This window comes from Streptomyces sp. NBC_01390, from assembly GCF_045040105.1.
Classification (GTDB): domain Bacteria; phylum Actinomycetota; class Actinomycetes; order Streptomycetales; family Streptomycetaceae; genus Streptomyces.
In genome coordinates this window covers 3,329,258-3,442,264 of the sequence record NZ_CP109551.1, presented here as the reverse complement: position 1 = coordinate 3,442,264, position 113,007 = coordinate 3,329,258, and the positions used below count along the sequence as shown (strand labels likewise).

The 113,007-nt window shown below is 70.1% G+C and carries 104 protein-coding genes and 1 pseudogene (1 of these 105 running past the window's edge); 38 read left to right on the top strand and 67 right to left on the bottom strand.

Going from position 1 to position 113,007, the window contains the following annotated elements:
* Window positions 1-409 precede the first annotated feature (409 nt).
* The 4 genes from OG241_RS15385 (at window position 410) to OG241_RS15370 (ending at window position 5,547) form a co-directional block, all read left to right on the top strand.
* Window positions 410-1,693 carry an extracellular solute-binding protein gene (locus tag OG241_RS15385; RefSeq protein ID WP_405815923.1) on the top strand — a complete coding sequence of 428 codons (1,284 nt, stop codon included), beginning with the start codon at window positions 410-412 and terminating at the stop codon, window positions 1,691-1,693.
* 127 nt (window positions 1,694-1,820) lie between these two features.
* The gene (locus OG241_RS15380; protein WP_405815922.1) at window positions 1,821-2,828 is read left to right on the top strand and encodes a carbohydrate ABC transporter permease; all 1,008 of its coding nucleotides are present in this window, start codon (window positions 1,821-1,823) and stop codon (window positions 2,826-2,828) included.
* 19 nt (window positions 2,829-2,847) lie between these two features.
* Window positions 2,848-3,753 (top strand): sugar ABC transporter permease, encoded by a 906-nt coding sequence (locus OG241_RS15375; RefSeq protein WP_405815920.1) that lies wholly within the window; start codon window positions 2,848-2,850, stop codon window positions 3,751-3,753.
* 117 nt (window positions 3,754-3,870) lie between these two features.
* Window positions 3,871-5,547, top strand: a complete 1,677-nt coding sequence (locus OG241_RS15370) for a glycoside hydrolase family 13 protein (RefSeq protein WP_405815919.1) — start codon at window positions 3,871-3,873, stop codon at window positions 5,545-5,547.
* Between the two features lie 77 nt (window positions 5,548-5,624).
* Here the strand turns inward: OG241_RS15370 and OG241_RS15365 are convergent, their stop codons facing one another.
* Together OG241_RS15365 and OG241_RS15360 are read right to left on the bottom strand one after the other, a co-directional pair.
* The gene (locus tag OG241_RS15365) at window positions 5,625-6,038 is read right to left on the bottom strand and encodes a hypothetical protein (RefSeq protein WP_405815918.1); all 414 of its coding nucleotides are present in this window, start codon (window positions 6,036-6,038) and stop codon (window positions 5,625-5,627) included.
* A 103-nt stretch (window positions 6,039-6,141) separates the two neighbouring features.
* Entirely contained in the window at window positions 6,142-7,113 is a 972-nt protein-coding gene (locus tag OG241_RS15360; protein ID WP_405815917.1) for a zinc-binding dehydrogenase, read from the bottom strand.
* Window positions 7,114-7,212: 99 nt separating this feature from the next.
* On the opposite strand from OG241_RS15360, the gene OG241_RS15355 reads away from it, so the two are divergent.
* Window positions 7,213-7,635: a winged helix-turn-helix transcriptional regulator gene (locus OG241_RS15355; protein WP_405815916.1), complete on the top strand. Its 423-nt coding sequence runs from the start codon at window positions 7,213-7,215 to the stop codon at window positions 7,633-7,635.
* A 2-nt stretch (window positions 7,636-7,637) separates the two neighbouring features.
* Here the strand turns inward: OG241_RS15355 and OG241_RS15350 are convergent, their stop codons facing one another.
* Window positions 7,638-8,291, bottom strand: coding sequence for a hypothetical protein (locus OG241_RS15350; RefSeq protein WP_405815915.1), 654 nt, complete (start codon window positions 8,289-8,291; stop codon window positions 7,638-7,640).
* A 280-nt stretch (window positions 8,292-8,571) separates the two neighbouring features.
* On the opposite strand from OG241_RS15350, the gene OG241_RS15345 reads away from it, so the two are divergent.
* Window positions 8,572-9,438, top strand: coding sequence for an NAD(P)H-binding protein (locus tag OG241_RS15345; protein ID WP_405815914.1), 867 nt, complete (start codon window positions 8,572-8,574; stop codon window positions 9,436-9,438).
* A 60-nt stretch (window positions 9,439-9,498) separates the two neighbouring features.
* A complete protein-coding gene (locus tag OG241_RS15340) occupies window positions 9,499-10,257 on the top strand; it encodes a methyltransferase domain-containing protein (RefSeq protein WP_405815913.1) in 759 nt (252 codons plus the stop codon).
* A gap of 59 nt (window positions 10,258-10,316) precedes the next feature.
* Here the strand turns inward: OG241_RS15340 and OG241_RS15335 are convergent, their stop codons facing one another.
* Window positions 10,317-10,973, bottom strand: a complete 657-nt coding sequence (locus OG241_RS15335) for a DsbA family oxidoreductase (RefSeq protein WP_405815912.1) — start codon at window positions 10,971-10,973, stop codon at window positions 10,317-10,319.
* 317 nt (window positions 10,974-11,290) lie between these two features.
* On the opposite strand from OG241_RS15335, the gene OG241_RS15330 reads away from it, so the two are divergent.
* From OG241_RS15330 to OG241_RS15315, 4 genes are all read left to right on the top strand, one after another.
* Entirely contained in the window at window positions 11,291-12,673 is a 1,383-nt protein-coding gene (locus OG241_RS15330; protein WP_405815911.1) for an alpha-amylase family protein, read from the top strand.
* Window positions 12,674-12,779: 106 nt separating this feature from the next.
* The gene (gene pulA / locus OG241_RS15325) at window positions 12,780-18,272 is read left to right on the top strand and encodes a pullulanase-type alpha-1,6-glucosidase (protein WP_405815910.1); all 5,493 of its coding nucleotides are present in this window, start codon (window positions 12,780-12,782) and stop codon (window positions 18,270-18,272) included.
* 68 nt (window positions 18,273-18,340) lie between these two features.
* A complete protein-coding gene (locus OG241_RS15320; protein ID WP_405815909.1) occupies window positions 18,341-19,984 on the top strand; it encodes a SpoIIE family protein phosphatase in 1,644 nt (547 codons plus the stop codon).
* Between the two features lie 50 nt (window positions 19,985-20,034).
* Entirely contained in the window at window positions 20,035-20,391 is a 357-nt protein-coding gene (locus OG241_RS15315; protein WP_405815908.1) for a 5-carboxymethyl-2-hydroxymuconate Delta-isomerase, read from the top strand.
* A 50-nt stretch (window positions 20,392-20,441) separates the two neighbouring features.
* Here OG241_RS15315 and OG241_RS15310 read toward each other — a convergent pair whose 3' ends face one another.
* The 5 genes from OG241_RS15310 to OG241_RS15290 all read right to left on the bottom strand — a co-directional run bounded on the left by OG241_RS15310 (window position 20,442) and on the right by OG241_RS15290 (window position 25,834).
* The gene (locus OG241_RS15310) at window positions 20,442-21,161 is read right to left on the bottom strand and encodes a TetR/AcrR family transcriptional regulator (protein ID WP_405815907.1); all 720 of its coding nucleotides are present in this window, start codon (window positions 21,159-21,161) and stop codon (window positions 20,442-20,444) included.
* Window positions 21,162-21,217: 56 nt separating this feature from the next.
* Window positions 21,218-22,297 (bottom strand): PDR/VanB family oxidoreductase, encoded by a 1,080-nt coding sequence (locus tag OG241_RS15305; protein ID WP_405815906.1) that lies wholly within the window; start codon window positions 22,295-22,297, stop codon window positions 21,218-21,220.
* Window positions 22,297-23,175 carry a metal-dependent hydrolase gene (locus tag OG241_RS15300; RefSeq protein ID WP_405815905.1) on the bottom strand — a complete coding sequence of 293 codons (879 nt, stop codon included), beginning with the start codon at window positions 23,173-23,175 and terminating at the stop codon, window positions 22,297-22,299. Before OG241_RS15300 ends, OG241_RS15305 begins: the two co-directional genes overlap by 1 nt.
* Before the next feature lie 153 nt (window positions 23,176-23,328).
* On the bottom strand, window positions 23,329-25,257 hold the full coding sequence (locus OG241_RS15295) for a hypothetical protein (protein WP_405815904.1): 1,929 nt from the start codon (window positions 25,255-25,257) through the stop codon (window positions 23,329-23,331).
* 49 nt (window positions 25,258-25,306) lie between these two features.
* The gene (locus OG241_RS15290; protein ID WP_405826231.1) at window positions 25,307-25,834 is read right to left on the bottom strand and encodes a tetratricopeptide repeat protein; all 528 of its coding nucleotides are present in this window, start codon (window positions 25,832-25,834) and stop codon (window positions 25,307-25,309) included.
* 123 nt (window positions 25,835-25,957) lie between these two features.
* Between OG241_RS15290 and OG241_RS15285 the strand changes: the two genes are divergently transcribed.
* Window positions 25,958-26,419 carry a hypothetical protein gene (locus OG241_RS15285; protein ID WP_405815902.1) on the top strand — a complete coding sequence of 154 codons (462 nt, stop codon included), beginning with the start codon at window positions 25,958-25,960 and terminating at the stop codon, window positions 26,417-26,419.
* Between the two features lie 162 nt (window positions 26,420-26,581).
* Here OG241_RS15285 and OG241_RS15280 read toward each other — a convergent pair whose 3' ends face one another.
* The 7 genes from OG241_RS15280 to OG241_RS15250 all read right to left on the bottom strand — a co-directional run bounded on the left by OG241_RS15280 (window position 26,582) and on the right by OG241_RS15250 (window position 33,858).
* Window positions 26,582-28,225, bottom strand: coding sequence for a DUF1996 domain-containing protein (locus OG241_RS15280; RefSeq protein ID WP_405815900.1), 1,644 nt, complete (start codon window positions 28,223-28,225; stop codon window positions 26,582-26,584).
* Between the two features lie 222 nt (window positions 28,226-28,447).
* Window positions 28,448-29,101, bottom strand: coding sequence for a response regulator transcription factor (locus OG241_RS15275; protein ID WP_319096390.1), 654 nt, complete (start codon window positions 29,099-29,101; stop codon window positions 28,448-28,450).
* Window positions 29,086-30,390 carry a histidine kinase gene (locus OG241_RS15270; protein WP_405815898.1) on the bottom strand — a complete coding sequence of 435 codons (1,305 nt, stop codon included), beginning with the start codon at window positions 30,388-30,390 and terminating at the stop codon, window positions 29,086-29,088. Before OG241_RS15270 ends, OG241_RS15275 begins: the two co-directional genes overlap by 16 nt.
* 105 nt (window positions 30,391-30,495) lie before the next feature.
* Window positions 30,496-31,101, bottom strand: a complete 606-nt coding sequence (locus OG241_RS15265; protein WP_405815897.1) for a winged helix-turn-helix domain-containing protein — start codon at window positions 31,099-31,101, stop codon at window positions 30,496-30,498.
* Window positions 31,102-31,416: 315 nt separating this feature from the next.
* The gene (glnII, locus tag OG241_RS15260) at window positions 31,417-32,445 is read right to left on the bottom strand and encodes a glutamine synthetase (RefSeq protein WP_405815895.1); all 1,029 of its coding nucleotides are present in this window, start codon (window positions 32,443-32,445) and stop codon (window positions 31,417-31,419) included.
* A gap of 261 nt (window positions 32,446-32,706) precedes the next feature.
* Window positions 32,707-33,387 carry a hypothetical protein gene (locus tag OG241_RS15255; RefSeq protein WP_405815894.1) on the bottom strand — a complete coding sequence of 227 codons (681 nt, stop codon included), beginning with the start codon at window positions 33,385-33,387 and terminating at the stop codon, window positions 32,707-32,709.
* A gap of 96 nt (window positions 33,388-33,483) precedes the next feature.
* Entirely contained in the window at window positions 33,484-33,858 is a 375-nt protein-coding gene (locus OG241_RS15250) for an arsenate reductase family protein (RefSeq protein WP_405815893.1), read from the bottom strand.
* Window positions 33,859-33,998: 140 nt separating this feature from the next.
* Between OG241_RS15250 and OG241_RS15245 the strand changes: the two genes are divergently transcribed.
* Together OG241_RS15245 and OG241_RS15240 are read left to right on the top strand one after the other, a co-directional pair.
* The gene (locus OG241_RS15245; RefSeq protein WP_405815892.1) at window positions 33,999-34,307 is read left to right on the top strand and encodes a hypothetical protein; all 309 of its coding nucleotides are present in this window, start codon (window positions 33,999-34,001) and stop codon (window positions 34,305-34,307) included.
* A 376-nt stretch (window positions 34,308-34,683) separates the two neighbouring features.
* Window positions 34,684-34,962: a hypothetical protein gene (locus OG241_RS15240; RefSeq protein WP_405815891.1), complete on the top strand. Its 279-nt coding sequence runs from the start codon at window positions 34,684-34,686 to the stop codon at window positions 34,960-34,962.
* A gap of 55 nt (window positions 34,963-35,017) precedes the next feature.
* On the opposite strand, the gene OG241_RS15235 is transcribed toward OG241_RS15240, so the two are convergent.
* Window positions 35,018-35,635: a hypothetical protein gene (locus OG241_RS15235; protein ID WP_405815890.1), complete on the bottom strand. Its 618-nt coding sequence runs from the start codon at window positions 35,633-35,635 to the stop codon at window positions 35,018-35,020.
* Window positions 35,636-35,649: 14 nt separating this feature from the next.
* Window positions 35,650-36,573 (bottom strand): zinc metalloprotease HtpX, encoded by a 924-nt coding sequence (gene htpX / locus OG241_RS15230; protein ID WP_334592865.1) that lies wholly within the window; start codon window positions 36,571-36,573, stop codon window positions 35,650-35,652.
* A gap of 298 nt (window positions 36,574-36,871) precedes the next feature.
* On the opposite strand from htpX, the gene OG241_RS15225 reads away from it, so the two are divergent.
* Window positions 36,872-38,233 carry a chloride channel protein gene (locus OG241_RS15225; RefSeq protein WP_405815888.1) on the top strand — a complete coding sequence of 454 codons (1,362 nt, stop codon included), beginning with the start codon at window positions 36,872-36,874 and terminating at the stop codon, window positions 38,231-38,233.
* 71 nt (window positions 38,234-38,304) lie between these two features.
* On the opposite strand, the gene OG241_RS15220 is transcribed toward OG241_RS15225, so the two are convergent.
* Window positions 38,305-38,592 carry a hypothetical protein gene (locus OG241_RS15220; protein ID WP_405815887.1) on the bottom strand — a complete coding sequence of 96 codons (288 nt, stop codon included), beginning with the start codon at window positions 38,590-38,592 and terminating at the stop codon, window positions 38,305-38,307.
* A gap of 303 nt (window positions 38,593-38,895) precedes the next feature.
* Here OG241_RS15220 and OG241_RS15215 point away from each other — a divergent pair, with 303 nt between their 5' ends.
* Window positions 38,896-40,314 (top strand): DUF2252 domain-containing protein, encoded by a 1,419-nt coding sequence (locus tag OG241_RS15215; protein ID WP_405815885.1) that lies wholly within the window; start codon window positions 38,896-38,898, stop codon window positions 40,312-40,314.
* A 116-nt stretch (window positions 40,315-40,430) separates the two neighbouring features.
* Here OG241_RS15215 and OG241_RS15210 read toward each other — a convergent pair whose 3' ends face one another.
* Entirely contained in the window at window positions 40,431-40,793 is a 363-nt protein-coding gene (locus tag OG241_RS15210) for a carboxymuconolactone decarboxylase family protein (protein WP_405815884.1), read from the bottom strand.
* A 243-nt stretch (window positions 40,794-41,036) separates the two neighbouring features.
* Between OG241_RS15210 and OG241_RS15205 the strand changes: the two genes are divergently transcribed.
* Both OG241_RS15205 and OG241_RS15200 read left to right on the top strand, forming a co-directional pair.
* Window positions 41,037-41,447 carry a hypothetical protein gene (locus OG241_RS15205; protein ID WP_405815883.1) on the top strand — a complete coding sequence of 137 codons (411 nt, stop codon included), beginning with the start codon at window positions 41,037-41,039 and terminating at the stop codon, window positions 41,445-41,447.
* A gap of 182 nt (window positions 41,448-41,629) precedes the next feature.
* Window positions 41,630-41,821, top strand: a complete 192-nt coding sequence (locus OG241_RS15200) for a DUF6381 family protein (RefSeq protein ID WP_405815882.1) — start codon at window positions 41,630-41,632, stop codon at window positions 41,819-41,821.
* A gap of 142 nt (window positions 41,822-41,963) precedes the next feature.
* On the opposite strand, the gene OG241_RS15195 is transcribed toward OG241_RS15200, so the two are convergent.
* The 6 genes from OG241_RS15195 to OG241_RS15170 form a co-directional block, all read right to left on the bottom strand.
* Window positions 41,964-43,328: a diacylglycerol/lipid kinase family protein gene (locus tag OG241_RS15195; RefSeq protein ID WP_405815881.1), complete on the bottom strand. Its 1,365-nt coding sequence runs from the start codon at window positions 43,326-43,328 to the stop codon at window positions 41,964-41,966.
* A gap of 57 nt (window positions 43,329-43,385) precedes the next feature.
* Window positions 43,386-43,835 carry a hypothetical protein gene (locus OG241_RS15190; RefSeq protein WP_405815880.1) on the bottom strand — a complete coding sequence of 150 codons (450 nt, stop codon included), beginning with the start codon at window positions 43,833-43,835 and terminating at the stop codon, window positions 43,386-43,388.
* 30 nt (window positions 43,836-43,865) lie between these two features.
* Entirely contained in the window at window positions 43,866-44,330 is a 465-nt protein-coding gene (locus tag OG241_RS15185) for an SHOCT domain-containing protein (RefSeq protein ID WP_405815878.1), read from the bottom strand.
* A 79-nt stretch (window positions 44,331-44,409) separates the two neighbouring features.
* A complete protein-coding gene (locus tag OG241_RS15180) occupies window positions 44,410-45,201 on the bottom strand; it encodes a ribonuclease BN (RefSeq protein ID WP_405815877.1) in 792 nt (263 codons plus the stop codon).
* A 105-nt stretch (window positions 45,202-45,306) separates the two neighbouring features.
* Window positions 45,307-46,653, bottom strand: a complete 1,347-nt coding sequence (locus OG241_RS15175; protein WP_405815876.1) for a hypothetical protein — start codon at window positions 46,651-46,653, stop codon at window positions 45,307-45,309.
* Between the two features lie 121 nt (window positions 46,654-46,774).
* Entirely contained in the window at window positions 46,775-47,443 is a 669-nt protein-coding gene (locus OG241_RS15170; protein WP_405815875.1) for an HdeD family acid-resistance protein, read from the bottom strand.
* Window positions 47,444-47,642: 199 nt separating this feature from the next.
* Here OG241_RS15170 and OG241_RS15165 point away from each other — a divergent pair, with 199 nt between their 5' ends.
* Entirely contained in the window at window positions 47,643-48,296 is a 654-nt protein-coding gene (locus OG241_RS15165) for a potassium channel family protein (protein ID WP_405815874.1), read from the top strand.
* Window positions 48,297-48,484: 188 nt separating this feature from the next.
* A pseudogene (locus OG241_RS15160) lies at window positions 48,485-48,715 on the top strand (DUF2252 family protein); the annotation flags it as partial.
* Between the two features lie 58 nt (window positions 48,716-48,773).
* On the opposite strand, the gene OG241_RS15155 reads toward OG241_RS15160, so the two are convergent.
* The 7 genes from OG241_RS15155 to glnA form a co-directional block, all read right to left on the bottom strand.
* Window positions 48,774-48,971 (bottom strand): hypothetical protein, encoded by a 198-nt coding sequence (locus OG241_RS15155; protein ID WP_405815872.1) that lies wholly within the window; start codon window positions 48,969-48,971, stop codon window positions 48,774-48,776.
* A gap of 126 nt (window positions 48,972-49,097) precedes the next feature.
* On the bottom strand, window positions 49,098-49,637 hold the full coding sequence (locus OG241_RS15150) for a hypothetical protein (protein WP_405815871.1): 540 nt from the start codon (window positions 49,635-49,637) through the stop codon (window positions 49,098-49,100).
* Between the two features lie 35 nt (window positions 49,638-49,672).
* Window positions 49,673-51,283: an MFS transporter gene (locus OG241_RS15145; RefSeq protein WP_405815870.1), complete on the bottom strand. Its 1,611-nt coding sequence runs from the start codon at window positions 51,281-51,283 to the stop codon at window positions 49,673-49,675.
* A gap of 164 nt (window positions 51,284-51,447) precedes the next feature.
* Window positions 51,448-54,138 carry a LuxR C-terminal-related transcriptional regulator gene (locus OG241_RS15140; protein ID WP_405826230.1) on the bottom strand — a complete coding sequence of 897 codons (2,691 nt, stop codon included), beginning with the start codon at window positions 54,136-54,138 and terminating at the stop codon, window positions 51,448-51,450.
* An 81-nt stretch (window positions 54,139-54,219) separates the two neighbouring features.
* On the bottom strand, window positions 54,220-55,083 hold the full coding sequence (locus OG241_RS15135) for a class II glutamine amidotransferase (RefSeq protein ID WP_405815868.1): 864 nt from the start codon (window positions 55,081-55,083) through the stop codon (window positions 54,220-54,222).
* Between the two features lie 144 nt (window positions 55,084-55,227).
* Window positions 55,228-55,494 (bottom strand): hypothetical protein, encoded by a 267-nt coding sequence (locus tag OG241_RS15130; protein WP_405815866.1) that lies wholly within the window; start codon window positions 55,492-55,494, stop codon window positions 55,228-55,230.
* Window positions 55,495-55,685: 191 nt separating this feature from the next.
* Window positions 55,686-57,095, bottom strand: coding sequence for a type I glutamate--ammonia ligase (glnA, locus tag OG241_RS15125; protein ID WP_405815864.1), 1,410 nt, complete (start codon window positions 57,093-57,095; stop codon window positions 55,686-55,688).
* A gap of 197 nt (window positions 57,096-57,292) precedes the next feature.
* Here glnA and OG241_RS15120 point away from each other — a divergent pair, with 197 nt between their 5' ends.
* On the top strand, window positions 57,293-57,760 hold the full coding sequence (locus tag OG241_RS15120; RefSeq protein ID WP_319096404.1) for an RDD family protein: 468 nt from the start codon (window positions 57,293-57,295) through the stop codon (window positions 57,758-57,760).
* Between the two features lie 125 nt (window positions 57,761-57,885).
* On the opposite strand, the gene OG241_RS15115 is transcribed toward OG241_RS15120, so the two are convergent.
* The 4 genes from OG241_RS15115 to lipB form a co-directional block, all read right to left on the bottom strand.
* Window positions 57,886-58,584: a DUF4191 domain-containing protein gene (locus tag OG241_RS15115; RefSeq protein WP_319294595.1), complete on the bottom strand. Its 699-nt coding sequence runs from the start codon at window positions 58,582-58,584 to the stop codon at window positions 57,886-57,888.
* A gap of 68 nt (window positions 58,585-58,652) precedes the next feature.
* Complete coding sequence (locus tag OG241_RS15110; RefSeq protein ID WP_319096406.1) at window positions 58,653-58,853, bottom strand: hypothetical protein; 201 nt, start codon at window positions 58,851-58,853, stop codon at window positions 58,653-58,655.
* 313 nt (window positions 58,854-59,166) lie between these two features.
* Window positions 59,167-60,132, bottom strand: a complete 966-nt coding sequence (gene lipA / locus OG241_RS15105; protein ID WP_319294597.1) for a lipoyl synthase — start codon at window positions 60,130-60,132, stop codon at window positions 59,167-59,169.
* Between the two features lie 200 nt (window positions 60,133-60,332).
* The gene (gene lipB, locus OG241_RS15100) at window positions 60,333-61,121 is read right to left on the bottom strand and encodes a lipoyl(octanoyl) transferase LipB (RefSeq protein WP_405826228.1); all 789 of its coding nucleotides are present in this window, start codon (window positions 61,119-61,121) and stop codon (window positions 60,333-60,335) included.
* Window positions 61,122-61,406: 285 nt separating this feature from the next.
* On the opposite strand from lipB, the gene OG241_RS15095 reads away from it, so the two are divergent.
* Window positions 61,407-62,846 carry a regulator gene (locus tag OG241_RS15095; RefSeq protein ID WP_405815863.1) on the top strand — a complete coding sequence of 480 codons (1,440 nt, stop codon included), beginning with the start codon at window positions 61,407-61,409 and terminating at the stop codon, window positions 62,844-62,846.
* A 1-nt stretch (window position 62,847) separates the two neighbouring features.
* Here OG241_RS15095 and OG241_RS15090 read toward each other — a convergent pair whose 3' ends face one another.
* Together OG241_RS15090 and OG241_RS15085 are read right to left on the bottom strand one after the other, a co-directional pair.
* Window positions 62,848-64,293, bottom strand: coding sequence for an NAD(P)/FAD-dependent oxidoreductase (locus OG241_RS15090; RefSeq protein WP_405815861.1), 1,446 nt, complete (start codon window positions 64,291-64,293; stop codon window positions 62,848-62,850).
* A 226-nt stretch (window positions 64,294-64,519) separates the two neighbouring features.
* Entirely contained in the window at window positions 64,520-65,419 is a 900-nt protein-coding gene (locus tag OG241_RS15085; protein ID WP_405815860.1) for a TIGR01777 family oxidoreductase, read from the bottom strand.
* Window positions 65,420-65,481: 62 nt separating this feature from the next.
* On the opposite strand from OG241_RS15085, the gene OG241_RS15080 reads away from it, so the two are divergent.
* A complete protein-coding gene (locus tag OG241_RS15080; RefSeq protein WP_405815858.1) occupies window positions 65,482-66,051 on the top strand; it encodes a GNAT family N-acetyltransferase in 570 nt (189 codons plus the stop codon).
* On the opposite strand, the gene OG241_RS15075 is transcribed toward OG241_RS15080, so the two are convergent.
* On the bottom strand, window positions 66,052-67,236 hold the full coding sequence (locus tag OG241_RS15075) for a MarP family serine protease (RefSeq protein ID WP_405815857.1): 1,185 nt from the start codon (window positions 67,234-67,236) through the stop codon (window positions 66,052-66,054). It lies immediately after the preceding gene.
* 289 nt (window positions 67,237-67,525) lie between these two features.
* Here OG241_RS15075 and OG241_RS15070 point away from each other — a divergent pair, with 289 nt between their 5' ends.
* Together OG241_RS15070 and OG241_RS15065 are read left to right on the top strand one after the other, a co-directional pair.
* Complete coding sequence (locus tag OG241_RS15070) at window positions 67,526-68,275, top strand: peptidoglycan recognition protein (RefSeq protein ID WP_405826226.1); 750 nt, start codon at window positions 67,526-67,528, stop codon at window positions 68,273-68,275.
* A gap of 101 nt (window positions 68,276-68,376) precedes the next feature.
* Window positions 68,377-68,655, top strand: coding sequence for a hypothetical protein (locus tag OG241_RS15065; RefSeq protein ID WP_405815855.1), 279 nt, complete (start codon window positions 68,377-68,379; stop codon window positions 68,653-68,655).
* Window positions 68,656-68,716: 61 nt separating this feature from the next.
* On the opposite strand, the gene OG241_RS15060 is transcribed toward OG241_RS15065, so the two are convergent.
* The 13 genes from OG241_RS15060 to OG241_RS15000 all read right to left on the bottom strand — a co-directional run bounded on the left by OG241_RS15060 (window position 68,717) and on the right by OG241_RS15000 (window position 85,838).
* Entirely contained in the window at window positions 68,717-69,241 is a 525-nt protein-coding gene (locus OG241_RS15060) for a DUF4240 domain-containing protein (RefSeq protein ID WP_405826224.1), read from the bottom strand.
* 82 nt (window positions 69,242-69,323) lie between these two features.
* Complete coding sequence (locus OG241_RS15055; protein WP_405815853.1) at window positions 69,324-70,337, bottom strand: helix-turn-helix transcriptional regulator; 1,014 nt, start codon at window positions 70,335-70,337, stop codon at window positions 69,324-69,326.
* Window positions 70,338-70,615: 278 nt separating this feature from the next.
* Window positions 70,616-73,318 (bottom strand): pyruvate dehydrogenase (acetyl-transferring), homodimeric type, encoded by a 2,703-nt coding sequence (gene aceE / locus OG241_RS15050; protein WP_405815852.1) that lies wholly within the window; start codon window positions 73,316-73,318, stop codon window positions 70,616-70,618.
* A gap of 258 nt (window positions 73,319-73,576) precedes the next feature.
* Window positions 73,577-74,200 (bottom strand): GntR family transcriptional regulator, encoded by a 624-nt coding sequence (locus tag OG241_RS15045; protein WP_405815851.1) that lies wholly within the window; start codon window positions 74,198-74,200, stop codon window positions 73,577-73,579.
* A gap of 176 nt (window positions 74,201-74,376) precedes the next feature.
* A complete protein-coding gene (locus tag OG241_RS15040; protein WP_405826222.1) occupies window positions 74,377-75,585 on the bottom strand; it encodes an ABC transporter permease in 1,209 nt (402 codons plus the stop codon).
* A 53-nt stretch (window positions 75,586-75,638) separates the two neighbouring features.
* Entirely contained in the window at window positions 75,639-76,382 is a 744-nt protein-coding gene (locus tag OG241_RS15035) for an ABC transporter ATP-binding protein (RefSeq protein ID WP_405815850.1), read from the bottom strand.
* Window positions 76,379-77,851, bottom strand: coding sequence for a peptidoglycan-binding protein (locus OG241_RS15030; protein WP_405815849.1), 1,473 nt, complete (start codon window positions 77,849-77,851; stop codon window positions 76,379-76,381). Before OG241_RS15030 ends, OG241_RS15035 begins: the two co-directional genes overlap by 4 nt.
* Before the next feature lie 3 nt (window positions 77,852-77,854).
* Window positions 77,855-78,829 (bottom strand): hypothetical protein, encoded by a 975-nt coding sequence (locus OG241_RS15025; protein WP_405815848.1) that lies wholly within the window; start codon window positions 78,827-78,829, stop codon window positions 77,855-77,857.
* A gap of 61 nt (window positions 78,830-78,890) precedes the next feature.
* Entirely contained in the window at window positions 78,891-79,280 is a 390-nt protein-coding gene (locus tag OG241_RS15020; protein ID WP_405815847.1) for a hypothetical protein, read from the bottom strand.
* Window positions 79,281-79,672: 392 nt separating this feature from the next.
* Window positions 79,673-81,475, bottom strand: a complete 1,803-nt coding sequence (gene sucB / locus OG241_RS15015) for a 2-oxoglutarate dehydrogenase, E2 component, dihydrolipoamide succinyltransferase (RefSeq protein ID WP_405815846.1) — start codon at window positions 81,473-81,475, stop codon at window positions 79,673-79,675.
* A gap of 59 nt (window positions 81,476-81,534) precedes the next feature.
* The gene (gene lpdA, locus OG241_RS15010) at window positions 81,535-82,923 is read right to left on the bottom strand and encodes a dihydrolipoyl dehydrogenase (RefSeq protein WP_405815845.1); all 1,389 of its coding nucleotides are present in this window, start codon (window positions 82,921-82,923) and stop codon (window positions 81,535-81,537) included.
* A gap of 340 nt (window positions 82,924-83,263) precedes the next feature.
* Window positions 83,264-84,793 carry a leucyl aminopeptidase gene (locus OG241_RS15005; protein WP_405815844.1) on the bottom strand — a complete coding sequence of 510 codons (1,530 nt, stop codon included), beginning with the start codon at window positions 84,791-84,793 and terminating at the stop codon, window positions 83,264-83,266.
* 232 nt (window positions 84,794-85,025) lie between these two features.
* The gene (locus OG241_RS15000) at window positions 85,026-85,838 is read right to left on the bottom strand and encodes an adenosylcobinamide-GDP ribazoletransferase (RefSeq protein WP_405815843.1); all 813 of its coding nucleotides are present in this window, start codon (window positions 85,836-85,838) and stop codon (window positions 85,026-85,028) included.
* An 88-nt stretch (window positions 85,839-85,926) separates the two neighbouring features.
* On the opposite strand from OG241_RS15000, the gene OG241_RS14995 reads away from it, so the two are divergent.
* The gene (locus OG241_RS14995; RefSeq protein ID WP_405815841.1) at window positions 85,927-86,694 is read left to right on the top strand and encodes a hypothetical protein; all 768 of its coding nucleotides are present in this window, start codon (window positions 85,927-85,929) and stop codon (window positions 86,692-86,694) included.
* Here OG241_RS14995 and OG241_RS14990 read toward each other — a convergent pair.
* The 3 genes from OG241_RS14990 to cobT form a co-directional block, all read right to left on the bottom strand.
* Window positions 86,589-87,332 carry a hypothetical protein gene (locus tag OG241_RS14990; RefSeq protein ID WP_405815840.1) on the bottom strand — a complete coding sequence of 248 codons (744 nt, stop codon included), beginning with the start codon at window positions 87,330-87,332 and terminating at the stop codon, window positions 86,589-86,591. The genes OG241_RS14995 and OG241_RS14990 overlap by 106 nt on opposite strands.
* 36 nt (window positions 87,333-87,368) lie before the next feature.
* Complete coding sequence (locus OG241_RS14985) at window positions 87,369-89,150, bottom strand: phosphatidylglycerol lysyltransferase domain-containing protein (protein WP_405815839.1); 1,782 nt, start codon at window positions 89,148-89,150, stop codon at window positions 87,369-87,371.
* Between the two features lie 63 nt (window positions 89,151-89,213).
* The gene (gene cobT / locus OG241_RS14980) at window positions 89,214-90,323 is read right to left on the bottom strand and encodes a nicotinate-nucleotide--dimethylbenzimidazole phosphoribosyltransferase (RefSeq protein WP_405815838.1); all 1,110 of its coding nucleotides are present in this window, start codon (window positions 90,321-90,323) and stop codon (window positions 89,214-89,216) included.
* Between the two features lie 158 nt (window positions 90,324-90,481).
* Between cobT and OG241_RS14975 the strand changes: the two genes are divergently transcribed.
* Window positions 90,482-91,456 (top strand): class I SAM-dependent methyltransferase, encoded by a 975-nt coding sequence (locus tag OG241_RS14975; protein WP_405815837.1) that lies wholly within the window; start codon window positions 90,482-90,484, stop codon window positions 91,454-91,456.
* Between the two features lie 103 nt (window positions 91,457-91,559).
* On the opposite strand, the gene OG241_RS14970 is transcribed toward OG241_RS14975, so the two are convergent.
* On the bottom strand, window positions 91,560-92,777 hold the full coding sequence (locus tag OG241_RS14970) for a bifunctional adenosylcobinamide kinase/adenosylcobinamide-phosphate guanylyltransferase (protein WP_405815836.1): 1,218 nt from the start codon (window positions 92,775-92,777) through the stop codon (window positions 91,560-91,562).
* A 115-nt stretch (window positions 92,778-92,892) separates the two neighbouring features.
* Between OG241_RS14970 and OG241_RS14965 the strand changes: the two genes are divergently transcribed.
* Window positions 92,893-93,108, top strand: coding sequence for a hypothetical protein (locus OG241_RS14965; protein ID WP_405815835.1), 216 nt, complete (start codon window positions 92,893-92,895; stop codon window positions 93,106-93,108).
* Window positions 93,109-93,217: 109 nt separating this feature from the next.
* Here the strand turns inward: OG241_RS14965 and OG241_RS14960 are convergent, their stop codons facing one another.
* On the bottom strand, window positions 93,218-93,919 hold the full coding sequence (locus tag OG241_RS14960; protein ID WP_405815834.1) for a class I SAM-dependent methyltransferase: 702 nt from the start codon (window positions 93,917-93,919) through the stop codon (window positions 93,218-93,220).
* Window positions 93,920-94,002: 83 nt separating this feature from the next.
* Window positions 94,003-94,629, bottom strand: coding sequence for a DUF3043 domain-containing protein (locus OG241_RS14955; RefSeq protein ID WP_405815833.1), 627 nt, complete (start codon window positions 94,627-94,629; stop codon window positions 94,003-94,005).
* A 223-nt stretch (window positions 94,630-94,852) separates the two neighbouring features.
* On the opposite strand from OG241_RS14955, the gene OG241_RS14950 reads away from it, so the two are divergent.
* The 5 genes from OG241_RS14950 to OG241_RS14930 all read left to right on the top strand — a co-directional run bounded on the left by OG241_RS14950 (window position 94,853) and on the right by OG241_RS14930 (window position 101,384).
* Window positions 94,853-95,650: a PspA/IM30 family protein gene (locus tag OG241_RS14950; RefSeq protein WP_405826220.1), complete on the top strand. Its 798-nt coding sequence runs from the start codon at window positions 94,853-94,855 to the stop codon at window positions 95,648-95,650.
* Window positions 95,651-95,684: 34 nt separating this feature from the next.
* The gene (locus OG241_RS14945) at window positions 95,685-95,963 is read left to right on the top strand and encodes a hypothetical protein (RefSeq protein ID WP_405815832.1); all 279 of its coding nucleotides are present in this window, start codon (window positions 95,685-95,687) and stop codon (window positions 95,961-95,963) included.
* A 112-nt stretch (window positions 95,964-96,075) separates the two neighbouring features.
* Window positions 96,076-97,332: a sensor histidine kinase gene (locus tag OG241_RS14940; RefSeq protein ID WP_405815831.1), complete on the top strand. Its 1,257-nt coding sequence runs from the start codon at window positions 96,076-96,078 to the stop codon at window positions 97,330-97,332.
* Between the two features lie 51 nt (window positions 97,333-97,383).
* Window positions 97,384-98,067, top strand: a complete 684-nt coding sequence (locus OG241_RS14935; protein WP_405815830.1) for a response regulator — start codon at window positions 97,384-97,386, stop codon at window positions 98,065-98,067.
* A gap of 209 nt (window positions 98,068-98,276) precedes the next feature.
* Window positions 98,277-101,384, top strand: coding sequence for an efflux RND transporter permease subunit (locus OG241_RS14930; RefSeq protein WP_405815829.1), 3,108 nt, complete (start codon window positions 98,277-98,279; stop codon window positions 101,382-101,384).
* A gap of 85 nt (window positions 101,385-101,469) precedes the next feature.
* Here OG241_RS14930 and OG241_RS14925 read toward each other — a convergent pair whose 3' ends face one another.
* Entirely contained in the window at window positions 101,470-102,126 is a 657-nt protein-coding gene (locus OG241_RS14925; RefSeq protein ID WP_405815828.1) for a pectate lyase, read from the bottom strand.
* Here OG241_RS14925 and OG241_RS14920 point away from each other — a divergent pair.
* Entirely contained in the window at window positions 102,113-102,556 is a 444-nt protein-coding gene (locus OG241_RS14920; protein WP_405815827.1) for a hypothetical protein, read from the top strand. The genes OG241_RS14925 and OG241_RS14920 overlap by 14 nt on opposite strands.
* 115 nt (window positions 102,557-102,671) lie before the next feature.
* On the opposite strand, the gene OG241_RS14915 is transcribed toward OG241_RS14920, so the two are convergent.
* Window positions 102,672-102,869 carry a DUF397 domain-containing protein gene (locus OG241_RS14915; protein WP_405815826.1) on the bottom strand — a complete coding sequence of 66 codons (198 nt, stop codon included), beginning with the start codon at window positions 102,867-102,869 and terminating at the stop codon, window positions 102,672-102,674.
* A complete protein-coding gene (locus OG241_RS14910; RefSeq protein WP_405815825.1) occupies window positions 102,848-103,693 on the bottom strand; it encodes a Scr1 family TA system antitoxin-like transcriptional regulator in 846 nt (281 codons plus the stop codon). Before OG241_RS14910 ends, OG241_RS14915 begins: the two co-directional genes overlap by 22 nt.
* Before the next feature lie 166 nt (window positions 103,694-103,859).
* Between OG241_RS14910 and OG241_RS14905 the strand changes: the two genes are divergently transcribed.
* Together OG241_RS14905 and OG241_RS14900 are read left to right on the top strand one after the other, a co-directional pair.
* Complete coding sequence (locus OG241_RS14905) at window positions 103,860-104,156, top strand: hypothetical protein (protein WP_405815824.1); 297 nt, start codon at window positions 103,860-103,862, stop codon at window positions 104,154-104,156.
* Window positions 104,157-104,534: 378 nt separating this feature from the next.
* The gene (locus tag OG241_RS14900; RefSeq protein WP_405815823.1) at window positions 104,535-104,996 is read left to right on the top strand and encodes a hypothetical protein; all 462 of its coding nucleotides are present in this window, start codon (window positions 104,535-104,537) and stop codon (window positions 104,994-104,996) included.
* Between the two features lie 20 nt (window positions 104,997-105,016).
* On the opposite strand, the gene OG241_RS14895 is transcribed toward OG241_RS14900, so the two are convergent.
* Together OG241_RS14895 and nadA are read right to left on the bottom strand one after the other, a co-directional pair.
* The gene (locus OG241_RS14895) at window positions 105,017-106,507 is read right to left on the bottom strand and encodes an ATP-binding protein (protein WP_405815822.1); all 1,491 of its coding nucleotides are present in this window, start codon (window positions 106,505-106,507) and stop codon (window positions 105,017-105,019) included.
* Between the two features lie 93 nt (window positions 106,508-106,600).
* A complete protein-coding gene (gene nadA / locus OG241_RS14890) occupies window positions 106,601-107,797 on the bottom strand; it encodes a quinolinate synthase NadA (protein ID WP_405815821.1) in 1,197 nt (398 codons plus the stop codon).
* 271 nt (window positions 107,798-108,068) lie between these two features.
* Here nadA and OG241_RS14885 point away from each other — a divergent pair, with 271 nt between their 5' ends.
* On the top strand, window positions 108,069-108,425 hold the full coding sequence (locus OG241_RS14885; RefSeq protein WP_006380335.1) for an iron-sulfur cluster assembly accessory protein: 357 nt from the start codon (window positions 108,069-108,071) through the stop codon (window positions 108,423-108,425).
* Between the two features lie 123 nt (window positions 108,426-108,548).
* Here OG241_RS14885 and OG241_RS14880 read toward each other — a convergent pair whose 3' ends face one another.
* Window positions 108,549-110,159, bottom strand: coding sequence for a hypothetical protein (locus OG241_RS14880; RefSeq protein WP_405815820.1), 1,611 nt, complete (start codon window positions 110,157-110,159; stop codon window positions 108,549-108,551).
* Window positions 110,160-110,362: 203 nt separating this feature from the next.
* Window positions 110,363-110,608 (bottom strand): hypothetical protein, encoded by a 246-nt coding sequence (locus OG241_RS14875; RefSeq protein WP_405815819.1) that lies wholly within the window; start codon window positions 110,606-110,608, stop codon window positions 110,363-110,365.
* A gap of 135 nt (window positions 110,609-110,743) precedes the next feature.
* Between OG241_RS14875 and OG241_RS14870 the strand changes: the two genes are divergently transcribed.
* A complete protein-coding gene (locus OG241_RS14870; RefSeq protein WP_405815818.1) occupies window positions 110,744-111,718 on the top strand; it encodes a carbohydrate kinase family protein in 975 nt (324 codons plus the stop codon).
* 59 nt (window positions 111,719-111,777) lie between these two features.
* Here OG241_RS14870 and OG241_RS14865 read toward each other — a convergent pair whose 3' ends face one another.
* A protein-coding gene (locus OG241_RS14865) for a cysteine desulfurase/sulfurtransferase TusA family protein (protein ID WP_405815817.1) crosses the window boundary here: on the bottom strand, window positions 111,778-113,007 show its 3' portion. The gene runs 147 nt beyond the window's last position; only the last 1,230 of its 1,377 coding nucleotides appear in the window; the start codon falls outside the window, past its right edge; it ends in the stop codon at window positions 111,778-111,780.

Here is a 113,007-nt window from a genome sequence, read left to right as displayed (position 1 = left end):
GGACGCCGGGCACGGGCCGTCGAACGGCCCGCCGGACGGCCGGGCCGGCCGCTCGCCGCTGCGGGTTGCTGCGTCATCGCGCTCCCTCGTGTCTGGCACGTGTGTCTTGCGTGTGTCTGATGGGGCGTACATGGCAAGAGCTTGCAGAGTCTTGCACAAGTGTCCCGGATCCCGCTGGGCCCCGGCAGAACTGGGGTTCTGGCCATCTCGAGGCAGAGGTCCGAAGGGTCACGGGGCGGTAACTGTCGCCGGTTCTTGCATTTTTTTGCTGCAAGGTCTTTCGTCGCGCTTACATCGCTGTTACGTTCACGTCGCCCGGCGGCGGCAACGAAGCGGCCGGCAAGTCGGCGGAAACGGCGGACGGGCCCGTTCCCGCCAGTACACGGGCTTTAACCCTCAAGGAGAACTCATGCGGCGTGGCATAGCGGCCACCGCGCTGGTGGCGTCCCTCGCCCTCGCGGCGACGGCCTGCGGCGGAGACGGCAGCGGAAGTGACGACGGCGACAAGGCTTCCGGTCCGGTCACCATCACCTGGTGGGACACCTCCAACGCCACCAACGAGGCGCCGACGTACCAGGCCCTCGTCAAGGAGTTCGAGGCCGCCAACAAGGACGTCAAGGTCAAGTACGTCAACGTCCCCTTCGACCAGGCGCAGAACAAGTTCGACACCGCCGCCGGTGCCTCCGGCGCCCCGGACGTGCTGCGCTCCGAGGTCGGCTGGACCCCCGCCTTCGCCAAGAAGGGTTTCCTGCTGCCGCTCGACGGCACCGAGGCCCTCACCGACGAGGCCAAGTTCCAGCCCAGCCTGATCGAACAGGCCAAGTACGAGGGCAAGACGTACGGCGTCCCGATCGTCACCGACACCCTCGCGCTGGTCTACAACAAGGCGCTCTTCACGAAGGCCGGCCTCACCGAGGCCCCGAAGACCTGGGCCGACCTGAAGACGGCCGCCGCCGCCGTGAAGACGAAGACCGGCGTCGACGGCTACTGGGGCTCCACCCAGGCCTACTACGCGCAGAGCTTCCTCTACGGCGAGGGCACCGACACCGTCGACGCCACCGCCAAGAAGATCACCGTCAACTCGGCCGCCGCGAAGAAGGCCTACGGCACCTGGCTCGGCCTCTTCGACGGCAAGGGCCTGCACAAGGCGGACACCACCGCCGACGCCTACGCCCACATCCAGGACGCGTTCGTCAACGGCAAGGTCGCCGCGATCGTCCAGGGCCCGTGGGAGATCACCAACTTCTACAAGGGCACCGCGTTCAAGGACAAGGCCAACCTCGGCATCGCCACCGTCCCGGCCGGCTCCACCGGCAAGGCGGGCGCCCCGACCGGCGGTCACAACCTCTCCGTGTACGCGGGCTCCGACGCCGCGCACCAGAAGGCCGCGCTGAAGTTCGTCAACTTCATGACCTCCGCGAAGTCCCAGTCGCAGATCGCCCTGAAGAACTCCACGCTGCCCACCCGCGACGACGCCTACACCGCCGAGGTCAAGGCCGACCCGGGCCTCGCCGGCTACCAGAGCGTCCTCCCCGCCGCCCAGCCCCGCCCGGCACTGCCCGAGTACAGCTCCCTGTGGGGGCCGCTCGACACCGAGCTGCCGCAGATCGCGGGCGGCAAGGAGTCCCTCGACAAGGGCCTCGGCAACGCGGAGACCGCCATCGCCAAGCTGGTCCCGGACTTCGCCAAGTGACCCCGAATGGCCGTCGGAACCGCCCAGTCGCCAGTGGACTCGGGGGACGGTTCCGGCGGTCATCGGCCCGTCCGCCGTACCCCCTGATTTTCCGGTCCTCCAGGATCCTCCAGAAGGTGTCGAACCTATGACAGTCGCCATCGACCGCGCGACCGGCAAACGCCGGGGCGAGCCCGGGCAGCAACGCCCTGGACGGCTCGATCGTCTCAAGCACGCCTACCAGAAGTACTGGTACGCGTACGCGATGATCGCGCCCGTGGTCGTCGTGCTCGGCGGACTCGTGCTCTACCCGCTCGTGCGCGGCCTCTATCTGACGCTCACGGACGCCAACAGCCTCAACTCGGCCCGCACGATCGGCGTCAACCACATCGACGCCACCTACAAGTTCATCGGCTTCGACAACTACGCCGACATCCTGTGGGGCGACACCGCGTACGACCGCTTCTGGTCGCACTTCATCTGGACGATCGTCTGGACCGTGCTCTGCGTGGCCCTGCACTACAGCATCGGCCTCGGCCTTGCTCTCCTGCTGAACCAGAAACTGCGCGGGCGCACCTTCTACCGGCTGATCCTGGTCCTGCCGTGGGCCGTGCCCACCTTCGTCACCGTCTTCGGCTGGCGGTTCATGCTCGCCGACGGCGGCATCATCAACACGATGCTCGACGCCGTGCACCTGCCGTCACCGCTGTGGCTGGAGGACACCTTCTGGCAGCGGTTCGCCGCGATCATGGTCAACACCTGGTGCGGGGTGCCGTTCATGATGGTCTCGCTCCTCGGCGGCCTCCAGTCCATCGACTCCACGCTGTACGAGGCGGCGGACATGGACGGCGCGAACGCCTGGCAGCGGTTCTGGTACGTCACCCTCCCCGGCCTGCGCTCCGTCAGCTCCACCGTCGTACTCCTCGGCGTCATCTGGACGTTCAACCAGTTCGCCGTCATCTTCCTGCTGTTCGGCACCACCGCCCCGGACGCGCAGATCCTCGTCACCTGGGCCTACTACCTCGGCTTCGGCCAACAGCCGCGCGACTTCGCGCAGTCGGCGGCCTACGGGATGCTGCTGCTGGCCATCCTCGTCGTCTTCACCTCCTTCTACCGCCGCTGGCTGAACCGCAATGACCAGCAGCTCGCGATCTGAGGCAGGAGTCCCAACCCCCATGAGTGCCATGACAGTTCAGAAGTCCGCGAAGCCGGACCCGGCCGACCCTGCCGCCGCCCGACAGCTCGCACGCCGCGGCCGACGCGGCCTCACCACCGCCCTCGCCTCCCACGGCATCCTGACCGTCGCGAGCCTGATCGCGCTCTTCCCGATCGCCTGGCTGATCTATCTGTCCCTCGGCCCCGACAAGGACGACTACCTCCACCCCGGGGGCATCTGGGACAAGATGACGTTCGACAACTACTCGTTCGTCCTCCAGCACACCAACTTCTTCGACTGGATGAAGAGTTCGCTGATCGTCTCCCTCGGGACGACGGTCATCGGGGTGATGGTCGCGGCGACCACCGGGTACGCGGTCTCGCGGATGCGCTTCCCCGGCTACCGCAAGTTCATGTGGGTGCTGCTGGTCACCCAGATGTTCCCGATCGCCGTACTCATCGTGCCGATGTATCAGATCCTGTCGGACCTCCAGCTCATCGACAGCTACCTCGGACTGGTCCTCGTCTACTGCTCGACGGCCGTGCCCTACTGCGCGTGGCTGCTCAAGGGATACTTCGACACGATCCCCTTCGAGATCGACGAGGCGGGACGCGTCGACGGGCTGACCCCCTTCGGCACCTTCGCGCGGCTCATCCTGCCGCTGGCCAAACCGGGCCTGGCGGTCGCCGCGTTCTACAGCTTCATCACCGCGTTCGGCGAGGTCGCGTTCGCCTCGACGTTCATGCTGTCGGACACGAAGTACACCTTCGCGGTCGGCCTGCAGAGCTTCGTCAGCGAACACGACGCCCAGCGCAATCTGATGGCCGCCACCGCGGTACTGGTCGCGATACCCGTCTCCGCCTTCTTCTACCTGGTCCAGAAGAACCTGGTGGCAGGCCTGACAGCGGGCGGCACCAAGGGCTGACGCGGCCGCGCCCCAAAGGGGCGCGGGGAACTGCGCGACCAGCCACGACGAACCCGCAGCGGCAAGACCAGCAGAAACCACCCCATGACCCGAACTCGGTTACACATCAAGGACGTTATGAGCCAGCACTCCACCGCTCCGGCCCCGACCTCCACGCCCGCCGTCGCCGCCCACCAGGACTGGTGGCGCGACGCGGTCATCTACCAGGTCTACCCCCGCAGCTTCGCCGACAGCAACGGCGACGGCATGGGCGACCTGGAAGGCGTACGAACCCGGCTGCCGTATCTGCGCGACCTGGGCGTCGACGCCGTGTGGCTCAGCCCGTTCTACGCCTCCCCGCAGGCCGACGCCGGCTACGACGTCGCCGACTACCGGGCCGTGGACCCCATGTTCGGCAACCTCCTCGACGCCGACGCGCTGATCCGCGACGCCCACGAACTGAACCTCAGGATCATCGTCGACCTGGTCCCCAACCACTCCTCCGACCAGCACGAGTGGTTCAAGCGGGCGCTGCGCGAGGGCCCCGGCTCACCGCTCCGGGACCGCTACCACTTCCGCCCCGGCAAGGGCGAGACCGGCGAACTCCCGCCCAACGACTGGGAGTCCGTCTTCGGCGGCCCCGCGTGGACACGGGTGACGGAGCCCGACGGCACACCCGGCGCCTGGTACCTGCACCTCTTCGCGCCCGAGCAGCCCGACTTCAACTGGGAACACCCGGCCGTCGGGGACGAGTTCCGCTCGGTCCTGCGGTTCTGGCTCGACATGGGCGTCGACGGATTCCGTATCGACGTCGCACACGGACTGGTGAAGGCGGAGGGCCTCCCCGACCTGGGAACCCACGACCAGGTCAAGCTGCTGGGCAACGATGTCATGCCGTTCTTCGACCAGGACGGCGTGCACGCGATCTACCGGCAGTGGCGCTTGATCCTCGACGAGTACGCCGGCGAGCGCATCTTCGTCGCCGAGGCGTGGACCCCGACCATCGAGCGCACGGCGAACTACGTGCGCCCGGACGAACTCCACCAGGCCTTCAACTTCCAGTACCTGGCCACCTATTGGGACGCGGCGGAGCTCAAGGTCGTCATCGACCGCACCCTCGACGCCATGCGCCCGGTCGGTGCCCCCGCCACGTGGGTCCTCTCCAACCACGACGTCACCCGCCACGCCACCCGCTTCGCCAACGAGCCCGGTCTCGGCACGCAGCTCCGGCTCGCCGGAGACCGCGCGCTGGGTCTGCGCAGGGCCCGAGCGGCCACCCTCCTCATGCTGGCGCTGCCCGGCTCGGCGTACGTCTACCAGGGTGAGGAGCTGGGCCTCCCGGACGTCGTCGACCTCTCCGACGAGGTCCGCCAGGACCCCGCGTACTTCCGGGGCGCCGGCCAGGACGGCTTCCGTGACGGCTGCCGGGTCCCGATCCCCTGGACCCGCGAGGGCTCGTCGTACGGCTTCGGCGACGGCGGCTCCTGGCTCCCGCAGCCCGCCGAGTGGGCCGAGCTGAGCGTCGAGGCACAGACCGGGACACCCGGCTCGACCCTGGAGCTGTACCGCGCCGCACTTGCCGCCCGACGCGAGCATCCCGCCCTCGGCGCGGGCGACTCCGTCGAGTGGCTGCGGGCGCCCCAGGGCGTCCTCGCCTTCCGGCGCGGCGACTTCGTGTGCGTCGCGAACACGAGCGGCGAGGCGGTCACGATCCGCGCGTACGGCGAGATCCTGGTCGCCAGCGCCGAGGTGACGGTGGCGGACGACGAGGCGAAGCTGCCGGCGGACACGACGGTGTGGTGGACGACGGTCTGACAGTCCCGCCTGCCCGAGCAGACGTAGGCGCCGTCGAGCGAACCACCAGGACCCGTTGCCCAGTTGGGCGACGGGTCCTACTCGGCTGCGACCGTCCAGGGACCCGTTCGCTGCACGGAGGCGATCACAGCGGAGACGGCGGTGGTCGCGGCGAGGCTTCCCAGCATGACCAGCCCCACGCCGATGACGAACAGGCCGCTGGCGTCGTCCGACCAGTCGTAGAAGGCGGCAACGGTCAGACCGACCGGGGCACCGAGCACGGCGCCCGGGAAGTAGCGCCGGGACGCGGCCCAGTACACCGGCGCCAGCAGGCTCAGCACCAGCCCGATCACCTGCCACGCCTCGTACGGGCCGGTGGTGCTGCCGTCGGGATGCACGTCCCGCCGCTGGTCCCAGCCCAGCCAGGCGGCCCACAACCCCAGGGCCGCACCGGCCAGCACCAGGACCGGCAGCAACTGGCGGCCGTACTTCGGTGGTTGTCGTCGTTCCATGCCTCAAGGTTCTCGGCCCACGCCACGGCCGACCAGAGCGCGAGTACTCAAGCGCGCCTGAGTACGGGACCGCACCACAGTTCCCGAAGAGAATGAAGAGAGCTCAGGCCAGTAGGAGCGTCTTGCCCACCACGGTGCGGCCCTCGATCGCCGCGTGCGCTTCGGCGGCCTGTCGCAACGGAAAGGTCTGGCCGATGAGCGGACGGAGCCGACCGGCCGCCGCCTCGGTGATGGCCTGTTCGGCCAGTCGCCTTCGCTCGCTGTCCGGGAGTTGCACATCCTGGATTCCCCGGACGCTCACCGCGCGTCGTTCGGCCTCCTGGCGGTCGACCTGGGCGAATCCGCCACTGGGGGCGCCATGCGCGGAGAACTGTCCGCCGGGTGCCGTGAGGGCGAACGCGTACCGGCCGATGTCCCCGCCGACCCCGTCGAACACCACATCGGCGCCCACACCGCCGGTTGCCTCCAGCACGCGCTCGGGCCAGTCCGGCAGGGAGTAGTCGACCACGACCCCGGCGCCCCGCTCCCGTACCGCCGCCAACTTGTGTTCACCGCGTGCGGCGCCGATGACCTGGGCGCCCGCCGCATGCGCCAACTGCACCAGCAGGCTGCCGAAACCGCCCGCCGCCGGCAGGACCAGCACCCGGGACCGCGGAGCGACCTTGGCCGTTTCGAACACCGTCAGTGCCGTGGGACCGTCGTTGAGGAGCGACGCCGCCTCGGGCAGGCCCAGTCCGTTCGGCACCCGGATCAGTGACTCGGCCGGGACCACCACCCGCTCCGCGTAGCCGCCGTATCCGCCGACATGGACCGCGACCCGCTGACCGACCAGGCCCCGGTCCACCCCCTCGCCCGCGGAGAGCACATGACCGGCCACACCGTCACCCGGTACGTAGGGCGGCTGCACCGAGAAGAACTCCCTGCCCCACCCGCCGCGGACCTGGGTCTCGATGAACAGGACGTCCGCCACCGCCACTTCGATCACAACCTGCCCGGGTCCGGCGACCGGATCGGGTAACTCACGCGGCGTCAGGACCTCGGGAGAGCCGAAGCGTTCCACTCGGACAACCAGCATCGTGATCTCTCCCTTGGGTCGTTACGGATCCGGGCGCAGACCCACTCTAGACAGGAAGCTTCCTGCCAGTAAGCCCATACCTCTTGGTAAGCTCCAGTCATGGAAGTAGGGTTCGAGGTCACGGGCGAGGTCACTGACCGTGCGACGGTGAAGCCCGGTGACGCGTTCAACGACGACTGTCCGGGGCGTCACGTCCTGAATCACGTCACCAGTCGCTGGGGGGTTCTGATCCTCAGCGCGCTGAGTGCGGGCCCTCTTCGCTTCTACATGCTGCGCGACCGGATCGGCGGGATCAGCGAGAAGATGCTGTCCCAGAACCTGCGCATCCTCGTGCGGGACGGTCTGATCCAGCGGAAGGTCGAGCCCGCCGCCCCTCCCAGAGTCTCCTACGCGTTGACTCCGCTGGGCGCCGGGCTCGCCCTCCGGACGCAGGGAGTCGTCGACTGGATCACCCTGCACGCGAACGACATCACCGAAGCCCAGCGTCAGTACGATTCCGCGGTTGGCGACGCCGGGCCGTAGCGTCAGCCCTCGACGGCTCCGATGTCCGAGACGATGCGGCAGTGCACGATGCGCGGCGGTCCGATCTCGTGCTGGTTGGCCTCCGTCAGTCCGCCTGGAATCGACGGATGGTTCATGTAGACCTGGAAGGCGTCGCGGTCCACCCACTGTGGGTTGTTGAGGAACTCCGTGCCGTCGAGGCTGATGTAGGGAGTGGCCGCGACAAAGCCGGGAATGTCATGCTTCCATTCGCCGGTTCCGAGCAGCACGGCGTGCACATCGTGTGCCGCCTGGCGATCACGGACGCGCCGGGTGGCCACTACGGTGTACCCGGTCGCCTCACCCTCCGCGGGACCCGCGAACCCCTGCACCTGGGTGCCCACGAACGTGGCCCGGTCCAGGATCTCCAACTCGCCCAAACGGTCCTGGAACCCTTTGCCGTCGGACGCCACCGCCTTGGCGTGTGCCCGGTAGTCACTCTCGTCGGCCCAGTGAACTCGGGCCACCAGGGTGTCACCCTCGAAATCCTGATAGAGGCGGGCGGAGACGAACCCCGGGGTCTGCCAATAGTTTTCCTCGATTTCGACAGTGAATATATCCGCGAGTTCCGCTGCGGCACCTGAAACCGTGACGCTTTCGAAAACGAAAACACCGGTCCGAGGTTCCAGCAGTTTCATAGGGGACACGTTGCGCTCCTTGTGATCGTTCCTGTCGGCTGCCTGACGGTCTCCCGGGCCGGTGTGAACTGCCCGTGAAGCTTATGTGAGAGAGGCTCTGTCGATACTTCGGCCGACCAGATTTTTCATTCATCTGACAGAGCTTCACCGGAATCTTGAACAGTTTCCTTGACCGCCGGTTCTCGAGCGAAGAGGCTTCGGGAAAGCGTTCGGTGACATGTCATCGGATGAGCTGGTCCAGGTAATTCCCCGGTTTATCGAGCATGGGAGATCAGGAAGCATGATGCCCGAGCAGCGCACCGTCCTGGTCACCGCGGCCACCGGCAATGTCGGTCCGCACGTCGCCAGTCAGTTGCTGGACGAAGGTGTTGCCGTCCGCGCCCTGGTGCTGGACGGCGATCCCCACATCGCGAAGCTGCCTGACGGAGTCGAGCTGTACTACGGCGACCTGGCCGATCCGGACAGCCTGGACCCCGCTCTGGACGGAGTCGACGGAGTCTTCTGGATGTGGCCGTTCTTCACGCTCGGCGTCGAGACGGCGCCGGCGGTGCTGGAGAAGATCGAGAGGCAGGCGAGCCGGATAGCGCTCGTGTCGTCCGTCGGCGTCCATATCGGTCTCGAGCGCAGGGACGACAACTGCCATGCGTACCTCGAGGAGTTGACAGACAAGACCAGCCTGGACCGGACCTTCCTGCGCACCACGGGGTTCATGGCGAACGCCCTGGGGTTCGCCGGTCAGATCAAGAACGGCGGTGTGGTGCGCTCCCCCTACGGCGCCGCCGTCCGGACCGCTGTGCACGAAGCGGACCTGGCCGCCGTCGGCGTACGGGCGCTGACCGATGACGGGCATGCGGGCAAGGCGTACCTGGTGACCGGTCCGCAGGCCCAGAGCCAGGAGGAAACGGTCCGGATCATCGGCGATGTGATCGGCCGCCGGCTCAGCTGGGAGGACGTCCCCGCGCAGGCCGCGCGCGACGAGATGGTGGCGGGCGGCTGGCCTCCGTCGTACGCGGACGGAGCACTGGACTACTTCGCCACGCTCACCACCGAACCGGAGGTCGGGTCGACGACCGTGGCGGAGGTCACGGGGAGGCCCGCCCGGACGTTCCGTGAGTGGGCCGAGGAGCATGCCGACATGTTCCGCTGAGCCGTATCTCGCACACCACCCGCCAGTCACCGGAGCAATGCAGAAAGGAAAGGTCCCGTCATGACGGCCAGCGCCGAGGTCGAGGAAGCCCTGTCCCAGCTGTGGGAGCAGATCTACGACCCACAGACCATCAGCATCATCGAGAGCCTGCCGATCCAGCGGACCTGGAACTGCCTGGAGGTGGGAGCCGGGGCGGGTTCGATGTCCTACTGGCTGGCCGAGCAGGCCGATCGGGGCGCGGTGGTCGCCCTCGACACGGACACCAGCCGGCTGGATGCCGACCGCGCGACCAATCTGACGGTGCTGCAACAAGACCTCGGGGAGGCCGAGTTCGCCGAGGGCTCGTTCGACCTTGTTCTCGGCAGGGCGGTGTTCGAACATCTGGCACAGCCGGAAGAGGTGCTGAGGCGCGCGGTGTCCTGGCTGGCTCCGGGTGGCTGGCTGCTGCTCGAGGACTTCTACTTCCTGCCGAGCGAGCACGCCGCGACCCCTGCCGGGCGTGCCCTGGTGGGGGCCTATCTCACGGGCTGGAAGGCGGCGGGCGCCGACATGCACTGGGGCCGCCGGCTGCCGTCGACGCTCGCGCGGGCCGGACTGACCTCGGTGGGCGTGCGGGTGACACCGTTGGGTCCGGGGCAACATGAACTGGACAACGAACTCATGCGGCTGCGGATGAAGCTGCAGGGCGCCGGGCTCGTCGAGCGGGGCCTGGTGAGCGTCGAGGACCTGGCCGCGTTCGTGGCGGGTCTCGACGATCCGCACGCACGCGATGTCACCACGCTGGAGTTCTCCGTCTGGGGGCGGCGACCCGTCGAGTAACAGCGGCGGACGGGGTGCCGAACCTCCCTGGTTCCCCGGCGCACCTCCTCGGACGGTCGTCACCGGGTCGATCGTGGTTGCCGCCAGGCCCGCCGCAGCAGGTCGGTCAGGTCGTCGGGAGACTGTGAACCGGACGTCAGGTAGGTATTGTTCACCACATAACTGGGCACCCCTCGGATGCCCACCCCCCGCGCCAGCACCTTGTCGCTCTCCACCGCGTCCGCGAACGCGTGCGTGTCCAGCACCGTCCCGACCTCCTCGCGGTCGAGTCCGACCTCCTCGGCCAGGCCGATCAGGGTCTCGCGGTCGGAGATCAGCGCGCCCTCGCCGGTGTAGGCCGACATCAGCCGGCCGCGCATCGCCTCCGTCCGGCCGTGCTTCGTGGCGAGATGCACCAGCCTGTGCGCGTCGAAGGAGTTCGTCATCCGGATCTTGTCGATCCGGTACTCCAGGCCCAAGCCGGCGGCGAGGGAGGCGAGTTGTCCGAGGACCTGCTTGGCGTGCGCCTCGGTGGTGCCCATGTCCCGCGCGGAGCGCCGGACGGCGGGCTCGTAGCCGTCACGCGGCAGTGCCGGGTCGAGTTCGAACGAGTGGTGCCGTACGGTCACGGCGTCACGGTGCTCGAACTGTGCGAGGGCGGTGTCGAACTGAGCCTTTCCGATGGGGCACCAGAGGCAGACGATGTCGGACCAGATATCCACGGTGATCTCCGTCATCCAGCCATCGTAGGCAGGCCACTTTTCCTGGATATGCCCATACTTTTGGGTAAGTTCCAGATGCGGAGGTAGGACTGGAGGTCGCCGACGGGACGTCGGCACCGCCGAGTGACGCATTCAACAGCTCTGCCCCGCTCGGTGGGGCGTCTCCCGAAGCCCCGGCTCTCCGGCCGGGGCTTTTCGGCGTGGGTGTGCCGCAAGGGTTGACCACCTGACAAGTGGGCTCGTACCTTCTGGTCGGCTGAAAGTTTTCAGCAACTTTGCTGCAAGAACCCGCAAGAGATCTTGCCTGGACCTTCAACGGAGAAGGACCCCACATGGCCAGCAGAACCCTCTCCAGCCCCCTTGCCCTCGTCGCGGGCGCGTCGATCGCGCTCGCCGTCCCCACGGGCGCCGCCGTCGCCTCCCCGCCCGGCAGCAAGGACGTCACCGCCGTCCTCTTCGAGTGGAAGTTCGCCTCGGTGGCCAAGGAGTGCACCAACACCCTCGGCCCCGCCGGCTACGGCTTCGTGCAGGTCTCCCCGCCCGCCGAGCACATACAGGGCTCGCAGTGGTGGACCTCGTACCAGCCCGTCAGCTACCGGATCGCCGGTCGCCTCGGAGACGCCACCGCGTTCAGGAGCATGGTCGACACGTGTCATGCCGCAGGCGTCAAGGTCGTCGTCGACACCGTCATCAACCACATGTCGGCGGGCAGCGGCACCGGCACCGGCGGTTCGTCGTACAGCAAGTACAACTACCCCGGCCTGTACTCCTCGCCCGACTTCGACGACTGCACCTCGCCGGTCAACAACTACCAGGACCGCTGGAACGTCCAGCACTGCGAGCTCGTCAACCTCGCCGACCTGGACACGGGTGAGGACTACGTCCGTTCCGCCATCGCCGGCTACCTGAACACGCTCCTCGGCTACGGCGTCGACGGCTTCCGTATCGACGCGGCGAAGCACATCGCCGCCGCCGACCTCGCCAACATCAAGTCCCGGCTGAGCAACACGTCGGTGTACTGGAAGCAGGAGGCCATCTACGGCAGCGGCGAGGCCGTCCAGCCCACCGAGTACACGGGCAACGGGGATGTCCAGGAGTTCCGTTACGCCTTCGACCTCAAGCGGGTCTTCAACAACGAGAACCTCGCCTACCTGAAGAACTACGGCGAGGGGTGGGGGTACATGAGCAGCTCGGTCGCCGGTGTGTTCGTCGACAACCACGACACCGAGCGGAACGGCTCCACGCTCAGCTACAAGGACAACGCCAACTACACCCTCGCCAACGTCTTCATGCTGGCCTACCCGTACGGCGCCCCGGACATCAACTCCGGCTACGAGTTCTCCGACACGGACGCGGGGCCGCCGGGCGGCGGTACGGTCAACGCCTGTTGGCAGGACGGCTGGAAGTGTCAGCACGCCTGGCCGGAGATCATGCGCATGGTCGCCTTCCGCAACGCCGTGCGCGGTGAGTCCGTCGGCAACTGGTGGGACAACGGGGGTGACGCCATCGCCTTCGGCCGGGGTGCCAAGGGCTTCGTCGCCATCAACCACGAGTCGAGCAGTCTGAGTCGGACCTACCAGACCTCGCTGGCCGCCGGGACGTACTGCAACGTGCAGAGCAACACCTCGGTGACCGTCAATTCGAGCGGTCAGTTCACCGCGACGCTGGGTGCGAACACGGCTCTGGCGATCTACGCGGGCAAGTCGAGCTGCTGAAAGTTCTTTCCAGTGTTTTCAGGACTCTTGCTGTAAGCGTTTCCTCGGCGATACGGTCGCGCGGGGTCGGACCCGCAAGAGCCGCGATCGCAAGGAGTCCACGTCCGTGATACCGAGATGGCCGGCGCCGCCGAGACGCCGTACTACCCGCACTCCCCGCACTACCCGTGCAGGCCGGGTCGCTGCGGTCACCGTGACCGCGTTGGCCGCAGCGCTCGTCCAGCCTCTGGCCGCCGGAGCGAACACCCCGGCCCCGGCCCCGGCCCCGCCCCCGCCGCCTTCCGACAGCAGGCTCGCGGCCGAACCGGCCCGGCACGACGCCACCCGCGAGCAGTTCTACTTCGTCCTCCCGGACCGTTTCGCGGGCGGCAGCACCGCCAACGACCGTGGCGGGCTCACCGGTTCACGCCTCGCCACCGGCTACGACCCCACTGACAAGGGCTTCTACCAGGGCGGCGACCTCAAAGGCCTCACCAACAGGCTCGACTACATCAAGGGCCTCGGCACCACCGCGATCTGGCTCGCCCCGATCTTCAAGAACGCGCCCGTGCAGGGCACCGGAGCGGACGCCTCCGCCGGCTACCACGGCTACTGGATCACCGACTTCACCCAGGTCGACCCGCACTTCGGCACCAACCAGGACCTCGAAACCCTCATCTCCAAGGCCCACACCAAGGGCATGAAGGTCTTCTTCGACGTCATCACCAACCACACCGCCGACGTCGTCGACTACGAGCAGAAGTCCTACGACTACCTCTCCAAGGGCGCCTTCCCGTACCTCACCAAGGACGGTGAGCCCTTCGACGACGCCGACTACGCGGACGGGAAGAACGGCTTCCCGTCCGTCGACGCCGACTCCTTCCCCCGCACGCCCGTCGTCCCCGCCGCGAAGAAGAACACCAAGGTCCCGTCCTGGCTCAACGACCCGACGATGTACCACAACCGGGGCGACTCCACCTGGGCCGGAGAGTCCGCCACCTACGGCGACTTCGTCGGCCTCGACGACCTGTGGACCGAGCGTCCCGAGGTCGTCAGCGGGATGGAGAAGATCTACGAGCGGTGGGTGCGGGACTTCCGGATCGACGGCTTCCGGATCGACACCGTGAAGCACGTCAACATGGAGTTCTGGACCCAGTGGGCCACCGCGCTGGACAGGTACGCGGCTCGGCACGGCCGTGACGACTTCTTCATGTTCGGCGAGGTCTACTCCGCGGACACCTCCGTGACCTCCCCGTACGTCACTCAGGGCCGCCTCGACTCCACGCTCGACTTCCCCTTCCAGGACGCGGCCCGCTCGTACGCCTCCCAGGGCGGCAGCGCCCAGAAGCTCGCCTCGGTCTTCGGCGGCGACTACAAGTACACGACCGACAAGGCCAACGCCTATGAGCAGGTCACCTTCCTCGGCAACCACGACATGGGCCGGATCGGGTACTTCCTGCGGCAGGACAACCCCACGGCCACCGACGCCGAACTCCTCGCCAAGGACCGGCTCGCCAACGAGTTGATGTTCCTCAGCCGGGGCAACCCCGTCGTCTACTACGGCGACGAGCAGGGCTTCACCGGCGCGGGCGGCGACAAGGACGCCCGCCAGACCATGTTCGCCTCGAAGGTCACCGACTACCTCGACGACGACGAACTCGGCACGGACCGCACGCACGCGAGCGACGCCTACGACACGAGTGCACCGCTCTACAAGCAGATCAGTGCTCTCGCAGCCCTCCGCAAGGCCAACCCCGCCCTCGCCGACGGCGTCCAGACCGAGCGCTACGCGGCCGACGGCCCCGGCGTCTACGCCGTCTCCCGAACCGACGCCCAGTCCGGCACCGAGTACCTCGTCGCCTTCAACAACGCGTCCGAGCCGAAGACGGCCACCTTCGCGACCGGTTCGGCCGGCATGGCGTTCAAGGGCATCTACGGCATCAACGCCACGGTGACCAGCGGCACCGACCGCGAGATCACCGTCACCGTCCCGGCCGGCTCCGCCATCGTCCTCAAGGCCACCGGCAGACTCCCCGCGCCCACCGCCAGGCCGTCCCTCACCCTCCAGGCCCCGCCCGCCGGAGCCACCGGCACCGTCGACATCACCGCCGACATCGGCGTCGACGGCGGACAGTCGGCCCGCGTCGTCTTCGCCGCCCAGACCGGCAACGGCAAGTGGCAGACCCTGGGCTCCGCCGACCACGCGCCCTACCGGGTCACCCAGACCATCGCCAAGAACACTGCCCCCGGAACACCCCTGCGCTACAAGGCGGTTGTGGTCGACCGCGCCGGACACACGGCGAGTGCCACAGCGACCTCCACCACGGGCACCCCGCCCGCCCCCGAAGTCCCCACGGCCTCCTCGCGCGACTACGCAGTCGTCCACTACAAGCGCGCGGACGGCGACTACACCGACTGGCGCCTGTACGCCTGGGGCGACCTCGCCGACGGCGAGGCCACCACCTGGCCGGCCGGCCACGACTTCGTCGGCCGGGACGCATACGGCGCCTTCGCCTACGTCAAGCTCAAGCCCGGTGCGTCCAGCGTCAGTTACCTCGTCATCGACAAGGACGGCAACAAGGACGTCTCCGCCGACCGTTCGATCGACGTCACGAAGACCGGCGAGATCTGGGTCGAGCAGGGCAAGGAGACCGTCCTCACCGAGCGGCCGACGGCCGACTACCCGGCGCAGGACAAGACCAAGGCCGTCCTCCACTACCACCGCTCCGACGGGAACTACGACGGCTGGGGCCCACACGTCTGGTCCGGCGCCGCGAACCCCACCGACTGGTCCAGCCCTCTCAAGCCGGTGCGGATCGACGCCTACGGCGCCGTCTACGAGGTTCCGCTCAACGACGGTGCCACCAGCCTGAGTTACATCATCCACAAGGGCGATGAGAAGGACCTTCCCACCGATCAGGCCCTCGACCTCACGGCCGACGGCCACGAGGTCTGGCTCCTGAACGGCCAGGAGAAGTACCTGCTCCCGCAGCCCGCGGGCAGCGCCGCCGCCCTCGACCTGACCACCTCCAAGGCCGTCTGGATCGACCGGAACACCGTCGCCTGGAACGGCAACGACGCGGCGGCCTCAACCCAGTTGCTGTACTCCCGCACCGGCTCGATCACCGCGAAGGACGGCACGCTCACCAGCACCGACGAGCACTGGCTCCGCCTCACCAGGTCGGCTCTGACCGACGCCCAGAAGGCGAAGTTCCCGCACCTGGCCTCGTACACCGCCTGGACCGTCGACCCACGTGACCGCGACCGGGTCCGCGAGGCCCTGCGCGGCCAGCTCGTCGCCTCCCAACGAGCCGCGAACGGAGCTGTGTTGGCGGCTACGGGCGTGCAGATCGCCGGTGTGCTCGACGATGTGTACGGCACCGCCGCAGCGCACGCCGACCTCGGGCCGACGTTCGGCAAGGGGCGTCCGACACTCTCCGTCTGGGCGCCCACCGCGCAGTCGGTGAAGCTCGACCTCGACGGCTCCACGGTCGCCATGAAGCGCGACGACACCACCGGCGTCTGGTCCGTCACCGGCGGCAAGTCCTGGAAGAACAAGCCCTATCGGTACGTCGTGAAGGTCTGGGCGCCGAGCGTCGCCAAGGTCGTCACCAACCACGTCACCGACCCGTACTCCGTCGCCCTGACCGCCGACTCCGAGCGCAGCCTCGTCGTCGACCTGGACGACAAGTCCCTTGCCCCGCCCGGCTGGACGTCGTACAGCAAGCCCAAAGCGGTACCCCTCCACGACGCCGAGATCCAGGAACTGCACGTCCGGGACTTCTCCGTCGCCGACGACACCGTGCCCGCGAAGGACAAGGGCACCTACCTCGCCTTCGCCGACCGGAACAGCGACGGCTCCAGGCACCTCCGCGAACTGGCGAAGGCCGGCACCTCCTACGTCCACCTCCTGCCCGCCTTCGACATCGCGACCATCCCGGAGAAGAAGGCGGACCAGGCGGTGGTCGACTGCGACCTGTCCTCCTACGCCGCCGACTCCGACCAGCAGCAGGCATGCGTCGCGAAGACCGCCGCGAAGGACGCGTACAACTGGGGCTACGACCCGTACCACTACACCGTCCCGGAGGGCTCGTACGCGAGCGACCCGGACGGTACGCGGCGCACGGTCGAGTTCCGGCAGATGGTGAAGTCGCTCAACGGCGACGGCCTGCGGGTCGTGATGGACGTGGTCTACAACCACACGCCCGCCGCCGGTCAGGCGAAGACGAGCGTCCTCGACCAGGTGGTCCCCGGCTACTACCAGCGGCTCCTGGCCGACGGCTCGGTCGCCAACTCCACCTGCTGCGCCAACACCGCGCCCGAGAACACCATGATGGGCAAGCTCGTCGTCGACTCGATCGTCACCTGGGCCCGGGAGTACAAGGTCGACGGCTTCCGCTTCGACCTGATGGGCCACCACCCGAAGGCCAACATCCTGGCGGTCAGAAAGGCACTCGACGCGCTCACCCTCAAGAAGGACGGCGTCGACGGCAAGAAGATCATCCTGTACGGGGAGGGCTGGAACTTCGGTGAGGTCGCCGACGACGCCCGGTTCGTCCAGGCCACGCAGAAGAACATGGCGGGGACGGGCATCGCGACCTTCTCCGACCGGGCCCGCGACGCCGTGCGAGGCGGCGGCCCCTTCGACGAGGACCCGGGCGTCCAGGGCTTCGCGTCCGGGCTGTACACCGACCCCAACTCCTCCGCCGCCAACGGAACTTCGGTGCAGCAGAAGGCCCGCCTCCTGCACTACCAGGACCTGATCAAGGTGGGCCTGACCGGCAACCTCGCCGCCTACCGCTTCACCGACACTGACGGCAAGGAGGTCACGGGCGCCCAGGTCGACTACAACGGCGGGCCCGCCGGTTACGCGCAGGCGCCCGGCGACGCCCTCGCCTACGCCGACGCGCACGACAACGAGTCACTGTTCGACGCGCTCGCCTTCAAACTGCCCGCCACGACGAGCGCGGCCGACCGGGCCCGTATGCAGGTCCTCGCCATGGCCACGGCCACCCTCTCGCAGGGCCCGGCCCTCTCCCAGGCGGGCAGCGACCTGCTGCGCTCCAAGTCGCTCGACCGCAACTCCTATGACAGCGGTGACTGGTTCAACGCCATCCACTGGAACTGCGCCGACGGTAACGGCAACGGCGGCAGTAGCGGCAACGGCTTCGGACGCGGGCTGCCCATGGCCGCCGACAACGCCGCCAAGTGGTCATACGCCAAGCCTCTGTTGGGCGCCGGGAACGTCAGGGCCGGCTGCGAACAGATCCAGGGCGCGTCCGCCGCGTACCGCGATCTGCTGAGAATCCGTACGACCGAGCGCGACTTCTCCCTCGACACGGCCGGACAGGTGCAGTCGAAGCTCTCCTTCCTGCTGTCCGGCAAGGACGAGACGCCCGGCGTGATCACCATGCGACTCGGCGATCTCGTCATCGTGTTCAACGCGACGCCCGAACGCCGTGAGCAGCGGATCGGCAGGGCGGCCGGGACCTCGTACGCGCTGCACCCCGTGCTGCGGGCGGGAGCGGACGCCGTCGTCAAGTCGGCCACGTACGAACGGGAGTCGGGCACCTTCGCCGTTCCGGGGAGAACCGTCGCCGTATTCTCCCGTACCCCCTGACAAGCGCATATCGTGGTGGGGCAGACCCGGACCCGGTCTGCCCCACCGGTGTGTCCAAGGGCGGCAGTATGGACGGCAACGGCAAGTGGACGGACACCACCGTGCTGATCGTGGACGACACCGCGGCCGGCCGGTACTCGATGAGCGCTCTGCTCCGCCGCGCCGGTTACCAGGTCGTGGCGGTCACCAGTGGCCGGGAAGCGCTCGACGAACTCGATGTACGGCTCCGCAAGGGGACGCTGCCCGACGTGGCCCTCATCGACGTGGACCTGCCCGACATGAGCGGTGTCGACCTGTGCCGTCGGCTCAAGTCCCGGCCGCACATGGCCGGTCTGCCCGTCGTGCACTTCTCGGCCTCCTCCGTGTCCCCGGACGACCGCTGCGACGGGCTGGACGCGGGCGGGGAGGCGTTCCTGACGGTGCCCGCCAGGCCCGAGGAGATCGACGCGGTACTACGGGCCGCGGTGCGCGCCGCGCGGCTGCGGGCCGACGACCAGGCGCTGGCGCGCCGGCTGACCCGGCTGTCGGAGACGATCTTCACCATCCAGGCCGCGCGCTCCCTGCAGGAACTCGCCGACGCCGCCGCCGAGGGCACCGCGCGGCTCACCGGCTCGCCCGCCGCCGTGTTCTTCCTGGGCCCCGACGACGAGCTGTACCGCGCCACCTCCCGTGACCGCACCTCGCTCGCCATGCCGGACGAGAGCGCCCACCGGGTCGTGGCGGGACTGCTCCGAAGACTCACCCGGGGGCACAGCGGGGTGCAGATCACCACGGTGCCCGCGCCGCTGTGGCCCGCCGGGTTCTTCCGGCCGGGCGTGGAGCACGACGCCCGCCTCGTGCTGATCCCCACCGAGGACGGCAGGGCCTCGGTCTGCCTGGCCACGCCCACCCGCGGCACGCGCAGGGTGAGCCCCGAGAACGAGTCCCTGGTGGCCAGGCTCGCCCAGGCCACCGTGCTCGCCGCCGAGCCGCTGCTCATGTACCAGGTCGAGCGGCATGTCGCCCTCACCCTCCAGCACAGCTTCCTGCCCCGCCCCGACCGGCTGCCCCATCTGCCGGGCATCGACGTCGCGGTCCGGTACGTACCCGCGTCCCAGGACGCCGAGATCGGCGGCGACTTCTACGCCGCCCTGCGCACCGGCGACGGCGTGCTCACCGCGGTCGGTGACGTCGTCGGGCACTCGCTGGAAGCGGCCACCGTCATGGTCGAGATCCGGCACGCACTGCGTGCCTACTGCGTCGAGGAGACCGACCCGTCCGTGCTCGCCGAGCTCCTCGACCGGATGCTGCAGCGCTACCACCCCGAGGTCACGGCCACCGTGTGCCTGGTCCACGTCGACCCGGGCACCGGGCGCACCCTGATCGCCAACGCGGGCCACATCCCACCGCTGATCATCCGCGACACCAACAACGCCGACTACGCCAAGGCCGAGGGCCCGCTGCTCGGCGTGGGCCTCGCCCATCCGCCGCCCACCGAGCTGTTCCTCGAACCCACCGACCGGCTCCTCATGATCACCGACGGTCTGATCGAGACCCGGGGCACCGACCTCGCGGACTCCCTGGAACACCTCCGCGCGGCAGCCTCCGGCGCACTGCCGGGCCTGGACGCCCTGTGCGACACCCTGCTGGTCTCCTTCGGCCACGACCGGGAGGACGACATCGCGATGCTGGCGCTGCGCCTCGCTGACCAGGGACGACCGGCCGCCGGTTAGGGTGAGGCAGGCCGTGCCGTCACAGCATTACGAGAACAGGGGTTTGATCCATGCCGCAGATCACCGTCGACTACTCGAGTCCGCTGACCGAGGCCTTCGACCGGCGCGCGTTCGCTCTCGCGCTGCACGAGGAGGTCGTCGCCACGGCGAAGGCGAAGCCCGAGGCGTGCAAGACGCAGTTCCGCCGCACCGAGGACGCCACCGTTGGCACGGACAGCGACGGTCACGCGATCGTGCACGTCTGGATCGGCATGCTCACCGGCCGCTCGGTGGAGACGAAGAACCAACTTACCGAAGCCGTACTGGAGTTGGTGCGCGCCCATGTGAAGCCCGTCGAGGGACTCGCCCTGCACGCCTCGGTCGAGGTCCGCGAACTCGACGACTCCTACCGGAAGTTCGACAACTGAGCTCGACTGCCGGACGGATCCACCCAGGACGCGAGTCAGGACGTGAGTCGTCAGGACGCGAGTGAGATGAGCCGTGCGACCAGGTCGCTGAACGGCCCGTCGGTGGGCTCCTGTTTGAGCATCCGGCGCAGCAGCGCGGCCATCTCCTCGTCATAGGCGGCGCTCACGGCGGCCAGCGCCGCGAAGTCGTGCACGAGCTGCGCCTCCAGCTCGGCGCGCGGCACCCGCCGCCCGTCCAGCCAGATCAGCGCGGTCGACTCGACGAGCGATATCCAGGTCCGGATGACCAACTCCAGCCGGGCGGGCGCCTCTTCGGCGGTCAGGTCCAGATGCGACAGTATCTGGACGTACGCGGCCTGCCGTACGGCGTCGATGAGCGCGTTCGTCGCCGACGCGCTGCCCGAACGCACCTCGTCCGCGGACACCGCCGGGCCACCGCGCATCAACGCCGCGAAACCGGGCCCGTGTTCCTCGACGAAGTCGAAGAACCGGCGCATCACCCGCAGCAGGCGCGCCCCCAGCGGGCCCTCGTGCGGCTCCACGAACCGGCCCGCCAGATCGTCCGACGCCCGCTTCAACGCGGCCTCGTACAGGCTGAGTTTGCCAGGGAAGTAGTGGTAGACCAGTGGACGCGAGATACCCGCGGCCGACGCGATCTCATCGATGGAGACCTCGTCGGGCGAGCGGCGGCTGAACAGTTCGAGGGCGACGCCGATCAACTGCTGCCGGCGTTCCTCGACTCCCATTCTGCGGCGAACCCCGGTTGTCATGCGAACACCTTACCGATCGGATACGGCCCGCAACGGACGGGTCCGACCGAGGATGTTCACAAATCCAGCACAAGTGGACCCCTTCGTGCCCGCGACACACAGATCAGCATCGAGTCCGCCCGCTCGGCATCGGTCAGCAGCTCGTCACGATGGTCCACTTCCCCTCCCAGCACGCGCTGTTGGCAGGTCCCGCAGAACCCCTGCTCGCACGAGTACGCGGTGTCCGGCAGCTCCGCCCGTACGGCGGCCAGCACGGTCGAGTCGGCCGGTACCGTCAACGTCCGCCCGCTGCGCCGCAGTTCGACCTCGAAGGACTGGTCGCCCCCGGCCGACGTACGCGGGCCGAAGCGCTCCAGACGCAGCACGGCGCCCTCGGGCATCCGGGCCTCGACCGCCGCGCTCAACGCCTCGGGACCACAGCAGTAGACGGCGGTCCCCTTGGGCAGCTCAGCCGCCACCCCCGCGAACAGCGCGTCGAGGTCGGGCAGCCCGTCCTCGTCCTCGGCGACGACGGTGACACGTCCCGCCCCGGAGCCCGCGCCCAGCTTCTCGATCTCGGCGAGGTACGGCATCGAGGCCCGGCTGCGACCCCCGTACAACAGCCGCCACTCAAGGCCGGGTCGGGCATGCACCGCCCGCAGCATCGGCAGGATCGGGGTGATCCCGATACCGCCGGCCACGAAGACGTACGCCGGTGCGGGGACGAGCGGGAAACGGTTGCGCGGGCCGCGCACCTCGACCGTCATGCCCGCCCGCAACTCCTCGTGCACCTCGCGCGAGCCGCCGCGCCCGTCCGGCACCAGCCGGGTGGCGACGGTGTACGCCGAGGTGTCCGCCGGGTCCCCGCACAGCGAGTACTGCCGAACGAGCCCCGACGGCAGCGCCAGATCGAGATGCGCCCCCGGCGCCCACCCCGGCAACGCCCGCCCTTCCAGGCGCAGTTGTACGACGCCGTCGGCGACCGTCTCGAGCGCGGCGACCGTCAGCCGCAGAGCCCGTGAGCGCGGTCGCCCGGAGACCGGCTCCGCCAGCGCGGGCAATGGCCACAGTGGCGCGGCCCCGATCCGGCGGCGCACGGCCCGGCGGGCGAGCAGCGCGGCCCCGGCGGTGAGCGCGAGAGCCAGCGGCCGGGGCATCAGGCGGCACCTCTGTCGGCGGCGACAGCGGCGGGGGAGGAGGCCAGATAGGCGACGGCCTGCTCGGTGGAGCCCTCCTGGGAGGGGTGGTAGTCCCGGGCGAGATAGCGCGGCACCGATCTCACCATGGCCCGGGTCGACGGCAGCAGACCCCGCTTCCCGCGTACGTAGAAGCCCCGGAAGGTCGGCTTGCGGAGACCCGGGGCCGGGTCGTTCGCCATGAAGAACCGCACCCCGCGCTGCCACAGGAAGCACATCACCAGCAGCCCGGTCAGCCAGGTCCGCACCCGCCTCCGGTAACCCCCGTCGACGTGGGTGAACAGGTCGAAGGCGACCGACCGGTGCTCGACCTCCTCGGCGCCGTGCCAGCGCAGCAGGTCCAGCATGGTCGGATCGGCGCCGCGCCGGTCCAGCTCCGACGCGTTGAGTATCCAGTCGCCGAGGAACGCCGTGTAGTGCTCGATGGCGGCGATGACGGCGACCCGTTCCATGAGCCACCACCTGCGCGCCCGGCGGCCCGGCAGCAGGAACCGGTCGCCGAGCACCTTCTCGAAGAGCCAGTCGACCTGGGCGGTGTACGGCGTGGGGTCGAGCCCCAACTCCCGTAGATGCGGGAGGACTTCGTCGTGGGCCTGGGAGTGCATGGCCTCCTGCCCGATGAACCCGACGACGTCCGCACGCAGCCGCTCGTCCCGGATGTACGGCAGCACCTGCTTGTACACGTGCACGAACCACCGCTCACCGGCCGGCAGCAGCAGATGCAGCACGTTGATGGTGTGTGAGGTGAACGGATCCCCCGGCACCCAGTGGAGCGGGGTGCCCTCCCAGGAGAAGGACACCTTGCGCACCTTGAGCGGTGTGTGCGGCGGGTTAGACATGGCGTCAATGTACTGATGGGTAGCGTGCGAGGAAACCCCCATGCGCGGACTTGTTGACGCAAGTGTCAGCTAGGTGCCTCCGCAGGGTACGTGGTTGATCGTCTGCGGGCGGGTGGGGGCTGGTCGCGCAGTTCCCCGCGCCCCTTTGGGGCGCTACCGCAGCCCGCCGATCTGCCGGCCGTCCTTCAGCGTCCCCTTCAACCCCGCCTGGGCCCCCTGCTCGGTCCTGGCCGCCAGCATGGCACCCCGCACGGTCGAGTTCACCCCGCCCGTCGCCGTGATCGACGCGGTGTTCCGCGCACCGGCGGCAAGCATGTACCACTCGCCCGCCCCCGACTTCCACAGCACACCGGCGAGCACGTTCGGGTCGCGGGGACCGCACGCCGGGCTGGTCCCGGACTTCGCCGCGATCGCCCCGAACTGCCCGCCCGGCGTGTGGAACTGGGCCAGGACCTGGGCGCCGTCACCCCGCCAGGTCTCGGCGCGGGTGCACACCCAGTCGGCGGCGCCGCTCGCGTCGGGCAGCGGCTGCTCGGCGTACTGCCAGGCGTTCACGGAGCGCACGCCCTGGGAGTGCATCGCGGCGAGGGAGCAGGCGAAGGGCGACCACGTCGCCAGCGCCGCCGGGGCCGACGCCTCTCGGGGTGCGGCCGGGCTGCCCGTGGTGAGGTGGGCCGGAACGAGCTCGCCGAGGTCGCTCAGCAGTCGGGCCCCACCGGCGTCGGTCACCTGCAGCGTGTTCCAGGACTGACAGGCGCCCCGCTGCGCGACCGGGCTGGCCAGCGGCCCGCTCACCCCGTCGGTCAGCCCCAGGTCGATTGGCGTCGCCGTCGGTTCGCGCAGGTTCCGCATCTCGGCCTTGAGCACCCAGGGAGCCGTCAGATAGCGGACGTTGCCGTCGGCCCGGTCGAGTACCACCGCGTCGGCCTCGGCGCCGGTCGCGCCGTCGACGCGGGCGAAGTCCAGGGCGGCGCCGCTCGTGCCGTCCTTCGGTTCGGCGTACCGGGCGATGCGCAGACCGTCGTAGAGGATCACCACGTGGGCCGCGTCGACAGTGCCCGCGTACAGGAGCTGGGGCGGGCCGGCCGGGCCGCCGGAGGGGGTGCCCGGGGTGGCCGAGACATTGACCTTCTCGCCGGGACGGGCCCAGACGGCGAGGGCGCGCCGCAGCAGGGCGCTGTCGTCGACCAGGTCGCCGCGCGCGGGCCAGACGGAGAAGTCGGTGCGCGCGGAGGACTTCCAGGTGGCCACGGCCACCAGCGTCAACCGGGCCGGATCCAGGGCGGCTTCGGCGGCCGGGTTCTGCGCGTACGCGGGGGCGGCGGCGCCGTCCGGGGCCCAGCCGTCGCCGGGCAGTCCGAGCAGCGCGCCGCACACCGCGACGGCCGCGGCGGCGGCGAGCGCGGCCTTCAGGTGCTGCCTGCGCCGCATCAGGTCGGTCGGACGAGCCTGCAGCGAACACGGGTCGAACTCGGCGGAGTCGAGCAGCGCGTACTGCGCCGGAACCTCGTCCGCCTCGCGGAGCGCCTCGATCGGCCGGTCGACCCCGGCGGCCTCCAGAGCGGTGCGTACGTCGGCGTCCGGGAGCTTCTCCAGACCGCGCAGGACGTACGCGGCCCGGGCCGGCCCGGAGAGCGCCGACAGCCGCTGGTCCAGGGCGAGTTCGTCGGCGCCGCCCGAACGCGGGAAGAGCCGCAGACCCCAGACCTGGGGGAGCAGCGGCGGCAACTGCGACCGCTTCGGCAGTGAACGCCCGCGCCACGGCTGCCCCGCCGCGAGCGCCGTACGCAGCACCTGGAGGCGGACGAGCGCGTAGCCGGGGTCGCCCGCGCGGCCCTTCGGCTGGGCCGGGACGGTGGCGGTGGCCGTGCGTCCCCTGGGCAGCGCACGCTGGGTGAGGGCGTGCGCCGTCAGGACGCGTCGGCTCCGCCCGAGGCTCGGCGGCAGCACCAGGTAGGCGAGCCGGACGAGCCGGGGATAGTGCTCGACGAGCGCGGCCTCGGCCTGCTCCACGTCGACGACGGGGCGGCCCTTGGCGCTGTTACCGGTGGCGGGGCTGAAGGCGACATCCTGTGACTGCACGTTCAGCAGAACGAGCGAATCGCGGGATGGTCACCTGACCGTCCGGGAGTTACGCGTCGGGCTCGGTCAGCAGACGGGCGTAGTTCGCCATCGACCGCTGATAGCGCGGCAGATGAGGAGCGAGGGCACCGAGGGCCAGCGAGAGGCCCTCACGGTCACGGCCGAGGCTGGACAGGCACAGCGCCAGACACGCTCGTACGGCGTCGTCCAACTCGTCGGAGGGGGCGTCCAGTTCGGGGGTAAGGAGCTTGACGCCCTCCTCGGCCCGGCCGAGGTTGCGCAGCGAACTCGACAGCTGGATCTTGGCCCGGCGGCCCTTGTAGCCGCTCTGTTCGCTGAGCCCGAGCGCGAGCGCCTCCAGGTAGAGCGGCTCCGCGCGGTCGGAGTGGCCCGTGGAGTCCCAGGCGCTTCCCTGTTCGAAGGGGCCCAGGGGGCTGCCGGCGGGCAGTTCCGCCGCGAGGGTGTCGATCACCGCCCGGAAGTCGGCCCCGTGGTCCTCGTCGTAGTCGTCGAAGGTCGCCCAAGCGGCGAGCACACGCTCTTCCCAGTCTGCGTTCACTTGCCCACTCTCGCACAGACGTTCCCTGATTGAGTGGTTGGTGCCCCGTAGCCGTATCGACAGCGAGGGCTCTTCGACGGGGCCTCCCCGCGGCATGGGCCGAGAGTAGTGTCGGCGCCGAACGGACCGGAGGAAGAACAGATGAAGGTGACGCGACCGAAGCTCGCGACCGCCGCGGTCACAGCCGTGGCGGCGCTGGCCCTGGCGGGCTGCTCAGGCGGCTCGAGCGACCGGGCGGCCACGTCGATCGACGCCACTCCGGTGGCCGCGACCGGCAGCCTGGAGCACATCGCGAGCGAGGCGGGCTGCAAGCCGGTCATGCAGATCGACGCGGACGAGCTCCGCCAGGCGGCCTGCAAGACCACCCCCTACGGCAAGTTCCTCCTCCTGACCTATGCCACCGACCGCGGCCAGCGTGAGTGGATCAACGGCGCCAAGGACTACGGCGGCTTCTACCTCCTGGGCCGCAAGTGGACCGCGGTCGGCGACCAGAAGGTGATCGCGAAGCTGCAGGGCAAGCTCGGCGGGACCACCGAGGTGGGCGCCGACCACAGCGCGCACACCGGCGCCGAGGCGACCCACTCGGCCGGCCACGAAGGCTGACCGGAAGCACGAACGAGGCGGCCCGAGTGGAAACACTCGGGCCGCCTCATTCGTGTCTCCGTACTCGCTCCGTGTTGGGAGTCGGGAACAAGAAAGCCGGTGGCGGGAGAACCCGCCACCGGCCTTCTCAGGTGGTCCACCGTCGGTGGACCACTGGTGGATCTACTGGCACTTCTTGCCGGTGTTGATGCAGTTGACCATCTGGTTCATCGTGTTCTGCGAGAAGAAGTTGATGAAGTCGTTGTGGTCGGTGATCGGCTTGTGCAGGTTCTCCGGGAAGGTGTCCACCGCGTACGGGTTCACCACCGTGCCGTTCTGCAGCTTCGGCGCCGGGACGTTGTAGACCAGACGGACCTGGAGCTGGGGGATCGCCTTGAAGCCGTTGGCGCAGGTGCCGTCGGCCTGGACGAAGGACACGTGAGTGCGGTGGTTCGCACTGTCGATGTTCTGGCCGTCCCAGCAGCTCTGGAAGTCGGTCGTACGGACCACGGCGCTGCCCTGCGGACAGATCGGGTACTTGTCCTTCAGCTGCACCTTGTTCTCGAAGCCGGTGCAGCTCCAGTTGACGTTGGCGTTCGCGTTGCCGTTGACGAAGGCCTTGGCGTCACCGGTGATGATGCGCAGGGCGGTCGGCATCGCGACGACGTTGCCCTTCTTGTTGCCGACGAACTTGATCTGCGCCTGGGAGGCCTGCAGGATCTGGCCGACGTTGCCTTCCTTGCCACCACCGTCGTTGTTCTGGTCGAAGTCCTGCGTACCGTTCTGCAGGCGCAGCACCGGCCAGAAGTACGACGACTTGTCACCCTGGTTCTGGCAGCTGGACTGTGCCGCCGCCAGCTCCTGGTCACTCGCGAACGCGTCGTTGCTCTGGTTGCCGACGTAGTCGTGCAGGTGGTGCGCACCGTTGGCGACACCCGGGGCCACGATCACGTTGTCCGTGTTGTGGTTCTTGTTCCCGTTGGTGCCGCACTTCGTGGTGAAGGAGCCGGTCGAGCCGCTGTTGCCGTTGGCGGGGAGCCCGTTGGCGCCCACACCCAACTGGGCGTTGCCCTGCACCTTGGTGATGTCCACGAAGTCCGCGGCCACCGGACCGTTGCCGCCCTGGCCGCCACCGGCCGCGTTGCCGGCGTTGCCCTGGCCCTGGCCGGCGTTGCCCTGGCCGTTGTTGTTCTGACCCTGGCCGTTGTTCTGGCCCTGACCGTTGTTGGCCTGGCCGTTGCCCTGGTTGTTCTGGTTGTTCTGGCCGTTGTTGGCCTGACCGCCGTTGTTCTGGCCGCCGTTGTTCTGACCGTTGTTCTGGCCACCGTTGTTGGCCTGGCCGGCGTTGGTCTGCGGCGCGGCCGCGACACCGGTGCACTGGGCGAACTGCCCCAGGTTGTCGGCTCCGGAACCACCGGCCCGCTTGATGTTGATGCGGATCCGGTCGATCGCCGCGAACCGCTTGTCCTTCAGCGGACCGACGATCGCGTTCTGTACGAAGCCGGGGTCACCGGCCTGCGCCTGCCGAGTGGAGGCAAGGCGTGCGTAGGCCTCGGTGATCTGGTTGTCCAGATTCGCGAGCTCCTTGTCCACACCGGCGCGAGCGCCGGCCGGGACGTTGGAGAGCTTCTGACCGACGTCCGGGCAGTCGATCGTGGCGATCTGGACGGCAGCGGCCTTGGTCTGGTTCTGGGCGCCGTTCTCCTCATGTGCGGAGGCGTAGAAATTCGCCCAGACAAGTCCACCCCCACCGATCGCGAGGGCCGCGGATGCGGCCACGGCGCGAACGGCCAGTGGTGAGCGTCGTTTACGTGCATTGCGTCCCATGGAACTCCTCTGGCTTCCTTGCGGGGCTATCGAGGCGCCCGACAGGAGTGAAGCGGCGTCATCCATTACGAGGAGGACCTCAGGAGTGTTCAGTCGCCTCAGAAATTGATGAGAGATTCGTAGGACAATTCGACCCCAACTCCACCGGGTATACCGGGAGTTGCGGATCTCTTACGCCAAGTGTTCGGAGGGGCACTGGATATCATCGACTTTGGCGTACTTTCAGCGCCCCTGGTCGAGATAGGTGAGTACCGCCAGGACGCGGCGGTTGTCGTCGTCCGACACCTCAAGTCCCAGTTTGGCGAAGATGTTCGACGTGTGTTTGGCGATCGCCCGCTCCGTGACAACGAGATGCCCGGCGATCGCCGCGTTCGAACGTCCCTGAGCCATGAGATCCAGCACCTCCAGCTCCCGGGGCGTCAGCCGCCCCAGCGGCCGGCCGTCCCCGGCACGCGCCAGCAGCAGCTGCTGGATCACCTGCGGGTCCATGGCGGTACCGCCCGCCGCGACCCGTCGTACGGCGTCCACGAACTGCTCCGCGTCGAACACCCGGTCCTTGAGCAGATAGCCGACCCCGCCGTCCCCGTCGGCCAGCAACTCCCGTGCGTACAGCCGCTCCACGTGCTGCGACAGCACCAGCACCGGTAGCCCCGGCCGCGCCCGGCGGGCCCGCAGCGCGCACTGCAGCCCCTCGTCGGTGTGCGTCGGCGGCAGCCGTACGTCGACCACGGCGACGTCCGGTGCCAGCTCGGCGAGCGCCCGGTCCAGCTCGGGGCCGCTCTCCACCGCCGCGGCGATCTCGAAGTCGTACGCCTCCAGCAGCCGGACCAGCCCGTCGCGCAGCAGGAACAGGTCTTCGGCTAGGACAACTCGCAAGGAATCTCCATGGTCACCACGGTGGGACCGCCAACCGGACTGCTGACGGCCAGGACGCCGTCGAATGTACCGAGCCGCCGCTCCACCCCGGCCAGCCCCGACCCGCCACCGACCCGGGCCCCGCCCCGCCCGTCGTCGGTGACGGCGATCCGCAACGAGCCGTCCGCGTACCGCACATCGACCCACACGCGATCGGCGCCGGAGTGCTTGACGGCGTTGGTCAGCACCTCGCTCACCGCGAAGTACGCCGCCGACTCCACCGGCGCCTGAGCCCGGCCCCCGGCCACGTCGACCGTCACCTCGGTGTCGACGGGCAGCCGCAACGCCAACGCCCGTACCGCGTCGCCCAGTCCACGCTCGGCCAGCACCGGCGGATGGATGCCGTGCACCAGGTCGCGCAGCTCGGCCAGCGCGTCCGCGGAGGACTGCCGGGCCCGCGCGAGCAACTCCCGCGCCTTCTCCGGGTTCTTCTCCATGAGCGCCTCGGCGGTCCCCAGGTCCATCCCCACGGCCACCAGCCGCGCCTGCGCGCCGTCGTGCAGGTCCCGCTCGATCCGCCGCAGTTCGGCGGCGGAGGTGTCGACGGCGTCCCGGCGCGTCTCGGTCAACACCCTTACCCGCTCGGCGAGTTCACGGCGCCCGGCGCCGAGCAGGGCCCCGGTGAGCAGGAAGTGGAGCCGCAGCAGGGCGGGCGTCAGAAAGTAGGAGGCGACGAGGAGTACGGCCCCGAGGGCGCCGGCGGCGAGCGCGCTGCCCTGCCCGCCGACCGGCACGAAGCCGTACCACCAGCCGACGTACGTCCCGTCCGTGAACACCCGCCACAGTCCGAGGGCCAGCGCGAACCCCTCGAAGGGGTACAGGACCAGCGCGGCCGGCACCAACGCCGTGACGAACCCGAGCACGACGTCGAGGGGCAGCCACGCGAACTCCCGCCAGGTCGCCGGGTCACGCAGCACCCAGAGGGCCCGCGCCCAGCGCCCCGCGTTCGTCGGCGGCACCCGGTACCGGGGCGGGATCCGCACCCCGCCCCACCGCACGGCCGTCAGCCGCCGCCAGTCGGCCCACGCCCGCACCCAGGTGACGACCCGGGGAGTGGTGAGGAGGCCGATCCCCAGGGCGGGCACGAGCAGGAGGGAGACGACGGAGAGGACGAGCAGCAGCGTCGACCCGGCGAGCGAGGCGACGGCGAGCAACAGCGACCGCCCCCCGGCGACCACGACGTCACGAACCCGACCCTGAACCCGTACCCGTGGCGGAACTCGTACCCGTGGGCTGATGACGTCGTCCATACGGTCAGTCTCGCCGAGGGCGCCCCGCCGGGTCACGGGCCCGAACACCCGTACAGGGGGGTGGTGCCGGCAACACCCCCACGGAGAGGGAGAGGGGAAGCCGGATCAGCGCGCGGTCGGGGGCGTGTACTTGTACCCCACCCGCCGTACCGTCTGGATCGCCTGCCGGTGCTCCGCGCCGAGCTTGCGGCGCAGCCGGGCGATGTGGACGTCGACGGTCCTGCCGTCGCCCACGTGCCCGTAGCCCCACACCGTGGTGACCAGCTGGTCGCGGGTGTGGACCCGGCCCGGGTGGGCGACGAGATGGGCGAGCAGCTCGAACTCCAGGTACGTGAGATCCAGCGGACGCCCGTCGACCTCGGCGGTGCGCTGCACGTCGTCGACGCGTACGAGGTGGCGGCCCCCGTCGGCCTGGCCCCGCTCCGGGGACGCGGCCGGGGCCGGCAGCTCCGGGTCCGGGAGCGCGAACGGCAGTACGGGCGGCTGCTGGTCGGCCGGTACGAGCACCAGGTAGCCGATCATCGGCGGCTGGCCCGGCAGGGTGGGAAGGGTGTGCGGGGGAGCGGGCAGCCAGGTGGCACCCGGCGGCAGGAAGTCCCTGACGTCGACCACCTCGTCCCGGTCGACGGCACGCAGCCGGTGCCGTGCGGAGGCGCCGGGGGAGAGGGGGGAGGGGGAGGGCAGAGGGGAGAGAGTACGAGTGGTCGCCATGAGAGGTCAGCTCTTTCGCGCGAGGAGTTCGTCGGGGACGTACGTCGTGCGCGTCGGCGGAAGACCGAGAGGTACGGCGGCAGAGAGGCCGTACGGCTGGTGTTAGAGGGCCGACGCGTTCATCGCGCGACAACACACCCGGTCGAAGTCGTGGTGCTGGCGGGAAGGCCAGAAGGGCTCGAGGTCGTGGCGACCTGTCGCGATGCACTTCTGGAAGCTGGCCATGGGGACATTGAAGCAGAGAAAGTGGGAAGCAGAGAAGGGGTGTCCACCTTCCGGTGGACACCCCTTCTCACTATCTGGGATCAGCGGGAATCAGACCTGGCCGGCCTTCTCCAGGGCGGAGCAGCAGGTGTCGACGATCAGCCGCGTCACGAGGTACGGGTCGACGTTGGCGTTCGGGCGGCGGTCCTCGATGTAACCCTTGCCGTCCTTCTCGACCTGCCACGGGATACGGACCGAGGCGCCACGGTTGGAGACGCCGTACGAGTACTCGTTCCACGGGGCGGTCTCGTGCAGACCGGTGAGACGGTCGTCGATGCCGGCGCCGTAGTGCTTGACGTGGTCGAGCGGCTTCGAGCCCTCACCGAGGGACTCGCACGCGGTGATGATCGCGTCGTAGCCCTCGCGCATCGCCTTCGTGGAGAAGTTTGTGTGCGCACCGGCGCCGTTCCAGTCGCCCTTCACCGGCTTCGGGTCCAGCGTCGCGGAGATACCGAAGTCCTCGGCGGTGCGGTAGAGCAGCCAACGGGCGATCCACAGCTGGTCGGAGACCTCCAGCGGGGAGACCGGGCCGACCTGGAACTCCCACTGGCCCGGCATGACCTCGGCGTTGATGCCGGAGATGGCGAGACCGGCCTTGAGGCAGTTCTCCAGGTGGGCCTCGACGATCTCGCGACCGAAGATCTCGTCGGCGCCGACGCCGCAGTAGTAACCGCCCTGGGGGGCCGGGAAGCCGCCCTCGGGGAAGCCGAGCGGACGGGAACCGTCGAAGAAGGTGTACTCCTGCTCGATGCCGAAGATCGGCTCCTGAGCGGCGAACTTCGTGGCGACCTCGACCAGCGCGGCACGCGTGTTGGACGAGTGCGGCGTCATGTCGATCTCGAGGACCTCGCACATGACGAGGATGTCGTCGCCGCCGCGGATCGGGTCCGGGTAGGAGGAGACCGGCTTGAGCACGCGGTCCGAGGCGTGGCCCTCGGCCTGGTTCGTGGAAGACCCGTCGAAGCCCCAGATCGGCAGCTCGGCGCCCTTGGCGTCGTCGGCCAGAATCTTGGTCTTGGAGCGGAGCTTGGCCGTCGGCTCGGTGCCGTCGATCCAGATGTACTCAGCCTTGAAGGTCACGGGACCATCCATTCGGGGGTGGGTCTACAGGCGCACTTGCGGGTGCTGCGGCGCTGCGGCACTGAGGCGCCGCTCTTGTTGCCCGCGAGCCTGTCAATAGGGGATTTCCCGATCATTGCTCGAATGTGAACCCCGTGTTACCTGGCGTTCTTGTGGTGCGTTTCACGTGTGGAGGGCGGCATGGAGGGAAGTGGGTGGGTCCTGCCGCCCCTGGCCGGGAGCGACAGGACCCTGGTCCGAGCAGGTGTCAGCGCTGGAACCTCACCCCACCTTCTCGATCAGCGCCCGGCGGATCAGGAACTTGCCGGGCTCGCGGACCTGCTCGAAGGCGGCGTTGTTGAGCAGAGCGCAACTGCCCGACACCGAGGTCACCTTGACCGTCGTGGACTTGTTGTTGTCCAGGTTGGTGACGCGCAACGTGGCCCCGGCGGGGAACTGGTTGCTGGACGCGGCGGGGGCCCCACCCTCACCGGAGAGGGTGACCGTGGACCCGGCACACACCTGCTTCCCGGCGGCGGGCGCGCCGGGAACGCCCGGAGCGGCGGGCGCGGTGCTCCGGACGGGCGACGAGGGCTGGGCGGCGGGCGGGTTGGCAGGCGGGTTGGCAGGCGGAGTGACGGGCTGCGCGGCCTGGGAGTCCTGAGCCGACTCCCCAACCACGCACCCGGACGCCTGCTGCTGCACCTTGATCTGAGCGACGACCGCGTCGCGGTTCGCGATCCGGGCCGCCGACTGGGCGTCGGGGTTGGCCCGTTGGCCCGCGATGAACTTCTGGTTGTTGCCGAGGGCGGTGGCGAGCCCCTGGCAGACGGTCGAGTCGGCGGCGGTCTGCGCCGCGTTGGAGGTGGCCGCCATGGCGAAGGCACCACCACCCGCCACCGCGGCGGCACTCACGAACAGCGCCAGCTTCTTCTTCGTACTGACAGTTCTTCTGCGCGACATGCGCGCCTCCTAAGAGACAGGGGAGCGTACGCCGCTATGTACGAGATATCGAACGAGGTAACTCAGAGGTAACAGGAACTGCCGAAGTGACGTACGTCACTTCGACGTTGGTCGCCGGGACAGTGCGTCCCGCACGGCCTCGTCCGTACGGGCCACGACCGCGCTGCCGTCGTCGGCGGTGATGATGGGCCGCTGGATGAGCCTCGGATGCGCGGTGAGAGCGGCGACCCACCGCTCCCGGTCCTCCTCCGCCCGGCCCCACTCCTTCACGCCCAACTCCTTGGCGACGGCTTCCTGGGTCCGGGTGATGTCCCAGGGTTCGAGGCCGAGCCGATCGAGTACGACCCGGATCTCGTCCTCGGTGGGAGTCTCTTCCAGGTAGCGGCGGACGGTGTATTCGGCGCCCTCGGCATCGAGCAGCGACAGCGCTCCGCGGCACTTGGAGCAGGCCGGGTTGATCCAGATTTCCATGGGGCTCACGGTACGTCAGAGCCCCTCGAAAGGCCTTGTGGCCAGGGCCTTTTGTCAGTGCCGGGCGGTAGAATAGAAGCAGTGTTCGAGGGTGTCGCCGGGGGGTCCGGTACCACCCCGACCGCGACAGGAGGATGCCTGTGCCCACTGCCGCTCTCAAGCCGACGTCCACCCGGTCCACCGCCAAGAGGGGGGTCCAGCTCGACCTGCCGTACGCCCCCGTGGAGAAGCGCCCGCTGCCGCCGGGCCGCCCCCGCGAGTGGTACATCACGCACAACCGCCGGCTCAAGGCGATGCGACTCGCGATCGCCTTGCTCGACTCCGGCGTCCACATGCCGAACCAGGCCCGCAACGAGACGATCCGCAGCGCGGCGCACCTGATCGGCGTCCACCCACCGTCGGAAACGACGTGCCACATGGTGCGCGCCCTGATGCGCTACTCCCGCTGAACAACCGCCGGGTGCCCAACTCGAACCAGGGCACCCGGCGTTCGCGTGCCGAGATCCAGCACGCGACCGTTTTCCCACCTGCCCGGTGACCTTCCAGCGCAGGCCCGCATTTCCAGCCCGTTGGGGGTCCCCCCTCTGGGGGAGCTTGAGGACAAGGCCCGTTCAGGGCCGGAGCGGGGGTCTGGGGGCGCAGCCCCCAGCAACAGGACGGGCGGCGGGCGAAATACGGATGCGCGGCCTCCCCTGCCATCCCTACGCTGGACACGCAACGCACGCACCGGCGGACGGACGCCAACCCCAAGCGTCCGGTCAGTTCACACCGTCACGCACATACAACTCCGCTCAGTCACCCACGCCACTCACAAGGAGTCCCGTCATGGGCACCTTGATCATTTCCGCGATCTTCGTCCTGATCATCATGGGCTTCAAGAACAGCGTCCTGTGGCTCGCCGCCGCAGGCCTGGGCTACGTCTACTTCCGCTACGGCCGCACGGGGAGCGGTACGGCGGCCTCCTCGTCCGGCGGCGGCAGCCCGGCCGCGGGTTCCTCGCCCGCGACCTACCGCGCCTACCGTCAGCGCCGGGACCAGCAGGCCAGGTGGGAGCGCCGCTACAGCCGCGAGCGCCCGCTGCGGAACCGCCGCCAGGGCCGGTAGTCGGGGCCAGTAGGAGGAAGTCGAAAAAGGGGGGCGTGCCTCCGGTCGGTCCGTCTCACAGACCGGGGGCACCCCACACCGGGAACCAGCGACTCAGATCCTGCTCGATCCGCAGATCACCGGAGAGCGCGGCCCGCACCTGCAACTCCAGCGCACTGTCCCGCCGTTGCCCGCCCCCGTCGGTCAGCGGTGAGAAGGGAAAGAAGGTGCCGCGCTTGTAGAGATAGACAAGCCCGAGCCGCCGAACCCCGCCACCAGGACCCTCACCGCCACCCTCATCCACATCCTCGAACCCCACCACCGAGCACAACAACTGCGGCCCGAACCCACTCGCCTCCAGCGCGCTGTTGACCGCGTGCAGGTCCCCGACGAGCGCCGGGAGATCCTCCGGCCCGCGCCGCGACACCAGCCACGAGTACCCGTACTCGTCCCGGACCAGCTCGACCGGCGGCCCGGTCCGCTCGGTGTCCGCGTCGAGGAGGGCCTGGACCTCCTTGCGTACGTCGTCGAAGGCGGCGCCCTCCACCGTGGCGAAGCACACCGACCCCCGGCCCGTGGGCGTGAAGCCGGCCGCGGCCTGGAGGGTGACTGCGGCCGACGGCAGCCCGAAGAGCCGGTCGAGATCGGGCGCGACGGGCTTCGTGCGTCCCAGCAGAATGTCCAGCAACCCCATACGTGCTCCTCAGCTCACGAGTTCCCCGCGCCGGGAGCCGCCACCTCGCCCAACTCGCCGGAGATCCGCCCCAGTTGGTCGAGCCGCTGCTCCAGACTGGGATGGGTGGAGAAGTACCGGGCCAGGCCCGGCTCCTTGCCGAGGGCGGGCGTGAAGTAGAAGGCGTTGAAGGCCTGCGCGGTCCGCAGGTCCTTCGACGGGATCCGCGCGATGTCGCCGGAGACCTTGGTGAGTGCGGAGGCGAGTGCCGAGGGCTTCCCGGTGAGCAGCGCGGCCGAGCGGTCGGCGGCCAGTTCCCGGTACCGGGAGAGGGCGCGGATCAGCAGGAAGCTGATCGTGTACACGGCCGCGGAGACGCCCATCACCGCCGCGAAGACGACGGCGGTGTTCTGGTCCCGTCGGCCCCCGCCGAACAGCTGCGAGTAGAACGCGAACCGCACGATGAGCCCGGCGATGACGCCGAGGAAGGACGCGACGGTGATCACGGCGACGTCCTTGTGCGCGACATGGGACAGCTCGTGTGCGAGCACGCCCTCCAGTTCCTCCGGCTCCAGCCGCCGAAGCAACCCGGTGGTCACACACACCACGGCGTGATCGGCGTTCCGCCCGGTCGCGAACGCGTTCGGCATATCCATGTCCGACACGGCGACCACGGGCTTGGGCAGGTCGGCCACGGCACACAGCCGGTCGATCACCCCGTGCAGCTGCGGGTACTCCTCCCGCTCCACCACCCGTCCGCGCATCGCGAACAGGGCGACCCGGTCGGAGAACCAGTACTGCGCGGCGAGGAACCCCGCCGCGACCACCACGACCAGCACCCAGGACTTCAGCAACACGATCAACGCGGCGACAAAGGCCACGTACAGCAGTCCGAGCAGAAACAGCGTGACCGTCATCCGCACGGTCAGTCGTCGATCGCTCCGCATTCGGTTCGGCATCCGTACCACCACCCCGCAGTCAGGCACTCGCCCCACTGCCCAGTGTGCACCCGCCCTTTCCCATGAAGCGGTCGCGATCTGCCCTGGGCCGGGCAAAGGGGAGCTGGGGCAGCCCTGGGCGTCGGAGTCAACCGCATGGGCGGCGTCGAAGTGCCCGCACGGGAACGTCGTGCCAGGCTCGCAACAGCGCCTGCCTGTCGTGTCAGGTGGCGGACGTACCAGGTTCGCTGAACGCGGCTCCGGGACCACCAGCGAGGTCCGCATCGTCTGGAGGCGACATCGTCTGGAGGCAACGCGCATGCCGGTAGCCACGACTGGGCCCGAGACCGCGTCACCGCCGGACCCGCGGGTCCTTCTCCGGAGCCGTGCGTACCTCGTGCTTCTGGTGATGTCCGCGCTGATCGGCGTGCCGGTGTCCGCGGTGGCGTTCGGCTTCCTCGCGCTGATCGGCGAGCTTCAGCCACTGATCTACACGGATCTGCCCAAGTCGCTGGGGTTCGACCGAACGCCACCGTGGTGGCCGTTGCCGCTGCTTGCCGTAGGGGGGCTGCTCACGGGGCTGGCGATCAGGTATCTGCCGGGGTCCGGCGGCCATGAACCGTCAGCCGGGTTCAAGGCCGCCGGACCGCCCACGCCCATCGAGCTGCCCGGCATCTTCCTCGCGGCTCTGGCGACGCTCAGCTTCGCCGCCGTCCTCGGACCCGAGGCCCCGCTCCTGGCGCTCGGTGGCGGGCTCGCCGCCGGCGCCGTGCGGATGGTCGGACGGAACCCCCCGGAGCAGATGATCACGGTGCTGGGGGCGGCGGGCAGTTTCGCGGCCGTCAGCTCGCTGCTCGGTTCCCCCCTGCTCGGAGCATTCCTCCTGATGGAAGCCTCGGGGCTGGGCGGGCCGATGATGGCGGTGGTGTTGGTGCCCGGCCTGCTCGCCGCCGGCATCGGCGCACTCATCTTCATCGGGCTGGGATCCTGGACCGGGCTGGGCACCTACTCGCTGGCACTGAACGACGTCCCCAAGGCCACGGCCCCGACAGCGGCGGAATTCGGCTGGGCGCTGGTCATCGGGGTGTCGGCCGCACTCGTGGGCGTGGGAATCCGATGGCTCGCAGTGCGGCTCAGGACGTACGTCGAGAGGCGACGGGTACCGGCCACGGTGGTCATGGGCCTGGTCGTGGCGGGGCTGGCCATCGGCTACGCGGAGGGCACCGGCAGAACGGCGACCGACGTGCTGTACTCGGGGCAGACGGCGCTGGATCCACTCCTCACCCACAGCGCCGGGTTCTCGGTGGGAGCCCTGTCGTTGCTGGTGCTGTGCAAGGGTCTGGCCTACTGCGCATCCCTCAGCGCTTTCAGGGGCGGCCCCATCTTCCCCGGGATGTTCGTGGGGGCGGCGGGCGGCATCCTGTTCTCGCACCTGCCGGGGCTGAGCCTGGTCGCCGGGTTCGCGATGGGTGTCGGAGCGATGAGCGCCGCGATGCTGGGGCTTCCGATGGTCTCCGTCCTGCTCGCCACGCTGCTGATCGGGGCGGAGGGGCTCACCGTCATGCCGCTGGTGATCGTCGCGGTCGTGGTCTCGTACGTCGCGACGGCGAAGCTGACGCCTCCTCCCGCGAAGCCGGGGGAGGAGCCGAGGCCACATCGGCCGGAGCCGCCACAGCGTTGAGGATCAAGCACTGGTCAGCGCTCCGTCGCACCGGGCCGAGGGGCTCCCGCCCGGTGCGCCGGGGAAGGCGGCTACGACCCGGCGAGCGACCCGTTGTGGGCGTGGGACGCGGACTGCCACGCCTGCGCACCCGCTCTGGAGGCCTCTTTGGCCTGCTGCCACTTCTCGGCCATCTGCTGGGCCGGGGGTACGTCCATGCCGCGGATCATGCGTCGACCCGCGGAGAGCACGGCCATGGCTCCGACAGCCATGCCGGCGCATGCCACCGTGGCGCCGGCCGCGGTGAGCACGGCACCGATCCTGACAAGCCGGATGTCGATGTCGATCATCTGAGGGGACTGCTGGTTTCGCTGGTTCATTACTCCACCTTCCAACGGAGAAAACCGTCCCGCATCCCGGCCGACGGCGCACGGACGCAGGCTCCGCAGCGAGCACCGCCTGCCCCGGGCCGCTAGGGATATCGAACGGGGATATGCTCTATTTTAGGCTGTTTTCTCATTGGCTCGGCGGATCGAATCGGAGCAAGCTCCGGGCAACCGCGGCCGTGGGCCCCGGCTGTGGACCGGTGGCGGCAGGACCGCAGGGCATCGGAGCGGTCAATCCCCGCCGAGAGCCGTCGTCGAGACCCCGAGCGGCGGCGACCACCCCCTTGGAGCGGCACCATGACCCCACACCACCTGGACGGATACGCGATACGGGACCGCACCCCGCGGGAGCGGGCCGCGCTCGGCAAGGCCGCGCGGAAGGCCGTACCCCGGAGCAGCCACGCCGAGTTCGACCCCGGACCGAAGCGGCCGGACCCCTTGGAGATCATCGAGAAGCAGTCGGCGACCCGGGTGCCCGAACTCGTACCCATCCGCTACGGAAGGATGATCGAGTCGCCGTTCCGCTTCTACCGGGGAGCGGCCGCCATCATGGCCTCCGACCTCGCGGACACGCCGAGGACGGGAATCACGACACAACTGTGCGGCGACGCGCACATGCTGAACTTCCGGCTGCTGGCCTCGCCGGAGCGCCGCCTCATGTTCGACATCAACGACTTCGACGAGACGCTGCCGGGTCCCTGGGAATGGGACGTCAAGCGCCTGGCCGCCAGTTTTGTGATCGCTGGCCGACTGAACGGCTTCAGCACCAAGGAGCGGGCCGCGATCGTACGAACTGCCGTGCGGTCCTATCGCGAGAACATGCGCGCCTTCGCCGAACTCGGCAACATGGCCGTCTGGTACGCCCAGTTCGACGTGGACTGGGTACGTGAGCGGTTCGGGGCGGATCTGTCCGCGCGGGGCCGCGAACGCTGGGCGCGGATGGTGGACAAGGCGCGTTCGCACGACACCCAGCAGGTCTTCGACAAACTGACCCACGTCGTGGACGGCACGCGGCGGATCACCCCCGACCCACCGCTGATCACCCCCCTCCAGGACCTGATGACCGAGGGCCGGAGCGCCAAGCTGGAGCAGCTGATCCGCCGGCTCATCGAGCGCTACGGCATGAGCATGACGTCGGACCGGCGCTTCCTTCTGGAACAGCACAGGGTTGCCGACATGGCGCGCAAGGTGGTCGGCGTGGGCAGCGTGGGAACCCGCTGCTGGATCGTGCTCCTGCTGGGCAAGGACGACGAGGACCCGCTGTTCCTGCAGGCCAAGGAGGCCGACGAGTCGGTGCTGGCACCCCACGTCGGGGGCAGCATGTACCGGAACCAGGGCGAGAGGGTCGTCTCCGGGCAGCGGCTGATGCAGGCCACCAGCGACATCCTCCTGGGCTGGGAGCGGGTCGAGGGGCTCGACGGCCGGCGACGGGACTTCTACGTACGGCAGTTGCGGGACTGGAAGGGGGTCGTGGTGGCCGAGGACATGGTGCCGAGGGGCATGCGCACCTTCGGCGCGCTCTGCGGCGCGACCCTGGCCCGCGCCCACGCGAGGTCCGGCGACCGGATCGCCATCGCCTCCTATCTGGGCGGCGGCGACTCGTTCGACCGGGCACTCGTGACGTTCGCCGAGACCTACGCCGACCAGAACGAGCGGGACCACCAGTCACTCGTCGACGCCGTCCGCAACGGGCAGGTGGCCGCCGAGGCGGCCTGACGGGATACGCCGTGGGGAAGGGCGTGGCCTCCGATCGGAGGCCACGCCCTTCCCCACGGCGGTCGCCGGCGGCGGTCGCCGGTTCCACGCCGGCGGTCGCCGGTTCCACGCCGGTTTCACATGGCCGAACCGGGTTCCCCGCCCTCGTCATGCAGGATCAGATCGAAGGCTTCCCCGATGCTTCGGGCGGCGGACACCACGCGGGCGCTGCCGACCACCGGGGCGACTGCCACGAGGACGCCCTGAACCTTCTCCAGGGGCACGCCGAGACCTTCCGCGGCGCCGACGTTGAGCAGGTACGAGGCGGGGGAGGCGTCCATGGCCACCAGCGCCGCGATGCGCGCCAGCAGATAGGTCTCGGGGTCCAGCCCCGACCGCTCGAACGTGTCGAGCGTCATCTGGACAAGTGTTTCGAACACGGGGGCGTCCGCCTCGGCGAGGGCGCTGACGCCGGCTGTTCCGGTCATATCGTCGGCCATGGTCCGGCTCCTTCTGCAGCGGGTGTGGTGACACGGTTCCTGGACTCCACTCCAGCCCTGCCCACCGGAAGGGGCATCGCCCGCAGCGGGTGATCCTGGTCCGGGCCCGCGCACATCCCAGGCCATCGGTGATCCGCCTCGCCGACTTCACCCGCCACGGGTGATCACCTCGGCCGAGGGACCCGGCACGCTCGGAGACACAAGCCCGGCGTTGCATCTCCCTCAGGAAGTGAGGAATCCGTTATGGCCACGACCACCCACCACCGCACCACGGCCAGGTCACCGGCAGGTGCCGGCGGCCTGGTGACGTTCGCCGGCGTCATGCTGTTCATCGCCGGCATCCTCGACCTGTTCCGCGGCATCATGGCGATCGCCGACGACGACGTCTACGTGAACACCCCCAACTACGTCTTCAAGTTCGACCTGACCAGCTGGGGCTGGATCCAGCTGGTCCTGGGAGTGATCGCCATGACGGTCAGTGCCGGCCTCTTCTCGCGCGCCACGTGGGCCCGGGTCGTCGCGGTCGGCATCGCGGGGCTGCTGATCATCGCCAACTTCCTGTCGATCCCGTACTACCCCGTCTGGTCGCTCACCCTGATCGCGCTGTACGCCTTCGTCATCTGGGCCCTGTGCGTCGTGCGGCGGGAAGACTGAGGCGGCGCTCCGAAGCAGCCCGTCCGCGGTGAGGAGGGGGAGACCTGCTCTCCCCCCCGCTCGCCGTAGGCGGCCGCTTTGCGTTGCGGAGACAACAGAGGGTGATCGTTCGAGATGCGCGGGAGCGCCTGTGCTGTTTCGCTGATGTGGCCCGCTCTCCCCACATCACCCAAGGAGTGATCATGAGCGTTGCAGGCGAGTCCCGCGGTCGTGCCCAGCAGATGAGGCAGAAGGCGCAGGAGATGGAACAGGCCGCGGAGCGTGCCACCGACCCGGACGAGCGTTCTCGGCTGAAGGAGAAGGCCCGCCGGCTCATGGAGCAGAGCGAGCAGCAGGGCGGCACCGGACACCGGGGCAACGACTCCATGGTGTAACGGCATGGTGTAACAGCCCCACCCGCACCGGCCGGTGGCTGCCGCGCGACCTTCCGTGCGCGCGAGGCCACCGGCCGGTCACTTCTGTCCGCGCCCCACCAGCGGTTCCTACCTACCGGCCGACGCGGCAGGCACGGGCAGCCTACTTACCGGACGACATCGTCCGCCCGGCCTCGCCCAGCGCCAACCGTGCCACGCGCGGCCAGTCGGCCGCCCCGCCGCTGACCCGCGACGTGTGGGGGCGACGGTGCGGCACACGGACCCGCAGTGCCCCGGGCGCGCTGCGACACACCACGGGTGACGGCACAACGACGTGTTCCCCGTCGATGCCGACCGGGAGGGTGTCCGTGTCCGCTTCGACGACGACCTCCCCGGCGCTCAGCCGGACGAATCCCCCGGAGCGCGGACCGCGCACCAGACGCGCCGCCTGAGCGGTGTTGCCCACCCGCACGCACACCACGCCCAGGAGCCCCGAGTCCAGCCGCTCCCTACGTCCCGGACGCGCGGCGTCGACGGCACGTCCGTAGGGATTGTTGCTGACGAGCAGCGCCTGAAGTCCGTCGACGCGCCTCCGGTCGGCCCGCATCCACATCCTGGGCGCGCCCTTGCCGGTGAGGAAGCCGGGGAGGGTTCGCAGGGTCGTGCGGGCTTTGGCATCGCGGTACGCGGGGTCGGTGACGACGGACGCGTACGTGCCGAACGAGGCGTTGTTGACGAAGACCCGGTCCGCGGCATAGCCGAGGTCGATGCGGAGTTCCACGCCGTCGGTCAGGGCTTCCAGGGCCTTCGCCGGATCCTCGCGGTCGAGGCCGAGATCGAGGGCGAAGTGGTTGCGGGTACCGGCGGGAATCACCACGAAAGGCAGGTCGTGGGCCGCGGCCACCTCGGCCACCAGCGCCTGGGTGCCGTCGCCGCCCGCCACCGCCAGCAGATCGGCCCCCTCGACGACGGCCTGCCGGGCCAACTCGGAGACATCCCGGCCCGCGTCGAGCAGCACCACCCGGCAGCCGGCCGCCCGTGCCTTTCCCACCAGGTCGAATCGGTCCACCTTGCCGCCACCGGAGCGCGGGTTCATCAGAACCCAGGGATGCCTCGGCGCCTCGGCGACCGTCTGTTCGGAGGTGACGGGCCCCGGAGCCAGGGCGCTGCGTGCCGTCGCGACGGCCAGCGCCCACAGAGCCAGGGACACACACGCCGCCCACAGAATGCCGGACGTCGCGTACAGGACGAGGACGGCCACCGGCGCGAGCAGCGCGACAGCCACCCCGAGGGCACGGAGCGCACCGGTGTGGGCCAGGGTCCACCACACCCCGACGGCGGCGACCGCCACTCCCGCGATGCCGACCAGCACCCACAGCACGCTCCGCAGACCGGCGGCGACCAGCGGCACCAGAATGCTTCCCAGGAGGGCGAGCACGGCGAGGCGAGCCCGTCCGGGACTGTTCTCGCGTACGGCTGCGACGCCTGCCTCCCCCGAGGTTCTCTCGTGCCCGCCCTGTCGTCGCATCTGCCGGCCCTTCTCCTCACGAGCCCGGGCGCCGTGGTTCTCCCTGTCCGGGCTGTCTCAGTCGCGGCGGGGTGTGCCCTCCTCGGAGAGGTCGAAGAGCCTGGTGTGCGGGACCACGCACAGGGCCCAGATGATGAAGCCCGAGAGCGCGATCATCACGACCGACCACACCGGGTAGTACGGCAGGGAGAGGAAGTTGGCGATGATGACGAGTCCGGCGATGCCCACGCCGACGACGCGCGCCCATGTCGCGGTCGTGAGCAGCCCGAAGCTGACGACCACGGCGATCACGCCCAGAACGAGGTGGATCCAGCCCCAACTGGTCAGGTCGAACGCGAACGCGTAGTTGCGCGTCGTGACGAAGATGTCGTCCTCGGCGATGGCCATGATGCCCCGGAAGATGTCGAGCAGGCCGACGAGGGAGAGCATCACGGCCGCGAAGGCCGTCAGGCCGGTCGCCCATTCCTGCTTCGCCGTGTATTCCGGCCGGGTGTGTGTCGCGGTCATCTTGCGCCTCGATTCGTGTGGTGCGGATGCTCAGCGGTGGGAGGTTCCGGTGGCGGAGCCCGTCTGCTGCGCCGAACCGTGGCCGGTCAGGACCAGTTCCTTGGCCCTGCGGAACTCCTCGTTCGTGATGTCACCGCGGTCGCGGATCTCCGAAAGCCGGGCGAGCTCGTCGACGCTGCTGGGCGGGCCGGCGGACGCGGTTTCCTTGATGTAGGCCTTGAACTCGTCCTGCTGCGCACGCGCCTGCTTGATCTCCCGGCGGCCCATGCTCTTCCCGCGGGCGATCACATAGACGAACACGCCCAGGAAGGGCAGGAGGATGCAGAACGCCAGCCAGCCGGCCTTAGCCCAGCCGTTCAGTTGCCCGTCCCGGAAGATGTCCCCGATGATCCGGAAGAGCAGGACGAACCACATGATCCACAGGAAGAACACGAGCATGGTCCAGAAGGCGCCCAACAGCGGATAGTCGTACGCCAGGTAGGTTTGCGCGGTCATCTCCGACCTCCGTCCCGGGCGTCCGCCCGGCAGCAGTTCTGTGCCCTATGAGCGTGCCCACGGTCTTCACCGGGCGGCCTCACCCAACGCGGGTGAGTGCGCGCGCCGCGGCCGTCCGATACCAGGTGGTGGAGGCGACGTACTCGCCGAGGGCCAGGCCCGAGACGGCCGTCAGGAAGACGGCGATCAGCCAGGAAAGGAACGTGAAGACGGGGCCCAGTGGGCCGAACTCGGCCAGGCTGCGCTCCATCGCCGCGGGCACCAGTACGCGGGCGGCCCCGCTCAGCAGGACCGTACCGGTGCCTGCCAGCAGCGCTCCCGGCAGCAGGCTCACCCAGCCGATCCGACCGCCCAGCAGCAGATGCTGCGACCACCACCACAGCAGCGTCGCCGAGAGCATGGACAGCACCAGCCCGGTCACCGCGCCCGCGCCGAACCCGTCGCGCAGCGGTGCCTGGAACAGCAGGAAGGCCAGCCAGACGACCGGCCAGAGCAGCCAGCGCCAGAGCGCGGCCCGCACCGGTGCGCGCGGCAGATGCCAGCACCGCTCGCACACCGCCTGCAGCGCCCGGCTGAATGCCGTGGCCGACACAAGCGTCACCACCAGGCCCACGGCTCCTGCGGTGTCCCGCGTCGTGCCGGTCGCGGAGAAGACCTGACGCATCTCGTCGAGCGTGTCGCCGCGCATTCCCAGGACCGCACGAACGGAGTCGGCCAGCAGGTCCTGCATCCAGCCGGGGGCGAACGCCGCGACGGTCATCAGCAGCGGGAGCGCGGTGAGGAACGCCTGCGCGGCCAGCCGTACGGCGCCCTCCACGAGGTTGAGGGCCGTCAGACGGGACAGCAGCCGGGCGGTGGCTCCCGACCGCACGCTCGCCACGGCCTGCCCGGCCGCGCATCTCAGGGACTTCGTGTGCCTGCCTGACGCCGTACGCCTGAGGGACGTGCGTCCGGGGCCGGGTTTCCCGACCATGACTCACGGGCCGGTCCGGCCCGCCGGCTCGTCGGCCGGTCCGGCGGCGGCCGCGACGATCGCCAGGCAGAGCAGGACGGCCACCGCGATGCAGAGAACGAGCGCCACCGCTCCGACCGTGGGGTGGTTCCAGAGCACCAGCGTCAGCGCACCGGCCGCGATGACGCCGGCGGTGGTCCAGTCCCGGTGACCGGTGAGCCAGCGTCCGGTGGATCCGGTGGGAACCCCGGCGCGATACAGCGCCTGGCCGGTGGCCGTCGTGCCCCGGTCGGCCGTGGCGCGGACGGCGCGAGCGGGACGGCCGGGACCGTACAGGTACGCGATCAGTACGATGATCACCGCGACGATCAGCAGGGTGCGCGTGCTGTCGCGAAGGAACCGGACGAACGTGTCGTAGATCGCCGCGGCCGCGTCGGTGGGCAGCACCGTGGACGGGACGGAGTCCAGATAGACCCGTCGCAGCACGGCCAGCGCGACGAGCAGCACCACCATCATCACGCCGACCCCCGTCGCGGTGATCATCAGCATCACCCGGCGTGCCGGAGCGGTCCACACCGCGAGGGCGGCGAGCACGACGGTCAGTACGGGCAGCCAGGTACCGAGGATGTCCAGCAGCCGCATCGCGTCCTGGGCCTTGCCCAGTTTCTCGGTCTTGAACAGCGTGACCGTCCGGTCGATGTCCGGGATGGCCGACGCCTTGTCGAAGCCCGCGTCGACAAGCCGCTCCCGCACCTGGTCGACGACATCTCCCAGGTTCAGTTCGACGGCACCGCCCTTGGCGCTCACGGCACCTTCGCCGTCACCGGTGAGCATTCCGACCACAGCGCCGTGCGCGCGCCGGTTGGCGCCCTCCCACACCTGCTGGAAGGCGTCGCTGGTGATCACACGGGTGACGGTGCGGTTCACGACCGACTTGACCGCGTTCCGCAGCGGACCCTCCAGGGCCTCGGCCCCCGCCACGACGCGGGGTTTGGCCCCGCCGTCCTTGAGCGTCTTGGCGAGCGCGTCCGTCACCGCCTTGACGTCCACGTTCTGTACAACGCGGGCCGTGAGCCGGTTGATCACGACCTCCTGCACGGCTGGGTCCGATGCCAGCGGCGCGACGGTCTTCACGTACCTGCCCGTGTCGGAGACCGTGTCCTGGACCCAGGCCGCGACGACGGCCACCGGCGCGAGCAGCAGGGCCAGCAGAAGGAGAATCGACGAGCCGACCCGGCGTAGTTTCCGGTGGCGTATCGCCGCGTGCCGGCGCATCCGGTCGTACTCCGCTCGCTCCTCGGCGGTGATGACGTGCTGCGGGCTCGTGTCCTTGCCGAAGTCCGGCGAATCAGGGGTCGAGGCCGGGTTCATGGGTGCTCCTATCCGTGGGTGCGCCTCCCCGGCCGTGGCGATCGCCGCTCGGGATGACGGAGGTGGCGGGAGATCCGGACGCGTCCGCCGTGTCGCGCCCGCCCAAGCGGCGGGCGGGAGGTCAGGCCGTCCCGGCGGGTGGGTACGACCCCGTGGTGTGCGTCTTTCGCAGTGCCGCCCGCCACGCGAGGGCGACCGCCGTCTCGGCCAGGCCGAGCAGGACGAGCCACAGGCCGAGCAGCCGGGTCAGGGCGCGGGCGGACTCCGTCGGCAGGGCGAGGACCACGATCCCCGCGACGATGGCGAGCACCGCGGCGCCCACGACGACGCCGCGGTGCGGCAGGTCCTCGGTGGCGAGGGCCGAGTAGAGGGTGAGGACGCCGGACATGAGCCAGACGGCGCCGGTGATCAGCGACAGCGCGGCGATGGTCTGCAGCGGGTTTCGCAGGCACAGCACTCCGGCCAGGACGTACAGCACGGCCAGGAGCAGTCCCGCGAGCCGTTCACCGTGTTCCTCGCGGCCGAAGACGGCTACGAACCGGAACGCCCCGGTCAACAGCAGGTACAGGCCGATGAGGACCGCCAGGACGTGCAGGGTCTCCTCCGGCCAGACCAGTACCAGGATGCCCAGCACCAGCGTCGCGAGGGCCGGGCCCAGGAGCCAGACCCAGGAACGGCCGAGCCGCGCGAGTGCATCCGCGGAGTCGGTCATGGGTCCGGGGCCGGGGCCCGCACCGGCGGGCTCGTGTTCCTGTCCGGTGTGCGATGCCGAACCACGCGGCACGGTCATGGCTCCTCCTCGCGTGATCGACGAGTGGTCGCTGACCGCTCCAGAGTCACGCCTGTCACCCGGTGCCGGGGTCACCCACCACGGGTGATCCTTCGGCGCCGGCGCGGAGGTGAGGTGGAATCACCGGAACGCCAGCCCCTTCGGCCCTTCGGCCGTACGGAACGAGGAGGAAGGAAGGAAGGAAGGGAAGAGACACGAGATGAGCGATCCGAGCACCCCTCGGCCGGGCCACCCCCGGCCCGAACCGGACGCACGCCGGCGGTCTCTCGACGCCCGTCGGCGGTCTTCCCGTGCCCGCCGGTGGGCGGCGGTCGGCGCCCTGACCCGCGCCGTACTCATCGCTGCGGGCCTCGTCGCCGCCTACTACCTGCTGCCCCTGGACGAGCACGGCACGGCAGCCTCGTCGGCGCTGCTCGTGGGCGGCCTGGTGGGGGTGCTGCTGGTGTTCGGGGTCGAGGTGTGGGCCATCACGCGCTCACCCCACCCGCGCCTCAAGGCCGTCGAGGCCCTGGCCGCCACGCTGGCGTTGTTCCTGGTTCTCTTCGCCGGCGCCTACTACCTGCTGGACCGCTCCACCCCGGGCTCCTTCAGCGAGCCGCTGACCAGGACGGATGCCCTGTACTTCACTGTGACGACGTTCAGCACCGTCGGCTACGGGGACATCACGGCACGCTCCCAGGCCGGGCGGGTGCTGACGATGGCTCAGATGGTGGGAGGGCTACTGCTCGTGGGCGTCGCCGCACGGGTACTGGCGAGCGCGGTCCAGGCCGGGCTGCGCAGGCAGCGCCGTGGGCCGGCGCAGTCGCCTTCCGGCACGGACGCCGGGACACCGGACCAAGAGGGCGGACGATGACCGTGCCCGACGGTCTCACCGCGTCCCCCCACACCGGCCGAGCGAGCGGCGACCGCCGCGACGCACGCCGGTGCGCATCGCGCCCGACAGAGTCGAAGTGATGGAACGTCAGCCGGCCGGACCCTGCCGTTCGAACGTCGGCATCCGTTGCGCCACTACCGCCTGGTGGACACCGCCGGACAACCGGTGGGCGTCGGCACGCCGTGGGGGACGGGCAGGGCCGGGACCGCCACGTGCGCCGGCTGTGGGACTGGAAGGGCATCGCACGACCGGAGACCATGGAGCCGGACGTGCCCTGCCTCTTCATCCGGTTGCCTCTTCGTCCGGTTGTGCGGAGCGTCCCTGGCACCGGCCCGCGCCCGCTCGGGCGATCCCGTCACCCTCGCCGACCGCTGGGCGGCAGCGACCGCCTGGCACGTCGGCCGGATCGAGGCGGAGCCGCACTGAGCCGCATCACGTCCGCCGGCCTCCAGAGCGTCACTCCGGCAGTTGGCGCATCTCCAGGACACGCAGTCCCAGTGACTGGCAGCGTGCCAGCAGCCCGTACAGGTGTGCCTCGTCCACAACGGGGCCGAACAGGACGGTCTGGCCGGACATCACGACGTGGCCCAGCTCCGGAAAGGCTTGGGCCATCGTTTCCGACAAGTGTCCCTCGACTCGGATCTCGTAGCGCACGAGCTGTCCTCCTACGGGCTTGCTGGGACAGGCGGACGGCGCCTTACCTGCGATCGTCCGCCTGTCCCGGCGCTTCGGGCCTCACCCGGGAGAGGTGACCCGACGCCGGACGGCGGACTCCACGGATCAGTGCTTCAGGAAGATCTTGAACGAGATGATCAGCAGGCCGAGCCCCAGGTTGACCGACGCGGCGACGGCCACCAGCCGCCAAGAGGCACCCGCGCGGCGGGCCGCGGCCACGGACCAGCCCACCTGGCCGGCCACGGCGACCGAGAGAGCCAGCCAGACGGCACCTCGCACATCCAGGCCCAGGAGCGGGCTGACCGCCACCGCTGCGGCCGGCGGGACCGCTGCCTTGACGATCGGCCACTCGTCGCGGCACACGAGCAGCACGACCCGGCGGTCCGGCGCCCGTTGCGCCAGGCGCGCCCCGAACAACTGGGCGTGCACGTGCGCGATCCAGAACACCACCCCGGTGAGCAGCAGAAGCAGCACGAGTTCGGCGCGGGGGAACGAGCCCAGGGAGCCGGCGCCGATCAGGACGGAGGCCGCGAGCATGGATCCGTAGACACCGCCCGTGTAGTCCGCTCGGGCTCGGTGCTCGGCCCGGCGCGCTCTGCGGGCCGTGGCCGGGCCGGTCGTGGGCGGGGTCGTGGTTCTGGACACCGGTGACTCCCTCCGGACTCGGTACGTCGACGCGGTCACCTCGGCTGGAGCGTCGGCTCCGGGCGTCGCGGACGGGTCTTTTGGGCGGTCGGGAGGTGCGGTGTGACCAGGAAACTCGCGAGAGCGATGCCGCCGGTGGCCAGGATCGCCGCCTTCAGACCGTTCAGTTGGGCAGCGGAGTAGGAGTCCGCGACGGCATCGACCTCGGACGGCGGCAACCCTGCGTGCTCGGCCGCGGAGCGCACCTGATCGGTGGGGACGAACGTGATCCCGGCCTCGAGAGCGACACCGACCTGCTGCCGGGTCTCCTCCGACAGGCTCGGGTTGTCCGCCACCTGCGAGGTGAAGGCGTGCGCCAGCGCACCGATGAGGATCGACCCGATGAGAGCGGTGCCCAGCGCCGAGCCCAGATTCTGTGCCGTGAACTGAAGCCCTCCGGCCTCACTGCGTTCCTCCTCACCGACACTGGACTGGACGACGTTGCCCAGCTGCGAGGCGAGCAGACCGACGCCCACGCCCAGCAGGGCCATCGCTCCGGCGAACTGGGCGTCGTCGATGACCGGGTCGATGGTGGCCAGCAGCCACACGATGGACGCCGCCAGGGTCAGCAGGGCCAGCCGGACCACCCGGCGCGGTCCCATCGTCCGCCCCAGCGAGGACGCGGCCATGGAGGTGATGAGCATGGTGGCGGACACCGGGAGCAGGCGCAGGCCCGTCTCGAAGGCGTCGAACCCCTGAACCACCTGCAGATACAGCGGGATGGCGAAGAACAGCCCCAGCAGGATGAGGTTCTGGCTCAGCAGCGTCAACAGGCCGGACCGCAGCACAGGCCTGCCCAGCAGGGACAGGTGGACGAGAGGATCGGCGCCCTCTTCGTCCCGCCGGCGCTCCCACCGGCGGAAGAGGGCCAGGACGGCCACCCCGGCGCCGACGACGAACAGGGTCGGGGCGAAGCCGAAGACGGTGAAAGGAGGATTGCGGGGCTGCACCCACCCCCAGGTGCTGCTCTGCAGGACCCCGAGCACGCCCAGCGCCAGTCCGGCCGCGGAGAGGACCGCGCCGACCCCGTCCAGCCGGGGGCGTGGGCCGGTCGACGCGGGCGTCGCGATGACCCGGCGGCACAGCAGGACAGCCGCGACGACCACGACCTCGCCGGCGAAGACCAGCCGCCAGGTCAGGTACGTCGTCACCCAGCCGCCCAACAGGGGGCCGACCGCGATCCCGGCGCCGGCGAGCCCGCCGATGACCGAGTAGGCGACGGCCCGGTCGCGCCCTCGGTACGACTCCGCGATGAGGGCGGCCATGGCCGGCAGCACCATGGAGGCTCCGAGCCCCTCGATGACGGACCAGCCCAGAGTGAGGACCCACAGGGTGGGCGCCGCGGCGGTCAGGGCCGACCCCACGCCGTACACGACCATCCCTGTGAGGAACATGCGGCGACGCCCCAGAATGTCCCCGAACCTACCGCCGATGATCATGAAAGCGGCCATGACCAGCGCGTACAGCGTGATGACAGCCTGGATGGCGGTGACCTCGGTGTCGAAGTCCTCGACCAGCTGGCTGATGGAGACGTTCATGACCGAGGTGTCCAGGACCATCAGGAACTGGGCTGCGCCCAGGACGATCAGAGCTCGCCAGTGCTTCACCGTGTCCACCTCGCCAAGTCGGCCGGTATGCCGGTTGGGACGACCGGGCCGGCGGCCCGGCGCACGCCCCGCCTCCCATCGCAGCCGAAGGACGCGTCCCGTGCCTCACCCGCCACGGGGGAATCACGGGGGAACCGCGGGGAACAACAGGAACCGACGTGCGTTCAGAGCAGCCGGACTTCCCGCGCGCGCCGCACCGCTTCGCTCCGCCGGTTCACCGCGAGCTTCCGGTAGACGCTCTTGAGGTGGGTCTTCACCGTGTTCACCGACACGTAGAGGTCTGCGGCGATCTCCTCGGTCGACATCATCCGGGCAAGCCGCTCCAGCACGTCCTGCTCGCGTCCGCTCAGCTCCGCCGCCACGAGCGGCGGGGGCGACGACTCCGGCCGGGACGTGTCGTCCCGCGGCGAGCCGGGCGTGAGCCAGCCCGCGGCCAGCTCGTGCAACGGAGCCGTGGCCAGAAGAGGCCGGATCAACGCTCCGGCATCGAGGAACGGACGCCGCAGCCGCTCGCGCCGGGCGTCGAGAAGCGCCTGTGCCACGAGCTTGCGGGCGGTGGCGGTGTCTCCTGCCCGCTCCGCGCCCTGAGCCCTGACCAGCGTTGCCCGCACGGTCACCCCCGGCCCCGGCCCGGTCCGGCCCTCGGTGCGGATGCTGTCGAGCAGGTCGACGGCCGCCTCGCGATGTCCTGCGGCGAGCTGGATCGCAGCCGCCTCCACGGCACACATCGGCTGGTCGACGGCGACTCCCTGGAGTACTTCGACGGCTTCGTCGGGCCGTCCTTCGGCCAGGTGGGCGGCGGAGGCGACGAGCAGTTCACGGCTTGTCGCCCAGGGCGAGGCCACGGCGGTGGAGACAGCCGGGTCCGCCGCCTCGACTGCGGCTCCCGGCTTGCCTTTGGCCAACAGGAGGTGAGCCGTTGTGAGGGCTCGCCCCGCCGCAAGAACCGGATCACGCGTTCCCGCCGGGAGCTGGGCCGTTTCGTCGAGGAGGGCCCGGGCCCGGCCCAGCTCATGGCGGTCGACAGCCACGGCGGCCAGGACCAGCCGTCCGATGCCGGAGCCGGGCTGCTGGTCCTGGCCGCCCCGCTCCGCCTCCGACACAGCCGCCAGCGCCTTGCGTTCCGCCCGGCCGAGCCAGCCGTTCAGGTAGTCGAGCAGGGCCAGGTGCCCCATCGACTCCTCCCGGGGCAGCAGGGTGGCGGCTCCGGGAGGAGTGCCGGCCACGGTGGTCAGGACAGCGCGCGCGTCCTCGAAGTGCCCGGCCCACAGGCGTGCCGAGCCCAGATGGGTCAGCAGGAGAGCGGTGAGTTCGGGATGCTTGTCCAGCAGGTGCGCCGGGACTTCCTGCCGCAGTTCACCGGCAGCCTCGGCGGCCTTCTCGACTCGTGGGGGGCATCCGGTCAGCCGTGCGGCCAGTGCTTCGAGCAGCGCGCAGCTCAGCTGGGCGGCCGCCAGGCCGGGAGCGTCGTCCGCCAGTCGCTCCTCGGCGTGGTGCAGGTGTGCCTGGCCACGGTCGAGGTCGTACCGGGACAGATCGTGGGCGGCGCGCACCAGGTCCGTCGCGGGGCTCTGGGGCTCGGACCCCATCCGGGAGAACAGCCGGTCCAGGTCGTCCGAGCGCAGGCCGGTGAAGAGCTGGCCGATCGCGAGGTCGTCGATGAGGGAACCGGCGGCGAAATCCCAGTCGCCCACCGTGGCGCTGTGGGCGAGCGTCTCCGGCAGGAACCCGGAACGACGCAGCCACCGTGCGGCCCTCCGGTGGAGTTCCGGCTCCACACCGGGCAGGCGTACACGCAGATGGGCCCGGAGTATTTCCCCGAACAGCGGATGGAGCTGGTACCACGAGTGCCCGAGAGGCTCGACGAACGCGTTCTCGTGGTGCAGCCCGGTGAGAATGGCCTCGGCATCGGCCCGCAGCGTCAGCGCGTCGGCCAGATCGGGACAGAAGCGCTCCAGGACGCTGACGCGCAGCAGGAGGTCCTGTGTCTCCGGCGTCTGGACCTTGAGGACCTCCGCCAGCAGGTAGTCCGCGACCGTACTGTGGTCCGCCTCGAACTCCTTCAGGTACAGCTCGGGGGTGGCGCTCTCCCGGGCGGCCAGGGCGGACAGGCGCAGGCCGGCGGCCCAGCCCCGGGTGCGGTCCACCAGGACCCGCACGGCGTGGACCGGAAGGCGCAGACCGTGCAGCTGCAGCAGTGCGACGGCCTCCTCGGGGGTGAAGGCCAGTTCGGCGGCGCGGATCTCCGTCAGATCGCCGGCCGCCCGGTATCGGTGCAACGGGAGCATTGGTTCGGTGCGGGTGACGAGGACGAGGCGCAGGCCGCGCCCGGCGTGGTGCAGGACGAACGCCAGCTGCTCCGAGATCTCCGGCGCGGTCGCACGCTCGAACTCGTCGAGTACGAGGACCACGGGCCGGTCCCGGTCGTTCAGTTCGGCGGCGAGCGCCGCCAGCAGTCTGCGGTCCACCCCGGAAGCGTCCGCGGGGGCCCCGACCGCGTCGGACACCGGCGCACCGCAGGCCTTCAGGGTCTCGAGGACGTACGCCCAGAACACCCCGGGACGACAGTCCCCCTTTTCGACGGTGAGCCAGGCGACCGGCGACCGCAGTCCGGCGGCCCAGTCGGCGGCCAACAGGGTCTTGCCTGCCCCGGCGGAGCCGTTGAGCAGCGTCAACCGGGTCCCGAGAGCCTGGTCGAGGTGGTCGACGAGCCGCTGCCGCCGCAGGAACGTGGTGGGCTTGGCGGGAAGGGCGAACCGGGCGCGCAGAAACGGGTCTCCCAGAGGATCGGCGCACGGAACGGTCGCAACGACGGGAAGGGCCGGTCCGCGGGCGTTCTCATCGCTCTCCGGCACCGCTCTCACCTCCCGGTCCGTCAGTACCCGGTCCGTCAGTACCCCGCCCTGGGCAACGCTCACGGCGGCAGGGTGCGCTGGTCAGCCCCTGGCCGAGGCGCCCTGGAAGTCGGGCTGGAACGCGCCGATCATGTCGTGGCCCGGCTGGATGACGCCGTAACTGCCCTCGGGTACCGCGTTCCAGGCGCCGGGGAGGTCGCCCAGCGGCTCTGACACGACGAGGCGGGTGTCGTCGGAGACCTCACGGAGGAACTCGGCATCCGGGTGGAGTGCGCGCAGGGTGTCCACCCTGGTGCTGAAGAACAACGACCGTGAGTGGCCTTCGCTGGAGTAGCGGAAGGCCCATACCCGTTCGCCGTCGGCGACCGCGACGGTCATCTGAAGGGGGTTCTTGATGCCGTGCTCGTGCCCCTTCCTCTCGACCAGGCCCGCCATGCGCGCCACGGCACCGGGAGGATCCTCCCGCAGGCCGAAGGTGAGGGCGAGGAAGAACATGAGCTCGGAGTCGGTGGAACCCTCGATGTCGGGATACAGGGCCGGATCGACGGCCAGAGCGAGGTCACGCCGGAGGAGGTGGAATCCGTTGATCATCCCGTTGTGCATCCACATCCATCGGCCGTTGCGGAAGGGATGACAGTTGGACTGCTGCACGGCTGTCCCGGTCGTCGCCCTGATATGGGCGAAGAAGAGGCCCGAGCGAACGTGGTGGGCGACCTCCCGCAGATTGCGGTTGTTCCACGCCGGGCCCACGTCCCGCAGGACAGCCGGGGTGGAGGCTGCGTCCCCTGCGTACTCGTTGTACCAGCCGAGGCCGAAGCCGTCGCCATTGGTCGTCTCCACCCCCATACGGGAGTGCAGGCTCTGGTCGATCAGAGAGTGCGCGGGCTTGAACAGAACCTGGCTGAGAAGAATGGGGGTACCCGAGTAGGCGATCCATCGGCACATCGTGGGTCCCTTCGCTCCTGGGACGGCCGACCCGATGCGTCAGCACCGGAGCGGAGCGTCCTCGTGCGACTAGTCACCAGTATCGCTTCCGGGAGCCCCTCGGGCACGCCGACCGTCCCGCCTCCGCCTGCCGACGCGCCCGGACTAGTACGGCGCCCGGAACTGTGCGTACCCCAGCAGAAGAATGATCCCGGCGACGCAGCCGAGGACTATCGCCGTCGAGATCCACGACGATCTGCGCGGCCCCGAACCCTCGGGCTCACCCCGGAACGGCACCGGCTCCGGGGGGTTCTCCTTCCAGCGGGCCGCCAACATGCGGGCCCGGGCGGAAGGCTCCTTGTGCGGGGCGTCGCGCGCCCATCGGTAGTCGAACTCCCGCTCGCTGTCGTCGTGTTCGGACGTCCCCGTCATCCCCGTTGCCTTTCGTGTCCTGTGCGATCCATGCCCGTGCGAGGTTGTTCAGAATAGTTCGCCCCTCTGACAACGCCCCGTCGGCCCCTGGGACTTACCGGCCCCGGACACGACAGCGCCCCCGAACCGGCGAAACCGGGACGAGGGCGCTGACGTACACCGTTACCGGGCGCCTGACGGCGCCGGCCGACTCACACGTCGAAGTACAGCTCGAACTCGTGCGGGTGCGGACGCAGCTGCAGCGGCGCGATCTCGTTCGTGCGCTTGAAGTCGATCCACGTCTCGATCAGGTCCGGCGTGAACACGTTGCCCTGGAGGAGGAACTCGTGGTCGCGCTCGAGGGAGTCGAGGACCGCCGGGAGGGAGGTCGGGACCTGCGCCACGCTCGCGTGCTCCTCGGGAGCCAGCTCGTACAGGTCCTTGTCGATCGGCTCGGCCGGCTCGATCTTGTTCTTGATGCCGTCCAGGCCCGCCAGCAGCAGGGCGGAGAAGGCGAGGTACGGGTTGCCGGAGGAGTCGGGCGCACGGAACTCGACGCGCTTGGCCTTCGGGTTGGAGCCCGTGATCGGGATACGCATGGCCGCGGAACGGTTGCGCTGCGAGTACACCATGTTGATCGGCGCCTCGAAGCCCGGGACCAGGCGGTGGTACGAGTTCACCGTCGGGTTGGTGAAGGCGAGCAGCGACGGGGCGTGCTTGAGGATGCCGCCGATGTAGTAGCGGGCGGTGTCCGACAGGCCCGCGTAACCGGCCTCGTCGTAGAAGAGCGGCTGGCCGCCGGTCCACAGCGACTGGTGGACGTGCATGCCGGAGCCGTTGTCACCGAAGATCGGCTTCGGCATGAAGGTCGCGGTCTTGCCGTTGCGCCACGCCACGTTCTTCACGATGTACTTGAAGAGCTGGAGGTCGTCGGCCGCGGCGAGCAGCGTGTTGAACTTGTAGTTGATCTCGGCCTGGCCGGCGGTGCCCACCTCGTGGTGCTGGCGCTCGACCTCAAGGCCGGAGTTGGCCAGCTCCAGGGAGATCTCGGCACGCAGGTCGGCGAAGTGGTCGACCGGCGGGGTCGGGAAGTAACCGCCCTTGTAGCGGACCTTGTAACCACGGTTGTTCTCGACCGCACCGGTGTTCCAGGCGCCGGCCTCGGAGTCGATGTGGTAGAAGGACTCGTTCGCGCCGGTGGCGAAGCGCACGCTGTCGAAGACGTAGAACTCGGCCTCGGGACCGAAGTACGCGGTGTCCGCGATGCCGGTCGACGCGAGGTAGGCCTCGGCCTTCTTGGCCACGTTGCGCGGGTCACGGGAGTACTGCTCGCCCGTGATCGGGTCGTGGATGAAGAAGTTGATGTTGACCGTCTTGTCACGGCGGAACGGGTCGACCCGCGCCGTGGACAGGTCGGCGCGGAGCGCCATGTCGGACTCGTGGATGGCCTGGAAGCCTCGGATCGAGGAGCCGTCGAAAGCCAGTTCCTCGTCCGGGTCGAAGGCCGACGCCGGCAGTGTGAAGTGCTGCATCACACCCGGCAGGTCGCAGAAGCGGACGTCGACGAACTTGACGTCCTCGTCCGCGATGTACTTCTTGGCGTCGTCGGCATTCTGGAACATCCAGCTCCTCCTACTCCCGGCCGTCCGTGCCGGGGTGGTAGTTCGTTCGTGCGGCCAGTGCGGTGGCACACGTTGGATCCGACCTTAGGGACAGGTGATTTCTCAGGCATGACCCATTTGTTTCGACCAAGTTAACCGGACGTCGGCCGGGCGACCCGCCTGTGGGTATCGAAATTCGGGAGCAGTACGGTGGTCGGGTGGACAACAGGGACGCAATCGGCTCGTGGCTCTCCGGACCGCGCGCAGCCGCGGAGGAAGCCGGTGTCGACTTCGGATACCGGGGCGAACAGCTCGGTCTGCCGGAGGAGGGACCGGGCTCGATCGCCCGCCCGGGCCGCCGCCTCGGCGCCCTGGCCGTCGACTGGGGCATGTGCCTCCTGATCGCATACGGCCTGCTCACCGACGGCTACAACCAGGCGACCGGAAACTGGGCCCTGCTGATCTTCTTCGTCATGGGCGCGGTGACGGTCGGTACTGTCGGCTTCACACCGGGCAAGCGCCTCTTCGGCCTGCGCGTGGTCGCCCTGGACACCGGCCGGGTGAACCCCCTGCGCGCGCTGCTCCGCACGGCCCTGCTGTGCGTCGCCGTTCCGGCCATGGTCTGGGACCGCGACGGCCGAGGGCTGCACGACCGCCTGGCCCGCACGGTGGAAGTACGGATCTGACCTCCGCATCACGTAGTCCCTCCCGTCACGACGTACGACGATGGGGGCGCCCGGAGTGAATCCGGGCGCCCCCATCGTCGTACGAGTCGTCGTACGGGCGTGGTGCGCGGTGTCGCCCGCCCGCGTCAGCGGGTCTTGCCGCCGCGTGGCATGCGCATCCCCTTGGGCATCGGGCCCTTCGGCAGAGGCATGTTGCTCATCAGGTCGCCCATCGCCCGCAGTCGGTCGTTGGTGGCGGTCACCTGGGGGCCGGCGAGAACGCGCGGCAGCTTCAGCATGGTCGTGCGGAGCTTCTTCAGCTCGATCTGGCCCTCACCCGTGCCGACCAGCAGGTCGTGCACCGGAACGTCCGCGACGATGCGGGACATCTTCCGCTTCTCGGCGGCCAGCAGGCTCTTCACCCGGTTCGGGTTGCCCTCGGCGACCAGGACGATGCCGGCCTTGCCGACCGCGCGGTGCACCACGTCCTGGCTGCGGTTCATCGCCACCGCCGGAGTCGTTGTCCAGCCTCGGCCGATGTTGTCCAGCACGGCCGCAGCGGCACCCGGCTGGCCCTCCATCTGCCCGAAGGCGGCCCGCTCGGCCCGGCGCCCGAACACGATCGCCGTCGCGAGGAAGGCGAGCAGGAGGCCGAGAATGCCGAGATAGATCGGGTGACCGATCAGGAAGCCGATCGCGAGGAAGACACCGAGGGTGCTGATTCCGACAGCCGCGAGTACAAGACCGATCTTCTTGTCGGCCTTGCGGGTCATTTTGTACGTCAGAGCGATCTGCTTGAGTCGCCCGGGGTTCGCGGCGTCCGCCGCGGGTTCCTTCCTCGCCATGCCGTGAAGTCTACGTGGCCTCGGAAGCGCCGACGACGGCGGTGTCGTCGGGGAACCGGGAAGCGGGGTCAGAGGTGGGCGGCCACGGACTGTTCGAGGACGCGCTGCGCCTCGACCCGGTCCTTGGCGCGGCGACGGTCCTCCAGGACGGAGGTCCAGGCGTTCTGGCGTGCGATGCGCTGGCCGTTGCCCATGAGCAACGACTCGACTGCGCGCAGCGCGTCGGTGAAGGACGGGATGGGCGTGGCGCTAACGGGCGCGGCCTGCATGATGGAGGTCCCCCTTCGGGTCGGCTCTGGGTAAGGGTGCACATCGTGTAAGACCAGGGTCACTCATTGGTGTTACCAGGGCGTGACTTGCCGGTCAAACGCCGATGAAGCCTTGATACGGAAGGCGAAAACGCCGATGCGGCCCTGACGTGTGCCCTCAACTGCGAGGACGGTCAGGACCGCACGGAATCGGCTATTACTGGCGGGTAGTCGCTTGTGCGCGAATTCACACGTCTGCCGCACCTCCGCCGCACCCCTGCTGGGCAGGAAGAGTGACGGTACGTCAGCAGCCGTACCCGGGTTCGGAGTCGGCTCAGACCGCCTGCGAGGCGATGTACGAACCGCGCTTCTCGACGGCCATCTGGTAGAGGCGGCCGGCGCGGTACGAGGAGCGAACCAACGGGCCGGACATGACCCCGGAGAAGCCGATCTGCTCGGCCTCCTCCTTCAGCTCGACGAACTCGTGCGGCTTGACCCAGCGCTCGACGGGGTGGTGCCGGACGGTCGGACGCAGGTACTGCGTGATGGTGATCAGCTCGCACCCGGCCTCGTGCAGCTGGCGCAGCGCCTCGCTGACCTCCTCGCGGGTCTCGCCCATGCCGAGGATCAGGTTCGACTTCGTGACCAGACCGTAGTCGCGGGCGTCGGTGATGACCTTGAGCGAGCGGTCGTAGCGGAAGCCGGGGCGGATGCGCTTGAAGATACGGGGGACCGTCTCGACGTTGTGCGCGAAGACCTCGGGCCGGGAGGAGAAGACCTCGGCCAGCAGCTCCGGTACGGCGTTGAAGTCGGGAGCGAGCAGCTCGACCTTGGTGCGGCCCTCTGCCCTCGCCTCGGTCTGCTGGTGGATCTGGCGCACGGTCTCGGCGTACAGCCAGGCGCCGCCGTCCTCCAGGTCGTCGCGGGCGACGCCGGTGATGGTGGCGTAGTTGAGGTCCATCGTGACCACGGACTCACCGACGCGGCGGGGCTCGTCGCGGTCGAGGGCCTCGGGCTTGCCGGTGTCGATCTGGCAGAAGTCGCAGCGCCGGGTGCACTGGTCGCCGCCGATGAGGAAGGTGGCCTCGCGGTCCTCCCAGCACTCGTAGATGTTGGGGCAGCCGGCTTCCTGGCAGACGGTGTGCAGGCCCTCGCTCTTCACGAGGTTCTGCATCTTCGTGTACTCGGGACCCATTTTCGCCCGGGTCTTGATCCACTCGGGCTTGCGCTCGATGGGGGTCTGGGCGTTCCGGACCTCCAGGCGCAGCATCTTGCGTCCGTCGGGTGCGACTGCGGACACGATGGCTCCCTTTAGCTTCGATTCTTCGGCGTACACCAGGGTACGCCCGTATGTTGCGGCCCCCGATTGGGGCCAACCCTGCGGAACGTGGTGCCATTCCCGCCCCGGCCGGCACCATCCAGCCCGTCCGGCGTTTGAGGACGAGGCCCTTTCAGGGCCGAAAGGGGGGTCTGGGGGCGCAGCCCCCAGGTACGGGGGGCCTAAGCCGACGCCCGCTCGATCTCCCGCGCCCGCGGCTCCGCCGCCTCCATGACCTCCCGGAGATGCCGCTCCACCACCGGCAGAACCTCCCCGACCGTCACTTCCCGCCCCAGCTCGTTCGCGAGCGACGTAACCCCCGCGTCGCGGATCCCGCACGGGATGATCCGGTCGAACCAGACGTTGTCCGGGTTCACGTTCAGCGAGAAGCCGTGCATGGTGACGCCCTTCGCCACCCGGATCCCGATCGCCGCGACCTTCCGGTCCTCCCGCCGCTGCCCGGCGTTGGACGGCGCGTACTCGGGCCCGTTCATCCGGGGGTCGAACTCGTCGTCGTGCAGCCGGGGATCCAGATCCAGCGAGAGACCGCCGAGCGCGGACGCCGGCCGCTGCTCGACCGGGTCGCCCAGTACCCACACCCCGCTGCGCCCCTCCACCCGGGACGTCTCCACCCCGAACTCCGCACAGGTACGGATCAGCGCGTCCTCCAGCCGCCGCACGTGCGCCACGACGTCCACCGGACGCGGCAGCTTCTGGATCGGGTAGCCCACCAGCTGGCCCGGACCGTGCCAGGTGATCTTGCCGCCGCGGTCCACGTCGATGACCGGGGTGCCGTCGAGGGGGCGCTCGCTCGGGTCGGTGCGCCGGCCGGCCGTGTAGACCGGGTGGTGTTCGAGGAGGAGGCAGGTGTCCGGGATCTCGTCCGCGAACCGGGCCGCGTGCACCCGGCGCTGCTCGTCCCAGGCCGCCTGGTAGTCGACGTACTCGACGCCGTCGGCGCCGAATCCCATCCGGACGAACCGCAACTCACCACTCACGGTGGCGCCTCCCTGGCTCTTTCAGCGGCCTGCTCAGCAGCCGCGCGTCAGGCGCGTAACGCGCCCGAACCACTGTACGTCCGGCCGTTCCCCGTCAGTCCGACGCCCGATTCTCACACGATCGGATGAATGTACGGCGGAATGTGCGATCGGCCGCTTACGCTCCGCTACATTCGCGCCGTTCACGAGGCCAAAAAGGGCTGCTCACCAGGAATCCGGGCACATCAGAGGGCCCGAAGGCAGGAGACCGCACCGCAGATGACGGAACGACCCGCGCAGCGCACTCCCAATCGACAGCTCGCCGCGCTCATCGCAGAAGCGGGATTCTCCAACGCGGGTCTGGCCCGCCGAGTGGACCAGCTCGGTCTCGAACACGGCCTTGATCTCAGATACGACAAGACGTCGGTGACCCGCTGGCTGCGCGGACAGCAGCCCCGCGGCACCACCCCCGCGCTCATCGCCGAGGTGTTCACACGGCGTCTCGGCCGCCGCCTCACCGCCCAGGACCTCGGGCTCGACGCCTGCGCGCCCGTCTACGCGGGGCTGGAGTTCGCGGCCAGCCCCGAGGAGGCCGTCGACATCGTCAGCGGGCTGTGGCGCAAGGACTCCGGCAGCCACGCCGAGCTGCGCAAGATCGCCTTCACCCCGGCCGGGCTCGTCGTGCCCAGCCGGGACTGGCTGATCGGGCGGCCCGACGACCGGGTCGGTCGCGGCGACCAGCCCGTCGTACGGGTGCCCGTGCAGGGGCGGCCCGGCGTACCCCGGCAGCGCGGACAGGCCGAGCGCGGACCCGGGCAGAAGGTCACCGGAGGCGACATCTCAGCGCTCCGCTCGGTCGGTGAGCTGTTCCGCACCCTCGACGACGCCTACGGCGGCGGCCACGCCCGCCAGGCCCTCGTCCGCTACCTGGAACACGAGACCGAGCCCATGCTGCGCGGTACCTACGGCGAGCAGACCGGCCGCCGCCTGTTCGCCGCCGCCTCCGACCTCACCCGGCTCGCGGGCTGGACGTCGTACGACATCGCCGCGCACGGCCTAGCCCAGCGCTACTTCGTCCAGGCGCTCAGGCTCGCGCAGGCGGCCGGAGACCGGGCGTACGGCTCGTACGTACTGGCCACCATGAGCCGCCAGGCCGTCTACCTCGGGCACGGGCGGGAGGCCGTGCAGCTCGCGCGGGTGGCCCAGCAGGGTGTCGGTACCACCGCGCCGCCCGTCGTGCAGTCGCTGCTGCACGCGTGCGAGGCGCGCGCCCACGGCGTGCTGGGCGAGGTCAGGGCCTGCACCGCCTCCCTGGTCCGGGCCGAACGGGCGCTCGAAGCGGCCCGGCCCGGCGACGAAGTCCCGCACTGGGCGAGGTTCTTCGACGAGGCCCAGCTCGCCGACGAGTTCGGGCACTGCCATCGCGATCTCCAGCAGTTCCGCGCCGCCGTCCAGCACGCGGAGCGCTCGCTCCAGCTGCGCGCCCCCGCCTTCGCCCGCAGCCGACTCTTCTGCCGCGTCGTGCTCGCCTCGGCCCGGCTGGGCCTCGGCGAGCTCGACCAGGCCTGCCTGCTGGGCGCGGAGGCGGCGGGCGCGGCGGCGGAGATGCGCTCGGTGCGGGCGACCGAGTACGTACGGGACTTCGAGCGGCGCCTGGAGCCCTACAAGGACGCGGCACCGGTCAGGGGGTACCGCGACAAGGTCGCCGCGCTCGGCTGACTCACGCGGCTGCCGCCTCCTCCTCCGCGGTCTCCGCCTCCGCCGCTGCCTCTGTGGCTGTCGTTCGCAGTGGCTCCGCCATGTGCATCGGGCCCGCGCCCAGGTCCGTCAGGACCGCGGCCGCGGCCCGGTGCCCGGAGTGCAGGGCGCCCTGGACGGTGCTCGTGTCCCGGTGGTCTCCGCACACGTACAGGCCGGCCAGCAGCCGTACTGGGCGGCGCAGGTCGTGCGGCGGGCGCATCGCGGGCACCGCCTCGGCGGTGTGGTGCACGGCGAGCGTCTCCCAGCGCGTGGTCGACGTCCCGTAGAGGCGGGACAGGTGGGCCCGTACGGCCGTGTCCACGTCCTCGGGAGGAGTGCCCAGCACCGTCGACGAGATCAGCGGGCGGCCGGCGGGGGAGCGGGACGGGTCCACGCGGCTGACCACCGCCGTGTGCGCGACCGGGCCTGAGCGGTCCGCGTCCAGCAGCAGGAACGCACCGGTCTCGGGCGCCTCGTCGGCCGTGTGGTGGACGACGGTCACCGGGTGGAAGTCGGGTACGCGCAGCCCGGGCAGCAGACCGGCGGCGGTGCGCGCGTCGGTCGCCACCAGGACGGCCCGGCAGCGCAGTTCGCCGTGGTCGGCGGTGGTCACCAGGTTCGTGGCGACGGACGTGACCCGGACCCCGGTGTGCACGGTGCCGGGCGGCAGCGCCCGCGACAGCAGCTCCGGCAGGGTCTCCGCGCCGCCCTCCGGCACACACAGCCGGCCGCTCGCGAACGCCCGCAGCGCGAGATCCGCGCACCGGCTCGACGTGGACAGCTCGGGGTCGCAGAGCAGCGCGGCGAGCAGCGGGCGCAGAAAGCCCTCGACCGTACGGGCGGGCAGGCCGCGGCCTGCCAGGGCGTGGGCCGCAGGCAACTCGGGGCGGGCCAGCAGCCGTTGCGGGGAGACCCCGGCGAGCCGGCTCAGCGCGGCACCCAACCGGGCCTGATCGACCGCTCCGCCGACCGCGCCGCCCACCGCCCCGCCGAACTGTGCGCCGGTGCGCGCCCCCGCCGATACCGTCACTCGGGGGGAACCGCCCGTCCGCGCCGGCCTCGGGGCGCTCGCCAGGGCGCGCACAGTGCCGAGCGCGCCCCGTGCGCCCCCTCCGCTCAGCGGAGCGCCCGCGCGATGCCGGCGTCCGTCGCTGTGCACCAGGACACCGGGTGCGAAGGGACGCAGGACGAGAGTGTCGAGGCCGGCGGTCAGCCGCAGTTCGGGATACGACGTGGACAGCAGCTGCCCGATCCGGTCGAGGCGGAAGCCGTCGACCTTCTCGGTCGCCATCCGGCCGCCGACGTAAGGGGCGGCCTCCAGGACCGCGGTCGTTACTCCTGCGCTGGTCAGCCGATGAGCCGCCGCGAGTCCGGCGACCCCGGCTCCCACGATGACGACGTCCGCCTGGTACGCGGGCTCAAGCACGTGCCCTCCCTTGATCGCGGTGACGCGGCCTGCCAGGGCACCGTTGCCCCAACAGGCTTACGGGATAAGCGAGTTCGGATTCTTCGGACCTTTCGGATCGCTCGGATCGAGAGTAGGGCGGCTCAGGGCAGGCGGAAGTCGCGCATGAACAGGGCACGGTCGCACAGCGGTCGCATGCGGTCGCACCCTGTCATCCGGGAGGTGGGTCAGGGGCGCGGAGGAGGGGTCAGGCCTGCGCCGCCCGGATCGCGTCGTCGATCTCCGGGAACGCGAACGTGAACCCGGACTCCAGCAGCCGCTTCGGCAGCACCCGGGCGCTGCCGAGCACGTCCCCGGACATCTCGCCCAGCACCAGTTTCAGAGCGGGCGCGGGCACCGTGAAGAGCGTCGGCCGGTGCAGCACACGCCCCATCGCCGCCGTGATCTCCCGGTTGGTGAGCGGCTGAGGCGCCGTCAGGTTGAACGGCCCGGACAGCCCGTCGGTGTCGATGAGATGCCGGATCGCCGCCACCTCGTCCCGCAGCGCGATGAACGACCAGTACTGGGAACCGTCGCCCATCCGCCCGCCCAGGCCCGCCTTGAACAGGGGGAACAGCTTGCCCCAGGCACCGCCGCCGCTCGCCACCACCAGCCCGGTCCGCACGAAGACCGTCCGTACGCCCGCCTCCTGGGCGGCGCCCGCGGCCTCCTCCCACTCCACGCACACCGACGGCAGGAAACCGTCCCCCGCGGGGGAGTCCTCGTCCACGGTCCGGTCGCCGGTCTCCCCGTAGTAGCCCATCGCGCTGCCGTTCACGAAGACCCGCGGCGGCTTGTCCATGGAGGCGACGGCCTCGGCGAGCGTCGCCGTGCCCAGGACCCGGCTGTCGCGGATCGTCCGCTTGTACGCGTCCGTCCAGCGCCGGCTGCCGACCCCCGCCCCGGCCAGGTTCACCACCGCGGTGCAGCCCGCGAGCCCGGCCGCGTCGATCGTCTGCCGTTCGGGGTCCCAGCGGACCTCGTCCTTCGTCCGGGGCGCGTGCCGTACCAGGCGGCGCACTTCGTGCCCGTCGGCGGTCAGGGACCGCACCAGGGCCGTACCGATGAGACCGGACGCACCGGCCACCGCGATTCGCGAGCGTTCCATGCCCCCATCCTGCGCCACCGTCCCCGGACCCGTTGTCGTACCCCCGCCCTAGAGTGACCCCCATGCCGCCCGAGCCACAGCAGCCACAGCAGCCGTACGACGTTCACGAGGGCCGGGAGCGTCCTGCGGGCGCCGGGCCGTTCGTGCGCCCCGCCCGGCCCGAGGACGACGAGGCACTGGGCAGACTCGACCGCGCCACCTGGTCCACCCTGCACTCGGTCCAACCCCGGCCCAGACCGCCGTACACACCGTTCTTCCGCGAGACCTCAGACGCGGGCGACCACCTGGTCGCCGTGACCGAGGACGGGGACGGGGACGGCCGGATCGTGGGCTATGTGAGGCTCGCCCGGCCCACCCCGGTCGCGTCGAACGCGCACGTCCTGCAGATCCAGGGGCTCGCCGTCTCCGACGAGGCGCGTGGCACGGGCGTCGGCCGGCTGCTGATCCGGGCCGCCGTGACCGAGGCCCGCCGCCGGGGCGCCCTGCGCCTCTCGCTGCGCGTCCTCGGGCACAACGCCCCGGCACGCATGCTGTACGAGTCGGAGGGCTTCGTCGTCGAGGGCGTACAGCCCAGGGAGTTCCTGCTGGACGGGGAGTTCGTGGACGACGTACTCATGGGCCGGTCGCTGTAGTCAGGACGTGACCAGGTCGCCCGTGTCCACCGCCGTCGTCGAGGCGGTCGCCCGTTCGCCGTCGGCGCGGACCTCCTCCACCGTCAGGACGTAGCCCGTCTCGTCGTCGGAGGTGGAGCGGGCGAAGACCACGCCGAACACCTTGCCGTCGGTGGTGAGGAGCGGGCCGCCGGAGTTGCCGGGGCGGACGGTCGAGCGGATCGAGTAGATCTCGCGGGTCACCGTCTCGCTGTTGTAGATGTTCTGGCCCCTCGCCCGGACCTTGTCGGCCACCGTGGCGGCCTGCAGATTCAGGTCGCCGTCCTGCGGATAGCCCGCGACCACCGCCGAGTCGCCCCGCTTCGCGCTGTCGTCGAAACGCAGGACGGGCGCGCGCAGATCCGGGACGTACAGCACGGCCACGTCCTTCTCGGGGTCGAAGAGCACCACCGTCGCCTTGTGCGCCGTCCCGACACCGCCGACCCGGACACTCGGATCGTCGATGCCCGCCACCACGTGGGCATTGGTCATCACATGCCGGGGCGAGAACACGAAACCGCTGCCCTCGCGGCCCTGGGTGCCCGCGACGCCCTCGATCTTGACCGTGCTCAGCTTGGCCGCGTTCGTCGCGCTCGCCGTGACACTGTCCCCGGTGGGCTTGGCGACACTCGTCGCCGGTTCGTTCTCGAAGGGGTTGAAGACCTGCGGGAAGCCCGCCTCGGTGAGCGCGGACGTGGCCCGCGAAAACCAGGTCGGGGTGGTCTCCGGCATCGCGTCCTGCACCGTGCCCAGCAGCGCCGAGTCCCGGATCGCCGTCGTGACCAGCGGTGAGGAGGACGCGCCCAGGACGCTGGCGGCCACCCAGGACACCAGCAGCACGGCGACCGCGTTGGCCACGGCCCCGCCGACCCCGTCGGCGACCCGCAGCGGCCCCTGGTCCAGCTCGCGGCGCAGTTTCAGCGCGAACCTGCCCATCAGCTCATGGCCCACCACGGCCGGTACCAGCACCGTGAGCACGGCCGTCACCGTCGCCGCGGGCGTCCCCGCCGTCACCAGCTCCATGATCCACGGCAGCACCCACACGCCGATGACGGCGCCGCCCACGAACCCTGCCAGGGAGACACAGCCCGCCACCAGGCCGCGCCGGTACCCGGACGCGGCATAGCCGAGGATCACCAGCAACAGCAGGATGTCGAGCAGGTCCACTCCGGCCGCCTTCCTTCTGGACCCTTCGGTCCCCCGTACACGCGGTACACGCCGTTCACATGCGGTAGTACGCGCGGGACGGGCCCGGTGATCAGTCGCCGATCAGTCACATGCGCCCATCCGGCGCCTGGACCTCTAAAAACGTCCCGGACCGGGACGTTGGTTCCACCAAGTGGCACACCACACATCGCGGGCGGAACGGAACGCATCCACAGTGGGGCCCATGGGGTCCCTGCGGTCCATGGGTGGCTCGCGTGTCCGCCGAGTGCGCGTGCCGCGCGCCGTCCGCATGGTGCTCGTCAGTCTGCCCGGCATCGCCGCCGGTGTCGGACTGGTCCTGTGCGCGGCCGGCGACAACCGCACGATCCCACTCCGGGCCCACCCCGCCGCGACCCGCCCCGCCACGGTCCGCCCGGCCCTCGCCCACCTCGCGGCCAAGCCACGCATCGTCCCCCGAACCGCCTGGATCGGGGATGCCGAAGGCGATCAGCCACCGCCGCGCTACGACGACCGGGTCGTGGCCGTCTTCGTCCACCACACCGACTCGCCCAACGGCTACGACTGCGCCGACGCGCCCCGTCTCATCCGCTACGTGTACACGGGCCAGACCGGCTCCCGCGACTGGGACGACATCGGCTACAACTTCGTCGTCGACCGCTGCGGCACCATCTACGAGGGCCGCGCGGGCGGTGTCGACCGCCCCGTCACCGGCGCCCACACCCAGGGCTTCAACCATCGCACCGCCGGCGTCGCCGCCCTCGGCACCTTCACGGCGGGCGTGCCCGTGCCGCAGGCCATGACCGACGCGATCGCCGCCCTCACCGCCTGGAAACTCGGTCTCTCGGACGTCGACCCGCGCGGCACCGCCCGGCTGGTCTCCAGCAACTCCCTCAGCCGCTTCGCCTCCGGTACCACCGTCACCCTGCCCGCCCTGGCCGGCCACAACGCCGGCTACATGACGAGCTGCCCCGGCGCCGCCCTCACGGCCCGCCTCCCGGAGATCAGGAAGGCGGCGGCACGTCTGCAGGGCCGCCGCTGAGCCGCGGAGGGGAGGCTCACAGGCACGACACAGCGTGCTCAGGGGTGCGCCCCAACTCCCCTTCCTACCTTCGTCGTACGCACTGACCGGAGGTGGGGACCATGAGCAGCAGCAGTCGTACGAACCCGCTGGGGCCGACCGAGCAAACCGAACAGCCCCATGGCAGGAGGGTTTCCGGCGGCTGGACCGGGGCCGCGCGGAATCCGTGGGCCGTGCTCTGCGCGGTGGCGACGGTCGTCCTGGGCCCGGCGGCGGTCACGGCATCCGCCCTCGACCAGGCCAACCGGGCTCCCCTGCACCACCACGCGGTACGGGCCGACCCGACGCAGCAGGCGTACATCCCCTCGGACCTGACCCGCCGCCGAGGCACGGCGGCCTGAGGCGCGGGAGCCGGCGACAAAGGGCCGCGGCCGCAACCGGTCTACCTACGGGTACCGGCTGTCAGGCGCCCTTGAACCGCTGCCACAGCTTGGGATACCGGTCGGCGAGCGCCCCTTCGTTCTCCAGGGCGAGCGGCGTGCCCTCGGGTTCGGCGGGCGCGGGCGGAATGCCCAGATCCGGGGTGACGGTGCCGGTGAGCTGCTCGTACGCCTCGTCGGCCGCGTAGCCCAACTCCTCTCCGTCCCCGTCGATCTCCGCGTCGAAGTCCTCCAGGAGATCGGCGAGCGAGTCCGGGTCGCCGTGCAGGGCACCCTCGAAGACCTCACGGCCCTGGCCGATCAGCCAGCACCGGAAGAAGTCGAAGGCTTCGTCGTCGGCCCCGTCGAGCAGCACCCGGGCGGCGCCCCACAGGTCCCAACGGTAGGCGCGGTTGTAGCGGGCCTCGAAATGTCGGGCGAAGTCGAGCACCGAGTCCGGGTCGAGCTGGAGCAACCGCTCCACCAGCAGATCGGCCTGATCCTCGGGGTCACCCTCGGCGGCCTCGCGGGTCGCGTCCACCAGCTTCCAGAACTCCGTCTCGTCCATCACGGGTCCAGCATCGGGCCTGAGAGGGAGGGACGCACGTGGAGATACGCGGAATGTGATGGGGTGTACAGGCCCGCGGGCCTCACGGCGAGGAGCGGTACAGCGTCCCCAGCGCCTGTGCGTCCCGCGCGAACCGAGCCCGCAGTTCCGGCGGCGCCAGTACCTCGGCCTCCGGCCCGAGCGCCGCCAGCTGAGTATGGGCGACCTCCGCCGACTCAACGGCGAGCGTCACGGTGACCCGGCCCTGCGCGTCGGGCTCGCCGCCGCCCGACAGCGCGTCCCGGGCGGACACGGGATCGACGACGTACCTCAGCCTGCGTACCCCCTCCGCCGAGAGCCGTACGACGACCTCGGCGTGCAGGATCGACCGCGCGAACTCCTCCGCCCGCTCCTCCCAGAACGCGGGCAGATCGAAGTCGGCGTCGCGGGTGAAGCGTTCCCCGGAGGCGGCGAGGTGGTCGGAGACCTGGACGGAGGTGAAGCGGTCGACGCGGTAGACCCGGAAAGGCCCGGGCCCGGTGTGTTCCGGCACTCGGGCGCACAGATACCAGACGCCCGCCTTGAGGACGAGCCCGTACGGCTCCAGCCTGCGCTCCACGTCGGCGTCCTCGGGCCCGCGCCGGTAGTGGGCCAGGATCGGACGGTCGTCCCACACCGCGTCGGCGACAGCGGGCAGCAGCTCGGGGACGGTGGGCTCGCTGAACCAGGCGGGCGCGTCCAGATGGAACCGCTGGGCGGCTGTCCGGGGAGCGTCACGGAGGGAGGGCAGGAGCGCGGCGGACACCTTGAGGCGGGCCGCGGAGGCGGTGTCCTCCAGCCCCATCTCGCGCAGGGCGCCGGGCACTCCGCTCAGAAACAGCGCCTCCGCCTCGCCGCGGGCCAGTCCGGTGAGCCGGGTACGGTACCCGCCGACCAGCCGATATCCGCCGACCCGCCCCCGGTCGGCGTACACGGGCACGCCTGCCTCGGACAGGGCCTGCGCGTCCCGCGTGACGGTGCGCTCGGACACTTCCAGTTCCCGGGCCAGCTCGGCGGCGGTCATGGAGTGCCTGGCCTGAAGCAGCAGCACCATTCTGATGAGACGGGCAGCACGCATAGGTTCATGATGCCGCCCCCAGACCCCCGCTCCGGCCCTGAACGGGCCTTGTCCTCAAACGCCGGACGGGCTGGAAATGCGGGCCGGCGCTGAAGAGCGAAGGGGCGCGAGCCGACTCCAGCGGTTCCAGGTCGCCTGATGAACGGGCCGAGACGGGTGGGTGGGAAACGCGACCTGGGCTGTACAGGCCTAGCCATCCGTTCGCCGGACGCCGTCGAGAGGTTCGACGGCACCCGGCAAACGGACTGGAAACGGGCGGGTGGGTGGGAAAACCGCCCCTACAACCCGTACCGCTCCCGCGCCTCCTTCACCGCCGCAGCCCGAACTTCCCCCCGCCGAGCCAGCTGCGCCAACGCCGCCACGACGATCGACTCCGCGTCGACCCCGAAGTACCGCCGCGCCGCGTCCCTCGTGTCCGACAGCCCGAATCCGTCCGCGCCCAGCGACGAGTAGTCCTGCTCGACCCACTGGGCGATCTGGTCCGGCACCTGACGCATGTAGTCGGACACCGCCAGCACCGGTCCCTCGGCCCCCTGCAGCGCCTGCCGGACGTACGGCACCCGCTCCTCGCCCCGCAGCAGCGCCGCGTCCGCGTCCAGGGCATCGCGCCGCAGCTCGGTCCAGGACGTCGCCGACCACACGTCGGCCGCCACGCCCCACTCCTCGGCGAGCAGCCGCTGCGCCTCCAGGGTCCAGTGGATCGCCGTACCGGAGCCGAGCAGCTGGATGCGCGGCGCGTTGGCGGCCGGCGAGAGCCCCGCCGACTCGGCCGTGTTGAAGCGGTACAGCCCCTTGACGATCGCCTCGTCGAGCTCCGGCGCCGACGGCTTCGCCGGCTGCGGGATCGGCTCGTTGTAGACGGTCAGGTAGTAGAAGACGTTCGGGTCCTCGCCCGGCGCCGCCTCGCCGTACATACGGCGCAGACCGTCACGCACGATCACCGCCACCTCGTACGCGAACGCCGGGTCGTACGACAGCACGGCCGGGTTCGTCGCGGCGATCACCGGGGAGTGGCCGTCCGCGTGCTGGAGGCCTTCGCCCGTCAGCGTCGTACGGCCGGCCGTCGCGCCGACGAGGAAGCCGCGGCCGAGCTGGTCGCCGAGCTGCCACATCTGGTCGGCCGTGCGCTGCCAGCCGAACATCGAGTAGAAGATGTAGAACGGGATCATCGGCTCGCCGTGCGTCGAGTACGACGTCGACGCGGCGATGAAGTCCGCCATGGAACCGGCCTCGGTGATCCCCTCGTTGAGGATCTGACCGTCCTTGGCCTCCTTGTAGTACATCAGCTGGTCGCGGTCGACCGGCTCGTACGTCTGGCCCTTGGGGGAGTAGATCCCGAGCGACGGGAACAGCGACTCCATGCCGAAGGTGCGGGCCTCGTCGGGGACGATCGGCACCCAGCGCCGGCCCGTCTCCTTGTCGCGGACCAGGTCCTTGACCAGGCGTACGAAGGCCATCGTCGTCGCCACGTTCTGCGAGCCGGAGCCCTTGTCGAACGACGTGAACGTCTTGTCCGCGGGGGCGGGGAGGGGCGCGAGTGCCTGGGTGCGGCGGGCCGGGGCCGGGCCGCCGAGGGCCGCGCGGCGCTCCTGGAGGTAGCGGACCTCGGGGGAGTCGGCGCCCGGGTGGCCGTAGGGGACGACTCCGTCGACGAACTGCGCGTCGGAGATGGGGAGTTCGAGCAGGTCGCGCATCTGCTTGAACTCGTCCACCGTCAGCTTCTTCATCTGGTGGTTGGCGTTCTTCGACGCGAAGCCCTCGCCCAGGGTGAAGCCCTTGACCGTCTGGGCCAGGATGACCGTCGGCGCGCCCTTGTGCGCGAGCGCCGCCTTGTAGGCCGCGTACACCTTGCGCGACTCGTGACCACCGCGCGAGCGGTGGAAACAGTCGAGGATCTTGTCGTCGCTCAGCAGCTTCGCCATCTCGGCGAGCGCCGGGTCCTTGCCGAAGAAGTCGGCGCGGATGTAGGCGGCGTCGCGCGTCTGGTACGTCTGCACCTGGGCGTCCGGAACCTCGCGCAGGCGGCGGACGAGCGCGCCCGTGGTGTCGAGCTGGAACAGCTCGTCCCACGCCGTGCCCCAGAGGGTCTTGACGACGTTCCAGCCCGCGCCGCGGAACTGGGCCTCCAGCTCCTGCACGATCTTGAAGTTCGCGCGGACCGGCCCGTCGAGCCGCTGCAGGTTGCAGTTGATGACGAAGGTCAGGTTGTCGAGACCCTCTCGCGACGCCAGCGCCAGTGCCGCCGTCGACTCCGGCTCGTCCATCTCGCCGTCACCGAGGAACGCCCAGACGTGGGACGCGGAGACGTCCTTGATGCTGCGGTTGGTCAGGTACCGGTTGAAGCGTGCCTGGTAGATCGCCGACAGCGGGCCGAGGCCCATCGACACCGTCGGGAACTCCCACAGCCAGGGCAGCCGGCGCGGGTGCGGGTACGACGGGAGGCCGTTGCCGCCCGACTCGCGGCGGAAGTTGTCGAGGTGGCCCTCGTTCAGCCGGCCGTCGAGGAAGGCTCGGGCGTAGATGCCGGGGGAGGCGTGGCCCTGGATGTACAGCTGGTCACCGGAACCGTCGCCCTCCTTGCCTCTGAAGAAGTGGTTGAAGCCGGTCTCGTACAGCCAGGCGGCCGAGGCGAAGGTGGCGATGTGGCCGCCCACGCCGTGTTTGCTGCCCCGGGTCACCATGGCCGCCGCGTTCCAGCGGTTCCAGGCGGCGATCCGGTGCTCCATCGCCTCGTCGCCGTCCACCGCGGGCTCGGCGGCGGTCGGGATGGTGTTGACGTAGTCCGTCTCCAGGAGCTTGGGCAGCGCGATGCCGTTGCCCTCGGCGCGCTCCAGTGTGCGGCGCATCAGATACGCGGCACGGTGCGGCCCGGCCGCCTTGGTGACCGCGTCCAGGGAGGCCTGCCATTCGGCGGTCTCCTCCGGGTCGCGGTCGGGGAGCTGGTCGAGCTCACTCGGCTGGATGGCCTTGGGGTCGGTCATGTCGCCGCCTTCCTCAGTCGAAGGGGGTTCCCTCGTCGGTAAGGGTTCGGGGGTGCCCTTGGTCTTTGGCAGGACAGGGCTGTGGGCCCTGGTAGGGGCCCGTCGGCGACTCTAACTCGCTGATCGATGATCGATCAAAGGGTTGAAGGGCAAAACCTCTCGATCACCAGAAAGTAGGCACGGGGTGCCTTTCGGGCGGGCACGGGGTGCCGCATTTTTCATCGTTTTCGCAGGTGAGCGGCGCTCGGCTCGGTTGCGTCAGGGGCGTGGCGCGCAGCCCAGTACATGGGCCTTCACCAGCTCGGCGATCCGTGGATCCCGGCGACGGAACGCGGCGACAAGCTCCTCGTGCTCCTCCGCGTACGACTGCTGCACCGTCCCCAGCCAGCGGATCGACAGGGCCGTGAACACCTCGATGCCCAGCCCCTCCCAGGTGTGCAGCAGCACCGAGTTCCCGGCCGCGCGCACCATCTCGCGGTGGAAACCCACCGTGTGCCGGACCTGGCCGGTTCCGTCCGAGGCGCGGTCGGCCTCGTACAGGGCGGCGACATGCGGTTCGAGGGCCGAGCAGTCGTCCGCCAGCCTCTCCGCCGCCAGCTCCGCCGCGATGGCCTCCAGACCGGCCCGGACGGGGTAGCTCTCCTCCAGGTCGGCGGCGGTCAGATTCCGTACGCGCACGCCCTTGTTCGGGGCCGACTCGATCAGCCGCAGCGACTCCAGCTCGCGCAGCGCCTCCCGTACGGGAGTCTGGCTGACCTCCAACTCGGTCGCGATCCGGCGCTCCACGATCCGCTCGCCCGGCTTCCAGCGCCCGCTGACGATCCCCTCCACGATGTGCTCGCGGATCTGCTCGCGCAGCGAGTGGACGACGGGCGCGGTCATGAGGGCTCCTTGAGGGAGGGGCTTCGGCCCCAGGGGCGGTGACCTGTAGACAATACGGCCGCCTCCCTGTCAGGAGACGTCCCCGGCGTGAGTGCGGCCGTACGTGAGACGAGGGTTACAGACCGGACAGGGCGCACGCCACAGCACCGCGAAAGTCGGCGCCGGTGTCGTGAACCTCAGCGGCGCAGCGCCTCCACCGGCTGGACGCGCGCCGCCCGCCAGGCCGGGTACACCCCCGCGAGAAGGCCCGTGAGCATACCGGCGGCCGGTGCCGTCGCCACCGTCAGGGGTTCCACCACCGCTGTCCAGTGCTGGGCGACGGCGACCCCGACCACGACCAGGGTGCCCACGCTGGCCCCCACCAGACCGCCGAGCAGCCCCAGTACCGCAGACTCGGTGAGGAACTGACCGGTCACATGGATGCCGCGCGCCCCCAGCGCCCGGCGCAGGCCGATCTCCGGGGTGCGTTCCAGGACCGCGACCAGGGTGGTGTTCGCGATGCCCACCGCGCCGATCACCAGACAGACACAGGCCAGCAGCAGGAACAGCTGCCCGAGGTCGGAGGAGACCGAGGAGCGCAGTGCCTTCGGGTCGGGCGGCGGCACCGCGCCGAATCGGTCACGGTGCGCCGGGTCGAGGGCGGTGGGCACCTCGTCGGCGATCTGGCGGGCCGCGCCGACGTCCGTCGACACCAGCATCTTCGCCCGGCTGCCGCTGTCCGGGGTGCCCCAGATGTCCTCGGCGGTGGTGCGCGGCACGATCACCGACAACAGCAGGCTTGTGTCGCGCTCCACGTCGTCCAGGATGCCGACGACCGTGAACGCCCGGCCGCCGATGTGGACCGCGGGGGCGTTCTCCAGCGAGGTGATGCCCAGCCGCGAGGCCAGACCCCCGCCCAGCACGGCGACCGGCTGGCGGTGCTCGCTGTGCCAGGCGCCGAACAGCCGCCCCTCGCGCAGCGTCGGCTCCACGGCCCGCAGCAGCCCCGGGTCCGCCGCGACGACGCTCGCCCCGCGCTCCCCGTCACCCGCGTCCCCGGTCAGGGTGGCCCGTACGGTGTCGTCGGCCCGCCCCTCCAGCCGGATCTGCCAGTACACGCCCGCGTGTTCGACGCCGTGCAGCTTCTCGATCCGCTGCTGCGCGTCGGCCGGGAAGGACAGCGGCACGTCGTCGGCGTGGCTCCCGCCGGTGTCCTCGACGGTCACCTCGGTCGCCGTGAGCGCGTTGAAGGTGCTGTCGATCTGGGCGGAGGTGGTCGCCGTCAGCCCGAGCACGGCGACGAACGTACCCACCCCGAGCACGGTCCCCAGGCTGGTCAGCGCCGACCGTCCGGGCCGCTGGAGCAGCCCGCCCAGCGCCTCGGAGACCAGGTCCCGCGCGCTCATCCGGGTGGTGAGGCGCGCGGCGGCCGGGACACCCCGCGTACGCCGGAAGCGGATCACGTCCGTACCCCGCTCTCCCGCGCCGCCGCGTCGTTCTCCTTCAGGACGCCGTCGCGGATCGTGATCGTGCGCCGGCCGCGGGCGGCGACCTCGCGGTCGTGGGTGATGACGAGCAGGGTCATGCCCTCACGGTGGAGCTGGTCGAGGAGGCTCAGCACCGACTCCGCGGTGACCGTGTCGAGGTTGCCGGTCGGCTCGTCGCACAGCAGGAGCGAGGGACGGGCCACCACGGCACGGGCGATGGCCACCCGCTGCCGTTCGCCGCCGGACAGCCGCGACGGCACGGCGTCCACCCGGTGGCCCAGACCCACGCGTTCCAGAGCCTCCCTGGCGAGCGCGGGCCGTTGTCCGCGCGGGGTGCCGTTGTAGAGAAGCGCGAGGGTGACGTTCTCCAGGGCGCTGCGGTGCGCCAGCAGATGGAACGACTGGAACACGAACCCGATACGCCGCCCTCGCAGCGCGGTCCGCCCGGCGTCCCGGACCGCCCCGGTGTCCACCCCGTCGAGGAGATAGCGCCCCGACGTAGGCCGGTCGAGCAGCCCGGCGATGTTCAGGAACGTCGACTTCCCCGACCCGGACGGGCCTACGACCGTCACGTAGTCGCCGGTGAGGACGGTCAGGTCACAGGGGCGCAGCGCGGGCACCGGGGGCGGCCCGGGGTAGGTCAGCCCGACCCCGCGGAACTCGATGACGGGCGGGGGAGCGGAGGCCACCTCTGGCGCCGTCGCGGGCTCCGTCATGACGCCGTGCCCACGACGACCGGGTCGCCGGCGTCGAGACTCCCGCTGCCGCTCGCGCCGCTCACGGGCGTGACCTGGACGTATCCGTCCCCGGTCGCGCCCGTACGGACCTCCACGCGCTCACGGCGCGCCCCGTGCAGCACCGTCACGGTGGTCCGGCCGTCGGTGCCGGAGGTGACCGCGGCGACCGGGACCACCAGCACCTTGCCGCCGGTGGCTGCCGAGGTGACGGTGATACGGACGTTCTGGCCGGTGAGTGATCTGGGCAGCGCCGTGTCCGGGACGACCACCACGGCGTACGTGGCGGTGTCGCCCCCGGAGCTTCCGGAGCCGCCCGAGCTCCCGGAACCCCCGGAGCCGCCGGAACTCCCCGAGCCGCTCCCCGAACCCTGGCCGCCGCTCGGCGTCGGGGCCGTCGCCACCGTGGACACCCTGCCCGCGAACTCCTTGCCGGTCAGTTCGGACAGGATCTGGGCCTTCTGGCCCTTGCGCAGCAGCGTCTTCTCGTCGGCCGCCGCACCGCCCTGGACCACGAGATCGCCCGAGGACAGGGTCAGCAGGGTGCCGGAGACGGGCTCACCGACGACCGCGCCGACCGCGTCCAGGCGGGCCGGGAAGGAGGGCAGGAAGACGACCTCGGCGGCCGGCAGCATCGCCCCCGCCTCCAGCCGGGCCGCCGCGAGGTCCTGCCGGGCGTCCGCCAGGTCCTCACGGGCCCGCTTCACCTGGGTGACGTCCGGCTTCTCCACCGCCTCGGCGTCCTCCAGCATCCGTTCGGCGTTGCGGACGGAGTCCTCCGCGCTCTCCACCGCCTGGGCCGCCGCCTCCTCACCGCCGGTCGAGGCGGGCCTCGGGTCGTAGCCGAGGTCGGCGTACAGACGCTCGACGGCGTCCTGGGTGCCGGTGCCGAAAGAACCCGTGGTGTCGCCGCCGCTGCCGTACCCGAGACCGGTCAGTGCCCGCTGGAGCTGGGTCACGTCGTCGCCCTTCGAGCCGGGCTTGAGATCCCGGTACGCGGCGACCCGGCCCTTCAGGGCGATCACCGGGCGCCCGGACACCTCGGCGACCACCTTGCCCGCCCGTACGTCGTCACCGGCGGCGTACGGCAGCTTGGACGCGATGACCGACCCGCCGGCCCCGCTGTCTCCGGCGGCGGACGCGGACGGCGTCACCGTGACGGTCCGGCCCGCGCGGACGGTGCCGCGCAGGACGACCGTGTCGGCGAGTACCCGCCGCTCGACCTCCGCGGTGAGCACGTCGGGCTCGGGTGCCCTGGTGTCGGCGACGGCCTGGGCGGGGGACTTGACGTACAGGGAGGCGGCCACACCGCCGCCCGCGAACAGCGCCGCGCCCCCGGCCACCAGGGCCAGGACGCGGCGCCGCCGCACGAGTGCGGACGTTCCGCCCGCCGGGTCGGACTCCCGCTCCGGCCCCGACACCGGCTCCGGATCCGGTCGAACTTCGGCCATCGGTCACACGACCTTGGCCGCGTTGCGCAGCATCGCGTCGTAGTAGTCGCGCACGGCCTGTAGCAGTTCGGCGTTGTCCTCGACGGCCTGCTTCTCGTAGGCGAGGAACACGGCTTCGGTCACGCCCAGGTAATTGGCGGACATCCGGCATTTCACATCGGCCGTGGCCACCGATATCTCCCGCTCACTGGCCACCTGATTGGTGGACCATTCGCCGTCCCCGGCGGCGGATTTCAGGCTGCCGTACGAGAAACCGGATTTCTTCATGCATGCGGACCATGATTTCTCCATTTTTTCGAAGAGGTCGGTCTGCATGGCGCTGCTGTGGGATTCCGCCCGTATTTCCAGAATGGCGTTCAGCGGGTCGGCGTTGTCCGAGCCGAATTTCTTCAGTTCGGGAGTGTTCTTGGCGATCGTCTGCTGGGCGCGGCCGGCACAGCCCCCCTCGGGGATCTCCTTGCCGTTCACCCGCTGACCGGCGGGGGCGGAGGCGCCCGCGACCGCCGTGCCGTTGGCCACCAGCATCTCGGTCTCCTTGTCCCCGGTCGCCAGCGCGGGCAGGCCGGACGTGGAGTCGGAGTCCGAACCGCTCTCCTGGTCGTCGCTGTCGCCGCCGGTGTCGGTGCCGGCCGGGTGGTAACCGTACTGCTGTGCCTGTTCGAGGGTGACCGGAAGGTCGGTGCCCTCGCCGATGTCCTCGAACATCAGCCAGTCCGAGGGCACCTCGATCCGGCTGTCGGTGAAGCCGTACTCGGACATGCAGTCACGTAGGAGCGAAGTCTGGGCCCTGGCCAGGGTGTTGAGCTCGGTCTCGGTCGGCAGATAGGCCGCGAGAGGCATTTTCGTCGTGGTCGCCGCCGTTGGTGTGGAGACGGGACCGACCTTCACGGGTGCCGGGGCGCTCATCTCGTCCGCCGAGCAACCGGTGGCAAGTCCCGTGGCCAGAAAGGCGGTCAGCAGGATACGCAGTGTTTTCATGTCGCCTTCCAGCACGGGGCGGGCGGCCGGCCGCCCGCCCCGCGAGAGTCTCGGAAGCTGGTCAGGCGATGCCGTAGTACCAGCTGCTGTTGCAGGAGAAGTAGTCGCCCGTACCCGACTCGCCGACGCACGCCTTGTAGTAGACGTAGGCGTTCTCGGTGAAGTCGTAGTTGAAGTCGCCCGAGTCGCCGTTGCCGCTCGTCACCCAGTTCGTGGTGTTCACCCCGTCGTACGGGACGTACGACCAGCCGACGGCGGAGTGCCCGTCGGCGTCGGTGTCCTTGACCCAGATGTGGTCGCCGTACGACTTGAACCAGACTTGCGAGCCGCCGGTCGGGTTGTAGACGGCGCCGCCGTCCGTGCCGGCCGACGCGATTCCCGCGCCGCCGAGGGTGAGAACCGCCGCGCCCGCCAGGGCGAGGGCGAATCTCTTGCTTCTACTGAGAGACATTTCTTGGGTTCCGTTCCTTTTCGTGCGATCCGATGGTGCATGAAGGGAAACGGAGGGGCAGGGATAAGCACCGCCTTGGCTTTGCCGGAGCACCCCCCCAGTCGATGGCGGAACCTCATCCCCTTGAGGAACCACCACCTTGGCGCCTCGGTGATCGTATGGGCTGGTTCCGGCCAAGAGCAAGGTGAATTAAAAAGAAACACGAGGGGTTCGAGTTCTTTTGTATGCCCTGAGAGGAATCAATCCTTTCGCTTTTTGTTTGCTGTGTGTCCGGGTAATTGGATCAATTGAAAAGAGCCAGTTGGCCGGAAAGTGGTGCACGGCATAGGACGGTGCCCCGTCCGGAAGGATCCGGACGGGGCACCGTCGTACACGTACATCCCAGGCGCTGGTTACAGGCCGAGCTCGACCTCGAACTCGCCCGCCTCCAGGATCGCCTTGACGGCCGTCAGGTAACGGGCCGCGTCGGCGCCGTCGACCAGACGGTGGTCGTAGGACAGGGTCAGGTACGTCATGTCGCGTACGCCGATGACCGTGCCCTCCTCCGTCTCGATGACCGCCGGGCGCTTGACCGTCGCGCCGATGCCCAGGATCGCGACCTGGTTCGGCGGCACGATGATCGTGTCGAAGAGCGCACCGCGCGAGCCGGTGTTGGAGATGGTGAAGGTCGCGCCGGACAGCTCGTCCGGGGTGATCTTGTTGGCCCTGACCTTGCCCGCGAGCTCGGCCGTGGCCTTGGCGATACCGGCGATGTTGAGGTCGCCCGCGTGCTTGATGACCGGGGTCATCAGGCCCTTCTCGGAGTCCACCGCGATACCGACGCTCTCGGTGTCGAAGTAGGTGATCGTGCCCTCTTCGACGTTGATCCGGGCGTTGACGGCCGGGTGGGCCTTCAGCGCCTGGGCCGCCGCCTTCACGAAGAACGGCATCGGGGAGAGCTTGACGCCCTCGCGGGCCGCGAAGGAGTCCTTCGCCTGCGCGCGGAGCTTCATCAGGCGCGTGATGTCGACCTCGACGACCGAGGACAGCTGCGCCTGCTCGTGCAGCGCCTTGACCATGTTGTCGCCGATGACCTTGCGGATGCGGGGCATCTTGATGGTCTGGCCACGGAGGGGGGAAGCCTCCAGGGTCGGCGCCTTCCTGGCTGCCGGAGCAGCGGCTGCGGCGGCGGGCGCCGGAGCTGCAGCGGCGGCCTTCGCCGCCTCGGCGGCGGCCAGGACGTCCTGCTTGCGGATGCGACCGCCGACGCCGGTGCCCTTGACGGAGCCCAGGTCGACGCCGTTCTCGGCGGCGAGCTTGCGCACCAGCGGGGTGACGTAGGCACCCTCGTCACCGGAGGTGGCGGGGGCGGCGGCGGGCGCCGGAGCGGCCGGAGCCACCGGGGCGGGCGCGGCCGGCGCGGGAGCCGGGGGAGCGACCGGAGCCGCGGCCTGGACCGGAGCCGGGGCCGGGGCGGCCGGGGCCACGGGGGCCGGAGGCGCGACGGGCGCTGCCGGAGCGGGCGCCGGAGCCGCGGCCTGGACCGGAGCCGGTGCGGCCGGAGCCGGGGCAGCCGCCGGAGCGGCACCCGGGGCGCCGATCACGGCCAGCTTGGCGCCGACCTCGGCGGTCTCGTCCTCGCCGACCACGATCTCCAGCAGGATGCCGGCGACCGGCGCCGGGATCTCCGTGTCGACCTTGTCGGTGGAGACCTCCAGCAGGGGCTCGTCCTCCGCGACCTCCTCGCCGACCTGCTTCAGCCAGCGGGTGACGGTGCCCTCGGTGACGCTCTCACCGAGCGCCGGAAGGGTGACGTCGGTGCCGGAGGCACCACCGGCGGGAGCCGCAGCGGGGGCAGGGGCCGGAGCGGCCGGAGCCTCGGCCACCGGGGCCGGGGCAGCCGGAGCGGCCACGGGCTCGGGGGCCGGAGCCGGGGCGGGCTCGGCGGCCGGGGCAGGGGCGGCTGCGGGCGCGCCCGTGCCGTCGTCGATGAGGGCCAGCTCGGCGCCGACCTCAACGGTCTCGTCCTCGGCGACCTTGATGGACGCGAGGATGCCGGAGACGGGCGAGGGGATCTCGGTGTCGACCTTGTCGGTCGACACCTCCAGCAGCGGCTCGTCGGCCTCGACGCGCTCGCCCTCGGCCTTCAGCCACCGGGTGACAGTGCCCTCGGTGACGCTCTCACCGAGCGCCGGAAGGGTTACGGAAACCGCCATGGTTTCGGTTGCTCCTTACGAAATTGCGGAAGTCTGTGTCGTCGTCCGTCGACCGAGGGTCAGTCGTGGGCGTGCAGCGGCTTGCCGGCCAGGGCCAGGTGGGCCTCGCCGAGCGCCTCGCTCTGCGTCGGGTGGGCGTGGATGAGCTGCGCGACCTCGGACGGCAGCGCCTCCCAGTTGTAGATCAGCTGGGCTTCGCCGACCTGCTCGCCCATGCGGTCGCCGACCATGTGGACGCCGACCACGGCACCGTCCTTGACCTGGACGAGCTTGATCTCGCCCGCGGTCTTGAGGATCTTGCTCTTGCCGTTGCCCGCGAGGCTGTACTTCAGAGCGACGACCTTGTCCGCACCGTAGATCTCCTTGGCCTTGGCCTCGGAGATGCCCACGGAGGCGACCTCGGGGTGGCAGTACGTCACCCGGGGCACGCCGTCGTAGTCGATCGGCACGGCCTTCAGACCGGCCAGACGCTCCGCCACCAGGATGCCCTCGGCGAAGCCGACGTGCGCGAGCTGGAGCGTCGGGACCAGGTCACCGACGGCGGAGATGGTCGGGACGTTCGTCCGCATGTACTCGTCGACCAGGACATAGCCGCGGTCCATCGCGACGCCCTGCTCCTCGTAGCCGAGACCGGCGGAGACGGGCCCGCGGCCGACGGCCACGAGCAGCAGCTCGGCCTCGAACTCCTTGCCGTCGGCCAGGGTGACCTTGACGCCGTTCGCGGTGTACTCGGCCTTCGAGAAGAAGGTGCCCAGGTTGAACTTGATGCCGCGCTTGCGGAACGCGCGCTCAAGAAGCTTGGAGGAGTTCTCGTCCTCGAGGGGGGCCAGGTGCTTGAGGCCCTCGATGATCGTGATGTCCGTACCGAAGGACTTCCACGCGGAGGCGAACTCGACGCCGATGACACCGCCGCCGAGGACGATCGCCGACTGCGGCACCCGGTCCAGGACGAGGGCGTGGTCCGAGGAGATGATCCGGTTGCCGTCGATCTCCAGGCCCGGCAGCGACTTCGGCACGGAGCCGGTCGCCAGCAGGACGTGGCGGCCCTGGATCCGCTGCCCGTTCACGTCGACGGAGGTGGGGGAGGAGAGCCGCCCCTCACCCTCGATGTAGGTGACCTTGCGAGAGGCGACGAGGCCCTGGAGCCCCTTGTACAGGCCCGAGATGACCTCGTCCTTGTACTTGTGGACGCCCTGGATGTCGATGCCCTCGAAGGTGGTCTTCACGCCGAACTGCTCGCTCTCGCGGGCCTGGTCGGCGATCTCGCCCGCGTGGAGCAGGGCCTTGGTGGGGATGCATCCCCGGTGCAGGCAGGTGCCGCCGACCTTGTCCTTCTCGATCAGGGCGACGTCAAGCCCCAGCTGGGCCCCGCGCAGCGCCGCGGCGTAACCGCCACTGCCACCGCCGAGGATCACTAGGTCGAAAACGGTGCTGGCGTCGTTCGCCACGTCACGTCCTCCATGCATTGCGCCGTACGCCGGTCGTCAGTGACCGGGCGGCGGCTGGTGTCCGGCCGCTCTTTCTTCGGCCCTGTGGTGGGGGCCCTATCCTGCCGAGCCCATCTTCGCACCTGTCGGACCCGGACGAGACGCCGGGCCTGTGTGACGGACACCCCACCCTCGTAGGAGGGCGGCAACGAGTCTGACCTGAGGGGCGCGGGGAACTGCGCGACAAGCCACGCACGACCGGCAGCCGCCAGACCACACCAGGTGCCGAGCTGTGAGGCGCAACGGGACCCCGGACTACCCGCCCACGGGGTCCCGCCACTCAAAGCCCCTTAAAGCACCCTCAGCCCAGATCGCCGGCAGCGGTCAACTCAGCCAACCGCACCAACGTACGAACCGCGGTCCCGGTCCCACCCTTGGGGGTGTATCCGAAGGGACCCCCCTCGTTGAACGCGGGCCCCGCGATGTCCAGGTGCGCCCAGGTGATCCCCTCACCCACGAACTCCCGCAGGAACAGCCCCGCGACCAGCCCGCCGCCGGCCCGCTCACCCATGTTCGCGATGTCGGCCGTGGGCGAATCCATCCCCTTCTTCAGGTGGTCCGGCAGCGGCATCGGCCACGCCGGCTCCCCGACCTCCTCGGCGGCCTCGTGCACCGCGGAGCGGAACGCGTCGTCGTTCGCCATGATCCCGTACGTCCGGCTGCCCAGCGCCAGCACCATCGCGCCGGTCAGCGTCGCCACGTCGACGATCGCGTCCGGCTTCTCCGCCGAGGCGGCCCACAGGGCGTCGGCGAGGACGAGACGGCCCTCGGCGTCGGTGTTCAGGACCTCGACGGTCTTGCCGCTGTACATGCGCAGCACGTCACCGGGACGGGTGGCGGAGCCGGACGGCATGTTCTCGGCGAGCGCCAGCCAGCCGGTGACGTTGACCTGGAGGCCGAGCCGCGCGGCGGCGACGACCGCGGCGAAGACCGCCGCCGCACCGCTCATGTCGCACTTCATCGTCTCGTTGTGCCCGGCGGGCTTGAGCGAGATGCCGCCCGAGTCGTAGGTGATGCCCTTGCCGACGAACGCGAGGTGCTTGCTCGCCGCCTCGTGCGTGTACGTCAGCTTCACCAGCCGGGGCCCGGCGGCGGAGCCGACGCCGACACCGAGGATGCCGCCGTAGCCGCCCTCCTCCAGTGCCTCCTCGTCGAGCACCGTCACCTTGATGCCGTGCTCCTCGGCCGCGGCCTGCGCGACGGCGGCGAAGGCCTCCGGGTTGAGGTCGTTCGGCGGGGTGTTGATCAGGTCGCGGGCCCGGTTGAGCTCCTCGGAGACGGCGGTGGCGCGGGCGACGGCCGCCTTGAACGCGGCGTCACGGGGCTTGCCGCCGAGCAGGGTGACCTCGGCGAGCGGCGCCTTGCCGTTCTTCGCGTCCTTGCCGTTCCTGCCGATCTCCTTGTACGCGTCGAAGGAGTACGCCCCGAGCAGCGCGCCCTCGCCGATCGCGCCGGCGTCGGCGGCGTCCTCGATCGGCAGGGCGAAGGCGGCCTTCTTGGCACCGGCGAGGGTGCGGGCGGCCACTCCGGCGGCCCGGCGCAGCGACTCGGCGTTGAAGGTCTCGTCCTTCTCGGGCAGTGCGCCGAGGCCCACGGCCACGACGACGGGTGCCTTGAAGCCGGCCGGGGCGGGCAGCTTGGTCACCTCGCCCTCGGCACCGGAGGCACCGAGGGTCCCCAGGACGTCGGCGAGCTTGCCGTCGTACGCCTTGTCCACGGCCTCGGCGCCCGGTGCGACGACCGGGCCCTTGCCGCTCTTGGCGACACCGACGACGATCGCGTCGGCCCGAAGGCCGGGCGCCGCAGCGGTACTGAGAGTGAGAGCAGTCACGGTGGTGAATTCTCGCTTCCGTCTGAAAAGTCCGTCTGAAGAGACTCTGTGGCCGAGTGGAATGGGTCGACCAGGCCCGACAAGCGACCCTAAATCCGGCCCTGGGGGGCGGTCGGTACCGGGGGTGGTACACCCGGCACGAGCCTACGCTCGGCAGCCGGTTTCGCTCATTCCTGCGAACGTTCACCTGAAACCCACCGCGCAGCCACAGCCGTAGCCGCAGTCGCAGCCCTCAGCGCAACGACAGCACGACCAGTGCGGCCGTCGCGGCCGTCTCCGCGAGGGCGCCGAAGACATCGCCGGTGACCCCGCCGAAACGGCGTGTACAGCGCTGCAGCAGGCGGTCGGCGGCGGCGCAGCCCGCGATGACCGCGAAGGCGGTACGGACGATGTCGAACGCGCCGAAGAACGCGCCGAAGCCGGCCGCCGCGACCGTCACCAGGACCGCCACCAGCAACGCGGAGCGAACGGGCACCGTTCCCGCCACCGCCGCCCCCAGCCCCTCGGGCCGGGCGGGCGGCACGCCGGTACGGGCGGCCAGGGTGAGGGCGAGCCGGGCGGTGGTCGCCGAGACGACGGCGGCGAGGGCGCCCCGGGCCCAGGAGTCGCCGTACGCCTCAGCGAGCGCGGCAACTTGGGCCAGCAGCACGAACACGAGGGTGAGCACACCGAACGGGCCGATGTCCGACTGCTTCATGACGCGCAGCGCGTCCTCGGCGGGCTTGCCGCTGCCCAGTCCGTCGGCGGTGTCCGCGAGACCGTCGAGATGCAGACCCCGGGTGAGGACGGCGGGCACGGCGGCCGTGGCGACGGCGGCGAGCAGCGCGCCGGCGCCCAGGAACAGGAGGACCAGCCCGACCCCGGCGGCACACGCGCCGACGGCCAGACCCACCACCGGCGCCCACACCATGCCGCCGCGCGCCGCGTCCCGGTCCCAGCGGATCACTCTCACCGGCACCACGGTCAGCGTGCCGAAGGCGAACCGGAGCCCGGTGGCGGGGGTGGGCGGGCCGGACGGCGTGGGCTGGGGCGGAGGCGTGGACACCGGCGCAGAGTACCCGGCGGGTCGGGAACTGCCCAGGTCGCGGCGCACAAGCAGCCGTTATAGGTCGATACCTGGATAAAGTGCGCTCATGGGTCATTGGCTGGATCGGAACATCGTCGAACCGGGCAAGCTGCCGCTGCTCCTGGCGCTCGCCGCCTTCGTACTGACGTTCCTCATCACCCGGGTCGTCACCCGGATGATCCGCGCGGGCAAGGGACCGTTCGGGAACGTCAAGGCGGGCGGGATGCACATCCACCACGTCGTCCCCGGTGTCGTACTGACCGTCGTGGGCGGGTTCGGGGCCGTGGCCAGCGGGCAGCACGGGTTCGGCGCGGGGCTGTGCGCGGTGCTCTTCGGGATGGGGGCCGGCCTGGTGCTGGACGAGTTCGCGCTGATCCTGCACCTCGACGACGTCTACTGGACGGAGGCCGGCCGGCAGAGCGTCGAGGTGGTGGTGCTGACGGCGGCACTGGTCGGCCTGGTCCTCCTGGGCTTCCTGCCGTTCGGGGTGAACGACCTCAGCGACGAGGACGTCCAGAACCGGGGCGAGGCCATGGCCAGCGTCGGCGTCAACTTCCTCTTCTCCCTCATCGCCCTGAGCAAGGGCAAGGCCCGCACGGCGATCTTCGGAGTGATCGTCCCCTTTGTCGCGATCCTCGGCGCGATCCGCCTGGCTCGCCCCGCCTCCCCCTGGGCCAAGCGCTTCTACGGCCGCCGCCCCCGCGCCCGCTCACGCTCGACCCTGCGCGCCTACCGCCACGACCGCCGCTGGTCCGGCCCCAGGCGCCGCATCCAGGACCTGATCGGCGGCAAACCCGACCCCGAACCGGCCCGCGCTCCCGCCGTACGCCGGTGACGCAGCGCCGAGACCCCGCACAGGACGACTACGGCCACGATGGCCGCCAGATGCTCCTTGCCGGCGAGGTTGTCCTTCAGAACCACCTCCACCACCATCGCGACGATCACCGCACCCGCGGTCACATACGCCCGGTAGCGCCACCCCAGGAACACGGCGAGGCCCACCACGGCCGCCGACGGACCGGTGTCCACGATGTGCGCGTCCGTGCCGGGCAGCCCCAGGAAGCCCGCCGGGCCCACGGCGATGCCCACGCGCGCGTAGAGCGTGCCGGCGAGGGTGGCGACGTACGCGACGGTGAGGGTGCGCCACCAGCCCAGGCAGATCTCGGCGAGACCGAAGACGATCAGGATCTGCGCGAGGGCGCCCCAGACGGGCAGGTCGGGGGCGGGCACGAAGAGGGAGAGCGGGGTGCGCAGCAGGGCGAGCCAGAGGGGGTCCTCGGCGCGGACGGCACCGACGTCCTGGACGAATCCGTAACCCCAGGACCGGTTCTGCGTGAACTGGATGAGCGCGGTCAGACACACGACGCCGAGCGTCATGGGCAGCGCCCGCCACCGCCGCCGGAACAGGGGCCCACGGACGGCGACGTACAGCCGCCCCCATTCGGCCCGGGACCGGCGGACGACCGTGCTCATGCTCCGGCCCTCATCCGTGCGTGTCCATCCACGTGCTCATCTCTTCGACTCCAGGTGCCTGCGGTGCACCCACTTCGGCAGTCCCGGCGCCTCCAGGAAGCCCTCCGCGCGCGCGGCGGCGATACCGATGCGCGGCAGGTCCGCGCTCTTCTCGAAGAGCAGGAACCGGGGCTCCCAGATGGGCCGGTACTTCGCGTTGGCGCGGTACAGCGACTCGATCTGCCACCAGCGGGAGAAGAAGCTGAGCAGCGAGCGCCACAGCCTCAGTACCGGCCCCGCGCCGATGCGCCCGCCACGTTCGAAGACGGAACGGAACATCGCGAAGTTGAGTGAGACCTGAGTGATCCCGATCTCCTGCGCACGCTGGAGAAGTTCGATCACCATGAACTCCATCAGCCCGTTGTCGGAGTCGCGGTCGCGCCGCATGAGGTCGAGCGACAGCCCGCGCGGCCCCCAGGGCACGAAGGAGAGCAGTGCCTTCAACTCGCCCGGCTCTCCCGCGCGGCTGTCGGTGCACTCGAGCATCACGCACTGCCCGTCGGCCGGATCGCCGAGCCGCCCGAGGGCCATGCTGAACCCGCGCTCGGTGGCGCCGTCCCGCCAGTCGTCTGCGCGCTGCAGGAGGTACGTCATCTCGGCGGCCGGGATGTCGGCGTGGCGCCGGATGCGCACGGTGTGTCCGGCCCGCTTGACCCGGTTGTATGCCTGCCGGACGGTGCGCATGGCCCGTCCGTCCAGGGTGAACTCTGCGGTCTCCACGATGGCCTCGTCGCCGAGTTCGAGGGCGTCCAGGCCGTGCCGCGCGTACACCGTGCCGGCCTCCTCGCCGGCTCCCATCACGGCCGGGATCCAGCCGTGGGCGCGGGCCTCGGCGAGCCACGGTTCGATGGCGCCGGGCCAGGCCTCCGGGTCGCCGATCGGATCACCGGCGGCCAGGGAGACCCCGCCCAGCGCGCGGTAGGCGACGGCGGCCTTGCCGGTGGGGGACCAGACGACGCTCTTCTCGCGGCGCAGGGCGAAGTAGCCGAGGGAGTCGCGGTCGCCCTGCCGGTCGAGGAGGGCGCGCAGCCGGGCCTCGTCGTCCTCGGTGAGCGGGTCGACGGCACGACGGGAGCGGAAGGCGGCGTAGAAGACGGCGAGGATCAGCACCGTACTGATCACGTTGATGAAGACGTCGACCCAGTTCGGCGTGGTGATGCCGGCGAAGCCCGAGTCGTCGGTGGCGACGGAGATCAGCCGCATCGTGCCGTAGCCCCAGCGCTCCAGGAACGTCGAACTGTGGGTGTCGTGCGCCTCGTTGGCGACGGTGACGAGGAGCGCCGCGAGGAGGGAACAGACGAGCAGGCCGCCGACCGCGACGGCGGCGGCGAGCCGCGGGTTGGACCGGTCGCCCTTGGCGTAGAACTCCCTCCGCCCCACGAGGAGTGCGGCGACGAAGGCTGCGGTGAGGACGAGCGAGACCCAGTTCTGCGCGTGTCCCCGGATGTCCGCGAAGTACATGGCGAACCCGAACAGCAGCAGGAACAGCGAGCTGATCACGATGTTCAGGATCCAGGCGGCCCGCTTGCGGCGCCGCATGGTGATCGCGAGGAACATCGTGAACACACCGGAGGCGAAGCCGGCGGTCAGCAGGTACGGCGTGAAGTAGTTCTCCTCGTTGTGCCGCCGTACGTCGTTCCCGAAGGAGACCCACACCGCGCTGAGCAGGTTGACGAAGGTCACGACCCGCAGATACCAGACGGCGAACGCGGCGGCCCGCCGTGAGGCGGCGGTACTGGCACTTCGCTGAACGTTGGGCGTGACCCGGGTATCTCCCATGAGGAGTGATCATATGGGGCATGTCGCATGACATGCCCCATATGCCCGCTGGTGGCCGGACGGTCAGACGGCTTCGGGCTCCTCCGGCTCGCCCGGCTCCTCGGGCTCCTCCGGCTTCTCCAGTTCCTCGGGCTTCTCCGGCAGCTCCGCGGCCAGTGCCGCCGCGGCCTGGACCAGCGGGAGGGCCAGCAGTGCCCCCGCTCCCTCGCCCACGGTCACCCCTTGGTCGAGCAGCGGCTCCAGCGCCATCCGGTCCAGGGCCTTCGCCTGGGCCGGCTCCCCGCTGTTGTGACCGGCGAGCCACCAGTCCGGCGCCCGGAAGGCGACCCGCTGCCCGACCAGCGCACACGCGGCCGACACCACACCGTCCAGGATCACCGGCATCTTGCGTACGGCGCTCTGCAGCAGGAACCCGGTCATCGCGGCGAGGTCGGCGCCGCCGACCGTCGCCAGCAGCTGCAACTGGTCCCCGAGCACCGGCCGGGCGCGCCGCAGCGCGTCGCGGATCGCGGCGCACTTGCGCATCCACGCCAGGTCGTCGATCGGCAGCCCGCCCCGCCCGGTGACGACGGACGCGTCCGTCCCGCACAACGCGGCCACCAGCACCGACGCGGCCGTGGTCCCGCCCACGCTCACATCGCCCAGGACCACCAGATCCGTACCGGAGTCGGCTTCCTCGTCGGCCACGGCGACCCCCGCCAGGAAGGCGGCCTCCGCCTCCTGAAGGGTCAGCGCGTCCTCGACGTCGATCCGCCCGCTGCCACGCCGTGTCCGGTGCCCCGCGACCTCGGCGGGCAGCGCGTCCGGCTCGCAGTCCAGGGCCATGTCGACGACCCGTACGGGAACCCCGAGCCGCCGCGCGAGCACGGCGACAGGGCTGGAGCCGTCGAGAACCGCCCGCACGGACCGCTCGGCACTGCCGGCGGGGCGCGCCGACACACCCTGCCCGGCAATCCCGTGATCCCCCGCGAACAGCACCACACGCGGTCGTTCGACCGGCCGTACCGGCACCGAGGACTGTGCCGCCGCCAGCCACTCACCCAGGTCGTCGAGGCGCCCGAGCGACCCGGGCGGCACGATCTGGCGCTCCCGGCGCGCCTCCGCGTCGCGGCGCACTCCGCCGTCGGGGCGCTCGATCAGATCGGTGAAGTCGTCGAGATTAAGCGAGCTCATTCGCCGAACAGTACCGGCAGCGATCGAACAGGGTGCCGTCACGTTGGAGCCATGTCATTGCACCCGGGACGGCGATCCCCTACGTAACGTTTTGATGCGTAATGTCGCACGGCGCTTCAGCGCACCGCAGCAGTGCACCGCTTCAGCAGGAGCCGCCCATGTCCCCCGCCCCGAAGGCGACCGTCCCACCGGAGACCGACGGGTTCCACGAGCCGCGCCGCGAGGACTGCCCCTGGTGCGGTTCCAAACGGCTGCGCACCCGCCTGCGCACGCCCGACCTGCGGCAGCGAGGACAGGGAGGCCCGGGCACGTTCGTCGTCGACGAGTGCCGCGACTGCGCCCACGCCTTCCAGAACCCGCGCCTCACCGCGGAGGGCCTCGCCCTCCACCACCAGGACCTGCCCGAGGCCTCCCACCCCGTCCCGCCCCGCAGACACCGCGCGGCGGCCCGGGCGATGCTCGCCTTCCGCGAACCGGAGAGCTGGCTCGACGTCGGGACGGGCGACGGGGCCTTCCCGGCGGCGGCGAAGCGCTATTTCCCGTACACGGCCTTCGACGGCGTGGACACCACGCGCCTCGTCCAGAAGGCCCGTACCGCCGGCCACATCGAGGAGGCCCACCGAGGCCGCCTCACCGACCCGGCCATCGTCAACCGACTGCGGGCCCGTTACGACGTCGTCAGCATGTTCCATCACCTGGAACACACCCCGGACCCCCGCGAGGAACTCCGCGCGGCCCTCAGGGCCCTGCGCCCCGGCGGCCACCTCCTGATCGAAGTCCCGGACCCGCACTGCGCGTTCGGCACCCTGCTGGGCAAGTGGTGGCCCTGGTACGCCCAGCCACGTCACCTCCACCTCATGCCGCTGGCCAACCTGGTGGCGGAACTGGAGTCCCAGCACTGCACGGTCATCGCGACGGACCGCCGGGAACCCCACATCCCGTACGACCTGACGGGCGCCCTCTCCCTGGCCCTCACCCGAGCACTCCCGGCCCGCCGCACATCCCTGCTCAGGGCGGCACTCCCACTCCTGGCCCTGACCACGGCCCTGGACCACACCCTGGCCCCCCTCCTCCGCAGAACCCGCTTCGCGAACACCTACCGGATCATCGCGAGGAAGGGCACTCCGGCGTAACGCCAGCTCTGTGTGGGGGCAGCGCCCCTTCAGGGGCGCGGGGAACTGCGCGACCAGCCCCCACGGGCCGACACCGAACCACAGGCCGCCGGGGCCCCCGCGCTTACCCCCGCAGCACAACCGCCTGCCCCGCCACCACCAACAGAACGTGCTCACACTCCGCCCCGAACGCCGAGTTCAGCCGCCCGAGCTCGTCCCGGTACCGCCGCCCGGACGCGGTGGCGGGCACGATCCCGGACCCCACCTCGTTGGAGACGGCGACGACAGTCCGCCGTGTCGACCGGACCGCCGCCGTCAACTCCCGTACCAGCCGCCGCAACTCCCGTTCGCCACCGCCCGCCCACTCCGCGTCGTCCCACGCCCCCACCCGGTCCATCGCGTCCGTCAGCCACAGCGACAGACAGTCGATGAGCAGCGGCGCCCCGTCGTCCTTCAGCAGCGGTACGAGGTCGCAGGTCTCGGTGGTACGCCACGACCCCGGCCGCCGCTCCCGATGCGCGTGCACCCGCGCCGCCCACTCGCCGTCCCCGTTGCGCGTCCCGCCCGTGGCCACGTACAGCACGTCCGGGAACGCCTCCAGCCGCCGCTCCGCCTCCACCGACTTCCCCGACCGCGCACCGCCCAGCACCAGCGTCCGCCGGGGCACGTCCGGTACGTCCTCGTAGACGCCGACCGTCAACGTCGTACCGTCCGGCACCGCCCGCGCGCCCGCCGCCGCGAGCCGGCGCCGCAACTCGGCACCCGGGGGAACGTCATGGTCCAGGTGGACGGCGACGACATCCGTGGCCGGGCCGAGCGCGCCCGCCGCCCGCAGCCGGGCCAGGGCGTCCGGCCGCCCGACGACGTCCGCGAGGACCATGTCGTACGAGGGACTGTTCCCGTTCCCGTTCCCGTTCGCGTCGAGCCCGGACGGTGCCGCGCCCGGCGGCAGATACAGCAGCCGCTGTCCGTCCGGGCCGGTCACCGCGTATCCCGTACCCGGGGAGTCCATCGGGACCGCGCGCACCCGGTGCCCGGTCAGCAGCGCCAACTCCCGCCCGTCCGGCACCCGTCCGGGCTGCGGGAGGCCCGCCGGCACCTCCACGGCGGGCCCGTCGTGCGGATGCGACAGCAGCACCTGCCGTACGCCGGCCAGCGAGTGCCCGGCGCGGGCCGCCGCCAGTACGGCGCCGGGGGTGAGGTCGAGCAGCAGCGTGCCGTCCACGAGCAGCGCGGTGGCCGCCCGCGCGTTCACGCCGAGCGCGCCGGTACAGGCCGCGCACGCACAGTCGGGGCGGGGGAGACCCGCGGGGGCGCCGGTGCCGAGCAGAGTGAGTTCCACAAACCTGATTTTCGCGTGTCCCCGCTGGTCTTGCGCGTCCGGCTAGGCTCTCGGACCAGGAGCCGGATCAAGATCCGGTTCCTGGTCTGCAGCGGTTCATATCTTGGAGGCGTACATGGCGGCATGGACGTGGCGGTTCGAGAACACCGACGGGGCGGAGGTCCAGCCCGCGGTGGAGCCCGAGGAGTTCACGACGCAGGGGGACGCCGAGTCCTGGATCGGTGAGTACTGGAAGGACCTTCTCGCAGGCGGCATCGAACAGGTGCACCTGTTCGAGGACACGACGAAGATCTACGGCCCGATGAGCCTGAAGGACGCCCAGGAGGCGTAGTGGAACGAAACTGCCCCCGTGCGCCCCTTAGGGGCGCACGGGGGCAGTTTCAGGGGCGCGGGGAACTGCGCGACAAGCCCCCACAGGCCCGCAGTGAAGCAACGACCGCTCAACCCCGAACCCCGCACAGGTGCAGCAACGCCGCCACCTGCCGATAGGGATCCGTACGCCCAGCCCGCTCCTCCACGGCCAGCAACGCATCCAGGTCGCCAGGGGCCTCCGCGTCGTCGGACGCCGTGTCCGTGAACACCCGAACCCCGTACCACGCATGCAACGGCGCCCCGATCCCGGCGAGCGTCCCCGTCAACACCGACAACCGATCGGCTCGCACCTCAAGCCCGAGCCGGTTCGTGTAAGAGTCCGTGTCGAAGGCACCCAGCGCACCCGCCCAGTCCCCGGCGAGCCCCGACCGCATCGCCAGCGCGTCGCCGTTGCGCACCAGCAGCGACAGCAGCCCGCCCGGCGCCAGCATCCGCGCCAGCCCCGCCAGCAGCGCGTCCGGCAGTTCGACGTACATCAGTACGCCATGACAGAGCACGACGTCGAAGCTGCCCGGCAGGAAGTGCACCCCCGTGTCGCGGCCGTCGCTCTCCAGGAGCCGGACGCGCTCACGGATGCCCTCGGGCTCGGCGGCGAGCGACTCACGCGCCGCGTCGAGCATCCTCGGGTCCTTCTCGACACCGGTGACGTGATGGCCGGCCCGGGCCAGCCGCAGCGCCTGCGTGCCCTGACCCATACCGACGTCGAGCACCCGCAGCCGCTGCCCGACCGGGAACCGCCCGGCTATCTGCTCGTCGAGCTGCCGGGCCACCAGTTCCTGCCGTACGACATTCCGCAGCCCGCCCAGCTTGTCCAGCCAGGCATCCGCCGCGCCCCCGGAGAAGGACGTAGTGCTCAGGGCCGCGCTCCGCGCTTGACCTGAGGCTTCGGCAGCCGGAGGCGACGCATCTGGAGGGAGCGCATCAGCGCGTAGGCGACCGCGCCCTTCGTCCGCTCGTTCGGGAAGCGCGCGGCCAGCTGCTTCCTCATCCGGAACGCGATGAAGAACGAGTCGGCGATGATCAGCACGATCACGAAGAGCCACAGCAGCAGCGCGATGCTCTGCAGCGCACCGACGCGCACCATGCTCAGCACGAGGATGATCACGGCCATCGGCAGGAAGAACTCGGCGACACAGAAGCGCGAGTCCACGAAATCGCGCGCGAAACGGCGCACCGGGCCCTTGTCGCGGGCGGGGAGATAACGCTCGTCCCCACTGGCGAGCGCCTGGCGCTGTCGCTCCATCGCGGAACGGCGCTCGTCACGCTGTCGCTTGGCCCCCTCCTTGCGCGTCGTCGGAGTACTGGCCACGCTGCGGCGCTGGGACTGGGCCTGACTCCGCTTGGGAGTGGGCCTGCCCTTCGGCGCCTGCGGGTCACGGGTCTGCTTGGAGTCGGTCACCAGCGCCTTGTCGGCGGGGGCCTTCTCTTCCTTGGCACGGCTACGGAACACAAAACCCAAGGGTAAGGGGTATCGGGGCATGGACCCCAGCCGAGTGGGGAACGATCCGGCAACACCGGTCGTCTGAAGAGACAGGCAGTAGGGGCTCACCTACTCCCTACGCCGGAGTCGGACAGATCGCGGTCGTCCTTGGGGATGAGCGCATCGGGCCCGGAACAGTGCGGTAATGGAGGCAGGGCCCGTACTGTTGGTCCTGTTGCAGGTGCTGGAGCTGGAGTCCGTCAGAAGGGGGCGCGCGAAGCCCATGAGCGGTGTCATGAAGCGTATGGGGATGATCTTCCGCGCGAAGGCGAACAAGGCCCTTGACCGGGCCGAGGACCCGCGCGAAACCCTCGACTACTCGTACCAGAAACAGCTGGAGCTGCTCCAGAAGGTGCGCCGCGGAGTCGCCGACGTGGCGACCAGCCGCAAGCGCCTGGAGCTGCAGCTCGCCCAGCTGAACAAGCAGTCCTCCACGCTGGAGGACCAGGGCCGCAAGGCGCTCGCGCTGGGCCGTGAGGACCTGGCCCGCGAGGCGCTCTCGCGCCGTGCCGCCCTCCAGCAGCAGGTGACCGACCTGGAGACACAGCACCAGACTCTCCAGGGCGAGGAGGAGAAGCTCACCCTCGCCTCGCAGCGCCTCCAGGCCAAGGTCGACGCCTTCCGCACCAAGAAGGAGACGATCAAGGCGACGTACACCGCCGCCCAGGCCCAGACCCGGATCGGCGAGGCCTTCACCGGCATCTCCGAGGAGATGGGCGACGTGGGCATGGCGATCCAGCGGGCCGAGGACAAGACGGCACAGCTCCAGGCGCGTGCCGGCGCGATCGACGAGCTGCTCGCCTCGGGCGCCCTCGACGACCCCACGGGCATGGCGAAGGACGACATCCAGGCCGAGCTGGACCGGCTGTCCGGTGGTACGGATGTGGAGCTGGAGCTGCAGCGCATGAAGGCGGAGCTGGCCGGCGGTTCGTCGTCGGGGCAGCAGGCCATCGAGGGCGGCGCGGGTCAGCAGCAGTCGCAGCAGCAGCCGAAGGACACCCCGCGTTTCGACAAGCAGTAGCCGACAGCGGTAGGCCACGCCTGAGGAGGGCGACATGATCGTACGGATCATGGGGGAGGGCCAGGTGAGGCTGGCGGACAGTCACCTCACCGAACTGAACAAGCTGGACGACGTGCTCCTGGCGGAGATGGAAGTCGGCGACGGCCCCGGCTTCCGCCGCACCCTCCAGTCGCTCCTGTCCAAGGTCCGCGAACTGGGCGACCCCTTGCCCGACGACTCCCTGGAACCCTCGGACCTCATCCTCCCGTCGCCGGACGCGACTCTGGAGGAGGTCCGGGAACTACTGGGCGACGACGGCCTGATTCCGGGGTGAGGGTCCGCTCTCCAGCCGGTCCGGCGCTTGAGGACAAGGCCCGTTCAGGGCCGAAGCAGGGGTCTGGGGACGGGAGTCCCCAGGAACGCCCAGGTGAGCTAACTTGACAACCGTGAGCACCCTCCAGCGCGCCCGATGCCACCTCAAGGCACACCCCCTCGCACTGGACGTCGCCCTCGCCGCAGCAGTCCTCCTCTGCATGCTGGGCGGCTCGTTCGTCGACCCCCACGGCCAGGACGGCGGCGCCTGGACCGCCCGCACCCCCGACCCGCTCAGCCTGGTCCTCATGGTGCTCGGCGCCGCAGCACTCATCCTCCGCCGCCGCGCCCCCATGAAGGTGCTCGCGTTCACCGGCACCGCCTCCCTCGTCGAGTCGGTCACCGCCGATCCGCGCGCCCCGGTCGCCATGTCCGCGGTGATCGCCCTCTACACCGTCGCGTCGACCACCGACCGCACCACCAGCTGGCGCGTCGGCCTCCTCACGATGACCGTCCTCACCGGTTCCGCGATGCTGGCCGGGCCCCTGCCCTGGTACGCGCAGGAAAACCTCGGCATCTTCGCCTGGACCGGCATGGCCGCGACCGCGGGTGACGCCGTACGCAGCCGCCGCGCCTTCGTCGACGCCATAAGAGAGCGCGCCGAGCGAGCCGAACGCACCCGCGAGGAGGAGGCCCGCCGCCGCGTGGCCGAGGAGCGGCTGCGTATCGCCCGTGACCTGCACGACGTGGTCGCCCACCACATCGCCCTCGTCAACGTCCAGGCCGGAGTCGCCGCGCACGTCATGGACAAGCGCCCCGACCAGGCCAAGGAGGCCCTCGCCCACGTACGGGAGGCCAGCCGCTCGGCGCTGAACGAGCTGCGCGCGACCGTCGGCCTGCTGCGCCAGTCCGGGGACCCGGCGGCGCCCACCGAACCCGCCCCCGGTCTGCACCGGCTCGACGAGCTGGTCGGCACCTTCCACAACGCCGGACTCCGGGTCGAGGTCGCCCGCGCCGACCAGGACACCACCCTCCCCGCGGCCATCGACCTGGCCGCCTACCGGGTGATCCAGGAAGCCCTGACGAACGTACAGAAACACGCGGGACCGGAAGCGAAGGCCGAGGTCAGCGTCGTACGGGTGGGGCCCAACATCGAGATCACCGTGCTGGACAACGGGCCGGGGCGGGGAGCGGGCCAGGAGGGTCCGGAGGAGGGCGGCGGGCACGGGCTGCTCGGGATGCGGGAGCGGGTCACCGCGGTCGGCGGCGACTGCACCACCGGTCCCCGATACGGAGGCGGCTTCCGCGTACATGCGATCCTGCCGGTGAAGAGCAGGCCGCGTCCCACGGAGGGCGCGGGCAGCCCCGTACGGACAACCGCGCAGACGTAGCCGGCCGCACGCAGATCCACCGATCCGCCGACTCAACGAGGACGACCGCCCATGACGATCCGTGTCCTGCTCGCCGACGACCAGGCACTGCTGCGCAGCGCCTTCCGCGTGCTCGTGGACTCGGAGGCCGACATGGAGGTGGTCGGGGAGGCGTCCGACGGGGCGGAGGCGGTGCGCCTCGCGCGGGAGCAGCGCGCCGATGTCGTGCTGATGGACATCCGGATGCCGGGCACCGACGGGCTGGCCGCGACCCGGCTGATCAGCGCGGATCCGGGGCTCGCGCATGTGCGGGTGGTGATGCTGACGACGTTCGAGGTCGACGAGTACGTGGTGCAGTCGCTCCGCGCGGGCGCGTCCGGGTTCCTCGGCAAGGGCGCCGAACCCGAGGAACTGCTCAACGCGATCCGGATCGCCGCCGGGGGCGAGGCGCTGCTGTCGCCGGCCGCCACCAAGGGGCTGATCGCCCAGTTCCTCGCACAGGGCGAAGTGCTGGACGACGGCCGCGACCCGGCCCGTACCGACCGGCTGGACGCGCTGACCGGGCGGGAGCGCGAGGTGCTGGTGCAGGTTGCCGGCGGACACTCCAACGACGAGATCGCGGAGCGCCTCGAGGTCAGTCCGCTGACGGTGAAGACGCACGTCAACCGGGCCATGGCCAAGCTGGGCGCCCGGGACCGGGCCCAGCTCGTCGTCATCGCCTACGAGTCGGGACTGGTACGTCCAAGGGTGGAGTGAGCTCCGCGGGGCGTACTGCGGTCGGAGTAGGGACCGGGTAAGGAAACGGGACCTGGGAGCTAGGGAACGGGATGTTCCATGGCTCAGGGTGTAAGGGCGGGCGCTCATATGTGCCACACACGGATGTGTCGCGCAGAGATGTGTCACGCCCGGATGTGTCATGTATGCGCCCTTCCTCCGCTCAGGCCACAGAAGAGAGACGCTCACCCATGTCCCGGCTGTCCAGGTTCAGCCTCGCGCAACGGGCCCTGATAGGCCTGATGTCGATCGTCGCGATCGTCTTCGGAGCGATAGCGATACCGCAGCTCAAGCAACAGCTGCTGCCCACCATCGAACTCCCGGTGGTGTCCGTCCTGGCGCCGTACCAGGGTGCGTCCCCCGATGTGGTCGAGAAGCAGGTCGTCGAGCCGATCGAGGACAACCTCGAAGGCGTCGACGGCATCACCGGCGTCACCTCCACCGCCAGTGAGGGCAACGCCCTCATCACGGCGTCCTTCGACTACGGCAACGACACCAAGCAGCTCGTCGCCGACGTCCAGCAGGCCGTCAACCGGGCCCGTGTGCTCCTCCCGGACGGTGTTGACCCGCAGGTCGTCGCCGGTTCGACGGACGACATCCCGACCGTCGTCCTCGCCGTCACGTCCGACCAGGACCAGCAGGCCCTCGCCGACCGGCTCGACCGCACGGTGGTCCCCGACCTGCGGGCCATCGACGGCGTCGGCCAGGTCACGGTCGACGGCGTACGGGACGTCCAGATCACGGTCACCCCGGACGAGAGGAAACTGACGGCGGCGGGCCTCAACTCCACCGCCCTCGCCCAGGCACTCCAGGCGGGTGGCGCGACCGTCCCGGCGGGCTCCTTCGACGAGGCCGGCACCAACCGCACGGTCCAGGTCGGCGGCGGCTTCACCTCGGTGGAGCAGATCGCGGACCTGATGGTCGCGGGCGCGCCCGGTTCCCAGGCCAAGCCGGTTCGCCTGGCCGACGTGGCGGCCGTCAAGCAGGAGTCCGCCAAGGCCGACTCGATCACGCGTACGGACGGCAAGCCGAGCCTCGCCGTCACCGTCACGATGGACAACGACGGCAGCGCGGTGTCGATCTCGGACGCGGTCGAGGACAAACTCGCCGACATGCGGGGGGACGTGGGGACCGGCGCGACGATCACAGTGGTCAGCGACCAGGGTCCGGCGGTGGCGAAGTCCATCAAGGGCCTGACGACGGAGGGCGGCCTCGGTCTGCTCTTCGCGGTGATCGTGATCCTGGTGTTCCTGGCGTCGGTCCGCTCGACCCTCGTGACGGCGGTCTCGATCCCGCTCTCGGTCGTCCTGGCCCTGATCGTCCTCTGGACGCGCGACCTGTCCCTGAACATGCTGACGCTGGGCGCGCTCACGATCGCGATCGGCCGGGTGGTCGACGACTCGATCGTGGTCCTGGAGAACATCAAGCGCCATCTCGGCTACGGCGAGGAGCGCCAGGAGGCGATCCTCAAGGCGGTCCGTGAGGTGGCCGGCGCGGTCACCTCGTCCACGCTCACCACGGTTGCCGTCTTCCTGCCGATCGGCCTGGTCGGCGGCATGGTCGGCCAGCTGTTCGGCGCGTTCAGCCTGACGGTGACGGCGGCCCTGCTGGCGTCACTCCTGGTCTCCCTCACGGTCGTCCCGGTCCTCTCCTACTGGTTCCTGCGCGCCCCGAAGGACACTCCGGACGACGCCGACGAGGCCCGCAGGCTCGCGGAGGAGAAGGAGGCGAAGAGCAGGCTCCAGCGCGTGTACGTCCCTGTCCTGCGCTTCGCTACCCGTCGCCGTCTGACCAGCGTGGCGATCGCGGCGGTGGTCCTCATCGGCACCTTCGGCATGGCCCCGCTCCTGAAGACCAACTTCTTCGACCAGGGCGAGCAGGAAGTCCTCACCGTCAAGCAGCAGTTGAAGCCGGGCACGAGCCTGGCGGCCACGGACGTCCAGGCGAAGAAGGTCGAGCAGCTGCTCGCGGACGTGAAGGGCGTCAAGGACTACCAGGTGACGATCGGCTCGTCCGGCTTCCTGGCGGCCTTCGGCGGCGGCACGGACACCAACCAGGCCTCCTACCAGGTCATGCTGGAGGACTCGGCGTCGGCGGACGACGTCCAGGACAGCATCGAGGAGGGCCTGTCCAAGCTCTCCGGCATCGGTACGACCACCATCGCGGCCGGTGACGGCTTCGGCAGCCAGGACCTGAGCGTGGTCGTGAAGGCGGCCGACGCGGACACCCTGCGCAAGGCGGCGGACGAGGTACGCGACTCGGTGGCGAGCCTGGACGACGTCACGGACGTCACCAGCAACCTGGCGCAGAGCGTGCCGCGCATCTCGGTGCGGGCCAACTCCAAGGCGGCGGCGGCCGGTTACAACCAGCAGACGCTGGGCGCGGCGGTGGCCGAGGCGGTCAAGGGCACGACGGCGGCCAAGGCGACCCTGGACGACACCGAGCGGGACGTCGTCATCAGGTCGGCGAAGCCGGCCGGCACCCTGGCCGAGCTGAAGGCGCTCCAGCTGGGCGCGGTGAAGCTGGGCGACATCGCCGACGTACAGCTGGTCGACGGCCCGGTCTCGATGACCCGCATCGACGGCCAGCGGGCGGCCACGATCACAGCCCGCCCGACCGGCGACAACACCGGCGCGGTGAGCGCCGACCTCACCTCGAAGCTGGACGCCCTCAAGCTCCCGGCGGGCGCGACGGCGGAGATCGGCGGGGTGTCGTCCGACCAGGACGACGCGTTCAAGAACCTGGCACTGGCGATGCTGGCGGCGATCGCGATCGTCTTCATGCTCCTGGTGGCCACGTTCCGCTCGCTGATCCAGCCCATGATCCTCCTGGTGTCGATCCCGTTCGCGGCAACGGGCGCGATCGGCCTGCTGGTCGCCACGGGCACCCCGATGGGCGTCCCGGCGATGATCGGCATGCTGATGCTGATCGGCATCGTGGTGACGAACGCGATCGTGCTGATCGACCTGATCAACCAGTACCGCGCGCAGGGCTACGGAGTGGTGGAAGCCGTGGTCGAAGGCGGCCGTCACCGCCTCCGCCCGATCCTGATGACGGCCCTGGCGACGATCTTCGCCCTCCTCCCGATGGCGCTGGGAGTAACAGGCGAGGGCGGCTTCATAGCCCAGCCGCTGGCAGTGGTAGTCATCGGCGGCCTCATCACGTCAACAGCCCTGACCCTGCTGCTCGTTCCGACCCTGTACGCACTGGTGGAACTCCGAAAGGAACGCCGAGCGAAGAAGCGGATGGCCAAGAGGGAGACGAAGGCGGAGCAGGTCCCGGAACCGGCCGGAGTGTGAGCGCGGTCGAATGAGCCATGAGTGAGGGCCGGGTCTCGTACGGGACCCGGCCCTCCTCGTTCGCTGCGTGCACGCCCGGCGCGGATCAGCGGTAGGTGACGCCCGAGGTGCTGTAGCGGCAGTTCGTGCCGTCGGGGCCGCTGCCCAGCACGGTCGGCTCCGCGCCACTGCTGTTGCCCCGGAAGCGTTGGCACACGGTGATGTCCTGGCTGTCGCCGCCCGTGAGCGTCACACCCGAGATGATGGCTGTGTCCCCGTAGTTGGCATTGACGCCCGCCAGGACCTTGCCGGGGCTGGTCGCCCGCACGCCGCTGATCACGACGTGGCGCTGGTACTGGGTCTCGCAGTTGCCGCATGAGCGGTAGAGCTTGCCGAAGGCCGCCACCTGGAAGTTCCTGATGGTCACCGTGCCGGCTCCGTTGTGCTGGAAGACCTTGTCGTCCGCATTGCGCGCACCGCCCCCGTCGACCAGGTATGCCGCCGAGGCGGACTTGCCCTTGAAGGTGGCGGCGTCCTCGCCGACGTCCTCCCACCAGACGTTGCGGATGGTGCAGCTGCCCAGGCAGTGCACACCGTCGGCGGCCGGGTCGCCGAGGATGACGTTCTCCAGCACGGCGCCGTCGGCGAGTTCGAACAGGGGGCCCTGGTCCTCCGCCTGGCCGTCGGTGCCCAGACTGCCGGAGCCGCGGAAGCGCTTCAGACCCCCGTCGTAGGTGCCTGAGACCTCGATGGTCGCGGTCACCGCGCGCTCGCCGGTGGCGGTCGGCCAGCCGCCGTACGAGGTCTGGGATGTGGCCGGGGCGGAGGCTTTCACCGCGGCCTTGGTCCCCTCCCGCAGGGGCTTCGACGGCGATGCGGAAACCAACGGAGACGCGGAGACCGAAGAGGATACGGACGCCGACGGTGACGCGGAGACCGATGATGACGTGGAGACCGACGGTGACGTGGGTGCGGTGGGCGACGGGTGCGCGCGGTATGTCGTCGCCGACGGGGAGGACGCCCCGGCGACCGGAGCGGCATCGGGGCGCGACAACAGAGCCGCGCCGAGCACCACCCCTCCGGTCAGCACAGTGGCCAGTACGGCGATCAGGACCGGCCGACGGCGACCGCTCGATAGACCCCGCCGGTGGCGCGGGGAGGCTGTTCTCTTGCTCACGTCGTTCCCTATGTGAAAGGCCCGGTTTTCTCTCGTGTCGCCACGGAGGACACGAAAGTTGCCGTGAGCGTGCAAAAGCGTTGGCAAAGGCCGGGGCGTGTACACGCCCCGGCCGTCGTCCTCCTGCTGTCTTACGCCTTGAGGAAGTTGACGAACGTGTCCCAGGTCGCGGCTGGGACGACGACCACGGGCCCTTGGGGGTTCTTGCTGTCGCGGACGGGGACGAGGCCGGGGAGGTCCTCGGTGATCTCGACGCAGGCCCCCCCACTGGCGTTGCTGTAGCTGCTCCGGCGCCAGTGGGCGGAGTTCAGCTCGAGGGTGTGTCGCATGACGTGTAGTCCTCCATCGCCTGTCGGATCAGCTCCGCCGAGGTGGCCGGCGAGAGGGCGTTGGCGCGGAGTACGTCGTAGCGTCGCCGCCATTTTTTCGCCGACTCCCGGTCCTCGTAGAGGTGGCCGACCTCAATGCCCTCTTCGTAGGCCATGGTGGAGCCGTTGGGAAGGTTCAGCAGGTTCAGTACGCCACCCATCAGGAAGTAGGGACCGGCACTGAAGGGCATCACCTGGACCTTGCTTTCCGGAGTATCCACCTGTTCGAGTAGCCAGGCCAGTTGTTTGTGCATGCACTCCGCGTCACCGAACGGCCGCCGCAGGACCGCCTCGTCGATGATCGCCCACCGGAGAGGGGGCTGTGCCGAGCGGAGGCGATCCTGGCGGGACATACGGGCGTTGACAAGTTCTTCTACCTTCTCCCGGGGCAGCTCCTCCTGGAGGCTGAGCAGGGCGTCGGCGTACTCCCGGGTCTGCAACAGCCCTGGGACGACCTGCGGGTCGTACGTCTCGATGACCTCTGCCTGCGCCTCGAAGTCCATGAACCGGCGGAACTGGTCCGGATGCGCCTCGCGTTTGGCCAGCTCGTACAGCCCGTGGAAGTGCATGTCGGTGCCGAAGGCCGCGTCGAGTTGGGTGGGCAGGTCGGGCGGTGGCATCAGTTCGGCCGTCTCGACCCGGGCCAGCGTGCTCTTGCTGGAGCTGAGGATCTCCGCCAACTGCACGAGCGACAGCCGCGCGGCCTCGCGGTGGCGGCGCTGCTCCGCGCCGAAGTAGTGGCGGGCGGAGTGGTACGGGGTGAGTTGCTGCGGCTTGAACGTCATCGGTCCCGCCTCTCGTCTCGTGTCAGCTGATCCGGTCGTCCCGATCTCAACGCTGGGACACGGCCCCTCTGTTGAGGACACATGTCACAGGGTGACCATCTGAGCACAAAAGGTAATCACCGGTGTTGGCGACCGCCAGAGGGACCGGAGCGAAGGGAGTCACGTGATGATGCGCGACGGAATGGGTGCGCGGCTGAGGCTGCTGCCATGGACCACGCCAGAGGGCGGCCCGTGCTACCTCAGTACCGCCGACCCGAACAGCCGACTGTCCTGCCTGGCGGACGAGTTGGAGTCGGAGTTGCTCGACTCGGCGGAGTTCGTGTTGGCGGAGGCGAGGCCGCTGCTGGCCCGGGAGGGCGTGGAGGAACGGGAGTTGAGGTTCACCGGGGTGCGGCTCGCCGAGGCGCTGGGCGATGCGCTGCGGATCGCGGCAAGTCGCGGGGAGCGCTTGCCGGAGGGCTAGGAGTCGGGCGGGCTGCGGCGAGGGCGGGTGGCGTGGGGGGTGGGAGTGGCGCCGCCGCGCCCGAGTCGACGACTGGAAATCGATACTGAGCGGCCGACGCTGAACCAAGAGGGCCGGTCGGGCTTGTTAAATCTTTTCGAAACGACAAATGCTCACTTAGTGGATATTCTATATTGTTTGCCGCTTCCACCTAGGTCAGAAATATCCTTTTTGAGTAGTAATGGCCGAAGGTGGGGCCGCGTTGTTCAAGTCATCGCAATGGGAGGGGCATGACAAACCAAGGGTCAAGTGTGAAGATCTTTAGCTGGTGCGGAACAGGGCGGTGCCAGTAAGGAGCGTCAGCGTTCATCCCCCTGTCCAGGGCCTTTTGGAGTAACGATGCGTCGGCGTCACCGTGACCAGCCTCGCGATCCATTGATTCCGGTCGTCCCGGATGCGATTGCGGTAGCGATTTCAGAGGTGGTTACCCTTATAGAAATCTTCGACCATGCCCACGCGCGCATGGTCGATTCGGGCGAGGTCGACAAAGAAACCCTCGCCAACGCCAGCGGATCCGCTCTGGTACCCATGCTTTATGCACGAGCCGGTTGTTCCTCGCTCCAAGGGCGCAGCAGCATTCCTCTGCTCACGGACGAGATCGGTCTTCTTGAGGCCGCAGTGATTAACCTGGAGTCGTACCAGGGAAACGAAGTTGTTCTGTGTGCCGGCTATCAATTGTTGGAAGATTTTGCGAACCGCAAGAGGAATACCTCCCCTGTGTGCCACGTGCACGGAATCCTGGCCTTCACGGGTGAGGCGGAGGGCACGACCAGCGGATCGGTAGCCCCTTCCATGGCGTGACGGTGAGGGCTGAGGCGGGACTACGCCCCGCCGTACAGCCGCTCCAGATCCACGAGCACGACCTCACCCCGTTCCGCCGCAGCCCGCAGGTCCGCCGAGAATCCGACGCCGCTGTAACAGGCGGGGTGGGCATGGCTCGTGTCGATGCCTCGTGCCGCGAGGAGCCCGAGGATGTGCCGGAGTCGTTCGAGGTGGCCGATATTCATGACCTTGTTCCACTTCGCCTCGCCGATCGACAGCAGGATGCCGTGGTCCTGGCCGACGGCGCCGCGTACGACGACGTCGACCTCGTGGGAGGTACGGGTCGCCGGATCGGCGACGGTTCCCGACGTGACGTCGATGGGCAGGCCGCCGAAGGTCTCGGGTTCCGCGTGCCAGGAGACCCACTCGCGGCACAACTGCTCGAAGTGCGGGCCTACGACCTTGCTCAGGAACGTGTCCCGGGACAGGGACCAGGTCGCTTTCAGGTTGCGTTGCTCGGCCATGAGGGCCTGGTTGCGGCGTACCACCGCGTGGTGGAACGTGATCAGCGGTTCGGCGATGCGGTAAGCGCTGCGGTTGCCGCGGAAGGCGTCCGCTTCCAAGGTCAGCAGTCCGCATCGCTTGAGTACCGTCAACGGTTGGGAGATATCGGTGGCCTTACGGCCCACCGCGCTCGCGATGCCACCGCTGGTGTGGTTGCCGGCCGCGACCGCCGCGAGGACGGAGTGGTACAGCGCCCGATCGCGTACGTCCGGTTCGGCGGCCAGCAGGAACTCGGCCTCGGCGTGGATGGGGCGCATGGGGTTGAGGACCGTACGGCACACCCAGTCGTCGAAGTCGTCCATTCCCTCCGGTACGTCGTTGGCCACGAACTCCCGCCGGTAGGCCGGGGTTCCGCCGACGACGGCATGGGTGAGGACGGCGAGCCTCGGGTCGGCGATGCCCCAGAACTCGGCCGCTTCCCGGTAACCCAGGGAGTGCACTACGAGGTTGAGTCTCGCGCGGCCGTACAGCGGTGACGTGCCGGAGAGCAGGCCGCCCATGAACGACATCGCGCTGCCGCAGAGGAGGATGCGCGGGTGGTGGCGCAGATCGCGGCCGAATCCTGCTCCGATGGCCGCTTGGAGGCGGGAGGTGAGGGAGGCGTCGCCCCGAACCAGATACGGGAACTCGTCGATGACGATCGTGACGGGGCGCTGCGCGGCCAGGTCGAAGAGCAGTTCCAGGGCCTCGCTCCAGTGGTGGGGGCGGGGTGGCACGGGAGCGTCCGTGAATCGACCGATCTCCTCGCCGAGCAGACTCAGTGACTCGGCCCGTGTGGCCTCGACAGCGGCGAAGTAGAAGCCGTTCGTCGCTGCGGTGAGGGCCTTGAGCAGGAAGCTCTTTCCCTGTCGGCGGCGCCCGGAGACGACCGCGAGGTGTGGTCCGGGTTCCTCGTTGGAGGCGAATGCGGTCAGCTCGCTCCATTCCCAGTCGCGGTCGAAGATCTGGGACGGCTTGGGGATGTCGCGGTGGGACAGTCGCGGCACTCTCAGTCACCTCGTTCTTAGGGATGTACATCTAAGATGTACATCCCTAAGAACGTGAGCACACCCGAATGGACACGGGTGCGAGCGGCTCGCCTACGGCAGGGCCAGCATCCGCTCCAGTGCCAGCTTCGCGAACTTCTCCGTCTCCGAGTCCACCGTGATCTGGTTCACCAGCTTGCCCTCGGCCAGGGACTCCAGGGTCCAGACCAGGTGGGGGAGGTCGATGCGGTTCATCGTCGAGCAGAAGCAGACCGTCTTGTCGAGGAAGACGACCTCCTTGCCCTCGGGTGCGAAACGGTTCGCCAGGCGGCGTACCAGGTTCAGCTCCGTGCCGATGGCCCACTTCGAGCCGGCCGGAGCCGCCTCCAGCGCCTTGATGATGTACTCGGTCGAGCCGACGTAGTCCGCCGCCTCCACCACCTCGTGCTTGCACTCCGGGTGCACCAGGACGTTCACGCCGGGTATGCGGGCGCGGACGTCGTTCACCGAGTCCACGCTGAAGCGGCCGTGGACCGAGCAGTGGCCGCGCCACAGGATCATCTTCGCGTCGCGCAGCTGCTCCGCCGTCAGGCCGCCGTTCGGCTTGTGCGGGTTGTAGAGGACGCAGTCGTCCAGCGACATCCCCATGTCCCGCACCGCCGTGTTGCGGCCCAGGTGCTGGTCCGGCAGGAACAGGACCTTTGTCGAATTGGGCTCCCCCTGCTCGAAGGCCCACTCGAGGGCGCGCTCGGCATTCGACGACGTACAGATCGTGCCGCCGTGCTTGCCCGTGAACGCCTTGATGTCGGCCGAGGAGTTCATGTAGGAGACGGGCACGACCTGGTCGGCCACCCCGGCCTCCGTCAGGACGTCCCAGCACTCGGCGACCTGCTCGGCCGTCGCCATGTCCGCCATCGAGCAGCCGGCGGCCAGGTCGGGCAGGACCACCTTCTGGTCGTCGCCGGTCAGGATGTCCGCCGACTCCGCCATGAAGTGCACACCGCAGAACACGATGTACTCCGCCTCCGGACGCGCCGCCGCGTCCCGGGCCAGCTTGAAGGAGTCACCCGTGACGTCCGCGAACTGGATGACCTCGTCGCGCTGGTAGTGATGGCCGAGGACGAAGACCTTGTCGCCGAGCTTCTCCTTGGCCGCGCGGGCGCGCTCGACCAGGTCCGGGTCGGAGGGCGAGGGCAGGTCGCCGGGACACTCGACGCCCCGCTCGCTCTTCGGGTCGGCCTCGCGGCCGAGCAGCAACAGGGCGAGCGGAGTCGGCTGTACGTCGAGCTCCGTGGTCTGGGCGGTGGTCACGGCACGCACCCTTTCTGTTCTTCTGGTCATGCCTTTTCGTCGAATTGACGTTATCTATCGTAACCCCTTCACGTCACTTTGACGAGGTTCATAGCGTCGATGTGACATGAATCCCGGAGGCTGTCCACAGGCCGCTGTTCGCGATTCCGCGCGTGTGCGAGCATGGAGAGGAGAAGAACGGAAAGAACAGACTCTCGGCCCGGAATGAATCCGCGGCCCCGCCGGTTGCACTCGTCGGCAGAAGTCTCCGTACAACCCGGGAGAGATGTAGATGTCCGTATCGGACGAGACCAGCACCGTCACCGACGGCATCATCCTGTCCGACGCCGCCGCGGCGAAGGTCAAGGCCCTGCTCGACCAGGAAGGCCGCGAGGACCTCGCCCTGCGTGTCGCGGTCCAGCCCGGCGGTTGCTCGGGTCTGCGCTACCAGCTGTTCTTCGACGAGCGTTCCCTCGACGGTGACGTTCTCAAGGACTTCGACGGCGTCAAGGTCGTCACCGACCGTATGAGCGCTCCCTACCTCGGTGGCGCCTCCATCGACTTCGTCGACACCATCGAGAAGCAGGGCTTCACGATCGACAACCCGAACGCGACGGGCTCCTGCGCCTGCGGTGACTCCTTCAGCTAGGCCATAGGGCCGCAAGGCCGTTACGTGAAGGCGGCGCCCCCCTCCGACGGGGGCGCCGCCTTCACGCGTAAGCGGATCGCGAGCGGCTTGCCAGCGAATCGCGAGTCGAACAGGTCCGACGGGCTACCGCTTCGCGAAATCGCCCTCGGGGATCGCCTTCCCGGCCGGGTCCACGACCTTCCGGTCATCCAGCGGCTCGTCCAACCCCACGGTCACGTACGTCGCCTTGGCGAGCATGATGCAGATCGTGCCCTTCTTGGTCGTCGAGGTCACGGTCACCGTCACCTCGCCGTCCTCCTTCGCCGACGCCGAGTACTTGCTGCACACCCCGCCCCAGAAGCCCACGGTCAGCTCCTTGCCGTCGCCGGAGACCGTGTAGCCCTCGATCTTCATGTCACGTGTCGCCGTCCCGGACGTCGGCTCGTCGCCCGGTGCGGTCGGCGAGGCCGTCGGGGACGGCTCCGCGCTCGACCCGGAACCGGCCCCGGCCAGGTAGCGGGGGTCGATCGCCGGGTACGTCACCGTGTAGCCCTTGGCGGCACCCTGCGCCCGTACCTCGAACAGCCACGACGGCACCAGCGCCGGCCGCCCCGACACGGAGTGCGAGGCCAGCCCGAACACCGCCTTGTCGACCGTGAGCGACTCCTTCTGTCGGGTCTGCGTGGTCGTACCGCACGGCGCCTCCAGACGGTCCTTCAGTGGTACGGGGCTGGCGCACCCCCCGATGCCCATGCGGTGCTCGGGAGTCGCCACGGCCCCCGGCTCGTTGAGCAGGGCCAGAGTGGCCTTCGCGCCGAGCACCGGATATGTGTCGCTCTTCACCGGCGTCGACAACTGGCCGCTGCCGGACACCACTTCGCCCTGCGCGCTGACCTGGAGGCCGGTCGTCCAGCCGTAGGTGGGCAGCCCGCCGACCACCGGATCGGCGTTCACCACCCGCTGGGTGCCCACGACCTGGCTCGTGTCCAGCTTCGCGTCGTCCTGGCCGACGGCCTTCAGGATCGGTGCCGCGGCCTTCTTCGCCACCGTCTCGCTCACCGGATCGACGGTCGTCCCCTCCGTGGCGGACTTCTGCGCGCACACGGTCGTGCCCTTGCAGTTGTCGGGACCGCCGAGCAGGTACCGGCTGAAGGACCAGGTCCCCGGCGCGTGCCTGTTCACCCGCAGAAAGGGGCCGGTCCCGTCGTGCGCCGTGCCGACCAGCCAGTCCTCGGCCTCCGCCACCGGCTTCCCCGCGACCCCGAGCGCCTTGGCCAGCCGGGTCACCTCGGCGGCCGTGACCTCACCCGTCGCCGTTGAGTACACCGGCGCCGAGCCGGGCCCGGCGGGCAGCGTGCCGTCCGCCCGGTAGGTCACGCCGTTCGGGTCGGGCTCGCCGGGCGCGATCCCGGTCGAACCGCCCGTGTCACCCGTATCACCCGCGTCACCTGTACCGCCGCCCTGGGTGTAGCCGTCGAGGGCCAGCGGCGGGGGAGTGGTGCCGTCGCCGCCCGGTGCGGAGGCGCCCGTACGGTCGTCGTCTTTCGAGCCGCCGACCGCACTGGTGGCGAGGTACGCCCCGCCGCCCCCGACGAGCAGCACCGCGGCGGCGACCGAGGCGATCAGCACCGGGGACCGGCGCCGGGACGGCTGCTCGGCGCCGCTCTCCTCCGGCGTGGGCTCGGCGGCGCCGTCCGCCTCGGCCTTGGCGGCCTTGTCGTCGGCGTCGTCGTGATCGGGTCGCTCGGTGTTCACGGCATCGCTCCTTCGGGTCCCAGCTGTCCCGGGTGTCCCGACCGGCCGAGCCTGTCACCGACAGGCACCGGCGGGTCGTACACCGCGTCCTCTTTACGGGGGACAGCGATGGGACGCGGCGGGGGAGCGCACGGTTCCCGTCGAGCGCTGGTCGAGTGCTGGTCGAGGAGCTGCCGTCGGTCGAGGCCCGGCTGGGACCTGTGCTACTCGCCGTACTCGGACATCGCGTCCACCAGCCGCGCCGAGGCGGGCGGGACGGTCACCCCGTGGATACGGGACGGGGAGACAGGCAGGGCGGTGATCCGGTCCGGGGCCGTCCAGTGCGGCGCCATCCGGGCGCAGTCGCCGCGCAGGGAGGCCAGATCACCTTCGAGGTCGTGCGGGGCGGCACCCGGTCCCGAGTGCACGTGCTGGACCTGAAGCGCCTGATGGACCTTGAAGTTCGTCATACCGGAACCGTATGCACCGCATACCCGGCCGAGAAAGATCTACTATCGGGTAGTTTTGCCGCTACAGCGAGAGCGGGCCGACCGGGTAGCGTGAACTGTCAATCACCCTCACCCTCGCAGGAGAGTGTCCTCGCCGTGCGTATCGCAGTCACCGGCTCCATCGCCACCGACCACCTCATGACCTTCCCCGGCCGTTTCGCCGACCAGCTCGTCGCGGACCAGCTGCACACGGTCTCGCTCTCCTTCCTGGTCGACAACCTCGACGTACGCCGGGGTGGCGTGGGCGCGAACATCGCCTTCGGCATGGGCCAGCTCGGCACCAGGCCGATCCTGGTCGGGGCCGCCGGCGCCGACTTCGACGAGTACCGCGCCTGGCTGGAGCGCCACGGAGTGGACACCGAATCGGTGCGGATCTCCGAGACGCTGCACACCGCCCGTTTCGTGTGCACGAACGACGCCGACCACAACCAGATCGGCTCCTTCTACACCGGCGCCATGAGCGAGGCCCGGCTGATCGAGCTGAAGACCGTCGCCGACCGCGTCGGCGGCCTCGACCTGGTCTCGATCGGCGCGGACGACCCGGAGGCGATGCTCCGCCACACCGAGGAGTGCCGCACGCGGTCCATCCCGTTCGCCGCCGACTTCTCCCAGCAGATCGCCCGCATGGGCGGCGACGACATCAAGGTCCTGCTGGAGGGCGCCGCCTACCTCTTCTCGAACGAGTACGAGAAGGGCCTCATCGAGTCGAAGACCGGCTGGTCCGACGCGGAGATCCTCGCCAAGGTGGGCACTCGGGTGACCACCCTCGGTGCCCGTGGCGTACGCATCGAGCGCGTCGGCGAGGAGCCGATCGAGGTCGGCTGCCCGGACGAGGAGGCCAAGGTCGAGCCCACGGGTGTCGGCGACGCCTTCCGCGCGGGGTTCCTGTCCGGTCTGGCCTGGGGCGTCTCCCTGGAGCGTGCCGCGCAGGTCGGATGCATGCTGGCGACTCTCGTCATCGAGACGGTGGGTACGCAGGAGTACACCCTCCGGCGGGCCAACTTCATGGACCGCTTCCGCAAGGCGTACGGCGACGACGCCGCGACCGAGGTTCAGGGGCATCTGGGCTGATTCGTAGTCCGCGGGTGCGTGGGGGGCTGGTCGCGCAGTTCCCCGCGCCCCTGAGTGGGTCAGCTTGTCCGGCGGATCAGGTATGCCGTTCCTTTTTCCGCCGGCTCCTCGCCCACGTATTGCTGCCCCCGCATCTCGCACCACGCCGGGATGTCCAGGCGGGCCGCCTCGTCGTCCGAGAGGACGCGGATCGTGGCGCCCACCGGGACATCGCCAATGACCTTCGCGAGCTCGATCACCGGGATCGGGCACCGCTTGCCGAGGGCGTCCACGACGAGCGCGCCCTCCTCCCGTACCGTCACCGGAACCGGCGCGCCCAGCTTCTCCCGTACGGTCGCCACCGCGCCCGGCAGCACGGAGAGGAACCGGTCGACCTCCTCGGCCGGGGTCCCGACCGGCAACGACACCCGCACGTTGCCCTCGCTGAGCACCCCCATCGCCCTCAGCACATGGCTCGGCGTCAACGTGCTGCTCGTACAGGACGAGCCGGAGGAGACGGAGAAACCGGCGCGGTCCAGCTCGTGCAGCAGAGTCTCCCCGTCGACATAGAGACAGGAGAAGGTGACGACACCGGGCAGCCGCCGCACCGGATCGCCGACCACCTCCACGTCCGCCACCAGCTCGGGCACGCGCGCCCGGATCCGCTCCGTCAGTTCCCGCAGCCGCGCCGCCTCCTGGGCCGCCTCGGCCCGCACCGCGCGGAGCGAGGCCGCCGCCGCGACGATCGCCGGCAGGTTCTCGAACCCGGCCGCCCGCCCCGACTCCCGCTCGTCCGAGGGCCCTTTGACCGCGAACCGCACGCCCTTGCGGACGGCGAGCAGTCCGACCCCCGCCGGCCCACCCCATTTATGGGCACTCGCGGTCAGCAGCGACCAGGGCCCCGCGACCGCCGCCCACCCCAGCGACTGCGCCGCGTCCACCAGCAATGGCACCCCGGCCGCCCGGCACACCTCGGCCACCTCCGCCACCGGCTGCTCGGTCCCCACCTCGTGGTTGGCCGACTGGAGACACGCCAACGCCGTGTCGGGCCGTACGGCGGCCTCGTAGGCCTCGACGGCCACGGCACCGGCGCGATTCACGGCCACAGTCGTCACCTCGCCGCCCGTCGCCTCCCACTCCTCCGCCGAATGGAGGACAGACGAGTGTTCGACGGCTGACACGATCAGGTGCGACCCGACGCGCCGCCGCCCCGCGAGAGCCCCCGCCACACCGGTGTGCACGGCCCGTGTACCCGACGACGTGAACGTCAGCTCATCGGACCGGCATCCGACCGCCTCGGCAGCAGCCTC

What these genes read in the sequence shown, in the direction of transcription:
- OG241_RS15385 (WP_405815923.1), top strand. Translation starts at nt 410, where the DNA reads ATGCGGCGTGGCATAGCGGCCACCGCGCTGGTGGCGTCCCTCGCCCTC.
- OG241_RS15380 (WP_405815922.1), top strand. Translation starts at nt 1,821, where the DNA reads ATGACAGTCGCCATCGACCGCGCGACCGGCAAACGCCGGGGCGAGCCC.
- OG241_RS15375 (WP_405815920.1), top strand. Translation starts at nt 2,848, where the DNA reads ATGAGTGCCATGACAGTTCAGAAGTCCGCGAAGCCGGACCCGGCCGAC.
- OG241_RS15370 (WP_405815919.1), top strand. Translation starts at nt 3,871, where the DNA reads ATGAGCCAGCACTCCACCGCTCCGGCCCCGACCTCCACGCCCGCCGTC.
- OG241_RS15365 (WP_405815918.1), bottom strand. Translation starts at nt 6,038, where the DNA reads ATGGAACGACGACAACCACCGAAGTACGGCCGCCAGTTGCTGCCGGTC.
- OG241_RS15360 (WP_405815917.1), bottom strand. Translation starts at nt 7,113, where the DNA reads ATGCTGGTTGTCCGAGTGGAACGCTTCGGCTCTCCCGAGGTCCTGACG.
- OG241_RS15355 (WP_405815916.1), top strand. Translation starts at nt 7,213, where the DNA reads ATGGAAGTAGGGTTCGAGGTCACGGGCGAGGTCACTGACCGTGCGACG.
- OG241_RS15350 (WP_405815915.1), bottom strand. Translation starts at nt 8,291, where the DNA reads ATGAAACTGCTGGAACCTCGGACCGGTGTTTTCGTTTTCGAAAGCGTC.
- OG241_RS15345 (WP_405815914.1), top strand. Translation starts at nt 8,572, where the DNA reads ATGATGCCCGAGCAGCGCACCGTCCTGGTCACCGCGGCCACCGGCAAT.
- OG241_RS15340 (WP_405815913.1), top strand. Translation starts at nt 9,499, where the DNA reads ATGACGGCCAGCGCCGAGGTCGAGGAAGCCCTGTCCCAGCTGTGGGAG.
- OG241_RS15335 (WP_405815912.1), bottom strand. Translation starts at nt 10,973, where the DNA reads ATGACGGAGATCACCGTGGATATCTGGTCCGACATCGTCTGCCTCTGG.
- OG241_RS15330 (WP_405815911.1), top strand. Translation starts at nt 11,291, where the DNA reads ATGGCCAGCAGAACCCTCTCCAGCCCCCTTGCCCTCGTCGCGGGCGCG.
- OG241_RS15320 (WP_405815909.1), top strand. Translation starts at nt 18,341, where the DNA reads ATGGACGGCAACGGCAAGTGGACGGACACCACCGTGCTGATCGTGGAC.
- OG241_RS15315 (WP_405815908.1), top strand. Translation starts at nt 20,035, where the DNA reads ATGCCGCAGATCACCGTCGACTACTCGAGTCCGCTGACCGAGGCCTTC.
- OG241_RS15310 (WP_405815907.1), bottom strand. Translation starts at nt 21,161, where the DNA reads ATGACAACCGGGGTTCGCCGCAGAATGGGAGTCGAGGAACGCCGGCAG.
- OG241_RS15305 (WP_405815906.1), bottom strand. Translation starts at nt 22,297, where the DNA reads ATGCCCCGGCCGCTGGCTCTCGCGCTCACCGCCGGGGCCGCGCTGCTC.
- OG241_RS15300 (WP_405815905.1), bottom strand. Translation starts at nt 23,175, where the DNA reads ATGTCTAACCCGCCGCACACACCGCTCAAGGTGCGCAAGGTGTCCTTC.
- OG241_RS15285 (WP_405815902.1), top strand. Translation starts at nt 25,958, where the DNA reads ATGAAGGTGACGCGACCGAAGCTCGCGACCGCCGCGGTCACAGCCGTG.
- OG241_RS15280 (WP_405815900.1), bottom strand. Translation starts at nt 28,225, where the DNA reads ATGGGACGCAATGCACGTAAACGACGCTCACCACTGGCCGTTCGCGCC.
- OG241_RS15270 (WP_405815898.1), bottom strand. Translation starts at nt 30,390, where the DNA reads ATGGACGACGTCATCAGCCCACGGGTACGAGTTCCGCCACGGGTACGG.
- OG241_RS15265 (WP_405815897.1), bottom strand. Translation starts at nt 31,101, where the DNA reads ATGGCGACCACTCGTACTCTCTCCCCTCTGCCCTCCCCCTCCCCCCTC.
- OG241_RS15255 (WP_405815894.1), bottom strand. Translation starts at nt 33,387, where the DNA reads ATGTCGCGCAGAAGAACTGTCAGTACGAAGAAGAAGCTGGCGCTGTTC.
- OG241_RS15250 (WP_405815893.1), bottom strand. Translation starts at nt 33,858, where the DNA reads ATGGAAATCTGGATCAACCCGGCCTGCTCCAAGTGCCGCGGAGCGCTG.
- OG241_RS15240 (WP_405815891.1), top strand. Translation starts at nt 34,684, where the DNA reads ATGGGCACCTTGATCATTTCCGCGATCTTCGTCCTGATCATCATGGGC.
- OG241_RS15235 (WP_405815890.1), bottom strand. Translation starts at nt 35,635, where the DNA reads ATGGGGTTGCTGGACATTCTGCTGGGACGCACGAAGCCCGTCGCGCCC.
- htpX (WP_334592865.1), bottom strand. Translation starts at nt 36,573, where the DNA reads ATGCCGAACCGAATGCGGAGCGATCGACGACTGACCGTGCGGATGACG.
- OG241_RS15225 (WP_405815888.1), top strand. Translation starts at nt 36,872, where the DNA reads ATGCCGGTAGCCACGACTGGGCCCGAGACCGCGTCACCGCCGGACCCG.
- OG241_RS15220 (WP_405815887.1), bottom strand. Translation starts at nt 38,592, where the DNA reads ATGAACCAGCGAAACCAGCAGTCCCCTCAGATGATCGACATCGACATC.
- OG241_RS15215 (WP_405815885.1), top strand. Translation starts at nt 38,896, where the DNA reads ATGACCCCACACCACCTGGACGGATACGCGATACGGGACCGCACCCCG.
- OG241_RS15210 (WP_405815884.1), bottom strand. Translation starts at nt 40,793, where the DNA reads ATGGCCGACGATATGACCGGAACAGCCGGCGTCAGCGCCCTCGCCGAG.
- OG241_RS15205 (WP_405815883.1), top strand. Translation starts at nt 41,037, where the DNA reads ATGGCCACGACCACCCACCACCGCACCACGGCCAGGTCACCGGCAGGT.
- OG241_RS15200 (WP_405815882.1), top strand. Translation starts at nt 41,630, where the DNA reads ATGAGCGTTGCAGGCGAGTCCCGCGGTCGTGCCCAGCAGATGAGGCAG.
- OG241_RS15195 (WP_405815881.1), bottom strand. Translation starts at nt 43,328, where the DNA reads ATGCGACGACAGGGCGGGCACGAGAGAACCTCGGGGGAGGCAGGCGTC.
- OG241_RS15190 (WP_405815880.1), bottom strand. Translation starts at nt 43,835, where the DNA reads ATGACCGCGACACACACCCGGCCGGAATACACGGCGAAGCAGGAATGG.
- OG241_RS15185 (WP_405815878.1), bottom strand. Translation starts at nt 44,330, where the DNA reads ATGACCGCGCAAACCTACCTGGCGTACGACTATCCGCTGTTGGGCGCC.
- OG241_RS15175 (WP_405815876.1), bottom strand. Translation starts at nt 46,653, where the DNA reads ATGAACCCGGCCTCGACCCCTGATTCGCCGGACTTCGGCAAGGACACG.
- OG241_RS15170 (WP_405815875.1), bottom strand. Translation starts at nt 47,443, where the DNA reads ATGACCGTGCCGCGTGGTTCGGCATCGCACACCGGACAGGAACACGAG.
- OG241_RS15165 (WP_405815874.1), top strand. Translation starts at nt 47,643, where the DNA reads ATGAGCGATCCGAGCACCCCTCGGCCGGGCCACCCCCGGCCCGAACCG.
- OG241_RS15135 (WP_405815868.1), bottom strand. Translation starts at nt 55,083, where the DNA reads ATGTGCCGATGGATCGCCTACTCGGGTACCCCCATTCTTCTCAGCCAG.
- OG241_RS15130 (WP_405815866.1), bottom strand. Translation starts at nt 55,494, where the DNA reads ATGACGGGGACGTCCGAACACGACGACAGCGAGCGGGAGTTCGACTAC.
- glnA (WP_405815864.1), bottom strand. Translation starts at nt 57,095, where the DNA reads ATGTTCCAGAATGCCGACGACGCCAAGAAGTACATCGCGGACGAGGAC.
- OG241_RS15115 (WP_319294595.1), bottom strand. Translation starts at nt 58,584, where the DNA reads ATGGCGAGGAAGGAACCCGCGGCGGACGCCGCGAACCCCGGGCGACTC.
- OG241_RS15110 (WP_319096406.1), bottom strand. Translation starts at nt 58,853, where the DNA reads ATGCAGGCCGCGCCCGTTAGCGCCACGCCCATCCCGTCCTTCACCGAC.
- lipB (WP_405826228.1), bottom strand. Translation starts at nt 61,121, where the DNA reads ATGGGATTCGGCGCCGACGGCGTCGAGTACGTCGACTACCAGGCGGCC.
- OG241_RS15095 (WP_405815863.1), top strand. Translation starts at nt 61,407, where the DNA reads ATGACGGAACGACCCGCGCAGCGCACTCCCAATCGACAGCTCGCCGCG.
- OG241_RS15085 (WP_405815860.1), bottom strand. Translation starts at nt 65,419, where the DNA reads ATGGAACGCTCGCGAATCGCGGTGGCCGGTGCGTCCGGTCTCATCGGT.
- OG241_RS15080 (WP_405815858.1), top strand. Translation starts at nt 65,482, where the DNA reads ATGCCGCCCGAGCCACAGCAGCCACAGCAGCCGTACGACGTTCACGAG.
- OG241_RS15070 (WP_405826226.1), top strand. Translation starts at nt 67,526, where the DNA reads ATGGTGCTCGTCAGTCTGCCCGGCATCGCCGCCGGTGTCGGACTGGTC.
- OG241_RS15065 (WP_405815855.1), top strand. Translation starts at nt 68,377, where the DNA reads ATGAGCAGCAGCAGTCGTACGAACCCGCTGGGGCCGACCGAGCAAACC.
- OG241_RS15060 (WP_405826224.1), bottom strand. Translation starts at nt 69,241, where the DNA reads ATGGACGAGACGGAGTTCTGGAAGCTGGTGGACGCGACCCGCGAGGCC.
- OG241_RS15055 (WP_405815853.1), bottom strand. Translation starts at nt 70,337, where the DNA reads ATGCGTGCTGCCCGTCTCATCAGAATGGTGCTGCTGCTTCAGGCCAGG.
- aceE (WP_405815852.1), bottom strand. Translation starts at nt 73,318, where the DNA reads ATGACCGACCCCAAGGCCATCCAGCCGAGTGAGCTCGACCAGCTCCCC.
- OG241_RS15045 (WP_405815851.1), bottom strand. Translation starts at nt 74,200, where the DNA reads ATGACCGCGCCCGTCGTCCACTCGCTGCGCGAGCAGATCCGCGAGCAC.
- OG241_RS15040 (WP_405826222.1), bottom strand. Translation starts at nt 75,585, where the DNA reads ATGAGCGCGCGGGACCTGGTCTCCGAGGCGCTGGGCGGGCTGCTCCAG.
- OG241_RS15035 (WP_405815850.1), bottom strand. Translation starts at nt 76,382, where the DNA reads ATGACGGAGCCCGCGACGGCGCCAGAGGTGGCCTCCGCTCCCCCGCCC.
- OG241_RS15030 (WP_405815849.1), bottom strand. Translation starts at nt 77,851, where the DNA reads ATGGCCGAAGTTCGACCGGATCCGGAGCCGGTGTCGGGGCCGGAGCGG.
- OG241_RS15025 (WP_405815848.1), bottom strand. Translation starts at nt 78,829, where the DNA reads ATGAAAACACTGCGTATCCTGCTGACCGCCTTTCTGGCCACGGGACTT.
- OG241_RS15020 (WP_405815847.1), bottom strand. Translation starts at nt 79,280, where the DNA reads ATGTCTCTCAGTAGAAGCAAGAGATTCGCCCTCGCCCTGGCGGGCGCG.
- sucB (WP_405815846.1), bottom strand. Translation starts at nt 81,475, where the DNA reads ATGGCGGTTTCCGTAACCCTTCCGGCGCTCGGTGAGAGCGTCACCGAG.
- OG241_RS14995 (WP_405815841.1), top strand. Translation starts at nt 85,927, where the DNA reads ATGGGTCATTGGCTGGATCGGAACATCGTCGAACCGGGCAAGCTGCCG.
- OG241_RS14990 (WP_405815840.1), bottom strand. Translation starts at nt 87,332, where the DNA reads ATGAGCACGGTCGTCCGCCGGTCCCGGGCCGAATGGGGGCGGCTGTAC.
- OG241_RS14985 (WP_405815839.1), bottom strand. Translation starts at nt 89,150, where the DNA reads ATGGGAGATACCCGGGTCACGCCCAACGTTCAGCGAAGTGCCAGTACC.
- cobT (WP_405815838.1), bottom strand. Translation starts at nt 90,323, where the DNA reads ATGAGCTCGCTTAATCTCGACGACTTCACCGATCTGATCGAGCGCCCC.
- OG241_RS14975 (WP_405815837.1), top strand. Translation starts at nt 90,482, where the DNA reads ATGTCCCCCGCCCCGAAGGCGACCGTCCCACCGGAGACCGACGGGTTC.
- OG241_RS14965 (WP_405815835.1), top strand. Translation starts at nt 92,893, where the DNA reads ATGGCGGCATGGACGTGGCGGTTCGAGAACACCGACGGGGCGGAGGTC.
- OG241_RS14955 (WP_405815833.1), bottom strand. Translation starts at nt 94,629, where the DNA reads ATGCCCCGATACCCCTTACCCTTGGGTTTTGTGTTCCGTAGCCGTGCC.
- OG241_RS14950 (WP_405826220.1), top strand. Translation starts at nt 94,853, where the DNA reads ATGAGCGGTGTCATGAAGCGTATGGGGATGATCTTCCGCGCGAAGGCG.
- OG241_RS14945 (WP_405815832.1), top strand. Translation starts at nt 95,685, where the DNA reads ATGATCGTACGGATCATGGGGGAGGGCCAGGTGAGGCTGGCGGACAGT.
- OG241_RS14935 (WP_405815830.1), top strand. Translation starts at nt 97,384, where the DNA reads ATGACGATCCGTGTCCTGCTCGCCGACGACCAGGCACTGCTGCGCAGC.
- OG241_RS14930 (WP_405815829.1), top strand. Translation starts at nt 98,277, where the DNA reads ATGTCCCGGCTGTCCAGGTTCAGCCTCGCGCAACGGGCCCTGATAGGC.
- OG241_RS14920 (WP_405815827.1), top strand. Translation starts at nt 102,113, where the DNA reads ATGGTCGCGGTCACCGCGCGCTCGCCGGTGGCGGTCGGCCAGCCGCCG.
- OG241_RS14915 (WP_405815826.1), bottom strand. Translation starts at nt 102,869, where the DNA reads ATGCGACACACCCTCGAGCTGAACTCCGCCCACTGGCGCCGGAGCAGC.
- OG241_RS14910 (WP_405815825.1), bottom strand. Translation starts at nt 103,693, where the DNA reads ATGACGTTCAAGCCGCAGCAACTCACCCCGTACCACTCCGCCCGCCAC.
- OG241_RS14905 (WP_405815824.1), top strand. Translation starts at nt 103,860, where the DNA reads ATGATGCGCGACGGAATGGGTGCGCGGCTGAGGCTGCTGCCATGGACC.
- OG241_RS14900 (WP_405815823.1), top strand. Translation starts at nt 104,535, where the DNA reads ATGCGTCGGCGTCACCGTGACCAGCCTCGCGATCCATTGATTCCGGTC.
- OG241_RS14885 (WP_006380335.1), top strand. Translation starts at nt 108,069, where the DNA reads ATGTCCGTATCGGACGAGACCAGCACCGTCACCGACGGCATCATCCTG.
- OG241_RS14875 (WP_405815819.1), bottom strand. Translation starts at nt 110,608, where the DNA reads ATGACGAACTTCAAGGTCCATCAGGCGCTTCAGGTCCAGCACGTGCAC.